The organism is Actinomycetospora aeridis, assembly GCF_037400275.1.
GTDB lineage: Bacteria > Actinomycetota > Actinomycetes > Mycobacteriales > Pseudonocardiaceae > Actinomycetospora > Actinomycetospora aeridis.
The window spans coordinates 110,861-191,673 of the sequence record NZ_JBBEGL010000008.1 but is presented as its reverse complement, the minus strand read 5'-3'; the positions used below and the strand labels follow the sequence as shown (position 1 = coordinate 191,673).

The following is an 80,813-nucleotide window of genomic DNA, read 5'->3' as shown; positions in this document are numbered from 1 at the left end:
GGCGCCAGCGCAGCGGGCGCGGGAGCACGACGATCTTGCCCGTGGCGCGGTCGGCCTCCATGACGGAGTGCGCGTCGCGGATCCGCTCGATCGGGAAGACCTGGCCGAGCGGGACGCTCGCGCGTCCCGCGGCGACGTCGTCGAGGAACCCCTGCAGTACGTCGGCGGGGAGGTCGGTGGCGTCGCCGCCGTACGCGGTGAGCCGGACGCTGCGGGGCAGGTAGTCGATGGGGTAGAAGTCCGGCACCGTCCACTCGTTGGACAGCATCCCGGCGAAGCACACGACGCCGTGCCGTCGCGTGGCGCGCAGGGTGTCGGGCAGGGTCGGCGTGCCGACGAGCTCGAGCGCCGCGTCGACGCCGCCGCCGAGGGTGTCGTGGACCTGGCGGGCGACCTCGCCGTCGTCGATGAGCACGTGGTCCACGCCGACGGCGCGCAGCCGCGCGATCTTCGCGCCGGTGCGGGTCGTCGCGACGACGGTGAGCCCGCGGGCCTTCGCGAGCACCGCCGCGGCGAGCCCGACCGACGACGTCCCGCCCCGGATCAGCAGCGTCTGGCCCGCCTGCACGTCGAGCCCGTCGGTGAGCGCGCCGTACGCGGTCTGCAGCATCTCCGGGACGGCGCCGAGGGTGGGCCAGTCCAGGTCGCTGGTGAACGGGATGACCTGCCCGACCGGCACGCAGGTGTACTCCGCGTAGCCGCCGTCGAACGTGCGGCCCATCCCGCCCATCATCGTGACCACCTGCTGGCCGGGGGCGAACTCGCCGCCCGGGCAGACCGCGACGACGCCGGCCGCCTCGATCCCGGGCACCCGCGGGAACGTGACGCCCTCGGCCAGCCCGAGGCGGGTGTGGAGCTCGGAGCGGTTGATGCCGAACGCCTTGACCGCGATCAGCACCTGGCCGGGCTCCGGTTCGGGGACGAGCAGTTCCTTGATCTGCAGGGCCTTCAGGTCCCCGGGGCCACTGAGCACGACGGCACGCATCCTCGCCACGGGGATGATCCTGCCGCGCGTCGGGCGGCCGTCGCTACGCCGCGGAGAGGGTCTCGATCCCGCGCGGGCGCCCCTCGGCCTCGCGCTGCGCCACCCCGGCGCGGACGAGCGGGATGACCTCGCGGCCGAACTCCTCGGCGTCGGCGAGCAGGTCGTAGCCACGGGCCGAGAGGATGTCGACGCCCAGGTCCCAGTAGTCGAGCAGGGCCGCCGCGACCGTCTCGGGCGTCCCGACAAGCGCGGTGGAGTTGCCGCCACCACCGGTCGCCTTGGCCGTGACGGTCCACAGCGCGCGGTCGAAGCGCTCGCCGCGCTCGGCGACGGCGAGCAGGCGCTGGGACCCGGCGTTCTCCGGGTTGGTGAGGCGGTGGCGGTTGGTCAGCGGCTGCGTGCCGCCCTGCGTGCGCTCCTCGATCCGCGCGACGGTGGCGTACGCCTTCTCCCACGCCGCCTCCTCGGTGGCGCCGAGGATCGGGCGGAACGCGACCTGGATGCGCGGCATCTCGGTGCGCCCCGCCGCCCGGGCCGCGGCGTGCACGGTGGCGATCTGCTCGGCCGTGCCGGCGAGCGGCTCGCCCCACAGCGCGTAGATGTCGGCCTCGGCGCCGCCGACCGCGTAGGCGGCGTCGCTGGACCCGCCGAACGACAGCCGGATCCGCGGCTGCTGCGCGGCGCGGACGTCGAGCGCGAAGTCCTCGAACGCGTAGTGCTCGCCCGCGAAGTCCCAGGGTGTCGTCTCGGTCCAGGCCCGCTTGAGGATCTGCATGTACTCGCGGGTGCGCGCGTAGCGGGCGTCCTTGCTCAGGCGGTCGCCCTCGCGGGCCTGCTCGTGCTGGTTGCCGCCGGTGATGACGTGGACGGTGACGCGCCCGCCGCCGATCTGGTCCATCGTCGCGAACGTCTTCGCCGCGAACGTCGGGATCGAGAGGTTCGGGCGGTGCGCGACGAGCAGCTGCAGGCCCTCGACGTGGTCGAGGATGTACGTGGCGGCCTGCGCCGGGTCGGGGCTGCCCGACGAGTAGGCGGTGAGCACGCGGTCCCAGCCGTTGTCGCGGTGGGCGCGGGCGAGGCGCAGCGTGTAGTCGGGGTCGAAGGCGGGACCCGAGCGCGGGGCGATCTCGGATCCGTCGTTGGTGGCGGCGATGCCGAGGAACTCGACGGGCATGGCGGTGCTCCTTGCTCTGAGGGGGACGGCGGGACGAGCCGTCGCCTCAGAGCGCCGACGCCAGGCGACCGAGATCGACGTGGCGGCGTGAGACCAGGAGGACCACGTGTCCCACGCTCCTCCTCGCTACACGACCGGTCAATCGCGGGCGAGGCGCGGGTGGTGTGCACGACAGGACCGTTGCCCTGCGCGGGAACCCGGTGATCGTGTCGGGGCGTGCCCCGCCGCATCCACCTCAACGCCTTCGACATGAACTGCGTCGCGCACCAGTCACCCGGCCTCTGGCGCCACCCCGACGATCGCTCGCCGGACTACCGGGACCTGCGCTACTGGACCGACCTGGCGCAGCTGCTCGAGCGCGGCGTGTTCGACGGCATCTTCATCGCCGACGTGCTGGGGACCTACGACGTCTTCGGCGCCGACGCGACCGCCGCGATCCGCCAGGGGGCGCAGATCCCGGTCAACGACCCGATGATGCTGGTCTCGGCGATGGCCGCGGTCACCGAGCACCTCGGCTTCGGGGTCACCGCGGCGACCGGCTTCGAGCACCCGTACCCCTTCGCCCGCCGCGCCTCGACCCTCGACCACCTCACGAACGGCCGCTTCGGCTGGAACGTGGTCACCGGCTACCTGCCCGCCGCGGCGCGGGCGATGGGCGAGGCCGACCAGATGCCCCACGACCAGCGCTACGACCACGCCGACGAGTACCTCGAGGTGCTCTACAAGCTGTGGGAGGGCTCGTGGGACGACGACGCGGTGGTGCGCGACGCGGAGCGGGGGGTGTTCACCGACCCGGACAAGGTTCACGCGATCGACCACCACGGCCGCTTCTTCGACGTCGACGGCATCCACCTCTCCGAGCCGTCACCGCAGCGCACGCCGGTGATCTACCAGGCCGGCGCGTCCCCGCGCGGGCAGCGTTTCGCCGCCGAGAACGCGGAGGCGATCTTCACCGGGGCGCCGACGAAGGAGGTGCTCGCCCGGACCGTCGCCGACATCCGCAAGGCGCTCACCGAGGCCGGCCGCGACCCGTACAGCGCGAAGATCTACACGATGCTCACGGTGATCACCGACGAGTCGTCGCAGGCGGCGCGGGCCAAGCACGAGGAGCTCGCGGCGTACTCCAGCGACGAGGGCGCCCTGGTGTTCATGTCGGGCTGGATGGGCGTCGACCTCTCCCGCTACGACCTCGACGACCCCATCGGCGACGTCGAGTCCAACGCGATCCAGAGCGCGGTGGCGTCGTTCCAGCAGGCCGACCCGTCGGGCGAGGAGTGGACCGTGCGCGACATCGCCCGGTGGGGCGGGATCGGCGGCATGGGCCCGCGCGTGGTCGGCTCGCCCGCCGAGGTGGCCGACGAGCTGCAGTCCTGGGTGGACGAGACCGACGTCGACGGCTTCAACCTGCCCTACGCGATCACGCCCGGGACGTTCGCCGACGTCGTCACCCACCTCGTGCCCGAGCTGCAGCGCCGCGGCGTCTACCCGACCGGCTACACGCCCGGCACGCTGCGCCACAAGCTCTTCGGGCAGGGCGACCGCCTGCCCGCGGAGCACCGCGGGGCCTCATACCGGCGCCGGCTCCAGGGGGACACACTCGGCGAGTAGTCCGACGACGTCGTGCCACGCCCGCGCCGCGTGCCGGGCGTGGTACCCGACGCCGGGGAGCAGGACCTGACTCGCGTCCTCGACGGGCGGGTGGTGGAACGCGTGCAGCGCGCCGCCGTAGACGACGAGGCGCCAGTCGACGTCAGCGGCCTGCATCTCGGCGGCGAACGCGTCGCGCTGCGCGGGCGGCTGGATCGGGTCCTCCGAGCCGACGCCGGCCCAGACCGGGCAGCGGATGTTCGCGGCCTCGCCCGGCCGGCCCGTGATCAGCCCGTTGACCGCGGCGATGGCGCGCAGGTCGACGCCGGCGCGCCCGAGCTCCAGCCCGACGGCGCCGCCGGTGCCGTAGCCGACGACGGCGACGCGCCCGGGGTCGGTGCGCGGCTCGGCGAGCAGCACATCGAGGGCCGCGTACCCGATGTCCCGCAGCCGCTCGGGGTCCTCGAGCAGCGGCAGGCAGCGCGCCAGCATCTCCTGCGGGTCGTCGAACCACCGCCCGCCGTGGATGTCGAAGGCCAGCGCGACGTACCCGAGCTCGGCGAGGGCGTCGGCGCGGCGGCGCTGGAAGTCGTTGAGCCCGGTGCCCTCGGGCCCGACGAGGACCGCGGGCCGGCGGTCGTCACCGGCCGGCAGCGCGAGGTGGGAGACCATCGTCAGACCGTCGGCCGGGTAGGACACCGTGCGCGTCGTCACCGTCATGGCGACCGACGCTAGGGACCGCGCGGGCGGTACGGGCCGGTGTTCGCGACCGGCGGACGAGGTGCCCTCCGGGCATGTGAGCAGAAAGAAGTGCTCCAGCACTTCTTTCTGCTCACATGCGCCGCAGGCGCACCTCAGCTCCAGTGGCGCGCGGCGACCGTCGGGTGCGAACGCAGCCAGCCGACCAGGGCGTTCTCGCCGTAGGCGGCGAGCAGCGGGTTGTCCGGGTCGTCGTTGGGGTCCCAGTCGCCGGTCTGCGCGGCGAGCTCCGGCGGCAGGTCGACGGGCTCCACGACGGCGTCGAGGCGCGGGCCGAGGAAGAACGCCACCGAGTAGCGGTCGACGCCCGCGGGCGGGCTGGTCACGCGGTGGCGGGTGGCCGTGAGGTAGCCGCGGGTGGCCACCTCGAGCATCTCGCCGATGTTGACGACGTAGCCGTCGGGGACGGGCGCGGCGCCGATCCAGTCGTCGGCGCCGGGGACCTGGACCTCGAGGCCGCCGACGTCGTCCTGGCGCAGCAGGGCCAGGAACCCGTAGTCCTTGTGCGCGCCGACGCCCTGCGCGGTCGCGGCCCCGCCCGGGTAGTGCAGGACCTTGAGGTGCAGGTGCGACTCCTCGTCGAACCAGCGGTCGAAGTGGTCCTCGGGCTGGTCGAGCGACGCGGCGAGCGCCCGCAGGATCTCCTGGCTCACGCGCAGCGCCTCGGCCTGCCACGCGAGCACGGCGTCGCGCAGCCCGGGCAGCGCCGGCGGCCACTGGTTGGGCCCGACGAGGCCCCAGTAGCGGTCCTCCCCGGAGACCGGGGCCCGCTCCGGCCCGATGTCGATCTGCTCGCGCTGGTCGGCCTCACCGCCGGTGCGCTCGGTGCCGACGCGGCTGTACCCGCGGAAGTGGGGCGACGCGGTGTTCTCGATCGCGAGCCGGTCGTCGATCGGCAGCGCGAAGAACCGGCGGACCTCGTCGTCGAGGCGCGCGGTGAGCTCCGGGTCGATGCCGTGGCCGACGACGGTGAAGAACCCGACGTCCCGCGCGGCGCCCCGCAGCTCGTCGAGGAACGCGTCACGGTCGCCGGAGCGGAACCGGCGCAGGTCGAGGACCGGGAGTCCGGGCACGGGCTTCTCCTCTCCAGAAGTGCTCCCATCCAGAAGTGCTGCCAGCCTCGCTCACCCGGTCGCGGGCCGCCAGCGGCTGACGCGACGTTCCAGCACCACCAGCAGCTGGTTGATGGCGAGGCCGAGCAGGGAGATCGTCAGGATGCCCGCGTACATCTGCGGGACCTCGACGTTGAACTGCGCCGCGGTGATCAGGTAGCCGAGCCCGGCGTTGGCGCCCGCCATCTCGGCGGCGACGAGCACCAGCAGCGACACCGCCGCCGCGAGGCGCACGCCGGTGAACAGCGTCGGCACCGTCGAGGGCAGCACGACCTTGCGGAACACCGCGCCCGCGCCGAAGCCCAGCGATCGCGCCGAGCGCACCAGCAGCGGGTCCACGGTGCGCACCGCGCTCGCCGTGTTCAGCAGGATCGGCCACGAGCACGCGAACATCACCAGCGCGATCTTCGAGCTCTCGCCGAGCCCGAGCAGCAGCACGAACACCGGCAGCAGGGCCAGCGCCGCGGTGTTGCGGAAGATCTCCAGCAGCGGGTTCAGCGCCTCGGCGACGGGCCGGTACCAGCCGAGCGCGATGCCCAGCGGGATCGCGACGACGACGGCCAGCACGAGCCCGCCGAGCGCGCGGACGAGGCTGGCCCCGAGGTGCTCGCCCAGCTCGCCGCTGACGGCGAGCTGCCACCAGGCGGCGAGCACCTCGGAGAACGGGGGCAGGAACACGCGGTCGACCAGCCCGAGGCGCGGCACGACCTCCCAGACGGCGAGGAACGCGATCACGGCCGCGCTCCCGCGGATCAGGGTGACGCTGCGGCGACGGCCCCGCCGTGGCCGTGGCGCCGGGGACTCGGCGGCCTCGGCGCGCTCGTCGGTCGGCTCAAGCGTGCTGGTCAACGCGGGCCTCCTGGGTCCGGTCGTGCTGCGTCTCGGCCTTGACGGGTCGAGCTCCCCTATCGGCGTGCTCCCCTTGACGCTTCGTCTCCCCGCGGAGCGAGGTCCACACCCGGTGGCGGGCGCGGGCGAACTCGGGGCTCGAGCGGACGTCGGTGTCGGGGTCGCCGCGCGGCAGGTCGCCGACCTCGACGATCCCCTTGACGCGCCCCGGGCGGGCGGTGAGCACCGCGACGCGGCGGCCGAGGTACACGGCCTCGTCGATGCCGTGGGTGATGAACAGGATCGTCTTGCCGGTGCGCCCCCAGATGCGCAGCAGCTCGTCCTGCAGGGTCTCGCGGGTCTGCGCGTCGAGCGCCGCGAACGGCTCGTCCATGAGCAGCACCGCGGGATCGAAGGCGAGGCTGCGGGCGATCGCGACGCGCTGGGTCATGCCCCCGGAGAGCTCGTGGGGGTAGTGGCGCTCGAACCCGGCCAGTCCGACGAGGTCGAGGTACTCCCGGGCCCGCTCGGCCCGTTCGCGGCGCGGCGTGCCGTTGGCCTCGAGTCCCAGCTCGACGTTCGCGCGGGCCGTGCGCCAGGGCAGCAGCGCGTACTGCTGGAACACCACGCCGCGGTCCAGGCCGGGACCGGTGACCTCGCGATCGTCCACGAGCACCCGGCCGGAGCTGGGGGAGGACAGGCCCGCGACGAGGTCGAGCAGCGTCGACTTCCCGCAGCCGCTCGGGCCGACCAGGGTGACGAGCTCGCCGGCGGCGACCTCCAGGTCGAGGTCGTCGAGTGCGGTCACCGGCGGGGCGCCGGCCTCGCGGCCCGGGAACCGCCGGGCGACGTGCTCGAATCGGATGCTGCTGCTCATCGGGCTCCCACCGGTCCCGCCTCGGCGGCGTAGGGGTTGAAGGCGTTGGTGACGACGCGGTCGACGTCCACGCGGCCCGGGGCGACGATCCCGTCGGCCTCGAGGAGGTCGAGCCACGTGGTGAACTCGCTGCGGGCCATGACGCCGCCGGGCAGGGCGACGCCGGTCGAGTGCCAGTAGTCGACGGTCGTGAGGCTCTCGTTGCGGCCGCGGCGCCGGATGATGTCCCTGAACCGCGCCACGACCTCGTCGCGCGGGCGGGTCTGCGCCCACGCCACGGCCCGCGCGGTGCCGCCGACGAAGGCGCGCACGGTGTCCGGGTTGGCGGCGATGAACTCCTCGCGCATCACCGTCGAGCCGGCGGTGAAGGGGCCGAACAGTTCGAGGTCGGTGGTCAGCGGGCGCAGACCGCCCCGAGCCAGCGCCTTGTCGCGGTAGACCATGTGCAGCGAGGCGACGTCGAGCTGCCCGGACCGCAGCGCGGACTCGGTGGCCACCGGCGGCACGACCACCGGCTGCACCTCGGCGATCTCGTCGCGGGTCAGGCCGCTGCGCTGCAGCCAGATCCGCAGCGTGTCCTCCCAGTGCGCGCCGAGGGTGTTCATGCCGACCGTGCGCCCGACGAGGTCGCGCGGACCCCGGATCGGGCTCTCCTCGGGCACGTAGAAGCCGCCGAACGTCTCGCGGTCGGTGCCGTAGTAGCCGATCACCGACCGGATCGGCGCCCCCGCCGCGACCAGGCGCAGGACGCCGCCGTTGAAGGCGCCGCCGTAGTCGGTGTCGCCGGTGACCGCGGCCTGGATGTCCTGCGGGCCGCTCGTGAAGTTCCCGATCCACTCGAGGTCGACCGGGCCCAGGAGGCCGAGGTCGGCCGCGAGCTCGGGGAACGTGACCTGCCCGGTCTGGCCCTGGTAGCGCAGGGTCGTCGTGGTGCGGGGGGTACCGCCGCCACCGGAGCACCCGGCGAGGGCTCCGACGGCGAGGGCGGTGGTGGCGAGGCCGGTCAGGAACTGCCGTCGCCGCACGGTCAGGAGGCGCCGGCGTAGGCGTCGGCGTTGCCCTCGACCGCGACGCTGCGCTTCCCGTCGACCGAGACCGGCACGTCGCCCGCGACGGTGACCCGGTGCATCGTGCGGGGCAGGTCGCCGTAGTCGGCGACCGCGTAGTGCTGGGTGGCGCGGTTGTCCCACAGCGCGATGTCGCCGGGCGCCCAGCGCCAGCGCACGGTGTTCTCCAGGCGCGTCACGTGGCTCTGCAGCAGGTCGAACAGCGTGCGGCTGTCGACGCCGTTGTAGCCGAGGAACTTCGTGATGAAGTGCCCGAGCACCAGCGTGCGCTCCCCGGTCTCGGGGTGGACGCGCACCACCGGGTGGTGGGTCTTGTAGATCGTCGCGGTGAACTCCTGCTGGTACTCCTCGGTGCGCCCCTCGGGTCCCGTGGTGGCATGCGCCGTGGCGTAGTCGTAGTCGTTCGAGTGCTCGGCCCAGAGCCCGTCGACGAGGGTCTTCAGGCCCTCGGGCAGGCCCGCGTAGGCGGCCGCGGTGTTGGCGAAGACGGTGTCGCCGCCGAACGGGGGCAGGACGAGCGCGCGCAGGGTCGTGAAGGCCGGCGGGCGGTCGACGAAGGTGACGTCGGTGTGCCAGCTGTTGGCGCGGTTCCCGCGCTCGGAGTCGACGGGCAGGATCGCCGCCTCCTCCTGGCCGCCGGTGATCGTCGGGTGGGCGGTGGTCAGCGGGCCGAGGCGCCGGACGAAGCCGGCGTGCGCCCGGTCGTCGAGGTGGTCCTGGCCGCGCACCACGACGAGCTTGTGGGCGAGGATCGCCGCGCGGATGCGGGCGACCTCCTCGTCGGGCAGGTCGGGCGAGAGCCGGACCCCGGTCAGCTCGGCGCCGAGGGCGCCGGCGATCGGGCGGGTGTCGACGGACGTCGTGACGGACATGCGCACACTCCTGCTCTGCGGAATCGTCCCGGGCAATTCCGGAAGAAGGCATGCGGAATCGCCGTCGGGGGACGGGAGAATGCCGCCGAGAAACGTTCCTCCGGCGGCGGAGGAGAAGGGGGGAGCCGTCAGCTCCGACAGAGCGCGCTGGCGAGGCGCACGAGGTCGACGTGGCGCCGGACGGTGAGCAGCACGAGCGTCATCGCAGGTCGGCGGGGCATCGGCCACTCACCTCCGGGCGTCGTCGGGACTCGCTCTCGAATCTGGCACACCGTGAGGGGTCGGGACAAGACGCTGCGTGATGCGCCACGGAAACGGACGCGGGTATTGCGCAGGAATCGTCGGTCACGTCTGCTGGACCCGCCACCCTCGAGCTCCCTCTCCGGGGAGAAGAAGCGAGCGCGCCGTTCGCCGCCCACACCGCACGGCAGCGAACGGCGCGCTCGTGATGCCTCAGACGGCGGCCGGGAGCTCCGCCCGCGTCCAGTCGTTGACGAACTCCAGGCCCGAGCGCTGGAAGAGCTGCGTCACGGGGCAGCGGCGCTCGGTCTCCGAGATGAGCGTGGCGAACTGCTCCTCGCTCGCGTCGGTCTCGACGGTGGCGCGGACCGCGACCTTGTCGAAGTTGGCGTTGCCCTCGGCGCCGCCGACGAGGACGGCGGTGTCGAGGTCGCCCTGGATGTCGAACGTCCAGTTCCCCAGCGTGATGCCGAGGTCCTTGGCGACGAGGGCCGCGGTGACCTGGTTGCACGAGGTCAGCGCGCCGAGGGCGTAGAAGAGCGGGCTCGGGGCGGCGTCGGCGCCGCCGAACGCGGGGTAGGCGTCGGTGGTGAAGACGTGACCGCCGGCGGTGAGCGTCTGCGCGACGCCGGTGCCCTCGCCGTGGACGGCGAACGGGACGACGGTCTCCTTGGGCTTGATGGCCATGGATGGGCCTCTCTCGGGCGTGGGGGAGCACCCCGGGCATGCGACGGCCCGGGCGTGCTCGAGAAGGAAGGACGTGGGCGATCAGCCGCGACGACAGGTGGTCGTCGCGAGCCGGCACAGGTCGACGTGCAGTCGTCGCACCAAGGGGCCCACGGCGATGTTCCTACCCGATCGTGCGCAACCTAACCAGGGCGCAGAGCGCACGATCACGCACCGACCGTGTCCAGCGCGGCCGCGAGGTCGGCGACGAGGTCGTCGGGATCCTCGAGCCCCACCGAGAAGCGCAGGTGCCCGTGGCGGCGGAACTCCGCGGGCCAGGACGCGGCGCGGGCCCCGGTGGGCCCGACGTGCACGATGAGGCTCTCGTCGTGGCCGAGGGACACCGCCGAGGTGACGACGCGCAGGTCGGCGACGAAGCGGTTCTGCAGCGCGGCGTCCCCGTCGAGGGCGAAGGCCATCATCCAGCCGTACCCGCGCCCGCCGAACTGGCGCGCGGCGAGGGCGTGCTGGGGGTGGTCCGGCAGCCCGGGGTAGGCCACGTAGGCGACCGTCGGGTGGCCGGCGAGGAACTCCGCGACCCGCTGCGCCGACGCGACGTGCTGACGCAGCCGCAGCGGCAGGGTGATCGCGCCGCGGGAGATCAGCCAGGCGTTGAAGGGCGACACCACGCCGCCGACGTCGACCATGGCCTCGGCCCGGATCGCGTCGATGTGCTCCCGCGCGCCGACGACCACGCCCCCCATGGCGTCGCCGTGCCCGTTGATGACCTTGGTCAGCGAGTGCACGACGAGATCGGCCCCGTCGGCGAGCGGGCGGTGGAGCGGGGGCGGGGTGAACGTCGAGTCCACGCTGAGCAGGGCGTGGCCCTCGTGCGCGATCTCCGCGATCGCGGCGACGTCGCACACGCGCGTCGTGGGGTTGGCGATCACCTCGGTGTGGACGAGACGGGTGTTCGGCCGCATCGCGGCGCGCACCGCCTCGGGGTCGCTCGTGTCGACGAACGTGGCCTCGACGCTGTAGCGCTGCGGCAGGATCTCGGCGAAGAGCCGGTACGACGCCTCGTAGGTGACGTCGGAGACCACGGCGTGGTCGCCGGTGCGCAGGAACGTGAAGAACACGCCGTGCAGCGCGGCGACCCCCGACGCGAGCACGACGGCGTCCTCGCCCTGCTCGAGCAGCGCGAGCTTCTCCTGCAGCGCGCGCTGGTTGGCCCCGGTGTTGCGGGTGTAGAGCGGGACGTCGAACCCCGACCACGACAGCTCCTCGGGGGCGTCCGGCAGCGCGTAGGAGTTCGCCATCACGAGCGGCGTGCGGATCGCCCCGCTGCCCGCATCGACGGCGTTGCCGGCGTGCACCGCCTGGGTGGCGAACCCGAGGGAGTCCGGGTGGTGCTTGTCGGGGCGGGTCACGCCGGTGATCGTGTCACTCCAGCTGGTCGCGGGCGGTGAGCAGCGAGAGGTAGGCCCACTCGAGGTCGCCGGCGGCGAGGTGGGCGCACGCGACGCGGACGGCGGGGACGGCCGGGCCGTTCTCGCCGGTGCGGCCGATGTGGCGGGTCAGCGCCTCACGCAGGCGACGGTCGAGCGCGGTGCGCGTGGCGTGGTCGAACCCACCGGCGAGCCCGTCGAGCCGCGTGATCGCGGCCTCGACGGCGTGCAGGAGCTGGGTGGTGCGCGGCCGGCGCGCGGCGGCGGCGATGCTGCGCCGCGGGTGCGTCGGGTGCCCGGTCGGGATCGTGCGCAGGACGGGCGGGTCGGACGGGACGGCGGTCATGAGGGGCTCCGGGGAGTGCGGAGCGCAGCACGGCGGGCCGTCGCGGCGCGGCACCGTGCCGCGCCCGTGGGGAATCTCGGGTCAGCGGCGCACGGACGTCGTGCGACAGCCGCTGGCCACGAGCCGGAGCAGGTCGACCCAGAAACGACGGACCAGCACCACGCCAGGTCCTCGTCCGCTCACACCGAGGAGCCTCGCACGCCGTGGCCCCGAAGACCACCCGCCGGAGGGACGTCAGGCGTGGTCCTCGTGACCGTGGTGACCGTTGTGGCTCGACGGCAGATCGAGTACGGGGTTGCCGTCGAAGAAGCCGCTCGGGCGCAGCATGAAGCCGATGGTCGAGACCGGCATCACCGGCCAGTCCTCCGGGCGCACCACGTGGTGGGCGCCCATCGTGTACCAGACGACGACGTCGGCGCCCTCCAGCGGACGGTCCCCGTCCAGGTAGGTCGGCAGCCCGGTGCTGCGGGGCTGCTGGAGCGGGTAGTCGCCGGCGGCGAAGCGCTGGGCCGGGTCGTAGGCCGTGACCCACACCGAGTGCTCGGTGAACCCGGACCGCGGCGCGAACAGCGCGTCGGCCGGGTACATCGGGGGCACCGTGGCGCCGGGCATCAGCTGGTAGCCGGTGGGCCCGCCGACCGACGACGTCGCCTCCGGGTTCTCGATCCGCCACGTCCGCGCGTGCTGCGGCGCGACGTCGCGCCCGCCCATCGACTCGGAGGTGATCGGGGTGCGGCGGACCTCCCAGGCGTTGCCGTGCGGGTTGGCGGGCCCCGGCGGGCTGGGCACCGAGTCGAGCTCGACCACGGTGTTCAGCGGGCCGTCGACCGCCATGTCGAGGCGGACGCAGAAGAAGTGCTGGTGGTTGGGCCCGTAGAGCCCCGGCGCCACCAGCGACCCGTGCGTCGGCGTCTCACCGGGCGCGATCGCCGCGGTGGAGATGACCCCGGTCAGCTTGACCTCGTACTCGAGGACGCCGTCGTCGTAGAGGTACCAGAAGTAGCCGTACTCGTAGTTGCCGACGGTGACGATCGAGGAGATGACGAGCCGCCGCCGACGGCGGACCTCGACGGCCCCGGTGCGGAAGTCGGTGTGCTTCCACGCGATCCCGACGTCCTCCTCGTGCATGCAGATCGCGTTCTCGATGACCGCCGGCTCGCCGTCCTGGTCGTTGACGACGCCGTCGAAGTAGTGGATGTGGCCGAGGCAGTCGCACCCGAGCCGCAGCGAGTTCGCGAGCCAGCCCACGCCGTACTCGCCCTGGTCGAACACGTTCTTGAACCGGTGCGTGGGGGCGGGGTCGCCGTAGGGCACGTACATCTCGACCAGCGAGGCCCGGTTCAGGACGGGCCGGGTGCGGCCGCGGTCGTCCCAGGTGACCTGGTGGAGGATCACGCCCTCGCGGGGGGAGAAGCCGATGCGCAGCCGCCAGCGCTGCCAGCTGACCGCGTGGCCGTCGACGGTGAAGCTGGGGCCCTCGGGCTGGACGACGTCGAGGGGCTTGATGCCCTCGCGCAGCGCGTCCACCCGCGGCACGTTCTCCGGGTCGTGGATCCAGGGCTGCTCGTAGTTGCCCGGCTGCGGCGGGAACGGCACGACGCCGTGGTCCTGCACGTCGACGACCTCGCGCGCGTCGAGGTCGACGGTCACGATCAGGCCCTCGACGGGGCGGGCGTAGCCGTGCTCGCCGGGGGCGGAGCGCACCCAGGTCAGCGGACGCAGGATGCGCCGGCGCGCGGGGTCGTCCTCGGGGCCGGTCCAGCTCGACGCCCACGGGTCGACCATGGCCAGGTCGAGGTCGGTGACCCCGCGCAGGCGCATGGCCTCCTGCCAGCGGGGGTCGGCGCGCACGATGTCCTCGCAGGCGAAGAACTCCTCGCCGGTGACGGGCGACTGCACGCCGGGGCGGGCCTCGAAGGACACGACCTCGCCGTCGGTCAGCGACACGACGGCCTCGTAGACCAGCCGCTCGGCCCGCTCGTAGAGCACGATCTCGGCCTCGCGGGCGAGGCGGGCGGCGCCGGCGAGGGCCTGCTTGCTCGGCTCGTGCAGGGTCACGAAGACGAACCGCGCGGAGTCGGCGAGGCCGCGCTGCGCGCGCAGCAGCCGGGCGGCCTCGCGGATCTCGTCGCCGGAGAGCGGTTCGAGCGGGTGGACGCGGCCCCGGCCGGTCTCGACGGTCGTGGGCTCCTCGAGTGCGGTCACGGGGTGACCTCCTTGCCGGTCTGGTCGTCGAGCTCGGGGTCCGCGAGGCTGAAGTGGCCGAGACCTGCGTACACCGCGGGCCGCCGGGCCCTCAAGTACAGGGCGATGACGACCCCGACCACGAAGATCACGAGCGGGACCCACGGCAGGACGCCGATGAACGGCACGCCCTCGGCGGCGGCGAGGGCCGCGCGGTTCTCGACGAGCAGGTAGCAGGCGCCGGCCATGGCCAGGAAGCCGAGGACCGGGGCGAGGAGCGTGGTCCACCACCCGAAGCCGTCGCGGGCGGTCGTGAGGAAGTAGCGGATGATCGCCACGCAGACCAGCGCCTGCACCGCGAGGATGCCCAGCACCCCGAGCAGCGGCGACCACGTGCCGAGCTTGACCAGGGCGGCCTCGGTGCTCGGGTCGTAGAGCACGAAGGCGAGGCAGTAGAGGGCCACGACCGTCGTCACGGTCATGGCGGCGACGCCCGGGCTGCGGTGGCGCGACGTGCGGGCGAGCACGCCGGGCAGCACGCCCTCGCGGCCGAGCGCGAACAGGTAGCGGGCGCTGGTGTTGTAGAACGCCATGGCGCAGGCGAACGAGCTCGTGACGGCCAGCAGCTCGATGATCACCGTCAGCCAGGGCCCGGCGAACCGGTCGCTGAGCGGGTAGAACGCCGACGCGTAGACGCCGTTCAGCTGGTCGGACACGGCCTGGACCGAGCCGAGCAGGCCCCAGCCGGTGACGAAGGCGTAGGACACGATCATGTAGAAGACGCCGAGCCCGATCACCGAGCCGTACGTCGCGATCCGGGCGATCCGGTGGGGCTCCCGGGACTCCTCGGCGTAGTTGGGCGCCATCTCGAAGCCGACCCACGACCAGAAGGCCGCGAACAGCGCGATGCCGGCCGCCGTGGAGCCGAAGACCTGCAGCGCGCCCGCGTTGTCGAACACCTGCGCGGGGTTGAACGGGGACGGCGAGAAGCCCTCCGCGCCGCCGTGGGCGAACACGGCCACGGCGAGCACGAGCAGCGCGAGCACCTCGGCGATCAGGGCGACGCCGAGCACCTTCGCGGTGAGCTCGATGTGGAACCAGGCCAGCAGGCTCATCACGGCGAGACCGATGACGATGTACACCCACGCCGGGAGGGCGAGCCCGGTCCACGCCTCGACCGTCGTGGCCGCGAAGTAGCTCATGACCCCGAGGACCGCGGCCGTGAAGATCATGTAGCAGATGCCGATGAGGACGCCGGAGCCGACGCCGATCACCCGCCCCAGCCCGCGGCTGATGAACGTGTAGAAGCCGCCGGCCGAGGTGACGCGGCGGGCCATGGCGATGTAGCCGACCGAGAAGATCGTCAGCGCGATCGTCGCGATGCCGAAGGCGGCGGGCGCGGACCAGCCGCCGCCGTTCACGGCGACGGGCACGTTGAACAGCATCGCCGTCAGGGGCGCGGCGCCGGTGACGATGCAGAACAGCACCGACGGCAGTCCGAGCGCGTTGTGGGCCAGGCGGCCCTGCTCGGCGGTCGGCGACGAGCCGGCCGGAACGGTTGCGGTCATCGGTTCCTCCCGCCACGAGCGGCCCCCCGGCCACCACCCAGTGTCGAGCCCGCGACCTGCGGTCTCACTCGTTCGTGTGATGCGCATCACCACGGCGTCGGCGTGCGATCGGCCGGTCGTGTCAAGCCAGAGGGTCACCCGAACGAGGGGGTACGGCCGTGTGACGCCGAGCACGCTGACGATCTTCGTCCTCTCGGACCAGTCGCTGGTCAGTCGTTCGGACCATGACGCACGTCACTGCCCGAGACCGCCCGGGACGACCGACCGGTCCGGACGGGGCCGGATCGCGTTTTGACCCGCGGCCGCCCGCCTGTCAGCTTTCCGGTCGTGCGCAACCACTTCCTGCTCGCCGGTCGGCGGCACGTGGATCTCTCGCGCATCTCCAGCGCGCTCTGTTCCTGACGGGTCTCCCCACGCCCGGCGTTCCCCGACCGGCTCACGGTCCCCGGGCGCGGCCTGATTCCCGTGGCCCGCTGCATCCCCCGCGTCGTCCCGTTCCCCGGGTGACGCCCCTCCCGGCTCCCCGCCCTCGCACGTCACCCGAGGTGACCTGTGCCGCGGGGTGCCTGCTCCCCAGCTCCCCGAGAGGTCTCTGTCTTGGCAACCCACCGCACGCGACGGCCCACGGGCCGTCTGATCGCCGCCGGCGCCCTCGTCGTCGGCGTGGGCGCCGCCGCCGGCGCCCTGGTCCCGGCCCTCGCCGCCCCCGGCGCCGCGACCTACACCGTCACGACCGTCGCCGATGCCGGCCCCGGATCGCTGCGCCAGGCGATCACCGACGCCAACGACTCCGGCGGCACCGACCGCATCGAGTTCGCGATCCCCGGCGCCGGCCCGCGGACCATCGCGGTCGACAGCCCGCTGCCCGAGATCACCGACCCCGTCACCGTCGACGGGTACACCCAGCCCGGGGCCACCCCGAACACGCGCAGCGCCGGCAGCGACGCCGAGCTCGGTGTCGAGATCGCCGGCGGGGACGACGTCGCCGGCAACGGGCTCACCCTGGCCGACGGCAGCGGCGGCAGCACCGTGCGCGGCCTCGTCGTCAACGGTTTCACCGGCACCGTCGCCACCGGGAACGGCGCGGGCGTCAAGGTCGAGTCCGACGGCAACACCATCGCCGGCAACGTCCTCGGCCTCGACGCCGACGGCGAGACCGCGGCGCCCAACCGCACGGCCGGCGTGCTCGTCACCGGCCAGGGCAACACCGTCGGCGGCGGCGCGGCGGCCGACCGCAACGTCGTGTCCGGCAACGGCAACCGGCTCAACCTGCAGAGCCCGGTGCCGGTGGGGACCGCCGGCGTCTACCTCCGCGGCGGCGGCGCCCGGGCCAACACGGTGGACAACAACATCATCGGGCCGAGCGCGTCGGGCGACCCGGTGCTCACGCGCGGCAGCACCGGACCGAGCCTGGTGCAGGGCAACGGCGTGATCGTCGAGGCCGGCGCGCAGCGCAACGTCATCGGCGCCACCGAGCGCGACGACCCCGGCAACGTCATCTCCGGCAACGCGACCCGCGGCGTCTGGATCCAGCTGCCCGGCACCAGCTACAACAGCGTCAGCGGCAACCGGATCGGCACCGATCTCGAGGGCGACGGGCCGCTGCCCGGGCCGACCGATCCGGCCGCGGTGCAGGACTCGGGCATCCAGATCTCGCAGGACGCCCGCTACGACTCGATCGGCGTCGGCCCGGACCGCTCGACGGAGCCCGGGTTCGGCAACGAGATCGCCTACAACGACAACGACGGGGTCGTGATCGGCGGCACCCAGCGGTTGGCGACGGACTTCACCGACGGCCACCTGATCCGCTTCAACACGTATCACGACAACGGCGGCTCCGACGACATCGGCATCGCCATCAACGGCGACTCCGGCACCCCCGAGCAGGGGCTCGCGAGCCCGTTCGAGCGCACGCCCGGGCTGGGCAACGCCCCGCACGACCGCAACGTCACCAACCTCGACGAGCCCACGGACTTCGACACGGGCCCGAACAACGAGAACAACCTCGTGCGCCTGGACCCGACCACGTCGCTCGAGGGCGGCCGCGCGCACGCGCGCGGCACGGTCAACACCGAGCCGAACGCGACCTTCGTGATCGACTTCTACGCCAACGACGACCCCGATCCCTCGGGCTACGGCGAGGGCGAGCACTTCGTCGGCTCGTCGACGATCGACACCGACGCGCTCGGCAACGCCACGATCGACGTCCTGCTGCCCGCCGACGAGAACGTGACCAGCGGTTCGGCCATCACGGCGAGCACCACGAAGATCTCGGGCGGCGTCACCTCGGTGCTGCCCGCGGACGCCGGCGAGCTCGCGGGGCAGCTGACCCAGCCGCCGTTCTCGACCGGCGAGTTCGGCAAGAACAGCGAGGTCGAGTGACCACCGCTGCAGACACCCCGAGGAGGACGACGGTGACCGATCCGCGACGCGTGCGACGTGCAGCCCTGGCCGTGGCCTTCGGCGCCGCCGCCGCGGTGGCCCTGCCCGGTGCGGCGCACGCCGACGAGCAGGCCACCGACGAGCAGGCCACCGAGGAGCAGACCACCGAGGAGCAGGCCACCGGGGACCTGTCCCGGGCATCGCCGCTGGACCTCGTCCTGAGCACCCCCGGCGACGTCATCGGGACGCTCGCCGACGGCAGCCCGATCTGAGAGGACCCATCATGAGCACCCACCCGATCGCCCGGGCCGCCGCCACGGCCGCCCTGGGCCTCGCCGGGCTCGCCGCGCCGGCTGGCACCGCCGCCGCGGACCCCCTGCTCCCCGAGGAGCCCCAGGGCTCGACCGACCCCGCGGACTACACCAGCGCGGGCGTCGAGAGCGCCGAGCAGCCGGAGCAGCCGTACTTCGACGGCGGCCCGGTGAACAGCGGGATCGAGACCGTGTACGGCTTCGTCGGCGCACCCGCCGACGGGCTCCTGTCCGGCAACCTGCCCATCCCGCACAGCCAGGACTAGTCCGACCGTCGTATGTGGGTGAAATTGTGGGCTGTAGCCCACAATTTCACTCACATACTCCGTTCGGCCCGGGCCGGTTCGGGGACGAGGAGGCGGGCGAGGGACTCGGCCTGGTCGCGGATCTCGGGGATCGCGGTGGTCTCGTAGAGGTCGCCGCGGCGGGTCGCGCCGAGGGTGAACAGCCGGCGCTCGGCACCGGTGAGGGCGCCGTCGGGGTCGGTGTCGAACCCCAGGCCGAGCGGGTGCGGGCGCGCGTGGCCCTCACGCAGCAGCGAGCGCACGAGCGGGTCCGACACCGCCGTGACGTCCTCCTGCGCGCCCACGCAGGGCAGGACCCTGTCCACCTCCACCAGGTCGTCCACCCCCTTCGTCGGCTCCCGCAGGCGCACGACGAGCCGGGCGCCGACCGCGTCGATCTCGTGCACGGTCGCCGACCGGATCTGCAGCCGGCCCGCGACCGTCAGGTGCCGCAGCTCGTCGGCCACCGCCGGCGCCATCCGGTGGCGGTGGATCTCCCAGCGCCGCGCGTGCTCGGTGAGGAAGCGCGCCCGCTCGTCGAGCGACAGCGAGCGCCACAGCCCCGGGATCACCGGTCGCAGGCCGTCGACGACGTCGCGCCACCGGTCGGGGGCGGCGGCGATCCGCAGGTGCACGGCGTCGACGATCTCGTCGAGATCCAGGTCGTCGTCGGGGGTGACGACGGGGTCGACGACGCTGCCGGGGGTCCGGGAGTGGGCGCGCGGCGCGAACCCGGACCGGGAGACCGCGAGCAGCCGCACCCGGCGGTCGGCGCGGGCGATCGAGAGCGCCGCGTCCACCATCGTCAGCCCCGTGCCCAGCAGCACGACGCGCTGGTCGCCCGACGCGTCGAGCGCGCCGTCGCGCCATGGGTCGACGACCATCCCGGGGTGGGCGAGCGCGTCGTCCGTGGCGCCCGGGGGACGCTCCACGCCGAAGGGCCCGGTGGCGAGCACCACGCGGTCGCCGTGCACGGCGCGCCCGTCGGCGAGGTCGACGTCGACCCCGCGCGGGCGCATCGTCGCGCCGACCGCGCGTCCGGGCACGACCTCGAGGTCGACGAGGGAGCGGTCCGTGGCGGCGCGGACGTCGAGCAGGGTGTCGGCGAGGTAGGACCCGAACGCCCAGCGGGGTGCGAACTCGGCGTCGCGGTCGTCGCGGGGGTCGTCGGGATCGGTCAGCGCCGAGGAGTCCCGGGCCGCGAGCCAGTCGGGGAAGGTCCGGTCGGCGCCGGCGAGGGTGAGCGACGACGCCGGCACGTTCAGCCGGTGCCAGGGCCGGCCGGTCGCGTACGCGACGCCGCGGGCGGGTGCGCCGTCGCCGACCCACGTGACGCGCAGGGGGCGCCGGGTCCCGCGCGCGACGCGCAGGAGCTCGATCACGACGAGCGTGCCGGCGGCGCCGTTGCCGACCACGACGACCGACGGGGTGTCCTCGGTGCTGCTCACAGGGGTCCTCGAAGCATGGGGTGCCCGCGGCAGGACCTGCGGGCGCGAACGGATCTCGGAGCGGGGGAGAGGTCAGGCCCGACAGGCCTGGCTCGCGAGACGCGCGTGATCGAGGTGGCGGCGGCGGGTCAGGGCCACACCGGCGCGTGGAGGCCGGGCGCGATCCAGCGCACGCGTCCCGGGCACGAGGTCATCGTGCCCGATCCTCCTCGCGAGGTGAACCGCCTGCGACGCGCGCCGCATCCCGTCCGAGAGATCCGATGTGAATCCCACGTGAGGGGGCCTGTACGGCCGTTCGGAGGACCATGGCATGCTCCCGCCCCATGGCCATGGTCCGTCTGGTGCAGCGACTGCACCTCGACCTCGGCCGCCTCGGGTCCACCTTCTGTTGTTGCTGACCCGCACCGCGTAGATCGCTCCCCGTCGAGGACCCCGAATCCTCGGCCCGGCCCTCCGGCCCTCCCGCTCTCCCCGCGGACGCATCGCCGCGTCCCGCTTCCCGGCGCCTGCGCGCGCACCCCGGTCGCTCCCCCTTCCGTCCGGGCCCACCCGAGGACGTCCCGTGGACTCTCCTGGCTCTGCCGCCGTCACCTCGACGGCTACACGACGTGCCCGAGCGGCGACGTGGCGTGCGAACAGCTCGTCGCGGTCCGTGCTCGGCTCGGTCCCGCGCGGCGTGGCCGAGCTCGGCGGCGTGACCCGGCTCGCCGGTCAGGTGGTGTGGAGCGCGGTCCGGCACCCGCGCGGCTACTGGACCGAGACCCGCGACGAGATGTTCCGCGTCCTGACGCGGTCGGCGGTGCCGATGGTGCTCGCGGTGTTCACGTTCGCGCTGATGATCGGCATCCTCGGGCTGAACTTCCTCAACCTGCTCGGCGCCGCGTACCGCTACGGCCAGTACTTCTTCATCGTCAACACCCGCGACTTCACGCCGTGGATCAACTCCATGGTGGTCGCCGGGATCGTCGGCACCGCGCTGTGCGCCGACCTCGGGGCCCGCCGCATCCGCGAGGAGATCGACGCGCTGGAGGTGCTCGGGCTCGACCCCGTGCGCGAGCTGGTGCTGCCGCGGGTGCTGTCGATCTCGCTGCTCACGCCGCTGCTCATGACCGTCAGCCTCGTCATGGGCATCGTCGGCGGGCTCTACAGCACGGTGACCTACGGCGACGTCCCCGCCGCGGACTACTGGGAGACGTTGTTCAAGAACCTGACCTCGGTGGAGATGGTCGTCGCGGTCGGCAAGAGCCTGCTGATCGGGTTCGTCACCGGTGTCGTCTGCGCCCACAAGGGCCTGACCGCCCGGGGCGGCTCGATCGGCGTGGGCCGGGCGGTCAACGAGGCCGTGGTCCTGTCCTTCGTCCTCGTCTTCCTTGTCGACTTCGCGGTCAACCTCACCGCGCTCGGCCTGTTCCCGGAGATGGGGTCGGTCCGATGAGCACGCGCGAGGTCGAGGTCGACCCGTCGGCCGTCGGGCGCAAGGTCTCGGAGCTGCTGGCCAACGCCGCGGCGATGGTGCGCTTCTGGGGGCAGGTGCTGCGGACGATCCCGCACGCCGCCCGCACGTTCCCGACCGAGGTGATCCGGCAGGGCGCGATCCTCGTGGTCTCCAGCGGCCTGGTCATCTGGTTCATGGAGTTCCTGATCGGCGTGATCTTCACCGTGCAGGGGCACTACACGACCCGCCAGTTCGGGGCCTCCGGCTACGTCGCGATCTTCCCGGGCTACGCCGGGCTGCGGACGTGCGCGCCGGAGATGTGGGGCTGGATCCTCTCGGCCAAGGTCGGCTGCGGGTTCGTCGCGGAGCTCGGCTCGATGCGCGCGAACGAGGAGGTCGACGCGCTCGAGGTGATGGGCGTCGACCCCGTCTCCTATCTCGTCAGCACGCGGGTCCTCGCGTCGATCATCGTCATGCCGTTCCTGTTCATCGTGGGGCTGGGCCTGCTCTACCTCGGCGCGTTCCTCATGGGCACCCAGGTGCTGGGGTCGGTCTCGCCCGGCGGCTTCCTGCAGGTCCTCTGGGCGTTCCAGAGCCCGCTCGACCTGCTGTTCTCCATGATCTGGACGATGGCGCTCGGCGTCGTCGTCGTCCTCGTCGGCTGCTGGTACGGCTTCACGGCCACCGGCGGGCCCGTGGGCGTCGGGCAGAACACGGCCCGCTCGATGGTCGTGAACATGGTCCTGGTCAGCCTCGTCGGGCTGTTCTTCCAGCAGCTGTTCTGGGCCGGTTTCCCCAACGCCCCCGTGGCGAATTGATCCGGAGCGCCACCGTGACGATCCACGACGAACCCACCACCCGCCTCCCGCGCGGCGAGACCTCCGGGGCCGCCGTCGAGCTCGAGGGCGTGCGCAGGTCCTTCGGCGGCACCCCCGTGCTCGACGGCCTCGACCTGCGCATCACCGAGGGCGCGATCACCACCGTGCTCGGCCCCTCGGGTACCGGGAAGAGCGTGCTGCTCAAGCACATCATGGGCCTGCTCGAACCCGACGAGGGTCGCGTGCGGGTCTTCGACCAGGACATCTGGCAGCTCCGGGAGAGCGAGCGTCGCGCCCTGCGCACCCGCTTCGGCGTGCTGTTCCAGGACGGCGCGCTGTTCGGCTCCATGAACCTCTTCGACAACGTCGCCTTCCCCCTGCGCCGCCACACCCAGCTCGACGAGGACGAGATCGAGGAGAAGGTGATGGCGCGGCTGCGCGAGGTGGGCCTGGAGAGCTCGCTCGGCAAGGCGCCCAACGAGATCTCCGGCGGGATGCGCAAGCGGGCCGGCTTCGCCCGGGCCCTGATCATGGAGCCCGAGATCCTGCTGTTCGACGAGCCGGACTCCGGGCTCGACCCTGTGCGCACCAGCCTGCTCAACGACCTCGTGCTGTCGATCCACGGCGAGCAGGGCGGCACGTACGTGCTGGTCACCCACGACATCCACACCGCCCGCAAGGTCTCCGACGACGTCGGGGTCCTGCACGAGGGACGGCTGGTGCACTTCGGGCCGGCGGCCGAGGCCTTCGACTCGGGCGACGCGTTCGTGCGGCAGTTCCTCAACGGCGAGTCCGACGGCCCGCTCGGGATGGACTGACCATGGCCGACCGTCGCACCGCCACCGTGGTGCTCGCCGTCCTCGTCACGCTGATCGCCGCGGCCGGGGTGGCCACCGCCGCGACCGCCGTGGCCGCGCCCTACACACTCCAGGTCGTCATGCCCTCCGCTCTCGGGCTCACCGAGGGCACGCCGGTCGAGGTCGACGGGCAGCAGGCGGGCGAGATCGCCGAGCTCGCCGCCCGCGGCGACCGGGCGATCGCCACCGTCGAGATCACCGACGACGAGCACGTCGCGCTCCCGCTGCACGCCGGCACCGTCGTGCGCGTCGAGTCCCGCTCGGTGCTCGGCGAGCGCTACCTGCAGGTCGAGCCCGGGCCCGCCGACGCCGCCGAGCTGCCCGACGGCGCGCTGATCCCGGCCGGGGCCGCGCAGGTCACGCTCGAGGACGTCCTCGGCGCGCTCGACCCCCCGACCCGCGCGCGCCTGGCGTCCACGGTCCAGCAGCTCGACGGCACGCTGCGGGGCCGCGAGCGCGACGTCAACGAGACCCTGCGGACGGCGGGCCCGACGGTCGAGGCGCTGGGCTCGGTCCTCGACGCCGTCGGCCGCGACGGCCCGGCGATCCGCGAGCTGATCACCGACGCCCAGCAGGTCACCGGCGTGCTCGCCGAGCGCCGCGCCGCCGTCGAGGGCACGGTGCGCGACCTCGGGACGCTGACCGACGCCGTCGCGGCCCGCCAGCAGCAGCTCACCGACGGCCTCGCCGAGCTGCCGGGCGCCCTCGACGCCGCCCGCGGTGCCCTCGACCGGGTGCCCGCGGCGACCGACGCCGCGGTGCCGGTGCTCGACGACCTGCGCCCGGCCGCGGCGCGCCTGCCCGGGGTGGCGTCGAACCTGCGCCCCGTCCTGACCGACCTGCGCTCCACCGCCGCACAGCTGCGCTCGACCCTCGAGGCCGCCGACGTGCTGCTCGCCGACACCCCCGGCCTGCTCGACCGCACGCACCACACGGTCCCGCAGCTCACCGAGGCGGTGCGGCAGGCGTCGCCGGCGGTCGCGTTCCTGCGGCCCTACAGCCCCGAGATCGCCGGGTTCCTCGGCAACTGGGGCAACTTCTTCTCCTCCTACGACGCCAACGGCCACGTCGCCCGCGCCCTGTTCACCGCCGGACAGACGTCGCTGAACAACCAGCCCCCCGCGCCGCCGTTCGGCGGGGTGGTCGACCGCAGCCCGGCGCCCGGCACCTCCGGCGGCGAGCCCTGGACCGACGCGAACGGAGACGGTGCCCGATGAACCGCACCGACGAGATGGGTCGAGCTCCGCTCCGCCCCGTCTCCCGCCCACTGCGTCTCGCCCTCACGCTGCTCGTGGCCGTCGGCCTGGTCGGCGCTACCACCGGTGCCGTGCTGCGCAGCGAGGCCGCTTCTCCCTCCGGACGCGTCGAGGCGCTGTTCGCCGACGCGAGCCCGCTGCGCGCGGGCAACGAGGTCCGGATGTACGGCGTGCGGGTCGGGCTGATCGAGGAGATCGTCCTCGACCCGCCCGCGCCCGGCGGGCACCGTCTCGCCCGGATCGTCATGGACGTCGAGCCGGAGGCCCAGCAGCTGCACGCCGACGCGACCGCCGCGATCCGGCCGGTCTCGCTGCTGGGGGAGCGGTTCCTCGACCTCTCCCCGGGCAGCCCGCAGGCGCCGGCCGCGGACGACCCCGCCGTCATCGGCCCGGAGCGCACCTCGCGCGCCGTGGACGTCGACGACGTGCTCAACACCTTCGACGACCCGACCGCCGCGGCGCTCGCGTCGATGGTCACGACGCTCGGCGAGGGCCTGCGCGGGCGGGGGCCGCAGGCCGCGGCCGCGCTCGACGCGCTCGCCCCCGCGCTGGCGCGCACCGACCGCCTCACGGCCGTGCTCGACGACCAGAACGCGGCACTGAACCGCATGATCGACGACGGGTCGCGGGTGTCGGCGGCGCTGGCCGACCGCGACGGCGCCACGCTCGACGAGCTCGTCGACACCACGCGCCGCACCGTCGACGCGGTCGCCGCGCAGCGCGAGGCGCTCGACCGGACGCTCGTCGCGCTGCCCGACACCGTGGCGGCCACCCGGCGCACCCTGGGCGAGCTCGCCGGGACCGCCGACGCCACCACGCCCGTGCTGCGCTCGATCCGCCCGGTGACCCGGGACCTGGGCGCGCTGAGCCGGGAGCTGCGGGAGTTCTCCGACGCCGCCGACCCCGCCCTCGGCGCGCTGCCCCCGGTGATCGACCGCCTCGACACCCTGCTCGACCAGGCCCGCCCGGCGGTCGCCGATCTGCGTCCCGCCGCGGACGACCTGCGCTCGGTCGCCGGGTCGGTGCGGCCGATCGGGGAGACGGTGCTCTCCCACGAGCGCGGCGTGCCCAGCAACCTCGAGCTCGCGATGAGCGGCATCGCGGACTGGGCCATGGCCACCAGCGGTTACGACGGCGTCTCCCACTACTTCCGCGGGGTCGCCGTGGTCACCCCCACCACCCTGTGCAACATCGGTGCGGGCGCCCTGCCGCCCGGCACGATCCCCGGGAACGCGCCGCTGTGCCCCGCCGCGCCGGGCGGGCTGAGCCTGCCCGCGCTGCCCGGCGCCGACGCGGTGCCCGGGGGTGAACCGGGGGCCGCCGGTCCCGGAACGGGCGACGACAACGCCACCGGCCTCTCGCCCGAGCAGGAGCGCGGCCTCGTCGACCAGATGCTCGGAGGCGGTCGCTGATGGCCCCGTCTTCCCGTCCCGGGACCCATGCGGCCGCCGAGCGGCGCCGCACCCTCACCGTCGGCGTGGTGGTGCTCGTCCTCGCCGCCCTGCTGCTCGTGGTCGTGTTCACCGCGAACCGCGGCCACCTGCCCGGCGAGCCCACCACCACGGTGCGCGTCGCGTTCGCGGACATCGGGCAGACCGACACCAACTCCGAGGTGCGCCGGGGCGGCGAGCGGATCGGACAGGTCTCCGACGTCACCATCTCCGGCGGGCGGGCCGTCGCGACCCTGACGCTGATCGGGGACGTGCCCGTCCACGCCGACGCGCGGGCCGAGATCCGCGACCAGTCGGCGCTCGCGCAGAAGTACGTCGAGCTCATCCCGGGGAGCCCCGACGCGCCGCGGCTCGAGGGCGTGCTCCCGGTCGAGCGCACAGAGTCCAGCCACGACCTCGCCGACCTGCTCGACGTGTTCGACGTGCCGACGCGGGAGGCCCTGCGCTCGACCGTGCGGGAGGTCGGCAGCGGGCTCGCCGGGCAGGGTCCCGGGCTCGGACGCTTCGTCGGTGCCGCCCCCGGGATGCTCGACGACCTCGGCACCGTCTCCGGGGCACTCGCCGACCCCGCGGCCGACCTGCCCGGGACGCTGCGTTCGGGCGCGTCGCTCGCCGGGCATCTCGAGCCCGCGTCCGCCGAGCTCGCCGGGCTCCTCGCGCAGAGCCGCGACACCCTCGACGCGCTCTCCACCGACGGCGGCGAGCCGCTCGGGGGCACGGTGCGCGAGGCCGCGGACACGCTGCCCGCGCTGCGCACCGCCGCCGACGACCTGTACGCGCCGCTGGCCGACACCGGCTCGGCGATGCGCACGCTCGGACCGGGCGCCGCCGCGCTCGGCGACGGCACGCCGGACCTGCGCGGCACGCTGCGGGAGGCCGTCGGCCCGCTGCGGAAGGTGCCCGACGTCGCCGACCGCGCCGACCCCGCGCTCGCCGACCTCACCGAGACCCTCGCCGCCGCGCGCCCGTTCGTCCCGCGTCTGGGCGAGGGGCTGCGCAACGCCGCCGAGCCGCTGTCGGTGCTCTCGCGCTACACGCCCGACATCGCCCTGTTCAGCCGCACGTTCAGCAGGCTGAACACCAGCCACGACGGGTTCCGGCACCAGTTCCGGATCTTCCTGTCGGCGCCCGGGCCGGCGTCGCTGTCCGGCCTGCCGCGGGGGCTCGGCGACGCCCCGACCAACCCCTACCCCGAGCCCGGGACCGCCTCGGACGACCGGGACTCGAACGGCGCGCTCGTGCCCGGAGGCGACCGATGAAGCCGACCCCCGTCCGCGCCGGTCTCCTGCTGGTGGTCGTCGTCGTCGCCGTCTTCGGGCTCGTCTTCGCGAAGACCTCGCTGGTCACGACCCTGCGTCCCGGCGACGAGCTCGTGCTCGAGACCGCCGGCGACTACAAGCTCGAGGCCGACAGGAGCGAGGTCAAGATCGCGGGCACGCCGGTGGGCGTCGTCGCCGACGTCGAGCAGATCGGCCCGGGCCGCGTCGACATCACCCTGAAGCTCGACCCCGGGGCGGCCGAGAAGCTGGGCACCGCCCCGCGCGCCGACATCCGCCCGACGACCGTGCTGGGCGGCACGTACTACGTCGCCCTCGTGGCGGGCGGCGGCCCGGGTGAGCCCGAGGGCGGGCGCATCCCGACCGAGCGCACCACCACGCCCGTCGAGCTGGACGCCGTGCTCGCGGCGATCCCGCCGGACGCGCAGCGCTCGTTGCAGCGCACGTTCGGGCTGCTCGACGACACCCTGCGCCCCGGACGGGAGCCGATCCGCGACCTGCTGGCGACGGCCCCGCGCACGCTCGTGCCGGCCGGGCAGGCGCTCGACGCGCTGCGCGGCGAGCGGCCCGACACCGACCTCGCCGCGCTGGTCACGGACTTCGACAGCACCGCGAGGGTGCTCTCGGCGCGCGACGGCCAGCTCGCCGAGGTGCTCGAGTCGTTCGGCGCGACCGCGAACGTCCTCGCGCGCGAGAGCCGGCCGGTCGCCGACACCGTCGCGACGATGCCCGAGACGCTGCGTGCGGTGCACCGCGGCGCCGACGACCTGTCGGGCACCCTCGACCGCATCCCGCCGACGGCCGAGGACATCCACCCGGCGGTGCGCGAGCTCGACCCGCTGCTGGCCGACCTCGACCCGGCGCTGGTCGACACCCGCGCGCTCCTGGCGCAGCTGCGCCCGGCCCTCGACGACGCCCGCCCGCTCGTGGAGGACCTCGTGCCCACGACGCGGACCGGCTCCCGGGTGCTCGACGACGTCGCCGACCCGGTGTTCGAGCGCGTCAACGGTCCGATCCTGGGCGCCCTCAACGCCCCGTTCGAGGGTCAGGGGCCGAAGTATCCGGGCGGCGGGGGGACCGGTCAGCCGCTCTACGCCGAGCTCGGCTACGCGCTGACCAACCTCAACGGCACGATCAAGACCTACGACGGGAACGCCGGCATGATCAGTTTCCAGCCGGGTCTCGGCACGGCATCCCTGCTCAACGCCCCGGGCGGGCTGGACGGCCTGCTGGAGCGGCTCTCGCGCGAGGGCGGGCCGCCCCTGCTGCCCGGCGGCGCCGAGGGCGGTGGCGACCGGGGCGGACCGAGCCCGCTCGGTCTCCCGCTCGGGGGCGGGCGATGAGCGCGCGGACGTCCCTGCGCCGCACGTGGCGGCGGCTGCGCCGCGTGCCGGGGCTCGGCCGTGACGTCCTGGTGCTGGTGGGCGTCGCCGCCCTCGGCGTCACCGCGGCCGTGATCATCCTGTCGCAGCTGGACGTCGTGCCCCCGTGGAGCGGGTACCGCGAGATCAAGGTGGAGGTGACCGACGCGGTCGCCGTGAGCCCGGGCAATTCGCAGGAGGTCCGGATCGCCGGCGTGCCCGTCGGGCTGATCGAGGATGCGGAGGCCACCGACCACGACACGTCGATCCTGACGCTGTCGATCGAACCGGGGCACCCGATCTTCGACAACGCGCGGGCCGTCCTACGGCCGAAGAACCCCCTCAACGAGATGTACGTGTCGCTCGCACCGGGCGGCCCGCCGGGGCGGGAGCTCGGGGCCGACGACGTCCTGCCGGCGACCCAGACCCAGCGACCCGTGCAGGTCGAGGAGGCGCTCGGCGGGCTCGACGAGCGCTCCCGCACGGCGATGACCGCGCTCATCTCGGAGTCCGACGAAGCGCTCGCCCGGGCCCCGCAGGCGCTGCCGGCCGGGCTCGACGCCACCAGCGCGACCCTCGACCGGCTGCGCCCGGTGGTCACCGCGCTGGCCGAGCGCCGGGACAACATCCGCCGACTGGTCGGCACGCTCTCGCGTGTCGCGACCGCGGCGGGGCGCGACGACGCCCGCCTGACCTCGCTGCTCGACTCCACGCAGGCGACCCTGGCGACGCTCACCCGCCGCGACGACGAGCTCGCGCGCACCCTCGAGCAGCTGCCCGGTCTCTCGGAGGACCTGCGCCGCGCGCTGGCCAGCACGTCGACGCTCACCGACGAGCTCGATCCCACCCTCGACGAGCTGCGCGCGGCCGCCCCCGAGCTGCCCTCGGCGCTGGCGCGGTTCGGGGACACCGCGGGCTCGCTGCGCGACGTCGCCGGACGCGCGGCGCCGGTGGTGGGCGAGGCCCGCCCCGTGCTCGCCGACCTGCGGCCGGCGGTCACGGACCTGCGCGGGACCCTCGAGGACGTGCGCCCGGTGTCGCGCTGGGCCGACGACGCGACCGCGCAGGTCGCGCCGTGGATGTACGACCTGCAGGCCTTCTTCACCAACACCAACTCCGTGTTCAGCGTCGGCGAGCCCGGCGGGCGCCGGATCGGCCGCGGCCACCTCTCGCTCGACCTGACCCAGCCCGACGGCGTGCTGCCCCCGGCCCGCGCCGGGACGAACACCTACCGCGACGGGGAGAGCCCGCTCGGGCCCTACCCCGCGGCCGGCTCGGGAGGGCCGCGATGAAGGCGATCAAGGTTCCCGCATCCGCCGTCGGCCACGGCCGGCTGGTCGTCGTCGTGGCGTTCACGCTCGCGGTCGTCCTGGTGCTGGCCTGGATGTGGTCGTTCACCGGCGTGAAGGTCCCGTTCTTCACCTCCGACCGCGCCTACGCGGTGTCCGCCGACGTCGACACCGTGCGCAACCTCGTGCCGTTCGCCGACGTGCAGATCGCCGGGGTCCGGGTCGGGGTGGTCGAGCGGATCACGGAGGCACCCGGCGGACGACGGCTCGAGCTGCGCTTCGACGAGGAGGCCGTGCCGCTGCACGAGGGCGCGTCGGTCCGCGTGTCGGAGAAGTCGCTCGCCGGCCAGTACTACGTCGACGTCGTCGACGGCACCGGCCCGCCCCTGGACAGCGGCACGGTGCTGCCGCCGTCCGGAGTGCGCCCGTCGGTGGACCTGCGTGACGTCCTGCAGGGGCTCGACGAGCCGACGCGGGCGTCGCTGGGTTCGATGCTGCGCGCGACGGGCGAGGGCACGGCGGGGCGCAGCGAGGACATCGGACGGCTGGTCACCGGCCTGACCCGGCTCGGCGACCACGGCGGCGACGCCCTCGACGGGCTGGCGGCGCAGTCGCAGGACCTGACGCGGCTGTCGAACGAGCTCGGCACGGTGTTCGCGACGGTCGACACCGACCGCGGGCGCATCGCGCAGGTGGTGCGCGACGCGAACCGGGTCACCGCGGCGACCGCCGGGCAGCGCGAGGCGCTGGAGGCGAGCGTGCGGCGCCTGCCCGGGCTGCTCGCCAGTACCCGCACCGCGTCCGGGGAGCTCTCGCGGCTCTCGGGCTCGCTCGCGCCGGTGGCGGCGGACCTGAACCGCGCCGCGCCGGACCTCGGGGCGGCGCTGCTCGAGCTGCCCGCGACCACCCGCGACCTGCGCGGGCTGCTGCCGTCGCTCGACGGCGTGCTCGACCGGGCGCCGGCCACGCTCGACCGGATCCCGGCGACGGGCGCCGACGTGCGGGCGTTCGTCGGGCCGGCCACCGAGATGCTGCGCGACCTGAACCCGGCGCTGCGCTACCTGCGCCCGTACGGCCCGGAGGCCGGGCAGTTCTTCGCCAACTTCGCCGCGGGCATGGACCACCCGACCGCGGACGGGCAGATCTACATCCCGCTGCAGGCGGTGGAGAACCCGTACGCGCTGCGGCCGAACCCGCTGCAGCTGCCGACCGGCGTCATCGCGGGCGAGAACGCCTACCCGGCGCCCGGCAGCCTCGACGACCGCGGTCCGCAGGGGCCGTTCCCGCGGGTCGAGCGGGACGGCGAGTGAGGGCGCGCGTCGTCGCGGCCGTCCTGTTGCTGGCGGTCGTCGCGGGGATCGGAGGCGGTCTCGCGCAGCTGCGCGTGGACACCGGGACCGAGCAGTTCCTGCCCGCGGGCGCGCCGTCGGTGCAGGCCACCGCGGACGCCGCGGCGGCCGTCGGCGGCGACCCGGTGGTGGTGCTGGCGCGCTCGCCCGTGCCGGCCGGGCTGCTCGCCGACCCCGACCAGCTGTTGCGGCTCCTGCGCCTCGAGGGCGGGCTCGCGAAGACCCCGGACGTCGCCGCCGTCTACGGGCCGGCGACGGTGCTCAACCAGGTCGTGGGGTCGGCGCGCGGCCTGCTGGCGCAGGTCGCGGGGCGCCGGGACGGTGCCCGGGAGGCGGCGCGGGCGGAGGCCGGGCGCGGCGGGGCCGCCCCGGCCGACGCCGCGCGCGCCGGCGACGACGCCGCGGCCGCGGTGGACCGGCGCTACGCGCCGCTGGTGGTCTCGGCGCTGCCCGCGGGCGTGCCGACGCTGCGCAACCCCGACTTCGTCCGCGCCGCGATCCTCGAGCCCGACGGCGCGCCGAAGCCGCGGTGGCGCTTCGTGGTGCCCACCGCCGACACCGTCGCCGTGCTCGTGCGCCCCCGCGCCGGGCTCGACCAGGCCGGGACCGGGGCGCTCGTCGACGCGATCCGCGCGCAGGCGTCCGGCGCGGGCCTCGCCGCCGAGGTGACGGTGGCGGGCGTGCCCGCGGTGACCTCCGGGCTCGCCCGCGCCGTCACCCGCGACCTGCCGCTGGTGGCGGGGCTGGTCGCGCTCGTCGTCGCCGCGCGCTTCTGGCTGGTGCCCGCGCTGGGCGGGTCTCGCCGGCAGCGGGTGCGGTCGGTGGCGTGGCCGCTCGGCGTCTCGGCGCTGGGCGCGAGCGTGGTGCCCGCCGCCGCGGGCTGGGCGGGCGTGCCGCTGTCGTTCGGCGCGCTGGCGCTGCTGCCGGCGCTCCTGGGCGTCGGCACCTCGTTCGTGCTCTACCTCGCGAGCGCCCGCGACCGGCGCCCGGTGGTCGCGCTCGGCCTCGCCGCGGCGGCGGGGTTCGGCGCGCTCGCGGTGTCGCCCCTGCCGTTCGTGCGCCAGCTCGGCGTGGTGCTCGGCCTCGGCGTCGCCCTCACCGTCCTCGCCGCCCTGTCCCTGCGCCGCTGGGCGCCTCGCGATGTCAGCGACGTGGCGTCGCAGACACCCAGTGTCCGAAATCCTCCGTCGATCATGAGGCGCCCGTGGCCGGGGCGTCTCGGGATCGTCGCCCTCGTCCTCGCCGCCGGGGGCTGGATCGGTCTCGGCGGGCTCGGGGTGACCGCGAACCCCCTCGACCTCGCCCGCGGCGTCCCCGAGCTCGAGGACGCGCGCGCGGTGGACCGGACGCTCGGGTCGTCGGGCGAGCTGTCGATCGTGCTGCGCGGGCCCGACGTGCTCTCCCCGGAGGCGTTCGCCTGGTCGCGGGCCGCGTCGCGGGGCGTCCTCGCCGCGCACGGCGACCGCGTGCGACCGGTCGTGAGCCTGTCCGACCAGCTCGGTTTCCTCGGCGACACCCCGACCGCCGGCCAGATCCGCGCCGGCGTCGCGCTCCTGCCCGACTACCTGCGCGACGCCGTGTCGACGCCCGACGGGCACCTCGCGCTCACGATCGTCGGGGTCCGCCTCGACGACGACCTCGGCGCGCAGGCCGACCTCGTCGACGCCGTGCGCGCGGAGCTCCCGCCACCCCCGCCCGGCTACACCGCCGACCTCGCCGGCCTGCCCGTCGCGGCCGCCGACGGCTACCGGGCGATCTCGGTCGAGCGTTACCTGGCGAACCTCACCGGAATCGCGGCGGCGGGCCTCGTGCTCGCGATCGGCCTGCGACGCCGCGGCGACGCGGTCCGCGCGGTGCTCGCGGCGCTGCTCGCCACCGGCTGGGGCTTCGCGCTCATGGCGGTCACCGGCACCGAGCCGACCACGCTGACCGTCGCGCTCGGCGCGCTGGTCGCGGTGGGCGCGAGCGAGTTCGTCGTGCTCCTGCGCCTCGACGCCGGAGCGAGGCACCGCCGCAGCGTCGCCGTCGCGGCGGCCACCGCGGCGGTCGGCTATGCGGCCCTCGCGGTCTCCGGCCTCTGGGTCCTGCGCGACCTCGCGCTGGTCCTCACCGTGAGCGTCGTCCTCGCCTACCTCGCGGCGCTGCTGGTCACGGGTCCGCCGACCCCGCGCCGCACCCCACCACCCGACCGCACCGACGCGACCCCCGACCCCGTCCGCACGGAGGTACCGGCGTGACCACGACCGACACCGACGCTCCCGTCCTCACCGAGCTCGACGCCCTGGACGACGAGACCGCCACCACCGACAGCACCGGCCCCGTCAGCGAGCTCGACGCGCTCGACGACCCGCGCCCGGCGCCCGATGCCGAGACGGACGCCGAACCGGAACCCGACCGGCCCTCCCGCGCCCGCCTGCTGGCCACGACGGCCCGCACCCGCGCCGCCGCCCTCGCCGCCCGCGTCCCCGGCGGCCGGTGGACGCGGCGCGCCGTCGCCGCGGTCCTCGTCCTCGCGCTGCTCGCCGGCGCCGGGTTCGCGGTGTACCGCTGGGCGACCGCCCTGCCCGACGACGCCGCCCTGCGCGTCGCCGACGGTGTCGTCACCGAGCAGGCCCTCGACCAGCGCGTACGGCTCTACGGCGCCCTCTACGGCATCGCGCCGCCCGGGGACGACGCCGGCCGGGACACGTTCCGCCGCGACACGGCCAAGGCCGTCGCGGTCAGCGAGGTCGTCGTCGGCGAGGCCGCCGCGCGCGGGATCACGGTGTCCGAGGCGGAGGTGTCCGGCCAGCTCGACCAGCTCGTCACCCGAAGCTTCCCGGCGGGCCGCGACGACTTCCTCGCCCGCCTGTCGCAGGTCGGCATCGGCGAGCGCGACGTGCTCGACGAGGTCCGCCGGCAGATGGTGACCTCCCGGCTCTACGAGCAGGTCGTGCGGGACGTGCCGCCGGTGACCGACCAGGACGTCGCCCGCGCCTACGACGAGCGCCGCGCGACGCTCACGACCCCCGAGCAGCGCCAGGTGCGCGCGATCGTGCTGAGCAGTCGCGACGACGCCGACGCGACGCTCGCCCGCCTGCAGGCCGGCGCCGACCCGGCCGTCGAGGCCACGCGATCGCTGGACCAGAGCACCCGGGGCACCGGCGGCGACCTCGGGCTGCTCGTGCGCGACCAGGTCGCCGCGCTCGACCCGGGCCTCGCCGACGCGGTGTTCACCGCCGCGCCCGGATCGTTCGTCGGCCCCGTCCCCCTGCAGCAGGCGTGGGTGGTCGCGCAGGTCACCGGCACGCGGGCGGGTAGCCCGCTGACGCCCGACCAGGCCCGCGACCCGCTGCGCGCCCAGCTCGGCGCCGAGCGTGCCGGGGCGCTGTGGAACACGTGGACCACCGACCGGCTGCGCCACGCCGACGTCGAGTACGCCGACGGCTACCGCCCCGCCGACCCGTTCGCCGCCCCCGCGCCGCGCTAGAGAGAGGACCCCCGTGGTCGCCGTCGAAGTCATCGAGACCCCGTCGCTCGGCGACCGCAGCTACGTCGCCCACGACGGCGTCGCGGCCGTGGTCGTCGACCCCCAGCGTGACCTCGACCGCGTCGAGGCCGTGCTCGCCGCGCACGGGCTCGCCGTGGCGCTGGTGGTCGAGACCCACGTCCACAACGACTACGTCACCGGCGGGCTCGAGCTCGCGCGGCGCACGGGCGCGCGCTACGCCGTCGCCGCCGACGAGGACGTCGCGTTCGACCGTGTCGCCGTGGCCGACGGCGACGAGCTCACCGCGGGCAGCCTGACCGTGCGCGTGCGCGCCACCCCCGGCCACACCGACACCCACCTCGCGTACGTGGTCGACGGCGCCGACGACGAGCCGCCCGCCGTGTTCACCGGCGGGTCGCTGCTGTTCGGGACGGTCGGGCGCACCGACCTCGTCGACCCGGACCGCACCGACGAGCTCACCCGCGCGCAGTACCGCTCGGCGCGGTCGCTGGCCGCGGACCTCGAGGAGCGGGCCAGGATCTTCCCGACCCACGGCTTCGGCAGCTTCTGCTCGTCGGCGCCGACCTCGGGGGCCACCGAGAGCACGATCGCGCAGGAGCGGGAGGGCAACCTCGCGCTCACCGTCGACGACGAGGACGACTTCGTGCACCGGCTCGCGAGCGGGCTCACCGCGTACCCGTCGTACTACGCGCACGTGTCGCCGGAGAACCTCGCCGGCCCGGGATCGCTGCCGACCGGGGCGGTGGCGCCGGCCAACGCCGAGATCCTGCGGCGGCGGCTCGCCGCGGGGGAGTGGGTGATCGACCTGCGGGCGCGTCGCGCCTACGCCGCCGACCACGTCGCGGGTGCGGTCGGCATCGGGCTCGAGGGGTCGTTCGCCACCTACCTGGGCTGGGTCGTGCCCTGGGGCGCGCCGCTGACGCTGCTCACGGAGAAGCCCGACGACATCGACGAGGCGCGCCGCGAGCTGGCGCGGATCGGGATCGACCACCTCGCAGGTGCCGCCGCCGGGAGCCCCGAGGCGCTGGCGCCGCCGGAGCGCCGGGCCTCGTTCCCGGTCGCCACGTTCGCCGAGCTGGCCGACGCGGGCGAGGACGTGCAGGTGCTCGACGTGCGCCGCGCCGACGAGTTCGCGGGCGAGGCGATCCCGGGCGCGACCAACGTCCCGCTGCACGAGCTGCCCGGCCGCGTCGACGACCTCCCGCCGGCGCCGCTGTGGGTGCACTGCCGGTCGGGCTACCGGGCGGGGATCGCGGCCGGGGTGCTCGCGCGCGCCGGCCGCGACGTCGTGCTGATCGACGACGACTTCGGCGAGGCCTCGCGCCTGGGCCTCACCGCGACTACGTGAGCGAACTTCGGGGCTATAGCCCCAAAGTTCGCTCACATGGAGGCCGGGGTGGATCACAGTCGCTTGGACCCCCGTGCCCCGTTCGTGTAGACCTGCCGCCGTGATCGGGAGGCAGGTGCTGGTGCGTCGGCGTCACGTCGACCTGTGCCGCACCCCGGCGATGGGCTGTCGCCCCGGCCGCTGAGCGTTCCCCGCTCCCGCCCGCCCGTTTCCCGATCCGCCCCGGGCCCCTCGCGGCCCGGTCCTCGCGCACGTCCGCGCGCCCTTCCCGAGAGGTCTCCCGTGCCCCGAGCACTCCGTCCCGTCCTCGTCCTCGTCGCCGCCCTCCTGCTCGCCGTCGGATGCTCCGCGCCCGGCGAGTCGTCCGGGGGCGACGGCCAGACCGTCCGCATCGGCGTCGCCGACGCCGCCGAGAACTACTGGCGCGTCTACGCCGACCGTGCCCGCGCCGAGGGCATCATCGTCGAGTTCGTCAACTTCACCGACTACAACCAGCCCAACCCGGCGCTCGCGCAGGGCCAGCTGGAGCTCAACGAGTTCCAGCACCTGCAGTACCTCGCGAACTACAACGCCAAGAACAACGGCGACCTGGTGCCGATCGGCGCGACCGCTGTCTACCCGCTGCCGCTGTACTCGACGAAGTACCCGACCGTCGACGCCATCCCGGCCGGCGGGCGCATCGCCATCCCGAACGACCCGACCAACCAGGCCCGGGCACTGCTCGTCCTCCAGGCCGCTCGCCTGATCACGCTGCGCGGCGGCGGCAGCGCGAACTCCACGCCCGCCGAGATCGACCAGGCGACCTCGCGCGTCACCGTGGTCCCGATCGACGCGGCGCAGACCGCGGCCAACCTCGCGGGCGTCGACGGCGCCGTGGTCAACAACAACTACGCCACCGCCGCGAACCTGCGCGAGGACCAGGTCCTGTTCAAGGACGACCCGAACAGCCCCTCGTCGCGTCCGTACATCAACGCCTTCGTGGCCCGGGGCGCCGACCGCGACAACCCGACCTACCAGCGCCTGGCCGCGCTGTACCACGACCCGCAGGTCATCGAGGCGGCGCGCGCGGACCTCGGCGCCAGCGGCGTCTTCGTGACGACCCCGGCCGCCGAGCTCCAGGCCGCCGAGCAGCAGCTGCGGCAGGCCGCCACGCAGGCGGGCGGCTGATCCGTGGCGCCGGTGATCAGCTTCCGGGAGGTCGGCAAGACCTTCCCCGGGCCGAAGGGGGCCGGCCCGGTGCGGGCTCTCGACGGGGTCGACCTCGAGATCGAGGAGGGCTCGATCACCGGCGTCATCGGGTGGTCCGGGGCGGGGAAGAGCACGCTCGCGCGGCTCGTCAACGCCCTCGCCCTCCCGACCGAGGGCGAGGTGTGGGTGCGGGGGCACCACACCTCGTCCCTCGGCGAGCGCGGCCTGCGCGAGCTGCGCGGCGAGGTCGGCATGATCTTCCAGCAGTTCGGGCTGCTGTCCTCGCGCACGGTCACGGGCAACGTCGCGTACCCCCTGCGCATCGCGGGGTGGTCCCGCGAGCGCCGCGGCCCGCGGGTCACCGAGCTGCTCGAGTTCGTCGGCCTCGCGGACAAGGCGCGCCAGTACCCGGCGCGCCTGTCGGGCGGGCAGAAGCAGCGGGTCGGGATCGCCCGCGCGCTCGCGACGTCGCCGTCGGTGCTCGTCGCCGACGAGGCCACCAGCGCGCTCGACCCGGAGACGACGCGCGAGGTGCTGGCGCTGCTGCGCCGGGTCAACCGCGAGCTCGGCACGACGATCCTGGTGATCACCCACGAGATGGAGGTCGTCAGCTCGCTGTGCGACCGCGTCGTCGTGATGGCCGACGGCCGGGTCATCGAGGAGGGCACGGTGCACGCGGTGTTCTCCGCGCCGCGCGAGGACGCCACCCGCCGCTTCGTGCAGGGCGCGCTGCGCGACCGCCCCGGGCCGGAGACCGTCGCGCGCCTGCGGCGGCGCTTCCCCGGACGCCTGGTCACCGTCGGCGTCGGCGACGACGGCGAGCAGGAGGCCGTCACCGACGCCCTCGCCGCCCACCGCGACGTGCGGACGGTGATCGTCTACGGCGGGATCTCGGAGCTCGCGGAACGTCCCGTCGGCAGCATCACCTACGCGCTCGAGGGCGACCCGGCCGCCGTCGACGCGCTCGTCGCGGATCTCGCCGCCCACGCCCGCGTGGAGGAACCGGCATGACCGACTGGTCGGTGCTCGGCCCCCAGCTCTGGCTCTCGCTGGCCCAGACCGTCTACATGGTGTTCTGGACGATGGTCATCGCGGGCCTGCTCGGGCTGGCGCTGGGCCTCGGGCTGCACGCCACGCGCCGCGACGGGCTCTTCCCGCAGCCGGTGGTGTTCGGCCTGCTCAACGTGGCCGTCAACATCGTGCGGCCGATCCCCTTCATCATCTTCATCACCGCCGTCGGGCCCCTGACGCTCGCGGTGATGGGGACGACGGTCGGGACGCGCTCGGTGCTCTTCCCGATGGTCGCGATGGCGACCTTCGTCATCGGGCGCATCGTCGAGCAGAACCTGCTCTCGGTGGACCCGGCCGCCGTCGAAGCGGCGCGGGCGAGCGGGGCGGGGCGTCTGCGGATCCTGCTCGGGGTCGTGGTTCCCGAGACGCTGGCGCCCCTGGTGCTCGGCTACACGTTCATCTTCATCGCCGTCGTCGACATGTCGGCGATGGCCGGCTACGTCGGCGGCGGGGGCCTCGGCGACTTCGCGATCAGCTACGGCTACCAGCAGTTCAACTGGCCGGTCACGCTGGTCACCGTCGTGATCATCATCGTGATCGTGCAGGCCGCCCAGGGCGTCGGGAACCTCCTGGCCCGCCGCTTCCTGCGCCGCTGACTCACACAGCCCGTGAGGCCCACGTCGCGAACGGGGTGGTCGGCAGGCCGAGGGCGCGGGCGAACTCGGGGCGCGCGGGCTGCGGGTGCTCGGTGACGAACTGCTGCGAGACCAGGTAGTGCTCCGGCGCGCCCCACTCCCGGGCCTGCTCGACGGACGCGGGCAGGGTGATCTCGCCGCCCCACACCTCGCTCAGGGTGCGCGCCGCCTCCCGGAAGCTCAGCATCTCGCCGGCCAGCTCGAGCTCGACGCGGTCGAACCGCTCGGGCGCGAGCACCGCCGCCGCGCCGGCCGACCCGATGTCCTCGGTCGCGACGAAGGGCTGCGGCGCGTCGGGGTCGGTGACGACGAGCAGGCGGTCGGAGGTGCCGTCGGCGAAGTAGAACGACGGGCGCACGAAGTTCTCCATGAACGTCGCAGGCCGCAGGATCGTCCAGCGTTCGACACCGGCGTCGCGCACGGCCTGCTCGGCGGCGGCCTTGCTGCGCCAGTAGTGGGCCATGTGCGCCCCGAACCGCTCCTCGTCCACCGGCTCGGTGCCCCCGGCGCCCGACACCGAGGTGTGCACGATCTGCCCGACGCCGGCCTTGGCGGCCGCCGCGGCGGTGTTGCGGGCGTGGCGCATCTCGCGGTCGCCCAGCAGGTCCTCGAGGTCGGGCATCTGCACCGAGAAGACGCTTCGCGCACCGTCGAACGCCGCCACCAGCGACTCCGGGTCGTCGAGGTCGCCGCGCACGAGCGTCGCGCCGCGGGCGGCGAGGTCGGCGGCGCGGGGGGCGCCGGGATCGCGGACCAGCGCGTGCACCGGCACTCCGGCGTCGAGCAGGGCCCGCGCGACGGCACCGCCCTGTCGACCCGTCGCTCCCGTGACCAGCACGAACTCGCTCATCAGCACGTCCTCCGTGAAGTGGGGTGGTCCTCCGCTTGGTGTGGCCTACGATATGGGGTGGTACCCCGGTTGTCGAGCAGGGGAGGGTCCGGGACATGCGTGCTGACGGCCGGCGCAACCGCGAGCAGATCCTCGCCGCGGCGCGCCACCTCGTCGGCTGCGACGGCGCCCAGGCCTCGCTCGAGGCGATCGCGCGACGGGCGTGCGTCGGCTCCGCGACGCTGCACCGGCACTTCCCCTCGCGGCGCGCGCTGCTCGACGCGGTGTTCCACGACGGCGTGGTGCGCCTGTGCGAGCGGGCCGAGGCGCTCGACGGGGACCCGGGGGCCGATCTTGAGGCGTGGCTCGAGGAGCTCGCCGCCTACTCGGCGACCACGAAGGGCGTCACGGACGCGCTGCTCGCCGGTCCGGACGGGCACATCGACGAGCGCGACACGTGCCACGGGCTCATCGGGGACGCGGCGGCGCGCCTGGTGGACCGGGCGAAGGACGCGGGCGTCCTGCGCGACGGCGTCGCCACCGACGACGTGCTCGCCCTGGCGTGCTCGCTGTCGACGGTGACCGCCGATCCCGACGCCGCGCGCCGTCTCGTGCGCCTCGCATTCGGGGGTGTGCGGGCTCCGCACCGTGAGTGATCCGGGGCCGTGAGTGATCGCCGTCGCACCGATCGCGCGGCAGCCCTGCTGAGCCCTTGGCCTGCGCCGACGGTTCCGCTAGGAATCTCGGTGTGAGCCGTCGGGGGGTGCTGGTGCGTCGACGTCATGTCGACCTGTGCCGCGTCTCCGTCATGGGCTGTCGCCCCGGGGCCTGAGCCCTCTCCACCCCCGGCGTCAGCGGCAGGCCCTCGCCGCGGCCGGTTCTTCTCGATCACTGATCACACACATCTGGAGTGTCCGATGACCACCCCGACCGTGAACAACAACGTCAACAGCGACGCCCTGCTGCAGGCCCGCGACGCGCTCAAGGAGGCCCCGCAGGCCGCCGAGTTCGTCTGGAAGGTCAGCTCCGAGTGGAAGGACGGCACCTACTCGCAGCAGACCATCGAGCACTTCTCGGGTCTCGGCGCCGACCAGCAGCACAAGCAGGCCTTCGTCCTCGAGGGCGACCACCCGGAGGTCTTCGCCTCCGAGGACCGCGGCCCCACGCCGGTCGAGACCGTGCTCGCCGGCCTCGCCGGCTGCCTCACGGCCGGTGTCGCCGCCGTGGCCCAGAACCGCGGCATCCAGCTGCACTCGGTCAAGGCGACCGTCGAGGGCAACCACAACGTGCTCGGCATCCTCGGCGGCGACCCCGAGGTCCGCAACGGCTTCAACGACGTCAACGTGCACTTCGACATCGACGCCGACGCGAGCCCCGAGGACATCGCCGCGCTCGTCGCCCAGTCGCAGAAGCGCTCCGCGGTGTTCGACGCGCTGGCCAACCCGACGAACGTGAACGTCAGCGTGGGCTGACCGGCTCCGGAGCAGCGTTCCTCGGCGGCGTCGACCGGCCCGCGAGGTGACCGACCAGGTGGTCGGCCAGCTCGGCGGTGTCCTGGCCGGCGCCGCCGATGTACGTCGAGCGCCGGCGACGCAGCAGGCTCGACCCGAGCACGTAGACGCCCGGCGCCCCGGCGACGACGCCGCCGTCGTGCTGCAGGCGGCCTTTGTAGTCGAGCACCGGGAGCGCGAGCCACGAGTGGTCCGGGCGGTAGCCGGTGGCCCAGAGGACGGTCCGGATGCCCTCGCGCGCCAGGTCGATCTCGATCCGGGGGGACGCGTCGACGGTGGTGGGCTCCGGCCGGTGGGGATCGCCGAGGTCGCCGGGCCCTTCTTCGGCGGCCCACGTGTCGTAGCGCTCGAGGAGCCGGTTGAGCTTGAGGTCCGCGAGCCGCACGGTGTTGGCGAGCCCGCCCGAGAACTGGGCGCGACCGTCGCGCAGGCGCCCGAGCTTGCCGACCACCCGCACCCCGCGCTGCTGCAGCGTGGCCAGGTCGATGTCGCCGTGACCCGGGCTGCCCACGAGCTGGGGTGACGGGGTGTGGCGCGCGCGGATGATGTCGTCGACCTCGTCGTAGCGCTCGTCGAGGACCCCGACCCGCTCCATCCACCAGAAGGCGTCGCGGCCGCGGTAGGTGCGCGGCATGCGGACGTGCTCGCCGGTGGCGATCGTGATCGACCGGCCGGAGCGCGCGAGCTCGTCGGCGAGCTGCACGCCGCTGGCCGACGCGCCGACCACCAGGACACCGCCGTCGGGCACGTCGTCGGGGGAGCGGTAGCGGGCGGTGGTGATCGACGTGACGTCGTCGGGCACGCCCTCGGCCGCGGCCGGCAGCGCGGCGACGTTGTTGCTGCCGCTCGCGAGCACGACGGTGTCGCAGGTCCAGGTGCCGCGGTCGGTGGTGACCTCGTAACCGGTGTCGGTCGCTCCCACGCGGGTCACGGTGGTACCGGTGTGCAGGGGCGCCGCGACCGTCGCCGCGTAGCCGTCGAGGTAGGACACGAGCTCGGGGACCGTGAGGAAGCCGTCGGGGTCGGTGTCGGCGGGGCCGTCGTCGCCGGGGAGCCCGAGGTGCCAGGTCGGGGTCAGCAGGCGCAGCGAGTCCCAGCGTTCGGTGCGCCAGGAGTTGGCCACCTCGCCGCGCTCGAGGACGACGTGGTCGATCGACCGGTCGGTGAGCTGGCGGCTCATCGCGAGCCCGGCGTGACCTGCGCCGATGATGACGGTCGTGACGTGCACGGCGTTCAACCTAGCCCGCCCATGTGAGCGAACTTCGGTGCTATAGCACCAAAGTTCGCTCACATGGGACGTGCATCACGCCTCCACGCTCACTGCGGCGACGGTGGTGGGGGAGGGCTGCAGGCCCAGGTGCTCGCGCAGTGTCGTGCCCTCGTACTCGGTGCGGAACGAGCCCTTCTCCTGCAGCAACGGCACCACCTTGTCGGCGAACACGTCCATGCCGCCCGGGGTGATGTGCGGGACGAGCACGAAGCCGTCCGAGGCGTCGGACTGCACGAAGTGGTCGATCGTGTCCGCGACGCGCTGGGGCGTGCCGACGAACGTGTGCCGCCCGTTCTTGGCGATGACGACCTCGCGCAGCGACAGGCCCTCGCGCTCGCCGAGCTCGCGCCACTCGTTCGCCACCGCGACCGGGTCCTTGTACATCCGCACGCTCGCGCGGCCCTTGGAGATGTGCGAGCCCGAGTCGACGTCGTCGTCGGTCTTCGGGTCGAACGACGGCACCGGGCCGTCGGGGTCGACGTCGGAGAGGTCGCGGTTCCAGATCTGCTCGGCGAACGCGATCGCCGTCGCCGGCCCGACCTGCTGGTACTGCACCTGGCGCGCGTTCTCGGCCGCCTCCTCCTCGGTGTCGCCCAGAACGAACGTCGCCGCCGGCAGGATCTTGAGGTCCTCGGGACGTCGGCCGAACTTCGCGAGCCGGCCCTTCACGTCGGCGTAGAACGCCTGGCCGGCCTCGAGCTCGCCGTGGCGGGTGAAGATCGCGTCGGCGCTGGACGCGGCGAACTCGCGGCCCTCCTCGGAGTCGCCGGCCTGGATGATCACCGGCCGGCCCTGGGGGCTGCGCGGCACCGGGAAGCGCCCGGAGATGTCGAACTGGTCGGAGCGGATCGCGAACCGCCCCGCGTCCCCGTGCCGCAGGAACTGCCCGGACCCGGCGTCGGCGACGACCTCGTCGGCGGGCCACGAGTCCCACAGCGCCTGCGCGGTCGAGAGCATCTCCTGGGCGCGCAGATAGCGCTTGTCCTTGGGCAGGTAGCCGCCGCGGCGGAAGTTCTCGCCGGTGAACTCGTCCCAGCTGGTGACGACGTTCCACGCGGCGCGCCCGCCGGAGAGGTGGTCGAGCGTCGCGAGCTTGCGGGCGACGTCGAGCGGCTCGTTGAACGTCGAGTTCACGGTGCCGGCCAGGCCGATCCGGTCGGTGATCGCGGCCAGGGCCTGGAGGATCGCGACGTTGTCGGGGCGGCCCATGACGTCGAGGTCGTAGATGCGCCCGCCCTGCTCGCGCAGGCGCAGCCCCTCGGCGAGGAAGAGGAAGTCGAACTTGGCGCGCTCGGCGGTCTGCGCGAAGTGGCGGAACGACTCGAACTCGATGTGGCTGCCCGACGCCGGGTCGCTCCAGACCGTCGTGTTGTTGACACCGGGGAAGTGGGCGGCGAGGTGGATCTGCTTCTTGGGCACGGTCGCTCCTCAGGCGCGGGCGTAGCGGTCGGCGGGACGCGCGAGGCCGAAGTGGCCCCGCAGCGTGTCGGCGTCGTAGGCGGTGCGGAACAGGCCCCGGCGCTGCAGCTCGGGGACGAGCTCGCGGGTGATGCGGGGCAGGTCGTGCGCGGTGACGGACGGGCGCAGCCGGGCGCCCGCGAGCCCCGTGCCGTGCCAGGACTCGAGGACGTCGGCGACGTCGGTGGCGGTGCCGGTGAGGATGCGCGCGTCGCTGCGCAGCTCGCCGCCGTCGGTCTCGTCGAGGCGGGCCAGGCGCGCGCGGGCGGCGTCGGCGCTGTCGTCGAGCACGACCAGCAGGTCGCCGAGGACGTGCAGCGGGTCCCCGGTGCGGCCGACGGCGGCCTCCTCGTCGCGGACCTGCCGCAGGATCGCCTCCGCGTCGCCGGTCGGCCCGTCGCGGCCCACACCGCCGGGGGTGACGAAGACGAGGTCGGCACCGCGGGCGGCGAGCCGGTAGGCGACGTCGACGTGGGCGAGCGCGGTCACCAGCGGCTGGCCCTGCGGGGGGCGCGGCGTGATCGACGGGCCGCGCACCGAGAACTGCGCACCCTCGAAGTCGATGTAGTGCAGCCTCTCGCGGTCGACGAACCGCCCGGTGGCGGCGTCGCGGATCTCGGCGTCGTCCTCCCACGAGTCCCAGAGCCGGCGCTGCACCTCGATGTGGTCGGCGGCCTCGTCGAACAGGCCCTCGCGGCTCTCGGCGCCGTACTCGCGGCGCCCGAACAGCGCGTACTCGTCCTCGCGCGACGAGACCCGCACCCGCACGCCCGCGCGTCCGGTCGTGACGTAGTCGAGCGTCGCGATCTCGGTGGAGACGTGGAACGGCTCGGTGTGGGTGGTGACGACCGTCGGCACCAGCCCGATGCGGCTCGTCACCGGGCCGACGCGCAGGGCGACGAGCTGGGCGTCGAGGTTGCCCTGGGCGCGGTCGGCGCGGTCGGTGGCCAGGGCGAACGAGTCCTCGAACGTGACGAGGTCGAGCAGGCCCGCCTCGGCCTCGCGGACCTGGTCGACCCAGAAGCCGCCGGTGAACAGCTCGTCGGCGCGCGCGCCGGGCTCGCGCCACGACGCGGGGTGCCAGCCGGTGCCGTCGAGGGCGACGGCGAGGTGCAGTGGTGCCTGCTGGGTCATGGTCCTCCTGTCGTCAGGTCCGCGCGGGGACGTCGCTCGGGACCGTCAGGGCCGTGAAGTCGGGGCGGGCGCGCAGCCGGAAGCCGAGCGTCTCGTAGAGCCGGATCGCGCTGGTGTTGTCGCCTGCGGCGTGCAGGAACGGCACCTCGCCGCGGGCCCGGATGCCGGCGGCGACGGCCAGGACCAGCCGCGTCGCGAGACCCCGACCGCGGTGCGCCTCGTCGGTGCAGACCGCGCTGATCTCGGTGTACCCGGGCGGGTGCAGGCGCTCACCGGCCATGGCGACGAGCACGCCGTCCTCGACCACACCGAGGTAGGTGCCCATCGCGATGGTGCGCGGCAGGAAGGGGCCGGGCTTCGTGCGGGCGACGAGCTCGCTCATCGCGGGGATGTCGTCGGGCCCGAGGCGCACGAGGTCGGGGTCGTCGCGGCCGGTCACGGCGTCGCCGACGAGCTGGACGCCGGCCACGGAGCGGAGGACCTCGAGGCCGACCGGCTCCAGGACGCCGAACGCCGGGACGACGGTCCGGTGGCCGGGCCCGACCAGCGCGGCGGCGTCCTCCCACTCGGCGGCGCCGTGCGGCTCGGCGAGGAACGGGGCGACGTCCGGGTCGTAGCGCACCGCGTCCCCGAGGCCCTGCGCGAGGTGCGCGTGCGCGCCGAGCAGCGACGCGCGGACCGGCTCGTCGAGTGCGGATGCCACCCCTGGCACAACCGCCCCCGCCGCGGGCCCATTCCGCTCACGGCACGCTCACGGCACCCGACGGTGTGACCGACGCGACCCGGGCCGCGGTTCCCGGCCGCGTGAGGCTGCCGTGAAGCGGCGGAGGTGGTCGGGTACCGCCATGACCGCTGCACCGGGTGCGCCGGACGCCTCGGACACCGAGGTCGGCGCCGAGGAGGGCCGGCTCCGGCGCCGGCTGGGCGTCGGCGGGCTCACCGCGATCGGGTTCTCCAACATCGTCGGTTCCGGCTGGCTGTTCGCCGCGCTCTACGCCGCGCAGATCGCGGGACCCGCCGCGATCCTCGCGTGGGTCGCCGCCGGGCTGCTGTGCGCGCTGGTGGCGCTGGTGATGGTCGAGCTCGGTGCGACGCGGCCGGAGGGCGGCGGCACCGTGCGCTGGCCGCTCTACGCCAGCGGACGGCTGACCGGCACCGTCATCGGCGTCTCGGTGCTGCTCGCCGTCGGGGCGACGAGCGCCGAGCTGACCGCGATCGTGCAGTACGCCGGCTACTACCTGCCCTGGCTCTACAGCGATGACGAGCTCACCGGCTGGGGCGTCGTCGCGGCGCTGCTGCTCTCGGTCGTGCTCACCGCGCTGAACTGGTTCGGCGTGCGGCTCTTCGGCACACTCAACACCGCGGTGACGGTCGTGAAGGTCGTCATCCCGGTGCTGACCGTCGTCCTGCTCGTCGCGTCGGGGTTCGACGGCGGACACCTCACCGACCACGGCGGCTTCGCGCCGTACGGCTACGGCGCCGTGCTGACGGCCCTCGCCGGCGGCGGGATCGTCTACTCGGTCAACGGGTTCCAGGCCCCCGTCGACTTCTCCGGCGAGGCCCGCAACCCGCGGCGCACGATCCCGCTCGCCGTCCTCGGCAGCATCGCCGCGGCCGTGCTGCTCTACCTCGGCCTGCAGGTCGCGTTCCTCGGCGCGGTCCCGGACTCGGCGCTGGTGAACGGCTGGTCCGGGGTGAACTTCGAGTCGCCGTTCGGCGAGCTCGCGGTCGCGCTGAACCTCGGCTTCCTCGCCGCGCTGCTCTACGCCGACGCCGTCATCTCGCCCGGGGGTTCGGCCTACGTCGGCGTCGCGGTCAACGCCCGGCACACCTACGCGCTCGCGAAGAACCGGCTGCTGCCGCGCGCGCTCATGCGCGTGCACCCCGGCTCCGGCGTGCCGCGGCGGGCGATGGCGCTGAACCTGGCGGTGATGGTGGTGTTCCTGCTCCCGTTCCGGGGCTGGCAGGACATCGTCTCCGTGATGGGCACGATGTACCTGCTGCTCTACCTCGCCGCCGCCGTGGCCGCCGAGGTGTTCCGGCGCCGCGAGCCCGACCGGCTCTCCGGCTGGGTCCCGGGCCTGCGCTGGATCGCGCCGATCGCGTTCCTGTTCTCCACCGAGTTCATCTACTGGTCGGGGTGGGAGGACCTCCGCCTCGCGCTGCCCCTGGTGCTGCTCGGCGTCCCGCTGTTCGCGCTGCTGTGGCGCACCGACCGCATCGGCTCGCTGACCGGCGAGCTGCGCCGCGGGGCCTGGCTCGTCGCCCACCTGCTGGTGCTGCTCCTGCTGTCCGGGCTCGGCAGCTTCGACGGCGCCGACGTGCTGCCCGCGCCGTGGGACTCCCTGCTCGTCGGGGCCTGGGCGCTCGCGATCTTCCCGATCGCGGTGCGGTCGGGGGTCAGGGAGACATCCCCCGCAGCGTCGTAGCGATCAGGCGGTCCGCGGCCTCCGCGCCCTGCTGCTCACGGGTCCACGCCGCGGCGTTCATCAGCGTGACGACGTCGTCGACGGTGACGTCCGCGCGCAGGTCCGCGGCGCCCACCGTGCGCTCGGTGATCGCCGCCATCCGCGCGCAGTCCGCCGCGAGGCGGTCGCCCGCCTCGTCGGGGGCGTGCAGGTCCGACGCGATCAGCTCGGCGAGCCCCCGGTAGGTCGCGGCGTGCTCGGCGACCCACCGCAGCCAGGTCGCGAGGTCGACACCCTCGGCACGCGCGAACAGGGCGTCGTGCCGCTCGGCCAGCAGCGCGCCGACGAGCGCGCGGCGGGTGGGGAAGTGCTTGTAGAGCGTGCCGATGGCCACGCCGGCCCCGGCGGCGACGGCCGAGAGCGACGCCCCGGCACCGTCGGCCGCGAAGGCGTCGTCGGCCGCGGCCAGCAGCGCGGCGCGGTTGCGGGTGGCGTCCGCGCGGGGCCGCCGCGTGGGTGTCGACAAGGTGAGTACCCCTCATGTTAGTTTCCCGAGGCACTCTCACTTTAAGGGGGATGACATGATCGTGGTGCTCGGCGCCGCGTCGGCGTGGTCCCGCTGCCGCCCGACGAGGTCGTCGCGTTCCTCGTCGACCGGGGACTCTCCGCGACGTTTGCGCAGGACGTCGCCGAGCTCTCCCGCGGCGCGGCGGCCGGCGAGCTCGCCGAGCTCACCGACGCCGTGGAGCGCCTGACGGGCCGCCCACCGCGTGACATCACCGACTTCGTCGCCGAGCACGCCGACGACCTGCGCCGCGTGGTGCCGCAGCCGGTGTGACGCGGTCAGGCTTGCGGCGGCGGCCGCGCCCCGTGCTAACTTCCCCGACCAGGTCACGAGTACCAGCGCCAAGCCCCGGCTCGCTGGTCGGCAACCCTCCTCCGCGGCGGGGTGCTCCGGGTGATGACCAGGCCGACGCGACACCCGCCGTCGGCAAGCGCGGACCCGCCGACCGTCGGGTCCCCGACGGTCCGGAGACCCGTCATGACGGCTGTCCTTACTGCGCCGACTGCAGCCCTGCCCGCCACCGTGGGCGCCGACCTCGAGGTCCCGCTCGTCGACGGGCGCCGCGTGCGCCACGTCGACCTCGACGCCGCCGCCAGCGCCCCGCCGCTGCAGGCCGTCGCCGACCACGTCGTCGAGGTCCTGCCCTACTACGCCAGCGTGCACCGCGGCGCCGGCTACACCTCGCGCGTCTGCACCTCGCTGCTCGAGTCGGCGCGCGAGACGGTGGGGCGCTTTCTCGGCGCCCGCGAGGACGACGTCGTCGTCTTCACCCGCAACACCACCGACGCCCTCGCGCTGCTCGCCCGCGCCGTGCCCGGTCCGGTGCTGACGCTCGACCTCGAGCACCACGCGACGCTGCTGGCCTGGCGCCACACCGAGCACCGGGTGGTCACCGCGGGCGACACGGTCGCGGCGACCCTCGACGCCCTCCGGGAGCACGTCGGTGGGCACGCGCTCGTCGCCGTCACCGGCGCCTCCAACGTCACCGGCGAGACGCTGCCGCTGCGCGAGATCGCCGACCTCGCCCACGCCGCCGGCGCCCGGGTCGCCGTCGACGCCGCGCAGCTCGCCCCGCACCGCCGGGTGGACCTCGCCGCGCTCGGCGTCGACTACGTCGCGCTGTCGGGGCACAAGCTCTACGCCCCGTACGGCGCGGGCGTGCTCGTCGGGCGCCGCGACTGGCTCGACGCCGCGCCGGCGCACCTCGCGGGTGGCGGCGCGGTGCGCGCGGTCTCGGTGACCGGCGACGTCACCGGAACCGACTGGCTCCCCGCACCCCAGCGCCACGAGGGCGGCACCCCGAACATGCTCGGTGCCGCCGCGCTGGCCGCCGCGTGCCGCGCGCTCGAGCCCGTGATCGACACCGTGCTGCCCGAGCACGAACGAGAGCTCGCAGAACGGCTACGCCGAGGTCTCGCCGGCATCCCCGGTGTTCGCACGCTGGACGCCTTCTCCGACGCGCCCGACCGGGTCGCCGTCGTCACCCTCGAGGTCGGCCCCGACGGTGGGGGCCTGCCCGCGGGCCTCGTCGCCGCGGCGCTCTCGGCCGAGCACGGCATCGGCGTGCGCGACGGCCGCTTCTGCGCGCACCCGCTGCTCGCCCGGCTCACCGGCGGCCGCGACGCGGTGCGCGCGAGCCTCGGGCTGGCCACCACCGCCGAGGACGTCGACCGCTTCGTCGCCGCGATCGCGACGATCGTCGCCCACGGCCCGGCGTGGACCTACGCCCTGCGCGACGGGCGCTGGGTGCCGACGCCCGATCCCCGCGACCTCGACCCCTTCCGGCTCGGCGACCACGCCGACCCGGCCGGTTGCGGGCGGTGACACTTCCGCTTGCCGGGGCGGGGGTCGCCCGGTAGGCAGAGGTCGTGACCGCGGTCCCGACATCCTTCGCCGGCACCCACCGCCGTCACGTGGACCTCGTGCGCACGGCGAGCGCGACGTGTCCGGGGACGTTCGACGTCCCCCGACCCGCTCGCTCCGCCGGAGGTCCCCCGTGCACCCGTCCCACGACCTGACCATCCCGCTCTCGGTCCTCGACCTCTCGCCGGTCCCGCCCGGCGGCACCGGGGCCGACGGCCTGCGCGACAGCGTCGCGCTGGCGCAGGCCGCCGAGGCCGCCGGCTACCGGCGCTACTGGGTCGCCGAGCACCACCTGACCCCGGGCGTCGCATCGGCGTCGACGCCGGTGCTCGCCGGGCTCATCGCGGGGGCGACCCGGACGATCCGCGTCGGCTCGGGCGCGGTGCAGATGCCGATGACGCCGCCGCTGCAGGTCGCCGAGCAGTTCGGCACCGTCGCCGCGATCCACCCCGGCCGCGTCGACCTCGGGCTCGGGCGCTTCGACATCCACAAGATCCTGACGATGATCAGCGAGCGGGCGAAGCCGGCGGGGGAGGTGCCGCCCCCGCCGCCGTCGAAGTGGGTCGACGGCCTGCTCCTGCCCAGCCCCGGGCGCGTGCCCGGCGTCGACCTGTCCGGGTTCGCCGTCCTCGGCGAGCGCATGGGCATCAGCGGCGACGACCCTGCGCCCGACCACCGCGCGCAGGTCCGCGAGATCCTCTCCTACCTCGAGGGCACCGCGACCCGCGACGACGGCACCCCGCTGCACGCCCCGGCCGCGGAGGGCGCCGACCTGGAGTTCTGGATGCTCGGCTCCAGCCCGGGCGTGAGCGCGCAGACCGCGGGCGAGCTCGGCCTGCCGTTCGCCGTCAACTACCACACGATCCCCACCACGGTGCTCGACACCGTCGACGCCTACCGCGCCGCCTTCACGCCGTCGGCGCACCGCGACCGCCCGTACGTCATGGTCTCCGCCGACGTCGTGGTCGCGCCCACCGACGAGGCGGCGGACGAGCTCGCCGCGCCCTACGGGCAGTGGGTGCTCGACATCCGCACCGGCCGCGGCGCGCAGCCCTACGTGACGCCGGAGCAGGCGCGGGCGCGGCCGTGGAGCGAGGACGAGCGCGCCGGGGTCGCCGACCGCGTCGACACCCAGTTCGTCGGCGCGCCCGCCACCGTCGTCGCCGGCCTGGAGACGCTGGTGAAGGCCACCGGCGCCGACGAGCTGCTCGTCACGACCATCACCACCGACCACGCCGACCGCGTGCGCAGCCACGAGCTGCTCGCCGAGGCGTGGGCGGCGCGGTGAGTCGCTAGGTGTAGAGGTCGTTGCCGCGGGAGAACTCCACGAACACCGCCGGCTCGTCGCCCACCGACCAGGCGTCGTGCCCGGGCGGCAGGAGCATCACCTGGTGCGGGCCGAACTCGTCCTCGGACCCGTCGTCCATCACCACGTGAAGCCTCCCCGAGAGGACGAGCGCGACGTGGGGGAGCTCGCAGGACGCGGTGCCTGCGTACTCCTTGAGGTCCGTCGACCAGCGGGCGCCGACGCCGAAGGTCACCTCGGTGACGCTGACGCCGTCGAGCTCGACGGTCCTCTTCGAGATCTTGCCGTGGACGTCGGCGGGGGCGGCGGCGAGGTCGCCCTTCTGCATGGCGGTCGTCGAGGTCATGGGTTCCTCTCTCGGAGGCCGGCGGCGCGGCCGGGGTCGTCGGGGCTCCAGAGCGTGGTCGACACCTCGCGGCGCACGAGGGGGACGACCTCCTCGGCGAACCGGGCCAGCACCTCCTGCTGCTGGGGGTAGGGCAGGACGGGGTTGATCGACACCGACTGCAGGTCGTGGCGGTAGCTCTTGTGGTAGTCGAGGATCTTCTCGGCCACGCGCTCCGGGGTCCCGACCAGCGCCGGGCCGTGCGCGACGGCGTCCTCCATGGTCATGAACGACATCGTCTTGCCCTTGCGGGTGTCGCCGGCGTGCTTCGCGGCGAGCTTCGTCGCCATCGCCTCGTAGATCGGCCGGTACTGCGCGATCGCCTCCTCGTCGGAGTCGGCGAGGAACAGGCCGCCGGACCCCGACCCGACGTAGCCCACCGACGGGTCGTGCCCGTGCTCGGCGAGCTTCTCGCGGTAGCGGTCGATGAGCACGAGGTAGGCCTCGCGGGGCTGGAGCGCGTTCGCGGAGAACAGCGGGTCGCCCCAGCGGGCGGCGAGGTCGACGGCGTGGGTCGAGGTCGCCGACCCGTGCCAGATCCGGAACGGCCCGTCGAAGGGGCGCGGGAACGTGGTGACGTCGTGCAGGTCGGCGTGGTGGGTGCCCTGCCAGTCGACGTGCTCGGAGCGCAGCAGCCGGCGCAGCAGCTCGTAGTTCTCGGTGAGGTACTCGTACTGCCGGCCGAGCTCGAGGCCGAACATCCCGAAGTGCCTGTCCTCGTTGCCCTTGCCGATGACGATCTCGAGGCGCCCGCCGGAGAGCTGGTCGACGGTGGCGTAGTCCTCGGCGACGCGCACCGGGTCGAGCAGCGAGAGCACCGTGACGCCGGTGGAGAGCAGGATCCGATCGGTGGCCTGCGCCAGCGCGCCGAGCAGCACCGTCGGCGCCGACGAGACGAACTCGCCGGCGTGGCGCTCGCCGACCGCGTAGGAGTCGAAGCCCAGGCGCTCGGCGCGGACGGCGGTCTCGACCACGCGCTCGAGGCGTTCGTGGACCGAGATCAGCTCACCGGTGACCGGGTGCGGTGCGTGCGGAACGATGTCGAGGACCTGGAACTTCACGGGTGCTCCCGGGGAAGGATCGTCGAGGCGGCGGCGGCCTCAGCGACACCCCTGGGCGGTGACCCGGCGCAGATCCACGTGACGGCGACGCGTCAGGGCGCGGCAGCGGGGCACGGTCCGAGACTCCGCCTGCTCGCGCGGCGGTGTCAACACCGCTTGCGCCACGCCGCCGCCCCGCACGACCATCGGAGCGTGGTCGACCCGCTGCTCCTCCGTCACTCCTGGGAGCGCCTGCACGTCGACCTGTGCCGCACGTGGTCGGCCCGCTGTCGCTGACGGTTCCCCGTCCCGACGCACCTCGTGGAGTTCCCGTGCCGCCGTCCCTGTCCGTCCTCGACCTGTCCCCGATCCCCGCCGGGTCGACGGTCGCGGACGCCCTGCGCAACACCGTCGACCTCGCCCGCGCCGCCGAGCGCTTCGGCTACCGGCGCTACTGGCTCGCCGAGCACCACCTCAACCCCGGCGTCGCCGGCGCGGTGCCGACCCTGCTCATGCAGGCGGTCGCGGCCGCCACCGCGGACATCCGCGTCGGCTCCGGCGCCGTCCAGACCGGGCACCGCACGCCGCTGTCGGTGGTCGAGGAGTTCGGCACCCTCGACGCGCTGTATCCGGGACGGATCGACCTCGGGCTGGGCCGCTCCGGGGGGACCAGGGACCCACGGCGGGAGAACGGGCACGTCGAGGGCCGGGTCGTCGACGGCGTCGTGATCCCGGCACCGTTCACCGCCCGCGCGGCGCTGCGCTCCCAGCGGGTGAAGGCCCAGCGGGAGCTGATCCGCCAGCCCGGCGCGGAGGCGCCCGGCTACACCGCGGTGGTCGACGAGGTCCTCGGCCTGCTCGCCGGCACCCACCGCGCGTCCGCGGGTGTCGCGGTCCACGCGGTGCCGGGGGAGGGCGCCGGCGTCGAGACGTGGGTGCTCGGCAGCAGCGGCGGGGAGAGCGCGGAGGTCGCGGGCGCCCGCGGGCTGCCGTTCGCGGCGAACTACCACGTCAGCCCGGGCACGGTGCTCGACGCCGTCGAGGGCTACCGCGCGGCGTTCCGGCCGTCGGCGACCCTCGACCGCCCGCACGTGATGGTCTCCGCGGATGTCGTGGTCGCCCGCGACGCGGCGCGCGCTCGCGAGCTCGCCGCGGGCTACGCACCCTGGGTGCACAGCATCCGCAGCGGGGCGGGCGCCATCCCGTACCCCGACCCCGCTGCGGCCGCCGAGGCGGAGTGGGACCCGGAGCTCGTCACCGACCGGCTGGAGACGCAGCTCGTCGGCGATCCCGCGGCGGTCGCCGAGCGCCTCGCGGCCCTGGCGCGCCTCACCGGCGCCGACGAGCTGCTCGTCACGACGATCACCCACGACCACGCCGACCGCGTGGAGTCCTACCGGCTGCTGGCCGCGGAGTGGGCGGCGTGACCGAGCTGCGCCAGCACCGGCAGCGTGCGCTCCCGGTCCGCGGCGTCGCCGACGAGGCTGACGTTGACGTCGGTCGCGCCGGCCTCGGCGTAGCGGCGCAGACCCTCGGCGACCGCGTCCTCGTCGCCGGCGACCACGATGTCGCCGGGCGAGCCGAACCCGTCGCGCGCGAGGGTCGCGGCGTAGGACGGGAGCCGCGCGTACGCGGCGTACTCGGCGGCGACCTCGGCGCGCACCCGCGCGGGGTCGTCGGTCACCGCCACGGGCACGCCGACGACGACACGCGGCCGCGGCAACCCGGCACGGGTCAGCCGCGGCACCACCTCGTCGGCGATCGTCCGCGGGCCGGAGAGGAACGTGATCGTCCCCGACGCCCGCTCCCCGGCGAGGCGCAGCATCACCGGCCCGAGCGCCCCGAGCAGGACGGGAACCCGCGGGGCCGCGCCCGGCACCGTCGTCGCGGCGGCGTCGGAGCCCGGCCCCTCGGCGCCCGGTACCGCACGGCCGTCGAGGATCGGGAGCAGCACGTCGAGGTGCGCGCGCAGCGCCGCGACCGGTCGGTCGAACGGGATCCCGTAGACCTCGAGCAGCCCCGGGTGACTCACCCCGAGCCCGAGCGTGAACCGCCCGTGCGAGGCCGCCTGCACGGTCTGGGCCTGCGCGGCGAGCACGCGGGGGTGCCGCGGCTGGACCACGATCACCGACGCGCCGAGCTCCACCCGCGGGACGTCGCGGGCGATCGCCGCGAACGTCGTCAGCGTGTCGACGCCGTAGCCCTGCGGGAGCCACACCGTGTCCACGCCCGCGGCCTCCGCCGTACGCGCGCGGCCCGCCAGCTCGTCGACGACGTTGCCCGGGTCCGCGGGCAGGCCCGCCGCCACGTTCACACCGATACCGATCACGCGACCAGGCTGCGGCGCACCCCGCGGCCGGAACCAGGAGCCCGCTGATGGGGGTAGTGGCACTGACACCTTGCGACCTGCGACGCCAGGAGCTCGGCCGCTGCCTGCGCGCCTACCGCGACCTCGTCGGGCCGCGCCAGGTCGGGCTCCCGGCGGGCAGCAGGCGGCGCGCCCCGGGCCTGCGGCGCGAGGAGGTCGCGGCGCTCGCCGGGGTCGGGGTCACCTGGTACACGTGGCTCGAGCAGGGCCGGGTCACCGCGTCCGACCAGGTGCTCGACGCCGTCGGGCGCGTGCTGGGCATCGACGACGTCGGCCGCGAGCACCTCCGCGCGCTGTCCCGCCCCCACGATCCCCTCGAGATCGACCCGGACGGCCTGCGCCCGCTGCTCGCGAGCTGGCGCGACGACCCGGCGGCGCTGCTCGACGCGCGACTCGACGTGGTCGCGGCCAACGAGGCGTGGACGGCGACCTTCGCGCCCGGGCGCCACGTCCTCGAGCAGCTGCTGGCGAGCACCGAGGACGTCGTTCCGCTCGTCCACGCCCTCGCCCGCCGCCTGCGCATGGCCACCGACCGCGACCCCGGTGACGCCCGCCTGACGCAGGTCCGCGCGCAGCTCCGCGCGGGCGCGCCCGGGCTCGGGGCGCTGTGGGACTGCCGCGGCGTCGGTGCGTTCGGTCGCCCCGCGGTCCGCCTCGGCGACACCCGGCGGACCGCGCATCTGCTGGCCGAGGCGGGCGCGATCGAGCTCACCGGCGCCGTCGTCCTGGTCCTGCTTCCCGACGCTCGTAGCACCAGCGGGTGACCCCGTGGGCGCGGAGCGTCGCCGGTCACGTCCCGACGCGGCGGTGTTGACACCTGGGCGGTGCCGCTCCTTAGAGTCCGGAACGACCCGCCACGAACGAGGGAGGACGCGATGACCGGCACGGTCCGTGTCCTGGAGTCACACCGCGGGTGCTACCGACGCCACGTGGACCTGCAGCGGGTCGCCAGCGCCGTCTGTCCGGGCTGACCGCCCCGGACACGACTCCCACCACGCCGCGGCGTCCACGCCGCAGGAAGCGGTCACGCATGTCCCCGCTGCCCTCGCAGCTGCATCTCGCCGTCGCCCTGGACGGCGCCGGCTGGCATCCCGCTGCCTGGCGAGAGCCCGGCGCCCGCCCCGGCGAGCTGTTCACCGCCCGCTACTGGGCGGACCTCGCGCGCACCGCGGAGCGCGGGCTGCTCGACCTCCTGACCATCGAGGACGCCTTCGGGCTGCAGTCCGGCGACCACCTCGCCGAGCCCGACCGGCGCACCGACCGTGTCCAGGGTCGCCTCGACGCCGAACTGGTCGCTGCGTTCGTCGCGCCGCTGACCGCCCGGATCGGGCTGGTGCCGACGGTGACCACCACGCACACCGAGCCGTTCCACGTCGCGTCGGCGCTGGCCACGCTCGACCACGACTCGCGCGGTCGGGCCGGCTGGCGCGTGCAGACCTCGGTGCGCCCCGACGAGGCCGCGCACTTCGGCCGCCGCACGATCCCCGGACTCCGTCGCGAGGCGCTGGACACCCCGGAGGCCCGCGCGCTCGTCGCGGAGCTCTTCGGCGAGGCCGCCGACGCGATCGAGGTGGTGCGCAGGCTCTGGGACTCGTGGGAGGACGGCACCGAGATCCGCGACGACGCGGCCAACAAGTTCCTCGACCGGGACAAGCTGCACCACATCGACTTCGCCGGTGACCACTTCTCGGTCCGCGGGCCCTCGATCGTCCCACGCCCGCCGCAGGGCCAGCCGCTGGTGGTGTCCCTCGGCCACGGATGGGAGCCGTACCGCCTTGCCGCGCGCGGCGGCGACGTGCTGTTCGTGACGCCGCACGACCGCGACGACGCGGCCGCGATCCTCGAGCAGGTCCGCGCTGCGGAACGGGACGTCGGACGAGACGGTTCCCCGCTGCAGGTGCTCGCCGACCTCGTCGTCCTGCTCGACGACACCGAGGAGGCCGCCCGCGAGCGCCTGGCCCGCCTCGATGCCGTCGACCCGCTGACCAGCGACGCCGCGATCCTCGCGACCACGCCGTCCGCGCTCGCCGACCTGCTCGTCGCGTGGCAGCAGGTCGGCCTCGACGGCTACCGCCTGCGTCCCGCGGTGCTGCCGACCGACCTCGACGCGATCGTCGACGGCCTGGTCCCCGAGCTCCAGCGCCGCGGCGCCTTCCGCACCGGGTACGCCGAACCCACCCTGCGCGGGCGCTTCGGTCTCGCGCGCCCCGCCAGCCGCTACGCGACGGCGGGGGCCTGAGATGAGCCGCAAGCAGATCGTCCTGGGCGCCTACTTCCCCGGCGTCAACCACGACACCGTCTGGAGCGACCCTGCCTCGGGCAGCCACATCGACTTCGCGTCGTACGAGCAGTGGGCGCGGATCGCCGAGCGCGGCAAGCTCGACCTGCTCTTCCTCGCGGAGGGCCTGCGCATCCGCACCCGGGGCGAGGAGTTCTTCGACCAGGACGTCGTGGGCCGGCCGGACACGTTCACGGTGCTCGCCTCGCTCGCGGCCGTGACCCGTGACATCGGGCTGGCGGGCACGATCAACTCGACGTTCAACGAGCCGTTCGAGCTGGCCCGGAAGTTTGCCACCCTCGACGTGCTCTCCGGTGGGCGCGCCGCGTGGAACGTGGTGACGAGCTCGGACGCACCGACCGGCGAGAACTTCCGCCGCGGTGGCTACCTCGGCCACCACCAGCGGTACGAGCGCGCCGGCGAGACGCTCGCCGCGGTCCGCGCGCTGTGGGACTCGTGGGGCTCGGACGCCGTCGTCGCCGACCCGGAGTCGGGACGTTTCCTGCGCGACGGCCACGTCGGCGACTTCGCCGTGCGCGGCCACCAGTTCGACATCCACGGGCGGTTCACCGTCCCGCGCAGCCCGCAGGGCCACCCGGTGATCCTGCAGGCCGGTGAGTCACCGGCCGGGCGCGACTTCGCCGCCGCCGGCGCGGACGCGATCTTCTCCCGCTACCAGCAGTTCGACCAGGCCCGTGCCTTCTACGACGACGTCAAGGCACGCGTCGCGACGGCCGGCCGCGACCCCCGCGAGGTGCGCATCCTCCCCTCCGCCGCCGTCGTGCTCGGTGACACCGACGCCGAGGCCCGCGAGCGCCACGCGCTGATCCACGACCGCCAGGTCGACCCGTGGACCGCGATCGTGCTCGCCGAGATGGTCTGGAACCGCGACCTGTCGGGCGTCGACCCCGACGGCCCGGTGCCCGACGTCGAGCCGACGCCCGAGGCCCCGACCTGGATCCGCGGGCGGGCGCCCCTGACCCAGGACGCGCACGCGACGGCGAAGGCGTGGCGGGACATCGCGGAGGCCGGCGGCCTCTCGCTGCGCGAGACCGTGAAGCAGGTCTTCGACCGCGCCGTGTTCGTCGGGACCCCGGAGCACGTCGCCGACGAGATCGACCGCTACGTGCAGGCCGACGCCTGCGACGGCTTCATCCTCGGCTCGCACGTGAGCCCGTCGGGCCTCGACGAGGTCGTCGACCGCGTCGTCCCGCTGCTCCAGGAGCGCGGCGCGTTCCGGACCGACTACGAAGGGGGCACGTTGCGGGAGAACCTGGGGCTCGCGTCGCCGTCCCGCTTCGGCGAGCCGCGTCACGAGGTGGCCTCGTGAAGCGCACCGGACTCGCGGCCCTGACGGCCGTCGCCGCTCTCGTCCTGGCCGCCTGCGGTGGGGGAGGCGGTGGTGGGCAGGCCGCCGATGCCGGGCCCCCGCGTCCCGGCGGCACGCTGGTGTTCGCCGTGTCCAGCGACGCCGGCTGCGCCGACCCGCAGCAGGTCGGCAGCAACGACTCGATCTACTCGATGCGCCAGGTCGTCGACTCGCTGACCGACCAGGACCCGGCCAGCGGCGACATCCGGCCGTGGCTCGCGACGTCGTGGCAGTCGAACCCGCAGGCCACCGAGTGGACCTTCCAGCTGCGCCCCGGGGTGACCTTCTCCGACGGCACCCCGCTCGACGCGAACGCGGTGAAGACGACCTTCGACCGCGTCCCGTCCCTCGGGGCCCGCGGCACCCTGCCGAAGGGCTACCTGGCCGGCTACCAGGGCACGACGGTGACGGGCCCGACGTCGTTCACCGTGCGCTTCGCACAGCCCAACGTGCAGTTCCTGCAGGGCACGTCGACGCACAGCCTCGGGATCTTCGCGCCGGCCAGCGCGGCGCAGACCGACGACCAGCGCTGCGCCGGCGTCGTCGGGTCCGGGCCCTTCGTGCTGCAGACGTACACGAAGAACCAGGCCACGATCCTGGCGAAGCGGGCCGGTTACTCCTGGGGATCGTCGCTGTTCACCCACCCCGGCGAGGCCTACCTCGACCGCGCCGAGTTCCGGGTGGTCCCCGAGTCCGGGGTGCGCACCGGCAGCCTGCAGTCCGGCGAGGTCGACGCCATCGCGAGCATCGGCCCGCAGGACGAGGCGCCGCTGGCGGGGGCCGGGATCGAGCTGCCGTCGCGGGCGAACCCCGGCACGCCGTTCGGCATCGTCTTCAACCAGTCGACGCCGCTCGGGCAGGACGCCGCGGTCCGCGAGGCGATCTCCGCCGCGATCAACCGGCAGGAGGTCGTCTCCGCGGTCTACACGTCCCAGACGCGGCCGGCGACGTCCGCCCTCGCGTCCACGACGCCGGACTACGCCGACCGGTCGGCGGCGCTGGCCTTCGACCCGGCCCGTGCCGGCGCGGTGCTCGACGCCGCGGGCTGGGCGCCGGGCCCGGACGGCATCCGGGCCAGGGCCGGGCAGCGGCTGACGCTGCCCCTGATCTACGCCCCGGTCATCGCGACGAACCGGCCGGCGCTCGAGCTGGTACAGCAGCAGCTGCGTGCCGTCGGGATCGACCTGCAGCTGCAGGAACGACCGGTGGCGGACACCGCGACGATCCAGCAGAGCGGGCAGTTCACGGCCTTCTGGCTCAACGTCAGCCGGGCCGACCCGGACATCCTGCGCGCGCAGTACGGCACCGCGGGCCCGAACACCTTCCGCTTCCCGGCCGGGACGCCGTTGGACGCCCTGCTCACTGCGCAGGCCGGGACGCTCGACGAAGCGCAGCGCACGCAGCAGGTGGCGCAGGCGCAGGAGCAGCTGGTCGGCCAGCATCTGGTGATCCCGGTCGCGGAGCTCACCACGACGCTCGCGGTCGGCCCGGATGCGCACGACGTCGCGTTCGACGCCTCGTCGCGCATCCAGCTCCACGGCACCTGGAAGTCGACCCCGTGAGTGGGCCGTACCTCCTCCGGCGGCTCGCGGCGGCCGTCGGGGTGCTGTGGGCGGCGTACACCGTCTCGTTCGCCGTGCTCTACCTGCTGGCCGACCCCGTCGCGACGCTCGTCGCGCGGGCGTCGGACGGGACGACGCTGACCACCGCCGAGCTCGACGCGCTGCGGGTGCAGTACGGGCTCGACCAGCCGGTGCCGGTGCAGTACCTGGACCGGCTGTGGGCGGCGCTGCAGGGTGACCTGGGGACGTCCTTCGTCAACGGTCAGCCCGTGACGAGCGCGATCGGCGAGGCCCTGCCGCCGACGCTGCAGATCGCGTCGGCCGGGCTCGTGCTCGCGGTGGTGCTCGGCGCCGGGGTGGCGCTGACGGCCACCTACGCCCGCAGCCGCTGGCTCGCCCAGGCGCTCATGGGGCTGCCGTCGCTGGCGGTGTCGCTGCCGGTGTTCTGGGTCGGTCTCATGCTGGTCCAGCTGTTCTCGTTCCAGCTGGGCTGGCTGCCCGCGGTCGGCGCCCGCGGACCGGAGGCGCTGATCCTGCCCGCCATCACCCTCGCGCTGCCGACGGGAGCGCTGATCGCGCAGGTGCTGGTCAAGAGCATGGGCCAGGCGCTGGCCGAGCCGTACGTGACCACCGCGCGGGCGAAGGGGGTCGGGCCGCTCGCGGTCCACCTCCGCCACGCGCTGGGCAACGCGGCGATCCCCGCCCTGACGGTGCTCGGGTACGTCACGGGCAACCTGCTCGCCGGCACGGTGGTCGTCGAGACCGTCTTCACCCGGCCGGGGCTGGGCCGCATCACCGTCTCCGCGGTCGCGGACCAGGACATCCCGCTGGTCCAGGGCGTCGTGCTCCTCGCCGCGTTCGTGTTCGTCGTGGTCAACCTCGTCGTCGACCTGCTCTACCCCCTGCTCGACCCGCGCGTCTCGCAGGCGGTGCCGGCATGACCGAGCTCCTCGAGCGCGGGCCGGACCGTGCACCCCTTCCGGCCCGACCGGCGGAGCCCGGCCGCGGCCGGCTCCTCCGCTTCCTGCGCCGCCGCCCGGGGCTCGTGATCTCGGTCCTCGTGATCGTGGTCGTGCTGGTCTCGGCGGTGTTCCCGCAGCTGTTCGCCCCCGGCGACCCGAACCTGGCCGTCACCGCCGAGCGTTCGCTGCCGCCCGGTCCGGGGCACTGGTTCGGGACCGACTACCTCGGCCGTGACGTGTGGACCCGCGTGGTGCACGGCACCGCGCTGTCGCTGCAGGCGACCCTCATCGCGGTGGCGGTCGCGCTCGTCGTCGGCGGGCTGATCGGGCTGCTGGCCGGGTTCGTCGGCCGGTGGGTCGACGAGGGGCTGATGCGCCTCGTCGACGTCCTGCTCGCGATCCCGCCGATCCTGCTGGCCCTGGCGCTGATCGCCGCGCTCGGCTTCGGCACGACGAACGTGGCCATCGCCGTGGGCGTCGCGAGCGTCGCCCAGTTCGCCCGCGTGATGCGCGCGGAGACCCTGCGCGTGCGCGGCACCGTCTACGTCGAGGCGGCCCGCGCGGTCGGGACGCGGTGGTGGGTGACGCTCGGGCGCCACGTGCTGCCCAACGCCGCCGGCCCGGTGCTGGTGCTCGCGGTGCTCGAGTTCGGGCTCGCGATCCTCGCGGTCTCCTCGCTGTCGTTCCTGGGGTACGGCGCGCCGCCGCCCGCCCCGGAGTGGGGGTCGCTGGTGGCCGAGGGGCGCAACTACCTGGCGACCGCATGGTGGATGTGCGCGATGCCCGGCCTGACGATCGCGGCGACGGTGCTCGCCGTGAACCGGGTCTCCAAGGCCCTCGACGGCGAGTGGGGGCGGGACCGATGAGCTCGTTGGCGGTGAAGGACCTCCAGGTCGACTACCGGGTGTCCGGGGGGACCGTCGACGCCGTCCGCGGGGTCGACCTGGAGGTGGCGCCGGGCGAGGTCGTGGCGATCGTCGGCGAGTCCGGCTCCGGCAAGTCGACGCTCGCGCAGGCGATCATCGGCCTGCTCCCCGACAACGGGGCGGTGCGGGCGGGGAGCGTGCGCCTCGGCGATGACGAGCTGGTCGGGCGCACCGACCGGCAGTGGCGCTCGGTGCGCGGCGCGCGGATCGGGCTCGTGCCGCAGGACCCCGGGGTGTCGCTGAACCCGGTGCAGAAGGTGGGCGCGCAGGTCGCCGAGGTGCTGCGGACCCACGGGCTCGCGGACCGACGCGCGGCGCCGGCGAAGGCCGTCGCGCTGCTCGAACGGGCCGGGCTCCCGGACGCCGCGGTGCGCGCGGGGCAGTACCCGCACGAGCTCTCCGGCGGCATGCGGCAGCGGGCGCTGATCGCCGTGGCGATCGCCGCCGACCCCGGTCTGCTCGTCGCCGACGAGCCCACCAGCGCGCTGGACGCCACCATCGCGCGCCAGATCCTCGACCACCTCGAGGAGCTGCGGGAGGCGTCGGGCAGCTCCCTGCTGCTCATCACCCACGACCTCGCGGTCGCGGCGGACCGCGCCGACCGGATCGTCGTCATGTCCGGCGGGAGGGTCGTCGAGCAGGGACCGACGGCGGAGATCCTCGCGAGTCCCCGGGAGGCCTACACCCGCGAGCTGCTCGTCGCCGCGCCCGGGCTGGCCGTGACCGCTCCGCCGCCGCCGGCGGCACCGATCGGCGGGGACGCCCCGATCGCCGAGGTCCGGGGGCTGGTGAAGGACTTCCCGCTGCCCCGGGCGTCGGGTAGCTGGCGGCGCGGGTCACTGCGCGCCGTGGACGATGTGTCCTTCGCGATCGCTCGCGGGGAGACGCTCGCGCTGGTCGGGGAGTCCGGGTCCGGGAAGTCGACGACCGCGCGGCTGCTGCTGCGCCTGGCCGACCCGACCGCCGGGCGGGTGCTGCTCGACGGCGAGGACGTCACGGCGGTCCGCGGCGAGGCCTGGCGGCAGCTGCGGCGGCGCGCCCAGCTCGTCTACCAGAACCCGTACGCCTCGCTGGACCCGCGCTTCACCGTCCGCGAGGTGATCACCGAGCCGCTCCGCGCGTTCCGGGTCGGGTCGTCGTCGGAGCAGGCGGCGCGGGCCGCCGAGCTCGTCGACCGGGTCGCGCTGCCCGCCGCGACCCTCGAGCGCAGGCCGGTCGAGCTCTCGGGCGGCCAGCGCCAGCGGGTGGCGATCGCCCGCGCGCTGGCGCTCGCGCCGGACCTCGTCGTGTGCGACGAGCCGGTGTCGGCGCTGGACGTGTCGGTGCAGGCCCAGGTGCTCGAGCTGCTCGCCGAGCTCCAGGAGCGCGACGGGCTGGCGTACCTGTTCATCTCCCACGACCTCGCCGTCGTCCGGCGGGTGGCGCACCGCGTCGGCGTGATGCGCGACGGCCGGCTGCTCGAGCTGCGGCCGACCGCCGAGATCTTCGACGACCCGCAGCACGAGTACACGCGGACGCTGCTCGCGGCGATCGCGGGACGGCGGGTGCCGGCGGGGGAGGTCGGGTGAGTGCCTCAGTCCCGCGCCCGGTTCCCGCCCCAGCGCTCCCAGTGCACGACCTGCTCGACCGGCTGTCGGCGCGGCGTCGACCAGCGCCCGCGCGCCGGGTAGCCGAGCGGCACGAGACCCATGGTCGCGGCGTCGTCGGGCAGCCCGAGCAGTTCGTCGACCTCACGCTCGCCGGTGAGCAGGTGGAGGGAGGTCAGCACGCCGCCGATGCCGTGGGCCCGGGCGCCGAGCAGCAGCTGCTGCACCGCGCCGTAGATCGACGCCCCGAACCGCTTGTCGGTCGAGTCCGCGCCGTTCCGGAGCACCGGCACGACGAACACCGGCGCCTCGGCCAGGTGGTAGGCGAGGTGGTCGGCGGCGCGGAAGGACGCGGGGCTCAGGCCGTCGGCGGCGCCGTCACGGGCCGGGTCGAGCAGCTCCTCGCGACGCACCCCGTAGACCTTCTCCCAGCCCTGCTGGTAGTGCTCGGCGATGCGGGCCTTGACCGTGGGGTCGGTGACGACGACCCAGCCCCAGGTCTGCCGGTTGCCGCCGGACGGGCCGCGCACGGCGGTGTCGAGCAGCTCCCACAGCACGTCGTCGGGGATCGGGGTCTCCGCGAGGTAGCGCCGCGCCGGGGTCGTGCGCAGGCCTTCGAGCAGGTCGACGTGCTCCGCCACGGGTCCTCCTCCGTTGATCGACATGACGTGTCCACCGTAGGCGCGTCCGGAGGCGCTCCGGGAGGACGGCAGTGACGAGGACCACCGGGCTCGCCGTCGGAATCGAGATCGACGGCGACGGCGCCCACCCCGCCGCGTGGCGGTGCGCCGACCACCCGCCCGACACCCTGCTGACCCCGGCGCACCTCGCCGAGATGGGCCGGCGCGCCGAGGACGCCGGGTTCGCGTTCGTCACGCTCGCGGACGCGACGGCCGGCGACCCCGGCGCGGGCGTCGCGGGCCGGTTCGACCCGGTCACCGCGGCGTCCTTCCTGTCCGCGCGGACCGACGCGCTCGGACTGGTGCCGCTGGTCGCCGCCGCGCACGCCGAGCCCTTCCACGTCTCCAACCAGCTCTCGGGTCTCGACCACGCCTCGGTGGGCCGGGCGGGCTGGCTGCTCGGGACGGAGGCGAGCGCGGCCCGGGCCGCCGCGCACGGCGTCCGGCACGAGACCGACGCGGCGGTCCTGGCCGGGGAGGCTGCCGACGTCGTCGACGCCGCCCGGCGGCTCTGGGACTCCTGGCAGGAGGACGCGATCATCGCCGACGAGGCGAGCGGCCGGTTCATCGACGCCGACCGCGTGCACCACGTCGACTTCCGCGGACGGTCGTTCGCGATCCGCGGCCCGGCGCTGGTGCCCCGCCCGCCGCAGGGGCAGGTCCCGGTGCTCGCCCCGGCCGGGACGCTGCCGCCCGATCTCGTCGACGTGGACGTCGTCGCCGCGCCGTCGCTCGACGACCTGTTGGGCGCGCCGACGCGGGCGCCGCGCGCGCTCGCGGAGGTCGAGGTCGTGCTCGACGCGGGCGGTACCCCGGCCGCCGAGCGGCTCGCCGCCCTGAACCGCCACACCCCGTGGCGGCCCGGCCACCGCCTGCGCCACGTCGGCGGCCCGGCGCGGCTGGTCGGCGTGCTGCGCCGTCTCGCCGACCGCTTCGACGCGGTCCGGCTGATCCCCGCGGTGCTCGACGTCGACGGCGCGGTGCTCGCCGACCAGGTCCTGCCGGGCCTCGGCCACCACCTGCGCCGTCCCGTGCCCGGAGACACCCTGCGCGACCAGCTGGGCCTCGAGCGGCCGGCCGGTCGGTACGCGTCCTGAGAGGAGCCCCCGTGGCCGCACCCGAACCCGCCCGGCCGCACGCGCGGCTGCACCTCGCCGGCTTCTTCGGCTTCGGCCCCGCCTACGTCTGGTCGGAGGCGGACCCGCACGTGTACTACGACTTCGCCGCCTGGCGCCGTCTCGCGGCCGCCGCCGAGCGGGGCCTGTTCTCCACTCTCTTCCTCGGCGACAGCCAGCGGCTGCGAGAGCACCTCGGGCGCGTCACCGACCACTCGGTGACAGGCCGTCCCGACCAGCTCGTGCTGTTCGCCCACCTCGCCGCCGTGACCGAGCGGATCGGGCTCGTCGCCACGCTGAACACCACGTTCTCCGATCCGGTCGACCTCGCCCGGCGCCTGTCCACCGTCGACGTCCTGTCCGGCGGGCGCGCGGGCTGGAACGTGGTGACGACCGACAACGACTGGACCGGCGAGAACTTCCGGCGGGGCGGCGACGTGACCCACGACGACCGCTACCGCTATGCCGAGGAGCACCTAGCCACCGTCGAGGCGCTGTGGTCGGCGTGGCCGGACGGCGTCACGGCGGCATCGGCGGACGCCGCGTCGTGGTCGGTGCCCGGCGCGATCGGGGAGGTCGTGCGCGGAGCCCGGCGCGCCCGTCCGTCGCTGCCGCCGAGCCCGCAGGGCCGCCCGGTGCTCTTCCAGGCCGGTGAGTCGCCCGAGGGCCGGGAGTTCGCGGCCCGGCATGCCCAGGGAATCTTCTCCCGCTACCTGCGGTTCGACGAGGCCCTGGACTTCGCCACCGACGTCCGCGCCCGACTGGTCCGCCGCGGACGCCCCGCCGACGACGTGAAGATCTTCCCGGCGACGCGGGTCATCCTCGGCGACACGGACGCCGAAGCCCGGGACAAGGCGCGCTGGTTCCGTGACCGCACCTGGAGCGACCGGCGGGTCCGTGCCGTCGTCGAGGCGGTGTGGGGCCACGACCTGTCCGACCACGACGTCGACGGCCCGCTGCCGGCGCACGACCCCGTCAGCGCCGTCCAGACGATCACCCACGGCGTGGTCAACACCAGCGACCGTCCCCGGCGCACCGCGGCCGCGTGGCGCGACCTCGCCGCGCAGCGCGGCTTCTCGATGCGCGACCTGGTCCTGCACCTCAACGAGTCGATCGAGTTCGTCGGGACCCCGTCCGCGGTCGCCGACGAGCTCGCCCGCTCCGTGCGGGCGGGCGCGATCGACGGCCTCAACCTCCAGCCGAACGCGGTGCCCGACGGGTTCGACGACGTCGTCGCGCGGCTGGTGCCCGCTCTCCAGGACCGGGGTGTCTACCGCACCGCCTACGAGGGCACGACGCTGCGGGAGAACCTCGGGGTGCTCCCCGCCCCGACGCGGCTGGGGGCGACCGCGTGACCCGGCTCCTGCGCCGCCGCCGTCACGTCGACCTGCGGCGGCAGGCGAGCGCGCTGTGTGGGCACCCCGGCGCGCGTCCCGGCTGACGGCCCCCGCGGTCGAGCCCGGTCCGCGCCGTCCCCGCGTCCCACACGCACGACGGCAGGATCACCGTGACCGTTCTCCTCCCCGGCGCCCCGGCCACCACTCAGGCCACCACTCAGGCCACCGCACCGGCGCCCACCGACGTCCCCCGCCGCTCGGCGGCGACCGCGTCCGCGGTGCTCCGCGCCGTCCTGGACCACGGTCCGGTCGCGCGCAGCACGGTCGGCGAGGTCACCGGCCTCAGCCCGGCGGCGGTGAGCAGGCAGCTGAGCACCATGACCGAGCTGGGGCTGGTCCGCGACCACCGGGTCCCGCGCCTGCGCTCGACCGTCGGGCGCCCGCACGTGCCGGTCGACATCGACACCGGCCACCAGGTCATCGCCGGCATCCACGTCGCGGTGCCCCACGCCACGCTCGTGCTCATGGACCTCCGCGGCCGGGTGGTCGCCGAGGAACGCCGCCGGCACGCGCCCGGGCACACGCCCGGCGGCCTGCTCGCGGGCCTCGGTGACGCGATGGCGCACTTTCTCGACCGGCACGCGGGCGGCCGCCGACCCCTCGGCGTCGGCTTCGCGACCGGCGGTCACGTGGACCCCGGTCGGGGGACCGTCGTGACGCACCCGCAGCTCGGGTGGCACGAGCTGGCGGTCGGTGCCGCCCTGGAGGACCGCCTCGGCCTCCCTGTGCGGGTGGAGAGCCACGCCCGGGCGCTCGCCCGCGCCGAACAGCTGATCGGCGCCCACCGCGAGCGCGCCCGGACGAGCCAGGTGGCGCTGTTCGTCGGCAACGTCGTGGACGCCGCGATCGCGACGAACGGGTCGGTGCACCAGGGGCCGGGCGCGGCAGCGGGCGACGTCCGGCACCTGCCCGTCGGATCGGAGACGGGCTGTGCGTGCGGCCGCGCCGGGTGCTTCGAGGCCACGGTCACCGAGCAGGCCGTGGCGGTGCGCGCCGTGGAGTGCGGGCACCTGCCGGTCCCGCGCTTCGCCGACGTGCTGGCCGCGCTCGAGGCCGGCGCCCCGTGGGCCGAGCGGCTGTTCGCCGAGCGCGCGCGGGCGGTCGGGCGGGTCGCGGCGCTGCTCCTCGACCTGATCAACCCGGAGATCGTGGTCGTGACCGAGTCCGGGATCGCGCGACGGCCGGACCTGATCGGCGAGGTGCGCGCCGAGGTGGCCCGGTGCTCCCACGTCGGAGCCGACCCGGCGCGCGCCGTGGTGCCCGGGACGTTCGGTCCCCGCGCGCTCGCGGTCGCCGGCGGGTCGGTCCTGTTGCACGACGTGTACACCGACCCGGGCGATCTACCTGCGCGGACTTCATTTCCGTCCTCGGAAAATTGACTCTCCGCGACCCCCCGCCGACGATGAGTTCCATGAGCGCACCGCTTCTGACCAGGGCATGTCGGCCCTGCTGCGCTCGCTGCTGCTGTCGCTGACGCCGACCGGCACCCGCTTCCGCCACACCCTCACCACGCCCCGGGCGCCGCCCCGCCGGGCTCTTCACGCGTGCCCTCCCGCGCCCACCGCCGCACCTGACGGAGACCACCATGACCCTCACCACCGACCGCGCCACGACCGCCGGCCACGCCGTGCGACCCGTCGCCGGACACATCGGCGCGGACGTCACCGGCGTCGACCTGGCCGCCGACCTCGACGCCGCCACGGTCGGCACGATCACCGCCGCGCTGCACCGGCACAAGGTGCTGTTCTTCCGCGACCAGCAGCTCGACCACGGTGCCCAGGTCCGCTTCGGGCGCCGCTTCGGGGAGCTGACCTACGCCCACCCGCACGACGACACCCCGCCGGAGGGCCACCCGGAGATCTTCACGGTGGACCCGGAGCGCTACCGGCAGCGCTACGGCGGGGAGGAGCCCGCGGTCACCCGGCGGCGGTACAGCTACCTCGCGGGGTGGCACACCGACGTCACGGCGGCGGTCAATCCGCCGTCGGCGTCGATCCTGCGCGCGGAGGTCGTGCCCGACATCGGCGGGGACACGACGTGGACCAACCTGGTCGCCGCCTACGAGGGGCTCTCCGCGCCGGTGCGAGCCTTCGTCGACGGGCTGCGTGCGGAGCACCGCTACGGCGGATCGCGCCGCCCCGGGGGTGACGGCGCCTACGCGCGCCGCGTCAACGACAACCTGCTCGTCTCGGTGCACCCGGTGGTGCGCGTGCACCCGGTGACCGGCGAGCGTGCCCTGTTCGTCAACCCCGGCTTCACCAGCCACATCGTTGACGTCACGCCGCGCGAGAGCGCCGCGATCCTGGACCTGCTCTACGCCGAGATCACGCGGCACGAGTACACGGTGCGCTTCCGGTGGGAGCCGGGCAGCGTCGCCTTCTGGGACAACCGGGCGACGGCGCACCTCGCGCCCGCCGACCTCGACCACCTCGACGTCCGCCGTACGCTGCACCGCGTCACGGTGATCGGTGACCGGCCCGTGGGGCCGGACGGGTTCACCTCGGAGGTCGTCGAGGGTCGCCCGTTCACCGCCGACCACGCCGTCGTGGTCGACTGAGCGGCGCGGGTCACGGAGACCGTCATGACCGCCACCCGATCCCGGCTGCTCGCCGCGGCCCTCGCGATCGCCGCGCTCCTGCTCACCGCGTGCTCCGGTGCGTCGGGCGGCGAGCTCGCCGCCGACGCGCCCCTGCCCGCCGCGGTGCCGCCCGAGACCACGCTGGTGATCGCCGACCAGGCCGAGTACCAGCAGGCGTCGCTGCGCGCGTCGGGCGAGCTCGGCCGGCTGCCGTTCCGGGCCGAGTTCGCGAACTTCGTCGGCGGCCCGCAGATCCTCGAGGCGTTCCGCGCCGGCGCCGCCGACGTCGCCTACGTCGGCGACACCCCGCCGATCCAGGCGCTCGTGGCCGGCGAGGACGTCCCGATCATCGCGTCCCGGCAGGTGGACGTCGGGAACACGGTGCTCGCCGTCGCCCCCGGCGTGCCCGCCCGCCGGCTCGCCGACCTCCGCGGCAAGAAGATCGCGTACGCCGAGGGCACGGCGCAGCAGGTGATCGTGCTGCGGGCGCTGGAGCGGGCCGGTCTCACCACCCGGGACGTGCAGCTCGTCCGCCTGCAGCTCGGCGACTTCAACGACGCCGTGCGCACCGGGCAGGTGGACGTGGCCCCGCTGAACGAGCCGCGGCTGACGCGGTTCCTCACCGAGGCGGCCCCGCGGGGCGGCGGCGTGATCGACCCGGTGGAGACCGCCGGCACGTCGACCGGGCTCAACTACCTGTACGCCCGCCGCGGCGCGCTGGAGGACCCGGGGAAGGCGGCCGCGCTGCGCGCCTACGTCGAGTCGTGGATCCGCGCCAACCAGTGGGTCAACCAGAACCCCGATCCGTGGATCCAGCAGTACTACGTCGAGAACCAGGGAGTGACGGCGCAGGACGGTCGGCGGATCGTCGACTCGCTCGGCACCGCCACCTTCCCGCGCCTGGACGACGCGCTGGTGCGGCGCCAGCAGGACAGCATCGACGTCATCTCCCGGGCCGGTGAGCTGCCCCGCCCGGCGCGGGCGGCGGACGGCTTCGACCGGCGGTTCGACGAGGTCGTCGCCCGCGTCGTGCCCCAGGTCGGCGCCTCGTTCGACCCGGAGGTGACCCCGCGATGACGACGGTCGCCCCTCGCCCCACCGGCGATCCCCGCCTGGTGCCGCGACCCCGGACCCGCCGCGGGCTCGCGCCCGGCCGCACCACGGCGCGCGGTCTCCTGCTCGGTCCGGCGCTGCTCGTGCTGATCTGGGTCCTCGGCTCGGCGACCGGGCTGATCGACCCGGCGACCCTGTCCCCGCCGTGGACCGTGGTCTCGACGTTCGGTGACCTCATCGCGGACGGGAGGCTGCAGTCCAACCTGCTGTCCTCGGTGCAGCGGGCCGCGCTCGGCCTCCTGCTGGGCATCGTCGCCGGGCTCGCGCTCGCCCTACTGGCCGGCCTGAGCCGCGCGGGGGAGGCCGTCGTCGACGGCCCGGTGCAGATCAAGCGCGCCGTGCCGACCCTCGCCCTGATCCCACTCATGATCGTCTGGTTCGGGATCGGCGAGGAGATGAAGGTCGTGGTGATCGCGCTCAGCGTGTTCGTCCCGATCTACATCAACACGCACGCCGCGCTGCGCGGCGTCGACGCGCGATGGGTCGAACTGGCCGAGAGCGTCGAGCTCTCGCGGACGTCGTTCGTCCGCCGGGTCGCGGTGCCCGGGGCGCTGCCGGGGTTCTTCACCGGCCTGCGGCTCGCGGTGACGATCGCCTGGACCGCGCTGGTCGTGGTCGAGCAGGTCAACGCGACGAGCGGGATCGGCTACCTCATGACCCAGGCCCGCAACTACGGGCAGACCGAGATCATCGTCGCCGGCCTGGTCGTCTACGCCGTCCTCGGGCTCGCGGGCGACACGACCGTGCGCGCGATCGAGAGGAGGGCGCTGTCATGGCGGCGGACGCTGGGGAGCTGACCGGCACGAGGACGGGGAGCGCCGTCTCGACCGTCGGGCTGGTGCGGGGGTTCGAGGGGACCGTCGTCCTCGACGGCCTCGACCTGGAGATCGCGCCGGGGGAGTTCGTCGCCCTCCTCGGGCGCAGCGGCTCGGGCAAGTCGACGCTGCTGCGCGCGCTGGCCGATCTCGACGACGGCGTCGCAGGGTCGGGGGAGCTGACGGTGCCCGCCGAGCGCGCCGTCGTGTTCCAGGACTCCCGCCTGCTGCCGTGGGCTCGGGTCCTCGACAACGTCGTGCTCGGCCTGGACGGAGAGGACGCCCGGCGGCTCGGGACGGCGGCGCTGGCCGAGGTCGGTCTGGCCGGCCGGGAGCGCGCGTGGCCCGGGGAGCTCTCGGGCGGGGAGCAGCAGCGGGTCGCCCTGGCCCGCTCGCTGGTCCGCGAGCCGCGGCTGCTGCTCGCGGACGAGCCGTTCGGCGCGCTCGACGCACTGACGCGGCTGCGGATGCAGGACCTGCTGCTCGAGCTCGTCGAGCGGCACAGACCGGCGGTGCTGCTGGTGACCCACGACGTGGAGGAGGCGGTCGTGCTGGCCGACCGGGTGCTGGTGCTGGAGGCGGGCGGCATCGCGTCGGACCGCCGTGTCGACCTGGACCGACCGCGGGATCCCGGCGACCCGCTGGTCGTGGCGCACCGCGCCGAGCTGCGCGCGGCGCTGGGGGTCGAGCAGTGACCGGGCAGCTGTCACTCAACGCGTTCATCTACCCGGCCGGGCACCACGAGGCCGCCTGGCGCCACCCGTCCACCACCCCCGAGCGGATCTACGACGTCGAGTACTACCAGCAGATCGCGCGGACCGCGGAGGCCGGGAAGCTCGACGCGATCTTCTTCGCCGACTCGCCGTCGCTGCGCACCGAGGTGGCCCACAACGCCGCGGGCCGGCTGGAACCGATCACCCTGCTCACCGCGGTCGCCGTCGCCACCGAGCGCATCGGGCTGATCGCCACGGCGTCGACCACCTACTCCGAGCCCTACAACCTGGCCCGGCTGTTCGGCTCGCTCGACCACATCTCCCGCGGGCGGGCCGGGTGGAACATCGTCACCACCGGCGACCCGGGCGCGGCCGCGAACTTCGGGCTGGACGCCCACCCCGTGCACGCGGAGCGCTACGCCCGGGCGAGCGAGTTCGTCGATGCGGCGGTCGCACTGTGGGACAGCTGGGAGGACGACGCGGTGGTGCTCGACCGCGAGGCGGGCGTGTACGCGGACCGGACGCGGATCCACGAGATCGGCCACCACGGGCGGCACCTGCGGGTCCGCGGGCCGTTCAACCAGCCGCGCCCGCCCCAGGGGCACCCCGTCCTCGTGCAGGCCGGGGCGTCCAACGACGGGCGGGCGTTCGCGGCCCGCTACGCCGAGGCGATCTTCACCGCGCACCAGCGGCTGGCGGACGCACAGGCGTTCGCCGCCGACGTCCGGGACCGGGCCGCCCGGCTCGGGCGCCGCCCGGAGCACGTGCGGATCCTGCCCGGGATCAGCCCGTTCATCGCCGGCACCGAGTCCGCGGCCCGCGCGTTGCAGCAGGAGTTCGACGAGCTGACGGTCCCGGCCTACGGGCTCGCCCAGCTGGCCGCCCTGACCGGCACGGAGGTCGGCGAGGTGGAGGACCTCGATCTGGACGGGCCGGTGCCCGCCCGCCTGTTCGCCGACGCCGGGGACGTCACCGACAACGGCCGCAGCCGGCTGCAGGTGGTGGCGGGGATCGTCGAGCGGGAGCGCCCCACCGTGCGCCGCCTGCTGCGCCGCCTGGCCGGGGCCCGGGGTCACCGGGTGGTCGCGGGGACCCCGGAGCAGATCGCCGACACCATCACCGAGTGGTTCACGGCCGGCGCGGCCGACGGCTTCAACGTCATGCCGCCCTGGTACCCCGGCGGCCTCGAGGTGTTCGTGGAGGCGGTGGTCCCGATCCTGCAGCAGCGCGGGCTGTTCCGGACCGAGTACACCGGCACCACCCTGCGCGACCACCTCGGACTACCCCGGCCGGTGAACACCCTCGTCCCGTCGCGTCACCGGACCGGCGCGTAGCGGTTGGCAGGGCGGGGGAGGCCCAGGTTCTCCCGCAGGGTGCTCCCCTCGTACTCCTCCCGGAACAGCCCTCGCTCGCGCAGGATCGGCACGACGGTCTCGACGAACACCTCGAGCCCGCCGGGCAGCCACGGCGGCATGACGTTGAAGCCGTCGGCGCCGCCCTCGACGTACCACTCCTGCATCGTGTCGGCGATCTGTTCGGGGGTGCCGGCGACCACCCGGTGCCCCCGCGCCCCGGCGAGGCGGTGCAGCAGCCCGCGCAGCGTCGGCCGCTCGCGCCGGATGATCCCGGCGACGAGCTGGCGGCGGCTGCGCAGGTTGTCGCCGATCTCGCCGGCGTCGGCGACGAGGTCGAGCGGCACCGGCTCGTCGAGCGGGATCGTCCCGACGTCGATGCCGACGAGGTCGCGCAGCTGGACCAGGCCGTACTCGACGACGGTCAGCTCGTCGAACTCCTGCTGCAGCTTGCGGGCGTCGTGCTCGGTGTCGGCGATGAACGGGCTGAGCCCCGGCAGGATCTTGATGTGCTCGGGGTCCCGGCCCAGGTCGGCCGCGCGCTTGCGGATGTCCTGGGCGAACGTCTGCGCGTCCTCGAGGCGCTGCTGCGCGGTGAAGATCGCCTCGGCGTACTTCGCCGCGAAGCCCCGCCCGTGGTTGGAGGCCCCGGCCTGCACGAGCACCGGGTGGCCCTGCGGCGGCCGCGGGGTGGTCAGCGCGCCCTCGACCCATCCCGTCATCCGCGGCGGGTGGATCTTCTCCGGGTCCGCGTACCGGCCGGCCTCGCGGTCCAGCAGGATCGCGTCGTCCTCCCAGCTGTCGAACAGCTTCAGCACCGCGTCCACGTATTCGTCGGCCCGCTCGTACCGCGACTCCGGGTCGGGGTTGGCGTCGAGACCGAAGTTCCGGGCCGCCGCCGCGGAGTCGGTGGTGACGATGTTCCACGCCGCCCGCCCCCGCGAGAGGTGGTCGAGAGTCGACAGCGAGCGGGCCAGCGACCACGGGTACGAGTACGTCGTCGACGCCGTCCCGATCAGGCCGATGTGCTCGGTCGCCGCCGCGATCGTCGCGAGCACGAGCAGCGGGTCGAGGCGCCCGACGGCGTTGTAGGCGACGTTGTCGTCGAGCTTCGGGATGTCGGCGAGGAACACCGCGTCGAACCGTGCCGCCTCGGCGGTCCGGGCCAGCTCGGTGTAGAACGCCGCGTCGAACATCCGCTCCGGCGCCGAGCCCGGGTAGCGCCAGGCCGCCTCGTGGTGCCCCGAGGAGAGGATGAACGCGTTGAGGTGCATGCCCATTCAGAAGCCGGCGCGGGCGCGGGTGGCGACGACGGCGTCGGCGATCGGCTCCGGCGACTCCTCCTGCACGAAGTGGATGCCGGCGCCGCCGTCCACCACCTCGAGGTTCTTGATCGTCGCCCGGGCCCACTTCAGGACCTTCGGCGTGAGCAGGAAGCCGGGCTCGTAGGTCAGCAGCGTCTTCGGGACGTCGCTGGTGCGCAGGTACTCGGTGAAGGCGTCGAGATACGCGACGGTCGACGCGGGGTCGGCGTCCACCGGGAGCTGCCGCGGGAAGACGATCACCGGCTTGCGCGACTCCGGCGTCGGGAAGGGGCGCAGGTACTCGGCGAGGTCGTCGTCGGCGAGGGGCTGCAGGAAGAAGCCGGGGAACAGCTCGCCGACGAAGCGGTTGTCGTCGAGCACGAACTTCTCGCCGTCCCCGGGCGTCCGCACGAGCGCGCGCGTCGACACGAACGCCTCGGGCAGCGCCTCGGACTCGATGGCCGCGATGACCGGCTCGGCGAGCACGACGGCGCGCACGCGGTCGGGGTGCCTGCTCGCCCAGTGCAGGCCGAACGCGGCGCCGTAGTCCTGGAGCACGAGGGTGACGTCGGTGAGCGCGAGGGCGTCGAACCAGGCGTCGAGGTAGCGCTGGTGGTCCTCCAGCGAGTAGTCGATGTCGGGCTTGCCGGAGTCGCCGAAGCCGATGAGGTCGACGGCCAGCAGCCGGCCCTGGCCCTCCAGGCGCGAGAAGACGTGGCGCCAGAGGAACGAGCTGGTCGGGTTGCCGTGCAGGAAGACGATCGGATCGCGGCTGCCGTCGTCGCCGGCGAGGGACTCGACGTAGTGGATCGTCGAGTCGAGGACCTCGGCGTCCCGGGCGATGGCGGTGACCCCGAATCCCGGGTGGGCCTGGGTGGTGGTGTCGGACATGGTGTTCTCCCGGATCAGAAGTAGGTGTTGTCGGGCAGGTCGGTGCCCAGGACGAGGTGCTCGCCGATGACCCGGCTCTTGAGCGGGTCGGGGTTGTGCGAGGCGAGGGTGCGGACGTTGCGCCAGTGCCGGTCGAGGTTGGCGCCGCGGCGCGTGGCGGAGGCCCCGCCGACGTCGAAGAGCTGCGTCGTGGCCTCGAGGGCGAGCTTGTCGACGACGAGCTTGGCCTGCGCGGCCTCGAGCGCGGCGGCCTCCGCGGACCCGCCCTCGTCGAGCGCCTTGCCGAGCGTGTCGGCGGCGGCGAGCACGACGCTCCTCGCGGCCTCGGCCTTCGCCGCGATCTCGCCGATGACCGCGAGCAGCACCGGGTCCTCGCGCGGCAGGTCGGTGCTGGCGTGGGTGAAGCTGCGCGAGCGGCTGCGGATCAGGGTGATCGCGTCGTCGCGGGCGTCGAGGGCGATGCCGGCGACGATCGCGGTGAGGTAGAGCTGCAGGAACGCGCCGACGGGGGAGCGGGGCGGGGGCGCGTCACCCTCAGGGGCGGCGAACACCTCGGCGGGCTCGGCGCGGACGTCGTCGAACCGGGTCGTGCCGGTGCCGGTCGCGCGCTGGCCGAAGCCGTCCCAGTCGTCGGAGACCGTCACGCCGGCGCGGTCGGTGGGGACGATCGCGTTGATCGGCACGCCGTCGGGCGTCACGCCCCAGACCCACACGCGCGTCGCGTAGAGGGTGCCGGTGGAGTAGGCCTTCTCGCCGGTGATGCGGTAGCCGTCGCCGTCGGGGACGAAGCGGGTGCCGAGGTTGACGAAGTCGCCGGCGTGCGCTCCCGACGCCTCGGTGACGGCGTTGCCGATGATCTCGCCGCCGGTGACGACGGCGAACCACGGCCCCGTCCCGGGGACCAGGCGCAGGGTCTCCACGACGGCGAAGTGCGCGCGGAGGATCTGGGCGACGTCGGAGTCGGCGCGCCCGATCTCGATGAGCTTCTCGACGAAGCTGCGCAGCGTGATCCCGCCGCCGCCGTGCTCGCGCGGGACGCGCAGGGCCGTGACGCCGGCGTCGCGCAAGGCCTCGACCTGCGCGAACGGGCGGATGCCCTCCAGCTCGCGGCGGGCGCGGTCGTCGACGAGACCGGCGATGACGGCGTCGGGGCTGTGGACAGGGGTGTCCTGGGTGAGTGTCATGGTCCGTTTCCGCGCAGGGGGAGGCGCGCGCGAGCGGCGCGCAGGAGCGTGGCGTCCGGTGACGTCCGGCCGGGAGATCAGCTCGGGGAGCTCAGACGCGGCGACAGGCCGCGCTGGTGAGACGCTTGAGGTCGACGTGACGGCGACGGGCCAGCCGGCTTCCGCCCACGCGTCCCACCTCGTCGTCTCGTGCCCGTGGCCGCGGGTCCAGAGCCGCGCGGTCGAGCTGATCCTCGGTGCGCTCGTCGGAGGGGTCAAGCGGGCGCGTGCCCGTTGTGATCGCCCTCTCCGGGCGCTGGTGAGGCGGCCGTGCAAGTTCTGACCGAACGGTCCCTTCGGGCGGCTAGATCGGTGACGGGCACCCTTCGCCAGAACGGTGGACGCGACGCCTCAGCGTCACCGGCACATCCCGCGTGATCATCTCGGGGATCGGGCTGCCGAGAGAGTGCCTCTCGCGCCAGCGCCGGTCGTCTCGGGGCTGCTGAAGACGCTTCGAGAACTGGAGCGTTCTCGTCAGAGAGTTCGGGTCGGCGCGCCGCCCCACGTGCGTGATCTTCTGAGCTCGATCCCTCAGAAGATCACGCACGTGGGTCGGTCAGCGGTGGATCAGACCGCCGTCGACGTGCAGGGTCTGGCCCGTCACGAAGCCGGCGGCGTCCGAGAGCAGGAAGACCACCGGGCCGGTGATGTCCTCGGGGCCCGCGTCGCGGGGCAGCGCCTGCGCCGAGCGCATCGCGGCCTTCTGCTCCGCGGTCACCGTGCCGCGCTCGATCTCGGTGTACACCGGGCCCGGCGACACCGTGTTGACGCGGATGCCCTCGCCGCCCAGCTCATGGGCCATCGAGTGCGTCATCCCGGCGACGCCCGCCTTGCTCACCACGTAGTGCAGGTAGCCGGGCCGCCCGAGCCACACGGCGTCGGAGCCGATGTTGACCACGCTCGCCGACCCCGACGCGCGCAGCCCCGGCAGCAGCGCCGCCGTCACCGCCCACGGCCCACGCACGTTCACCGCGAGCACGTCGTCCCACTCCGTCACCGGGATCTCCCAGAACGGGCGCATGGTGATCGTCGAGAAGAGCGCGGCGTTGTTGACCAGGCCGTCGATGCGCCCGTACGCCTCGATCCACGACGAGGCCACCGCCGCGATCTCGTCGTGAGAGGTGACGTCGACCCGCCGCGCCTCGGCCCGCCCGCCGGCGGCCTCGACCTCCTCGGCCACGGCCTCTCCGCGGGAGGCGTCCCGCTCCGCGATGAGCACGGTGGCGCCGGCTGCAGCGATGGCGAGGGCGTGCGCGCGCCCGATGCCCTGACCCGCGCCGGTGACCACGACGACGCGGTCCTGCAGCGGCCCGCTCATGACGGCAGCGGCTTCCCGCGCGTCTCCGGACCCACGATCAGCGAGAACACCAGCCCGAGCACGTAGATCGAGCCGATGGTCAGCGCGGCGACCGTGATGCCCCCGAGCCCGCCGATGATCGCTCCGGAGAGCAGCGCACCCGCGGCGGCGAGGAAGCGCGAGGCGTTGAAGACGATCGTGATCGCGCTGCCGCGCACCGAGGTCGGGAACAGCTCGCCGGGGTAGGTCGCCATCCAGCCCATCTGCCCGAGGGTGAAGATGCCGTTGACGAACACGGCGGCGATGAGCCAGCCCAGCGACGAGTACGACAGCCCGAACAGCACCCAGGTCATGATCAGCGCGCCGGCGTAGTAGCTCCACAGCGTCCAGCGCCGGCCGATGGCGTCGGCGAGCACTCCCCACGCGAGCCAGCCGAGGACGCCGCCCACGTTGTAGGCGAGCAGGATCAGCGTGACGGTGCTCGGAGCGAGACCGAGCCCGGCGACGATCGTCCGGGCGTACTGCGGGATCCAGCTGGACACCGCCCACCAGCCCACGAGGCTCGCGGTGGAGAGCACCAGCAGCTTGAGCATCCGCGAGCGGTACAGCTTGTCGGCGAAGATCCGGCGGTGGGTGAAGACGGTGAGCTCGCGGTCCGCGGCGTCGACGTCCTCACCGGCCGCGACGCGGGCGACGACGTCGCGGCGGCGCTGGTCGGCCTGCTCCCACAGCGGCGACTCGTGCACCCGGCTGCGCAGGAACAGCAGCAGCAGCGCCGGCACCGCGCCGACCGCGAGCATCCAGCGCCACGTGGTGCCGTCGAGCTGCTCGAGAGCGAAGAACGCGCCGGTGGCGGCGAGGAAGCCGAACCCGAACGCCGACTGAAGCAGCGCCAGGCCCTTGCCGCGCGAGCGGTTCGGCCACGTCTCGGCGACCAGCGCCGAGCCCGGACCCCACTCGGCGCCCATCCCGAACCCGGCGATGATGCGCAGGATCAGGAAGACCGCGAAGTTCGGGGACAGCGCCGACAGTGCCGTCGCCACCGTGTACAGCACGATCGAGTACATGAGCAGCTGTCGGCGCCCGAAGTAGTCGATCAGCACGCCGGAGGCCAGCCCGCCGAGCGCCCAGGCGATCAGCTGGACGGCGACGATCGTCGCGACGTACACGGGCGACGAGTTCGGGCCGATGAGGTCGGCGACGACGAAGCTTGAGACCAGCACGATCGCGTAGGTCTCGAACCCGTCCAGTCCCCACCCGAGCCAGGCCGAGGCGAACGCGCTGCGGCGTTGCCGTCGTGTGGAGGTCGGTGGCGGCGCGGTCGGTGAGGGTGAGCTGGTTGTGGTCATGACGTGGCTCCCTGCGGGCGTTCGATCCAGTCGACGAGGCGGGCGACGGCGTCGGCGCCGGCCTCCGGGGTGGGCTGGGTGTTCCTGTGGGCGCGGCCGAACTCCTTGAGCAGGCGCAGCGCGGAGGGGTCGCGCCCGGCGAGCTCGGCCACGGTGCGGTCGACGACGGCGTCGAGGTCGGGCTCGGCGATGACCCGTGAGACGAGGCCGAGGGTCAGGGCCTCGGCGGCGCCGACGCGGCGGCCGGTGAGCACGAGATCGTCGGCGACCTTCGGCGTCACGTGCCGGTAGAGGTAGGTCAGCACCACGAGCGGCGGCAGGCCGTGGGCGAGCTCGTCGAACCCGAGGACGGCGGTGTCGGCGGCGATCGCGAGTTCGCTGTGCAGGGCCAGGCCGGTGCCGAACCCGAGGGCGCGGCCCCGGATCACGGCGACGCTGACGCCGGGGAACGCGGCGAGTGCGGCGTTGGCGCGCAGGATCAGCGAGAGGTTCTCGGTGCGCGTGACGCCGGGGACGCGCTCGTGCTTCGCGCGCCCGACGGTGAGGTCGGCGCCGGCTCCGCTGATCACGAGCACCGCGGCGCCGGAGTCGCGGGCGCTCTCCAGGGCGTCGACGAACGCGGTCATCGCGGCGTAGGTCAGGGCGTTGCCGTCGTCGGGCCGGTCGATGACGACACGGGCGACGGGGCCGGCGAGCGACGCGCGCACCGGAGACGCGTCGGGGGGTGCGGACATGGGTGTCCTCCAGAAGGGTGCGGGGGAGGGTCAGGCGGGGAGCGGCAGGGCGGGACGGGGCAGGCCGAGGTGCTCGCGCAGGGTCGTGCCGACGTAGTCGGCGGGGAACCGGCCGCGCTTGCGCAGGCGGGGCACGACCTCGTCGACGACGGCGGCGAGGCCGTCGGGCAGGACATCGATCATGAGGTTGAAGCCGTCGGCGGCCCCGGCGTCGAGCCAGGTCTCGACGGTGTCGGCGACTTTGTCGGGGGTGCCGACGACCTGCAGGTGCCCGCCGCCGTTCTCGGCGAGCAGCTCGCGCACGGTCAGGCCGCGGCGCACGGCGAGCTCGACGGCGGCGTCGCGGAACCCGTGCGAGCCGCGGAAGCCCTCGTTCGCGCGGATGCGCTCGACCGGCAGCGGCGCGTCGAGCTCGAGGTCGGCGACCGGCACGCCGACCCGCAGTGCGAGCTTGTCCAGCTCCGGACCG

The 80,813-nt window shown here is 74.5% G+C and carries 77 protein-coding genes and 1 riboswitch (1 of these 78 cut by a window edge); of the genes, 44 read left to right on the top strand and 33 right to left on the bottom strand.

Annotated elements, in window-relative coordinates; translation table 11 throughout:
* The 3 genes from WCD41_RS25750 to WCD41_RS31205 form a co-directional block, all read right to left on the bottom strand.
* Window positions 1–985 (bottom strand): zinc-binding alcohol dehydrogenase family protein (locus tag WCD41_RS25750; protein WP_337717907.1); only part of this gene is annotated, 985 nt, incomplete at its 3' end.
* 43 nt (window positions 986–1,028) lie between these two features.
* Entirely contained in the window at window positions 1,029–2,159 is a 1,131-nt protein-coding gene (locus WCD41_RS25745; RefSeq protein WP_337717891.1) for an LLM class flavin-dependent oxidoreductase, read from the bottom strand.
* A 46-nt stretch (window positions 2,160–2,205) separates the two neighbouring features.
* Window positions 2,206–2,265 carry a putative leader peptide gene (locus WCD41_RS31205; protein WP_373695201.1) on the bottom strand — a complete coding sequence of 20 codons (60 nt, stop codon included), beginning with the start codon at window positions 2,263–2,265 and terminating at the stop codon, window positions 2,206–2,208.
* Window positions 2,266–2,375: 110 nt separating this feature from the next.
* Between WCD41_RS31205 and WCD41_RS25740 the strand changes: the two genes are divergently transcribed.
* Window positions 2,376–3,767, top strand: coding sequence for an LLM class flavin-dependent oxidoreductase (locus WCD41_RS25740; protein WP_337717889.1), 1,392 nt, complete (start codon window positions 2,376–2,378; stop codon window positions 3,765–3,767).
* Here the strand turns inward: WCD41_RS25740 and WCD41_RS25735 are convergent.
* From WCD41_RS25735 to WCD41_RS25680, 12 genes are all read right to left on the bottom strand, one after another.
* Window positions 3,726–4,466: a dienelactone hydrolase family protein gene (locus WCD41_RS25735; protein WP_337717887.1), complete on the bottom strand. Its 741-nt coding sequence runs from the start codon at window positions 4,464–4,466 to the stop codon at window positions 3,726–3,728. The genes WCD41_RS25740 and WCD41_RS25735 overlap by 42 nt on opposite strands.
* A gap of 134 nt (window positions 4,467–4,600) precedes the next feature.
* A complete protein-coding gene (locus WCD41_RS25730) occupies window positions 4,601–5,578 on the bottom strand; it encodes an isopenicillin N synthase family dioxygenase (RefSeq protein ID WP_337717885.1) in 978 nt (325 codons plus the stop codon).
* A gap of 51 nt (window positions 5,579–5,629) precedes the next feature.
* A complete protein-coding gene (locus tag WCD41_RS25725; protein ID WP_373695198.1) occupies window positions 5,630–6,466 on the bottom strand; it encodes an ABC transporter permease in 837 nt (278 codons plus the stop codon).
* Entirely contained in the window at window positions 6,450–7,322 is an 873-nt protein-coding gene (locus WCD41_RS25720) for an ABC transporter ATP-binding protein (RefSeq protein ID WP_337717883.1), read from the bottom strand. The genes WCD41_RS25725 and WCD41_RS25720 overlap by 17 nt, the downstream gene beginning before the upstream one ends.
* Entirely contained in the window at window positions 7,319–8,347 is a 1,029-nt protein-coding gene (locus WCD41_RS25715) for an ABC transporter substrate-binding protein (RefSeq protein WP_337717881.1), read from the bottom strand. The genes WCD41_RS25720 and WCD41_RS25715 overlap by 4 nt, the downstream gene beginning before the upstream one ends.
* Window positions 8,348–8,349: 2 nt before the next feature.
* Complete coding sequence (locus WCD41_RS25710; protein ID WP_337717879.1) at window positions 8,350–9,261, bottom strand: TauD/TfdA dioxygenase family protein; 912 nt, start codon at window positions 9,259–9,261, stop codon at window positions 8,350–8,352.
* Window positions 9,262–9,389: 128 nt separating this feature from the next.
* Entirely contained in the window at window positions 9,390–9,482 is a 93-nt protein-coding gene (locus WCD41_RS25705) for a putative leader peptide (protein ID WP_337717877.1), read from the bottom strand.
* Between the two features lie 232 nt (window positions 9,483–9,714).
* Window positions 9,715–10,188, bottom strand: a complete 474-nt coding sequence (locus WCD41_RS25700; RefSeq protein WP_337717875.1) for an OsmC family protein — start codon at window positions 10,186–10,188, stop codon at window positions 9,715–9,717.
* 206 nt (window positions 10,189–10,394) lie between these two features.
* Window positions 10,395–11,597: a trans-sulfuration enzyme family protein gene (locus WCD41_RS25695; RefSeq protein WP_337717873.1), complete on the bottom strand. Its 1,203-nt coding sequence runs from the start codon at window positions 11,595–11,597 to the stop codon at window positions 10,395–10,397.
* A 13-nt stretch (window positions 11,598–11,610) separates the two neighbouring features.
* Window positions 11,611–11,961: a hypothetical protein gene (locus tag WCD41_RS25690; RefSeq protein ID WP_337717871.1), complete on the bottom strand. Its 351-nt coding sequence runs from the start codon at window positions 11,959–11,961 to the stop codon at window positions 11,611–11,613.
* Between the two features lie 234 nt (window positions 11,962–12,195).
* Entirely contained in the window at window positions 12,196–14,166 is a 1,971-nt protein-coding gene (locus WCD41_RS25685) for a primary-amine oxidase (RefSeq protein WP_337717870.1), read from the bottom strand.
* Entirely contained in the window at window positions 14,163–15,713 is a 1,551-nt protein-coding gene (locus tag WCD41_RS25680; protein WP_337717868.1) for an APC family permease, read from the bottom strand. The genes WCD41_RS25685 and WCD41_RS25680 overlap by 4 nt, the downstream gene beginning before the upstream one ends.
* Before the next feature lie 327 nt (window positions 15,714–16,040).
* On the opposite strand from WCD41_RS25680, the gene WCD41_RS31200 reads away from it, so the two are divergent.
* The 4 genes from WCD41_RS31200 (at window position 16,041) to WCD41_RS25665 (ending at window position 18,672) form a co-directional block, all read left to right on the top strand.
* Window positions 16,041–16,115 carry a putative leader peptide gene (locus WCD41_RS31200; RefSeq protein ID WP_373695200.1) on the top strand — a complete coding sequence of 25 codons (75 nt, stop codon included), beginning with the start codon at window positions 16,041–16,043 and terminating at the stop codon, window positions 16,113–16,115.
* A gap of 195 nt (window positions 16,116–16,310) precedes the next feature.
* The gene (locus tag WCD41_RS25675) at window positions 16,311–18,095 is read left to right on the top strand and encodes a hypothetical protein (protein WP_337717866.1); all 1,785 of its coding nucleotides are present in this window, start codon (window positions 16,311–16,313) and stop codon (window positions 18,093–18,095) included.
* Window positions 18,096–18,127: 32 nt separating this feature from the next.
* The gene (locus WCD41_RS25670; RefSeq protein ID WP_337717864.1) at window positions 18,128–18,367 is read left to right on the top strand and encodes a hypothetical protein; all 240 of its coding nucleotides are present in this window, start codon (window positions 18,128–18,130) and stop codon (window positions 18,365–18,367) included.
* An 11-nt stretch (window positions 18,368–18,378) separates the two neighbouring features.
* A complete protein-coding gene (locus WCD41_RS25665) occupies window positions 18,379–18,672 on the top strand; it encodes a hypothetical protein (RefSeq protein WP_337702340.1) in 294 nt (97 codons plus the stop codon).
* Between the two features lie 50 nt (window positions 18,673–18,722).
* On the opposite strand, the gene WCD41_RS25660 is transcribed toward WCD41_RS25665, so the two are convergent.
* Window positions 18,723–20,138: an FAD/NAD(P)-binding protein gene (locus tag WCD41_RS25660; RefSeq protein ID WP_337717862.1), complete on the bottom strand. Its 1,416-nt coding sequence runs from the start codon at window positions 20,136–20,138 to the stop codon at window positions 18,723–18,725.
* A gap of 652 nt (window positions 20,139–20,790) precedes the next feature.
* Between WCD41_RS25660 and WCD41_RS25655 the strand changes: the two genes are divergently transcribed.
* The 15 genes from WCD41_RS25655 to WCD41_RS25585 all read left to right on the top strand — a co-directional run bounded on the left by WCD41_RS25655 (window position 20,791) and on the right by WCD41_RS25585 (window position 38,924).
* Complete coding sequence (locus WCD41_RS25655; protein ID WP_337717860.1) at window positions 20,791–21,573, top strand: MlaE family ABC transporter permease; 783 nt, start codon at window positions 20,791–20,793, stop codon at window positions 21,571–21,573.
* The gene (locus WCD41_RS25650; RefSeq protein ID WP_337717858.1) at window positions 21,570–22,391 is read left to right on the top strand and encodes an ABC transporter permease; all 822 of its coding nucleotides are present in this window, start codon (window positions 21,570–21,572) and stop codon (window positions 22,389–22,391) included. The genes WCD41_RS25655 and WCD41_RS25650 overlap by 4 nt, the downstream gene beginning before the upstream one ends.
* A 14-nt stretch (window positions 22,392–22,405) precedes the next feature.
* A complete protein-coding gene (locus WCD41_RS25645) occupies window positions 22,406–23,209 on the top strand; it encodes an ABC transporter ATP-binding protein (protein WP_373695197.1) in 804 nt (267 codons plus the stop codon).
* Window positions 23,210–23,211: 2 nt separating this feature from the next.
* Entirely contained in the window at window positions 23,212–24,465 is a 1,254-nt protein-coding gene (locus WCD41_RS25640; RefSeq protein WP_337717856.1) for an MlaD family protein, read from the top strand.
* On the top strand, window positions 24,462–25,916 hold the full coding sequence (locus WCD41_RS25635; RefSeq protein WP_337717854.1) for an MlaD family protein: 1,455 nt from the start codon (window positions 24,462–24,464) through the stop codon (window positions 25,914–25,916). Before WCD41_RS25640 ends, WCD41_RS25635 begins: the two co-directional genes overlap by 4 nt.
* A complete protein-coding gene (locus tag WCD41_RS25630; protein WP_337717852.1) occupies window positions 25,916–27,214 on the top strand; it encodes an MlaD family protein in 1,299 nt (432 codons plus the stop codon). The genes WCD41_RS25635 and WCD41_RS25630 overlap by 1 nt, the downstream gene beginning before the upstream one ends.
* Complete coding sequence (locus WCD41_RS25625) at window positions 27,211–28,575, top strand: MlaD family protein (protein WP_337717850.1); 1,365 nt, start codon at window positions 27,211–27,213, stop codon at window positions 28,573–28,575. Before WCD41_RS25630 ends, WCD41_RS25625 begins: the two co-directional genes overlap by 4 nt.
* On the top strand, window positions 28,572–29,885 hold the full coding sequence (locus tag WCD41_RS25620) for an MCE family protein (RefSeq protein ID WP_337717848.1): 1,314 nt from the start codon (window positions 28,572–28,574) through the stop codon (window positions 29,883–29,885). Before WCD41_RS25625 ends, WCD41_RS25620 begins: the two co-directional genes overlap by 4 nt.
* Complete coding sequence (locus WCD41_RS25615) at window positions 29,882–31,192, top strand: MlaD family protein (protein WP_337717846.1); 1,311 nt, start codon at window positions 29,882–29,884, stop codon at window positions 31,190–31,192. Before WCD41_RS25620 ends, WCD41_RS25615 begins: the two co-directional genes overlap by 4 nt.
* A complete protein-coding gene (locus tag WCD41_RS25610; RefSeq protein WP_337717844.1) occupies window positions 31,189–33,468 on the top strand; it encodes an RND transporter family protein in 2,280 nt (759 codons plus the stop codon). Before WCD41_RS25615 ends, WCD41_RS25610 begins: the two co-directional genes overlap by 4 nt.
* A complete protein-coding gene (locus WCD41_RS25605) occupies window positions 33,465–34,700 on the top strand; it encodes a peptidylprolyl isomerase (RefSeq protein ID WP_337717842.1) in 1,236 nt (411 codons plus the stop codon). Before WCD41_RS25610 ends, WCD41_RS25605 begins: the two co-directional genes overlap by 4 nt.
* Before the next feature lie 13 nt (window positions 34,701–34,713).
* Window positions 34,714–36,069, top strand: a complete 1,356-nt coding sequence (locus WCD41_RS25600) for a rhodanese-like domain-containing protein (protein WP_337717840.1) — start codon at window positions 34,714–34,716, stop codon at window positions 36,067–36,069.
* A gap of 282 nt (window positions 36,070–36,351) precedes the next feature.
* A complete protein-coding gene (locus WCD41_RS25595; protein WP_337717838.1) occupies window positions 36,352–37,236 on the top strand; it encodes a MetQ/NlpA family ABC transporter substrate-binding protein in 885 nt (294 codons plus the stop codon).
* Window positions 37,237–37,248: 12 nt separating this feature from the next.
* The gene (locus WCD41_RS25590; RefSeq protein ID WP_337717836.1) at window positions 37,249–38,268 is read left to right on the top strand and encodes a methionine ABC transporter ATP-binding protein; all 1,020 of its coding nucleotides are present in this window, start codon (window positions 37,249–37,251) and stop codon (window positions 38,266–38,268) included.
* Window positions 38,265–38,924, top strand: coding sequence for a methionine ABC transporter permease (locus WCD41_RS25585; protein ID WP_337702370.1), 660 nt, complete (start codon window positions 38,265–38,267; stop codon window positions 38,922–38,924). Before WCD41_RS25590 ends, WCD41_RS25585 begins: the two co-directional genes overlap by 4 nt.
* A 1-nt stretch (window position 38,925) precedes the next feature.
* On the opposite strand, the gene WCD41_RS25580 is transcribed toward WCD41_RS25585, so the two are convergent.
* Window positions 38,926–39,813 carry an NmrA/HSCARG family protein gene (locus tag WCD41_RS25580; protein ID WP_337717834.1) on the bottom strand — a complete coding sequence of 296 codons (888 nt, stop codon included), beginning with the start codon at window positions 39,811–39,813 and terminating at the stop codon, window positions 38,926–38,928.
* 95 nt (window positions 39,814–39,908) lie between these two features.
* Between WCD41_RS25580 and WCD41_RS25575 the strand changes: the two genes are divergently transcribed.
* Window positions 39,909–40,448: a TetR/AcrR family transcriptional regulator gene (locus WCD41_RS25575; RefSeq protein ID WP_337717832.1), complete on the top strand. Its 540-nt coding sequence runs from the start codon at window positions 39,909–39,911 to the stop codon at window positions 40,446–40,448.
* Between the two features lie 261 nt (window positions 40,449–40,709).
* Complete coding sequence (locus WCD41_RS25570; protein WP_337717830.1) at window positions 40,710–41,264, top strand: OsmC family protein; 555 nt, start codon at window positions 40,710–40,712, stop codon at window positions 41,262–41,264.
* Here the strand turns inward: WCD41_RS25570 and WCD41_RS25565 are convergent.
* The 4 genes from WCD41_RS25565 to WCD41_RS25550 all read right to left on the bottom strand — a co-directional run bounded on the left by WCD41_RS25565 (window position 41,251) and on the right by WCD41_RS25550 (window position 45,868).
* A complete protein-coding gene (locus tag WCD41_RS25565) occupies window positions 41,251–42,531 on the bottom strand; it encodes a flavin-containing monooxygenase (protein WP_337717828.1) in 1,281 nt (426 codons plus the stop codon). The two genes, WCD41_RS25570 and WCD41_RS25565, sit on opposite strands and share 14 nt — an antisense overlap.
* 75 nt (window positions 42,532–42,606) lie before the next feature.
* Entirely contained in the window at window positions 42,607–43,992 is a 1,386-nt protein-coding gene (locus WCD41_RS25560) for an NtaA/DmoA family FMN-dependent monooxygenase (RefSeq protein ID WP_337717826.1), read from the bottom strand.
* Window positions 43,993–44,001: 9 nt separating this feature from the next.
* Window positions 44,002–45,165, bottom strand: coding sequence for an LLM class flavin-dependent oxidoreductase (locus WCD41_RS25555; protein ID WP_337717824.1), 1,164 nt, complete (start codon window positions 45,163–45,165; stop codon window positions 44,002–44,004).
* Window positions 45,166–45,178: 13 nt separating this feature from the next.
* Window positions 45,179–45,868 (bottom strand): GNAT family N-acetyltransferase, encoded by a 690-nt coding sequence (locus WCD41_RS25550; RefSeq protein WP_337717822.1) that lies wholly within the window; start codon window positions 45,866–45,868, stop codon window positions 45,179–45,181.
* A gap of 142 nt (window positions 45,869–46,010) precedes the next feature.
* On the opposite strand from WCD41_RS25550, the gene WCD41_RS25545 reads away from it, so the two are divergent.
* A complete protein-coding gene (locus WCD41_RS25545) occupies window positions 46,011–47,594 on the top strand; it encodes an APC family permease (protein ID WP_337717820.1) in 1,584 nt (527 codons plus the stop codon).
* On the opposite strand, the gene WCD41_RS25540 is transcribed toward WCD41_RS25545, so the two are convergent.
* Entirely contained in the window at window positions 47,566–48,099 is a 534-nt protein-coding gene (locus WCD41_RS25540; RefSeq protein ID WP_337702387.1) for a TetR/AcrR family transcriptional regulator, read from the bottom strand. The genes WCD41_RS25545 and WCD41_RS25540 overlap by 29 nt on opposite strands.
* An 84-nt stretch (window positions 48,100–48,183) precedes the next feature.
* Here WCD41_RS25540 and WCD41_RS25535 point away from each other — a divergent pair, with 84 nt between their 5' ends.
* From WCD41_RS25535 to WCD41_RS25525, 4 genes are all read left to right on the top strand, one after another.
* The gene (locus WCD41_RS25535; RefSeq protein WP_337717818.1) at window positions 48,184–48,411 is read left to right on the top strand and encodes a hypothetical protein; all 228 of its coding nucleotides are present in this window, start codon (window positions 48,184–48,186) and stop codon (window positions 48,409–48,411) included.
* Window positions 48,412–48,462: 51 nt separating this feature from the next.
* A riboswitch (SAM riboswitch) is annotated at window positions 48,463–48,577 on the top strand.
* Between the two features lie 38 nt (window positions 48,578–48,615).
* Entirely contained in the window at window positions 48,616–49,962 is a 1,347-nt protein-coding gene (locus WCD41_RS25530) for an aminotransferase class V-fold PLP-dependent enzyme (protein ID WP_337717816.1), read from the top strand.
* 44 nt (window positions 49,963–50,006) lie between these two features.
* A complete protein-coding gene (locus tag WCD41_RS31195) occupies window positions 50,007–50,156 on the top strand; it encodes a putative leader peptide (protein ID WP_373695196.1) in 150 nt (49 codons plus the stop codon).
* On the top strand, window positions 50,135–51,289 hold the full coding sequence (locus WCD41_RS25525) for an LLM class flavin-dependent oxidoreductase (protein WP_337717814.1): 1,155 nt from the start codon (window positions 50,135–50,137) through the stop codon (window positions 51,287–51,289). The genes WCD41_RS31195 and WCD41_RS25525 overlap by 22 nt, the downstream gene beginning before the upstream one ends.
* 4 nt (window positions 51,290–51,293) lie before the next feature.
* Here the strand turns inward: WCD41_RS25525 and WCD41_RS25520 are convergent, their stop codons facing one another.
* Window positions 51,294–51,653, bottom strand: a complete 360-nt coding sequence (locus WCD41_RS25520; RefSeq protein ID WP_337717812.1) for a cupin domain-containing protein — start codon at window positions 51,651–51,653, stop codon at window positions 51,294–51,296.
* Window positions 51,650–52,753: an LLM class flavin-dependent oxidoreductase gene (locus WCD41_RS25515; protein ID WP_337717810.1), complete on the bottom strand. Its 1,104-nt coding sequence runs from the start codon at window positions 52,751–52,753 to the stop codon at window positions 51,650–51,652. Before WCD41_RS25515 ends, WCD41_RS25520 begins: the two co-directional genes overlap by 4 nt.
* A 311-nt stretch (window positions 52,754–53,064) precedes the next feature.
* Between WCD41_RS25515 and WCD41_RS25510 the strand changes: the two genes are divergently transcribed.
* Window positions 53,065–54,159, top strand: a complete 1,095-nt coding sequence (locus WCD41_RS25510; RefSeq protein WP_337717806.1) for an LLM class flavin-dependent oxidoreductase — start codon at window positions 53,065–53,067, stop codon at window positions 54,157–54,159.
* On the opposite strand, the gene WCD41_RS25505 is transcribed toward WCD41_RS25510, so the two are convergent.
* Window positions 54,126–55,061: a TIGR03564 family F420-dependent LLM class oxidoreductase gene (locus tag WCD41_RS25505; RefSeq protein ID WP_337717805.1), complete on the bottom strand. Its 936-nt coding sequence runs from the start codon at window positions 55,059–55,061 to the stop codon at window positions 54,126–54,128. The genes WCD41_RS25510 and WCD41_RS25505 overlap by 34 nt on opposite strands.
* Before the next feature lie 47 nt (window positions 55,062–55,108).
* Between WCD41_RS25505 and WCD41_RS25500 the strand changes: the two genes are divergently transcribed.
* The 8 genes from WCD41_RS25500 (at window position 55,109) to WCD41_RS25470 (ending at window position 63,765) form a co-directional block, all read left to right on the top strand.
* Window positions 55,109–55,864, top strand: a complete 756-nt coding sequence (locus tag WCD41_RS25500; protein WP_337717803.1) for a helix-turn-helix domain-containing protein — start codon at window positions 55,109–55,111, stop codon at window positions 55,862–55,864.
* Window positions 55,865–55,975: 111 nt separating this feature from the next.
* Entirely contained in the window at window positions 55,976–56,071 is a 96-nt protein-coding gene (locus WCD41_RS31190) for a putative leader peptide (protein ID WP_373695195.1), read from the top strand.
* Between the two features lie 59 nt (window positions 56,072–56,130).
* Window positions 56,131–57,339 carry an LLM class flavin-dependent oxidoreductase gene (locus WCD41_RS25495; RefSeq protein ID WP_337717802.1) on the top strand — a complete coding sequence of 403 codons (1,209 nt, stop codon included), beginning with the start codon at window positions 56,131–56,133 and terminating at the stop codon, window positions 57,337–57,339.
* Window position 57,340: 1 nt separating this feature from the next.
* Complete coding sequence (locus WCD41_RS25490) at window positions 57,341–58,708, top strand: NtaA/DmoA family FMN-dependent monooxygenase (protein ID WP_337717799.1); 1,368 nt, start codon at window positions 57,341–57,343, stop codon at window positions 58,706–58,708.
* Window positions 58,705–60,309 carry an ABC transporter substrate-binding protein gene (locus WCD41_RS25485; protein WP_337717797.1) on the top strand — a complete coding sequence of 535 codons (1,605 nt, stop codon included), beginning with the start codon at window positions 58,705–58,707 and terminating at the stop codon, window positions 60,307–60,309. Before WCD41_RS25490 ends, WCD41_RS25485 begins: the two co-directional genes overlap by 4 nt.
* Window positions 60,306–61,250 carry an ABC transporter permease gene (locus tag WCD41_RS25480; RefSeq protein ID WP_337717795.1) on the top strand — a complete coding sequence of 315 codons (945 nt, stop codon included), beginning with the start codon at window positions 60,306–60,308 and terminating at the stop codon, window positions 61,248–61,250. Before WCD41_RS25485 ends, WCD41_RS25480 begins: the two co-directional genes overlap by 4 nt.
* Window positions 61,247–62,137, top strand: coding sequence for an ABC transporter permease (locus tag WCD41_RS25475; protein WP_337717793.1), 891 nt, complete (start codon window positions 61,247–61,249; stop codon window positions 62,135–62,137). The genes WCD41_RS25480 and WCD41_RS25475 overlap by 4 nt, the downstream gene beginning before the upstream one ends.
* Entirely contained in the window at window positions 62,134–63,765 is a 1,632-nt protein-coding gene (locus tag WCD41_RS25470; RefSeq protein ID WP_337717791.1) for a dipeptide ABC transporter ATP-binding protein, read from the top strand. The genes WCD41_RS25475 and WCD41_RS25470 overlap by 4 nt, the downstream gene beginning before the upstream one ends.
* 5 nt (window positions 63,766–63,770) lie before the next feature.
* Here the strand turns inward: WCD41_RS25470 and WCD41_RS25465 are convergent, their stop codons facing one another.
* Complete coding sequence (locus tag WCD41_RS25465) at window positions 63,771–64,424, bottom strand: nitroreductase family protein (RefSeq protein WP_337717789.1); 654 nt, start codon at window positions 64,422–64,424, stop codon at window positions 63,771–63,773.
* Window positions 64,425–64,495: 71 nt separating this feature from the next.
* Here WCD41_RS25465 and WCD41_RS25460 point away from each other — a divergent pair, with 71 nt between their 5' ends.
* From WCD41_RS25460 to WCD41_RS25425, 8 genes are all read left to right on the top strand, one after another.
* Entirely contained in the window at window positions 64,496–65,560 is a 1,065-nt protein-coding gene (locus WCD41_RS25460; RefSeq protein ID WP_337717787.1) for an LLM class flavin-dependent oxidoreductase, read from the top strand.
* Between the two features lie 11 nt (window positions 65,561–65,571).
* Window positions 65,572–66,933 (top strand): NtaA/DmoA family FMN-dependent monooxygenase, encoded by a 1,362-nt coding sequence (locus WCD41_RS25455; protein WP_337717785.1) that lies wholly within the window; start codon window positions 65,572–65,574, stop codon window positions 66,931–66,933.
* A 152-nt stretch (window positions 66,934–67,085) separates the two neighbouring features.
* A complete protein-coding gene (locus WCD41_RS25450; protein ID WP_337717782.1) occupies window positions 67,086–68,354 on the top strand; it encodes an ROK family transcriptional regulator in 1,269 nt (422 codons plus the stop codon).
* A 206-nt stretch (window positions 68,355–68,560) separates the two neighbouring features.
* Entirely contained in the window at window positions 68,561–69,532 is a 972-nt protein-coding gene (locus WCD41_RS25445) for a TauD/TfdA dioxygenase family protein (RefSeq protein WP_337717781.1), read from the top strand.
* Between the two features lie 24 nt (window positions 69,533–69,556).
* Window positions 69,557–70,630, top strand: a complete 1,074-nt coding sequence (locus WCD41_RS25440) for a PhnD/SsuA/transferrin family substrate-binding protein (protein ID WP_337717779.1) — start codon at window positions 69,557–69,559, stop codon at window positions 70,628–70,630.
* Window positions 70,627–71,463: an ABC transporter permease gene (locus WCD41_RS25435; RefSeq protein WP_337717777.1), complete on the top strand. Its 837-nt coding sequence runs from the start codon at window positions 70,627–70,629 to the stop codon at window positions 71,461–71,463. Before WCD41_RS25440 ends, WCD41_RS25435 begins: the two co-directional genes overlap by 4 nt.
* Complete coding sequence (locus WCD41_RS25430) at window positions 71,439–72,176, top strand: ABC transporter ATP-binding protein (RefSeq protein WP_337717774.1); 738 nt, start codon at window positions 71,439–71,441, stop codon at window positions 72,174–72,176. Before WCD41_RS25435 ends, WCD41_RS25430 begins: the two co-directional genes overlap by 25 nt.
* Window positions 72,173–73,528, top strand: a complete 1,356-nt coding sequence (locus tag WCD41_RS25425; RefSeq protein ID WP_337717772.1) for an LLM class flavin-dependent oxidoreductase — start codon at window positions 72,173–72,175, stop codon at window positions 73,526–73,528. The genes WCD41_RS25430 and WCD41_RS25425 overlap by 4 nt, the downstream gene beginning before the upstream one ends.
* Here the strand turns inward: WCD41_RS25425 and WCD41_RS25420 are convergent.
* The 7 genes from WCD41_RS25420 to WCD41_RS25390 all read right to left on the bottom strand — a co-directional run.
* Entirely contained in the window at window positions 73,510–74,820 is a 1,311-nt protein-coding gene (locus tag WCD41_RS25420) for an LLM class flavin-dependent oxidoreductase (RefSeq protein ID WP_337717770.1), read from the bottom strand. The genes WCD41_RS25425 and WCD41_RS25420 overlap by 19 nt on opposite strands.
* Before the next feature lie 6 nt (window positions 74,821–74,826).
* Window positions 74,827–75,741, bottom strand: a complete 915-nt coding sequence (locus WCD41_RS25415; protein WP_337717768.1) for a haloalkane dehalogenase — start codon at window positions 75,739–75,741, stop codon at window positions 74,827–74,829.
* Window positions 75,742–75,755: 14 nt separating this feature from the next.
* On the bottom strand, window positions 75,756–76,925 hold the full coding sequence (locus tag WCD41_RS25410; protein ID WP_337717767.1) for an acyl-CoA dehydrogenase family protein: 1,170 nt from the start codon (window positions 76,923–76,925) through the stop codon (window positions 75,756–75,758).
* Window positions 76,926–77,520: 595 nt separating this feature from the next.
* Window positions 77,521–78,282, bottom strand: coding sequence for an SDR family NAD(P)-dependent oxidoreductase (locus WCD41_RS25405; protein WP_337717765.1), 762 nt, complete (start codon window positions 78,280–78,282; stop codon window positions 77,521–77,523).
* Window positions 78,279–79,610, bottom strand: a complete 1,332-nt coding sequence (locus WCD41_RS25400; RefSeq protein WP_337717762.1) for an MFS transporter — start codon at window positions 79,608–79,610, stop codon at window positions 78,279–78,281. The genes WCD41_RS25405 and WCD41_RS25400 overlap by 4 nt, the downstream gene beginning before the upstream one ends.
* Complete coding sequence (locus WCD41_RS25395) at window positions 79,607–80,344, bottom strand: enoyl-CoA hydratase/isomerase family protein (RefSeq protein ID WP_337717760.1); 738 nt, start codon at window positions 80,342–80,344, stop codon at window positions 79,607–79,609. The genes WCD41_RS25400 and WCD41_RS25395 overlap by 4 nt, the downstream gene beginning before the upstream one ends.
* A gap of 30 nt (window positions 80,345–80,374) precedes the next feature.
* Window positions 80,375–80,813 carry the 3' portion of an NtaA/DmoA family FMN-dependent monooxygenase gene (locus WCD41_RS25390; protein ID WP_337717758.1) on the bottom strand. Its footprint extends 881 nt past the window's final position, so only the last 439 of its 1,320 coding nucleotides appear in the window; its start codon lies beyond the right edge, outside the window; it ends in the stop codon at window positions 80,375–80,377.

Bases quoted from the DNA above. Each gene is read 5' to 3' on its own strand.
- WCD41_RS25700 (WP_337717875.1), bottom strand. From the start codon at position 10,188: ATGGCCATCAAGCCCAAGGAGACCGTCGTCCCGTTCGCCGTCCACGGC.
- WCD41_RS25405 (WP_337717765.1), bottom strand. From the start codon at position 78,282: ATGAGCGGGCCGCTGCAGGACCGCGTCGTCGTGGTCACCGGCGCGGGT.
- WCD41_RS25580 (WP_337717834.1), bottom strand. From the start codon at position 39,813: ATGAGCGAGTTCGTGCTGGTCACGGGAGCGACGGGTCGACAGGGCGGT.
- WCD41_RS25635 (WP_337717854.1), top strand. From the start codon at position 24,462: ATGAACCGCACCGACGAGATGGGTCGAGCTCCGCTCCGCCCCGTCTCC.
- WCD41_RS25470 (WP_337717791.1), top strand. From the start codon at position 62,134: ATGAGCTCGTTGGCGGTGAAGGACCTCCAGGTCGACTACCGGGTGTCC.
- WCD41_RS25620 (WP_337717848.1), top strand. From the start codon at position 28,572: ATGAGCGCGCGGACGTCCCTGCGCCGCACGTGGCGGCGGCTGCGCCGC.
- WCD41_RS25720 (WP_337717883.1), bottom strand. From the start codon at position 7,322: ATGAGCAGCAGCATCCGATTCGAGCACGTCGCCCGGCGGTTCCCGGGC.
- WCD41_RS25735 (WP_337717887.1), bottom strand. From the start codon at position 4,466: ATGACGGTGACGACGCGCACGGTGTCCTACCCGGCCGACGGTCTGACG.
- WCD41_RS25615 (WP_337717846.1), top strand. From the start codon at position 29,882: ATGAAGGCGATCAAGGTTCCCGCATCCGCCGTCGGCCACGGCCGGCTG.
- WCD41_RS25745 (WP_337717891.1), bottom strand. From the start codon at position 2,159: ATGCCCGTCGAGTTCCTCGGCATCGCCGCCACCAACGACGGATCCGAG.
- WCD41_RS31190 (WP_373695195.1), top strand. From the start codon at position 55,976: ATGACCGGCACGGTCCGTGTCCTGGAGTCACACCGCGGGTGCTACCGA.
- WCD41_RS25690 (WP_337717871.1), bottom strand. From the start codon at position 11,961: ATGACCGCCGTCCCGTCCGACCCGCCCGTCCTGCGCACGATCCCGACC.
- WCD41_RS25575 (WP_337717832.1), top strand. From the start codon at position 39,909: ATGCGTGCTGACGGCCGGCGCAACCGCGAGCAGATCCTCGCCGCGGCG.
- WCD41_RS25445 (WP_337717781.1), top strand. From the start codon at position 68,561: ATGACCCTCACCACCGACCGCGCCACGACCGCCGGCCACGCCGTGCGA.
- WCD41_RS25545 (WP_337717820.1), top strand. From the start codon at position 46,011: ATGACCGCTGCACCGGGTGCGCCGGACGCCTCGGACACCGAGGTCGGC.
- WCD41_RS25705 (WP_337717877.1), bottom strand. From the start codon at position 9,482: ATGCCCCGCCGACCTGCGATGACGCTCGTGCTGCTCACCGTCCGGCGC.
- WCD41_RS25680 (WP_337717868.1), bottom strand. From the start codon at position 15,713: ATGACCGCAACCGTTCCGGCCGGCTCGTCGCCGACCGCCGAGCAGGGC.
- WCD41_RS25400 (WP_337717762.1), bottom strand. From the start codon at position 79,610: ATGACCACAACCAGCTCACCCTCACCGACCGCGCCGCCACCGACCTCC.
- WCD41_RS25395 (WP_337717760.1), bottom strand. From the start codon at position 80,344: ATGTCCGCACCCCCCGACGCGTCTCCGGTGCGCGCGTCGCTCGCCGGC.
- WCD41_RS25530 (WP_337717816.1), top strand. From the start codon at position 48,616: ATGACGGCTGTCCTTACTGCGCCGACTGCAGCCCTGCCCGCCACCGTG.
- WCD41_RS25430 (WP_337717774.1), top strand. From the start codon at position 71,439: ATGGCGGCGGACGCTGGGGAGCTGACCGGCACGAGGACGGGGAGCGCC.
- WCD41_RS25555 (WP_337717824.1), bottom strand. From the start codon at position 45,165: ATGACCCAGCAGGCACCACTGCACCTCGCCGTCGCCCTCGACGGCACC.
- WCD41_RS25435 (WP_337717777.1), top strand. From the start codon at position 70,627: ATGACGACGGTCGCCCCTCGCCCCACCGGCGATCCCCGCCTGGTGCCG.
- WCD41_RS25585 (WP_337702370.1), top strand. From the start codon at position 38,265: ATGACCGACTGGTCGGTGCTCGGCCCCCAGCTCTGGCTCTCGCTGGCC.
- WCD41_RS25495 (WP_337717802.1), top strand. From the start codon at position 56,131: ATGTCCCCGCTGCCCTCGCAGCTGCATCTCGCCGTCGCCCTGGACGGC.
- WCD41_RS25710 (WP_337717879.1), bottom strand. From the start codon at position 9,261: ATGTCCGTCACGACGTCCGTCGACACCCGCCCGATCGCCGGCGCCCTC.
- WCD41_RS25665 (WP_337702340.1), top strand. From the start codon at position 18,379: ATGAGCACCCACCCGATCGCCCGGGCCGCCGCCACGGCCGCCCTGGGC.
- WCD41_RS25410 (WP_337717767.1), bottom strand. From the start codon at position 76,925: ATGACACTCACCCAGGACACCCCTGTCCACAGCCCCGACGCCGTCATC.
- WCD41_RS25440 (WP_337717779.1), top strand. From the start codon at position 69,557: ATGACCGCCACCCGATCCCGGCTGCTCGCCGCGGCCCTCGCGATCGCC.
- WCD41_RS25625 (WP_337717850.1), top strand. From the start codon at position 27,211: ATGAAGCCGACCCCCGTCCGCGCCGGTCTCCTGCTGGTGGTCGTCGTC.
- WCD41_RS25570 (WP_337717830.1), top strand. From the start codon at position 40,710: ATGACCACCCCGACCGTGAACAACAACGTCAACAGCGACGCCCTGCTG.
- WCD41_RS25650 (WP_337717858.1), top strand. From the start codon at position 21,570: ATGAGCACGCGCGAGGTCGAGGTCGACCCGTCGGCCGTCGGGCGCAAG.
- WCD41_RS25500 (WP_337717803.1), top strand. From the start codon at position 55,109: ATGGGGGTAGTGGCACTGACACCTTGCGACCTGCGACGCCAGGAGCTC.
- WCD41_RS25415 (WP_337717768.1), bottom strand. From the start codon at position 75,741: ATGTCCGACACCACCACCCAGGCCCACCCGGGATTCGGGGTCACCGCC.
- WCD41_RS25630 (WP_337717852.1), top strand. From the start codon at position 25,916: ATGGCCCCGTCTTCCCGTCCCGGGACCCATGCGGCCGCCGAGCGGCGC.
- WCD41_RS25520 (WP_337717812.1), bottom strand. From the start codon at position 51,653: ATGACCTCGACGACCGCCATGCAGAAGGGCGACCTCGCCGCCGCCCCC.
- WCD41_RS25475 (WP_337717793.1), top strand. From the start codon at position 61,247: ATGACCGAGCTCCTCGAGCGCGGGCCGGACCGTGCACCCCTTCCGGCC.
- WCD41_RS25490 (WP_337717799.1), top strand. From the start codon at position 57,341: ATGAGCCGCAAGCAGATCGTCCTGGGCGCCTACTTCCCCGGCGTCAAC.
- WCD41_RS25420 (WP_337717770.1), bottom strand. From the start codon at position 74,820: ATGCACCTCAACGCGTTCATCCTCTCCTCGGGGCACCACGAGGCGGCC.
- WCD41_RS25640 (WP_337717856.1), top strand. From the start codon at position 23,212: ATGGCCGACCGTCGCACCGCCACCGTGGTGCTCGCCGTCCTCGTCACG.